This window comes from Pseudomonas indica NBRC 103045 (assembly GCF_002091635.1).
Lineage (GTDB): Bacteria > Pseudomonadota > Gammaproteobacteria > Pseudomonadales > Pseudomonadaceae > Pseudomonas_M > Pseudomonas_M indica.
Map to the genome: position 1 here is coordinate 1 of NZ_BDAC01000006.1, position 114,874 is coordinate 114,874.

Annotated in this window: 96 protein-coding genes and 1 pseudogene (1 of these 97 cut by a window edge); 53 read left to right on the forward strand and 44 right to left on the reverse strand. The window is 64.7% G+C overall.

Features of this window, described 5'->3' with window-relative positions; all coding sequences use genetic code 11:
• The 6 genes and pseudogenes from PIN01S_RS09040 to PIN01S_RS09065 all read left to right on the forward strand — a co-directional run.
• Positions 1 to 630: pesticin C-terminus-like muramidase (locus PIN01S_RS09040; protein WP_244901434.1), on the forward strand; the 630-nt coding region annotated here is incomplete at its 5' end.
• Positions 631 to 640: 10 nt separating this feature from the next.
• Positions 641 to 1,042 (forward strand): lysozyme inhibitor LprI family protein, encoded by a 402-nt coding sequence (locus PIN01S_RS09045; protein ID WP_084335337.1) that lies wholly within the window; start codon positions 641 to 643, stop codon positions 1,040 to 1,042.
• A 134-nt stretch (positions 1,043 to 1,176) separates the two neighbouring features.
• Positions 1,177 to 1,301: pseudogene (locus PIN01S_RS09050) on the forward strand (helix-turn-helix domain-containing protein); the annotation flags it as partial.
• 131 nt (positions 1,302 to 1,432) lie between these two features.
• Positions 1,433 to 2,785: a UDP-N-acetylmuramate:L-alanyl-gamma-D-glutamyl-meso-diaminopimelate ligase gene (gene mpl / locus PIN01S_RS09055; protein ID WP_084335338.1), complete on the forward strand. Its 1,353-nt coding sequence runs from the start codon at positions 1,433 to 1,435 to the stop codon at positions 2,783 to 2,785.
• Positions 2,786 to 2,797: 12 nt separating this feature from the next.
• Positions 2,798 to 3,427 (forward strand): flavin prenyltransferase UbiX, encoded by a 630-nt coding sequence (gene ubiX, locus PIN01S_RS09060; protein WP_084335339.1) that lies wholly within the window; start codon positions 2,798 to 2,800, stop codon positions 3,425 to 3,427.
• 10 nt (positions 3,428 to 3,437) lie between these two features.
• Entirely contained in the window at positions 3,438 to 3,725 is a 288-nt protein-coding gene (locus tag PIN01S_RS09065) for a YceK/YidQ family lipoprotein (protein ID WP_084335340.1), read from the forward strand.
• Positions 3,726 to 3,749: 24 nt separating this feature from the next.
• On the opposite strand, the gene PIN01S_RS09070 is transcribed toward PIN01S_RS09065, so the two are convergent.
• From PIN01S_RS09070 to PIN01S_RS09100, 7 genes are all read right to left on the reverse strand, one after another.
• A complete protein-coding gene (locus tag PIN01S_RS09070) occupies positions 3,750 to 4,148 on the reverse strand; it encodes a VOC family protein (protein WP_084335341.1) in 399 nt (132 codons plus the stop codon).
• A 417-nt stretch (positions 4,149 to 4,565) separates the two neighbouring features.
• Positions 4,566 to 6,311: an NHL repeat-containing protein gene (locus tag PIN01S_RS09075; protein ID WP_084335342.1), complete on the reverse strand. Its 1,746-nt coding sequence runs from the start codon at positions 6,309 to 6,311 to the stop codon at positions 4,566 to 4,568.
• A gap of 178 nt (positions 6,312 to 6,489) precedes the next feature.
• A complete protein-coding gene (locus PIN01S_RS09080; RefSeq protein WP_084335343.1) occupies positions 6,490 to 7,356 on the reverse strand; it encodes an MBL fold metallo-hydrolase in 867 nt (288 codons plus the stop codon).
• A gap of 47 nt (positions 7,357 to 7,403) precedes the next feature.
• Complete coding sequence (locus tag PIN01S_RS09085; protein WP_084335344.1) at positions 7,404 to 8,585, reverse strand: acetyl-CoA C-acetyltransferase; 1,182 nt, start codon at positions 8,583 to 8,585, stop codon at positions 7,404 to 7,406.
• 83 nt (positions 8,586 to 8,668) lie between these two features.
• Positions 8,669 to 10,441: an acyl-CoA dehydrogenase C-terminal domain-containing protein gene (locus tag PIN01S_RS09090; protein WP_084335345.1), complete on the reverse strand. Its 1,773-nt coding sequence runs from the start codon at positions 10,439 to 10,441 to the stop codon at positions 8,669 to 8,671.
• 84 nt (positions 10,442 to 10,525) lie between these two features.
• Positions 10,526 to 11,899 (reverse strand): solute carrier family 23 protein, encoded by a 1,374-nt coding sequence (locus PIN01S_RS09095; protein ID WP_084335346.1) that lies wholly within the window; start codon positions 11,897 to 11,899, stop codon positions 10,526 to 10,528.
• Between the two features lie 111 nt (positions 11,900 to 12,010).
• Positions 12,011 to 13,633, reverse strand: a complete 1,623-nt coding sequence (locus tag PIN01S_RS09100; RefSeq protein ID WP_084335347.1) for an acyl-CoA synthetase — start codon at positions 13,631 to 13,633, stop codon at positions 12,011 to 12,013.
• A gap of 238 nt (positions 13,634 to 13,871) precedes the next feature.
• On the opposite strand from PIN01S_RS09100, the gene PIN01S_RS09105 reads away from it, so the two are divergent.
• The gene (locus PIN01S_RS09105; protein ID WP_084335348.1) at positions 13,872 to 16,160 is read left to right on the forward strand and encodes a PAS domain-containing sensor histidine kinase; all 2,289 of its coding nucleotides are present in this window, start codon (positions 13,872 to 13,874) and stop codon (positions 16,158 to 16,160) included.
• 2 nt (positions 16,161 to 16,162) lie between these two features.
• Entirely contained in the window at positions 16,163 to 16,801 is a 639-nt protein-coding gene (locus PIN01S_RS09110; protein ID WP_084335349.1) for a response regulator transcription factor, read from the forward strand.
• 539 nt (positions 16,802 to 17,340) lie between these two features.
• Here the strand turns inward: PIN01S_RS09110 and PIN01S_RS09115 are convergent.
• Positions 17,341 to 18,267 (reverse strand): LysR family transcriptional regulator, encoded by a 927-nt coding sequence (locus PIN01S_RS09115; RefSeq protein WP_084335350.1) that lies wholly within the window; start codon positions 18,265 to 18,267, stop codon positions 17,341 to 17,343.
• 108 nt (positions 18,268 to 18,375) lie between these two features.
• Between PIN01S_RS09115 and araD1 the strand changes: the two genes are divergently transcribed.
• The 14 genes from araD1 (at position 18,376) to PIN01S_RS09180 (ending at position 32,721) form a co-directional block, all read left to right on the forward strand.
• A complete protein-coding gene (gene araD1, locus PIN01S_RS09120; protein ID WP_084335351.1) occupies positions 18,376 to 19,368 on the forward strand; it encodes an AraD1 family protein in 993 nt (330 codons plus the stop codon).
• A gap of 37 nt (positions 19,369 to 19,405) precedes the next feature.
• A complete protein-coding gene (locus tag PIN01S_RS09125; RefSeq protein ID WP_084335352.1) occupies positions 19,406 to 20,989 on the forward strand; it encodes an aldehyde dehydrogenase (NADP(+)) in 1,584 nt (527 codons plus the stop codon).
• A gap of 100 nt (positions 20,990 to 21,089) precedes the next feature.
• Positions 21,090 to 21,818 (forward strand): FadR/GntR family transcriptional regulator, encoded by a 729-nt coding sequence (locus PIN01S_RS09130; RefSeq protein ID WP_084335547.1) that lies wholly within the window; start codon positions 21,090 to 21,092, stop codon positions 21,816 to 21,818.
• An 11-nt stretch (positions 21,819 to 21,829) separates the two neighbouring features.
• Positions 21,830 to 22,711, forward strand: coding sequence for an SMP-30/gluconolactonase/LRE family protein (locus tag PIN01S_RS09135; protein ID WP_084335353.1), 882 nt, complete (start codon positions 21,830 to 21,832; stop codon positions 22,709 to 22,711).
• 56 nt (positions 22,712 to 22,767) lie between these two features.
• On the forward strand, positions 22,768 to 23,586 hold the full coding sequence (locus PIN01S_RS09140; protein WP_084335354.1) for an SDR family oxidoreductase: 819 nt from the start codon (positions 22,768 to 22,770) through the stop codon (positions 23,584 to 23,586).
• Between the two features lie 141 nt (positions 23,587 to 23,727).
• Complete coding sequence (locus PIN01S_RS09145) at positions 23,728 to 24,729, forward strand: substrate-binding domain-containing protein (RefSeq protein WP_084335355.1); 1,002 nt, start codon at positions 23,728 to 23,730, stop codon at positions 24,727 to 24,729.
• Between the two features lie 89 nt (positions 24,730 to 24,818).
• Positions 24,819 to 26,333: an L-arabinose ABC transporter ATP-binding protein AraG gene (gene araG / locus PIN01S_RS09150; protein WP_090257181.1), complete on the forward strand. Its 1,515-nt coding sequence runs from the start codon at positions 24,819 to 24,821 to the stop codon at positions 26,331 to 26,333.
• 19 nt (positions 26,334 to 26,352) lie between these two features.
• Positions 26,353 to 27,321, forward strand: a complete 969-nt coding sequence (gene araH / locus PIN01S_RS09155) for an L-arabinose ABC transporter permease AraH (RefSeq protein WP_084335356.1) — start codon at positions 26,353 to 26,355, stop codon at positions 27,319 to 27,321.
• Positions 27,322 to 27,350: 29 nt separating this feature from the next.
• Complete coding sequence (locus PIN01S_RS09160) at positions 27,351 to 28,337, forward strand: 2-dehydro-3-deoxygalactonokinase (protein WP_084335357.1); 987 nt, start codon at positions 27,351 to 27,353, stop codon at positions 28,335 to 28,337.
• Positions 28,319 to 28,948 carry a 2-dehydro-3-deoxy-6-phosphogalactonate aldolase gene (locus PIN01S_RS09165; protein ID WP_084335358.1) on the forward strand — a complete coding sequence of 210 codons (630 nt, stop codon included), beginning with the start codon at positions 28,319 to 28,321 and terminating at the stop codon, positions 28,946 to 28,948. Before PIN01S_RS09160 ends, PIN01S_RS09165 begins: the two co-directional genes overlap by 19 nt.
• A 10-nt stretch (positions 28,949 to 28,958) precedes the next feature.
• Entirely contained in the window at positions 28,959 to 30,107 is a 1,149-nt protein-coding gene (dgoD, locus tag PIN01S_RS09170) for a galactonate dehydratase (protein ID WP_084335359.1), read from the forward strand.
• Between the two features lie 543 nt (positions 30,108 to 30,650).
• Entirely contained in the window at positions 30,651 to 30,905 is a 255-nt protein-coding gene (locus PIN01S_RS09175; protein ID WP_084335360.1) for a hypothetical protein, read from the forward strand.
• A 626-nt stretch (positions 30,906 to 31,531) separates the two neighbouring features.
• Positions 31,532 to 32,005: a hypothetical protein gene (locus tag PIN01S_RS27100; protein WP_244505966.1), complete on the forward strand. Its 474-nt coding sequence runs from the start codon at positions 31,532 to 31,534 to the stop codon at positions 32,003 to 32,005.
• Positions 31,900 to 32,721: a Fic family protein gene (locus PIN01S_RS09180; RefSeq protein WP_244505967.1), complete on the forward strand. Its 822-nt coding sequence runs from the start codon at positions 31,900 to 31,902 to the stop codon at positions 32,719 to 32,721. Before PIN01S_RS27100 ends, PIN01S_RS09180 begins: the two co-directional genes overlap by 106 nt.
• Positions 32,722 to 32,732: 11 nt before the next feature.
• Here the strand turns inward: PIN01S_RS09180 and PIN01S_RS09185 are convergent, their stop codons facing one another.
• Positions 32,733 to 33,875 (reverse strand): aldose epimerase family protein, encoded by a 1,143-nt coding sequence (locus tag PIN01S_RS09185; protein ID WP_084335361.1) that lies wholly within the window; start codon positions 33,873 to 33,875, stop codon positions 32,733 to 32,735.
• Between the two features lie 103 nt (positions 33,876 to 33,978).
• Positions 33,979 to 35,715 (reverse strand): IlvD/Edd family dehydratase, encoded by a 1,737-nt coding sequence (locus PIN01S_RS09190; RefSeq protein WP_084335362.1) that lies wholly within the window; start codon positions 35,713 to 35,715, stop codon positions 33,979 to 33,981.
• Between the two features lie 113 nt (positions 35,716 to 35,828).
• On the opposite strand from PIN01S_RS09190, the gene PIN01S_RS09195 reads away from it, so the two are divergent.
• A complete protein-coding gene (locus PIN01S_RS09195; RefSeq protein WP_244505968.1) occupies positions 35,829 to 36,788 on the forward strand; it encodes a LysR substrate-binding domain-containing protein in 960 nt (319 codons plus the stop codon).
• A gap of 12 nt (positions 36,789 to 36,800) precedes the next feature.
• Here the strand turns inward: PIN01S_RS09195 and PIN01S_RS09200 are convergent, their stop codons facing one another.
• From PIN01S_RS09200 to PIN01S_RS09210, 3 genes are all read right to left on the reverse strand, one after another.
• On the reverse strand, positions 36,801 to 37,442 hold the full coding sequence (locus PIN01S_RS09200) for an oxidoreductase (protein ID WP_084335363.1): 642 nt from the start codon (positions 37,440 to 37,442) through the stop codon (positions 36,801 to 36,803).
• Between the two features lie 27 nt (positions 37,443 to 37,469).
• Positions 37,470 to 39,191 carry a C13 family peptidase gene (locus PIN01S_RS09205; protein WP_084335364.1) on the reverse strand — a complete coding sequence of 574 codons (1,722 nt, stop codon included), beginning with the start codon at positions 39,189 to 39,191 and terminating at the stop codon, positions 37,470 to 37,472.
• Between the two features lie 102 nt (positions 39,192 to 39,293).
• Entirely contained in the window at positions 39,294 to 39,749 is a 456-nt protein-coding gene (locus PIN01S_RS09210) for a MaoC family dehydratase (RefSeq protein ID WP_084335365.1), read from the reverse strand.
• Positions 39,750 to 39,915: 166 nt separating this feature from the next.
• Between PIN01S_RS09210 and PIN01S_RS09215 the strand changes: the two genes are divergently transcribed.
• From PIN01S_RS09215 to PIN01S_RS09225, 3 genes are all read left to right on the forward strand, one after another.
• Positions 39,916 to 40,278: a CidA/LrgA family protein gene (locus tag PIN01S_RS09215; protein ID WP_084335366.1), complete on the forward strand. Its 363-nt coding sequence runs from the start codon at positions 39,916 to 39,918 to the stop codon at positions 40,276 to 40,278.
• Positions 40,275 to 40,991 (forward strand): LrgB family protein, encoded by a 717-nt coding sequence (locus PIN01S_RS09220; protein ID WP_084335367.1) that lies wholly within the window; start codon positions 40,275 to 40,277, stop codon positions 40,989 to 40,991. Before PIN01S_RS09215 ends, PIN01S_RS09220 begins: the two co-directional genes overlap by 4 nt.
• A gap of 82 nt (positions 40,992 to 41,073) precedes the next feature.
• The gene (locus PIN01S_RS09225; RefSeq protein ID WP_084335368.1) at positions 41,074 to 41,664 is read left to right on the forward strand and encodes an LON peptidase substrate-binding domain-containing protein; all 591 of its coding nucleotides are present in this window, start codon (positions 41,074 to 41,076) and stop codon (positions 41,662 to 41,664) included.
• Positions 41,665 to 41,766: 102 nt separating this feature from the next.
• Here PIN01S_RS09225 and PIN01S_RS09230 read toward each other — a convergent pair whose 3' ends face one another.
• Together PIN01S_RS09230 and PIN01S_RS09235 are read right to left on the reverse strand one after the other, a co-directional pair.
• The gene (locus tag PIN01S_RS09230) at positions 41,767 to 43,086 is read right to left on the reverse strand and encodes a bifunctional DedA family/phosphatase PAP2 family protein (protein WP_084335369.1); all 1,320 of its coding nucleotides are present in this window, start codon (positions 43,084 to 43,086) and stop codon (positions 41,767 to 41,769) included.
• Entirely contained in the window at positions 43,079 to 43,798 is a 720-nt protein-coding gene (locus PIN01S_RS09235) for a DNA-3-methyladenine glycosylase (RefSeq protein WP_084335550.1), read from the reverse strand. Before PIN01S_RS09235 ends, PIN01S_RS09230 begins: the two co-directional genes overlap by 8 nt.
• A gap of 179 nt (positions 43,799 to 43,977) precedes the next feature.
• Here PIN01S_RS09235 and PIN01S_RS09240 point away from each other — a divergent pair, with 179 nt between their 5' ends.
• The gene (locus PIN01S_RS09240; protein WP_084335370.1) at positions 43,978 to 44,847 is read left to right on the forward strand and encodes a class I SAM-dependent methyltransferase; all 870 of its coding nucleotides are present in this window, start codon (positions 43,978 to 43,980) and stop codon (positions 44,845 to 44,847) included.
• Between the two features lie 10 nt (positions 44,848 to 44,857).
• Here PIN01S_RS09240 and PIN01S_RS09245 read toward each other — a convergent pair whose 3' ends face one another.
• Positions 44,858 to 46,084 (reverse strand): alpha/beta fold hydrolase, encoded by a 1,227-nt coding sequence (locus PIN01S_RS09245; protein ID WP_084335371.1) that lies wholly within the window; start codon positions 46,082 to 46,084, stop codon positions 44,858 to 44,860.
• 259 nt (positions 46,085 to 46,343) lie between these two features.
• Here PIN01S_RS09245 and PIN01S_RS09250 point away from each other — a divergent pair, with 259 nt between their 5' ends.
• The 11 genes from PIN01S_RS09250 to lipB all read left to right on the forward strand — a co-directional run bounded on the left by PIN01S_RS09250 (position 46,344) and on the right by lipB (position 56,410).
• Positions 46,344 to 47,603 carry a glutamate-5-semialdehyde dehydrogenase gene (locus tag PIN01S_RS09250; protein WP_084335372.1) on the forward strand — a complete coding sequence of 420 codons (1,260 nt, stop codon included), beginning with the start codon at positions 46,344 to 46,346 and terminating at the stop codon, positions 47,601 to 47,603.
• A complete protein-coding gene (nadD, locus tag PIN01S_RS09255; protein WP_084335373.1) occupies positions 47,603 to 48,250 on the forward strand; it encodes a nicotinate-nucleotide adenylyltransferase in 648 nt (215 codons plus the stop codon). Before PIN01S_RS09250 ends, nadD begins: the two co-directional genes overlap by 1 nt.
• A 22-nt stretch (positions 48,251 to 48,272) precedes the next feature.
• Positions 48,273 to 48,632, forward strand: a complete 360-nt coding sequence (gene rsfS / locus PIN01S_RS09260) for a ribosome silencing factor (protein ID WP_084335374.1) — start codon at positions 48,273 to 48,275, stop codon at positions 48,630 to 48,632.
• 9 nt (positions 48,633 to 48,641) lie between these two features.
• Entirely contained in the window at positions 48,642 to 49,109 is a 468-nt protein-coding gene (gene rlmH, locus PIN01S_RS09265) for a 23S rRNA (pseudouridine(1915)-N(3))-methyltransferase RlmH (protein WP_084335375.1), read from the forward strand.
• Positions 49,110 to 49,118: 9 nt separating this feature from the next.
• Positions 49,119 to 51,014, forward strand: a complete 1,896-nt coding sequence (gene mrdA / locus PIN01S_RS09270; protein ID WP_084335376.1) for a penicillin-binding protein 2 — start codon at positions 49,119 to 49,121, stop codon at positions 51,012 to 51,014.
• A 31-nt stretch (positions 51,015 to 51,045) separates the two neighbouring features.
• Entirely contained in the window at positions 51,046 to 52,149 is a 1,104-nt protein-coding gene (gene rodA, locus PIN01S_RS09275; protein ID WP_170837197.1) for a rod shape-determining protein RodA, read from the forward strand.
• Positions 52,150 to 52,167: 18 nt separating this feature from the next.
• Positions 52,168 to 53,178, forward strand: a complete 1,011-nt coding sequence (gene mltB, locus PIN01S_RS09280; protein ID WP_084335378.1) for a lytic murein transglycosylase B — start codon at positions 52,168 to 52,170, stop codon at positions 53,176 to 53,178.
• Entirely contained in the window at positions 53,178 to 54,215 is a 1,038-nt protein-coding gene (locus PIN01S_RS09285) for a septal ring lytic transglycosylase RlpA family protein (RefSeq protein WP_084335379.1), read from the forward strand. Before mltB ends, PIN01S_RS09285 begins: the two co-directional genes overlap by 1 nt.
• A 67-nt stretch (positions 54,216 to 54,282) precedes the next feature.
• Positions 54,283 to 55,443, forward strand: coding sequence for a D-alanyl-D-alanine carboxypeptidase family protein (locus tag PIN01S_RS09290; RefSeq protein ID WP_084335380.1), 1,161 nt, complete (start codon positions 54,283 to 54,285; stop codon positions 55,441 to 55,443).
• Between the two features lie 64 nt (positions 55,444 to 55,507).
• Positions 55,508 to 55,786, forward strand: a complete 279-nt coding sequence (locus PIN01S_RS09295) for a DUF493 domain-containing protein (RefSeq protein ID WP_084335381.1) — start codon at positions 55,508 to 55,510, stop codon at positions 55,784 to 55,786.
• Positions 55,787 to 56,410: a lipoyl(octanoyl) transferase LipB gene (gene lipB, locus PIN01S_RS09300; protein WP_084335382.1), complete on the forward strand. Its 624-nt coding sequence runs from the start codon at positions 55,787 to 55,789 to the stop codon at positions 56,408 to 56,410.
• 79 nt (positions 56,411 to 56,489) lie between these two features.
• Here lipB and lipA read toward each other — a convergent pair whose 3' ends face one another.
• The 3 genes from lipA to baeS form a co-directional block, all read right to left on the reverse strand.
• Positions 56,490 to 57,542, reverse strand: coding sequence for a lipoyl synthase (gene lipA / locus PIN01S_RS09305; RefSeq protein ID WP_084335383.1), 1,053 nt, complete (start codon positions 57,540 to 57,542; stop codon positions 56,490 to 56,492).
• A gap of 143 nt (positions 57,543 to 57,685) precedes the next feature.
• Positions 57,686 to 58,369, reverse strand: a complete 684-nt coding sequence (locus PIN01S_RS09310) for a response regulator (protein ID WP_084335384.1) — start codon at positions 58,367 to 58,369, stop codon at positions 57,686 to 57,688.
• A gap of 1 nt (position 58,370) precedes the next feature.
• Entirely contained in the window at positions 58,371 to 59,765 is a 1,395-nt protein-coding gene (gene baeS / locus PIN01S_RS09315; protein WP_090257184.1) for a sensor histidine kinase efflux regulator BaeS, read from the reverse strand.
• A gap of 168 nt (positions 59,766 to 59,933) precedes the next feature.
• Here baeS and PIN01S_RS09320 point away from each other — a divergent pair, with 168 nt between their 5' ends.
• Genes PIN01S_RS09320 through adeC form a run of 3 tightly spaced genes read left to right on the forward strand, consistent with a single transcriptional unit; the run spans position 59,934 to position 65,693 of the window.
• Positions 59,934 to 61,115, forward strand: a complete 1,182-nt coding sequence (locus tag PIN01S_RS09320) for an efflux RND transporter periplasmic adaptor subunit (RefSeq protein ID WP_084335386.1) — start codon at positions 59,934 to 59,936, stop codon at positions 61,113 to 61,115.
• A gap of 10 nt (positions 61,116 to 61,125) precedes the next feature.
• The gene (locus tag PIN01S_RS09325) at positions 61,126 to 64,266 is read left to right on the forward strand and encodes an efflux RND transporter permease subunit (RefSeq protein WP_084335387.1); all 3,141 of its coding nucleotides are present in this window, start codon (positions 61,126 to 61,128) and stop codon (positions 64,264 to 64,266) included.
• Entirely contained in the window at positions 64,266 to 65,693 is a 1,428-nt protein-coding gene (gene adeC / locus PIN01S_RS09330) for an AdeC/AdeK/OprM family multidrug efflux complex outer membrane factor (RefSeq protein ID WP_084335551.1), read from the forward strand. The genes PIN01S_RS09325 and adeC overlap by 1 nt, the downstream gene beginning before the upstream one ends.
• Position 65,694: 1 nt before the next feature.
• Here adeC and PIN01S_RS09335 read toward each other — a convergent pair whose 3' ends face one another.
• From PIN01S_RS09335 to leuS, 5 genes are all read right to left on the reverse strand, one after another.
• Positions 65,695 to 67,023 carry a lytic murein transglycosylase gene (locus tag PIN01S_RS09335; protein ID WP_084335388.1) on the reverse strand — a complete coding sequence of 443 codons (1,329 nt, stop codon included), beginning with the start codon at positions 67,021 to 67,023 and terminating at the stop codon, positions 65,695 to 65,697.
• Positions 67,024 to 67,099: 76 nt separating this feature from the next.
• A complete protein-coding gene (gene arfA, locus PIN01S_RS09340) occupies positions 67,100 to 67,261 on the reverse strand; it encodes an alternative ribosome rescue factor ArfA (protein WP_084335389.1) in 162 nt (53 codons plus the stop codon).
• Positions 67,262 to 67,624: 363 nt separating this feature from the next.
• Positions 67,625 to 68,662, reverse strand: coding sequence for a DNA polymerase III subunit delta (holA, locus tag PIN01S_RS09345; RefSeq protein ID WP_084335390.1), 1,038 nt, complete (start codon positions 68,660 to 68,662; stop codon positions 67,625 to 67,627).
• A gap of 42 nt (positions 68,663 to 68,704) precedes the next feature.
• Entirely contained in the window at positions 68,705 to 69,310 is a 606-nt protein-coding gene (locus PIN01S_RS09350; protein WP_084335391.1) for an LPS-assembly lipoprotein LptE, read from the reverse strand.
• Between the two features lie 61 nt (positions 69,311 to 69,371).
• Positions 69,372 to 71,978 (reverse strand): leucine--tRNA ligase, encoded by a 2,607-nt coding sequence (gene leuS, locus PIN01S_RS09355; RefSeq protein ID WP_084335392.1) that lies wholly within the window; start codon positions 71,976 to 71,978, stop codon positions 69,372 to 69,374.
• Positions 71,979 to 72,208: 230 nt separating this feature from the next.
• Here leuS and PIN01S_RS09360 point away from each other — a divergent pair, with 230 nt between their 5' ends.
• Complete coding sequence (locus PIN01S_RS09360) at positions 72,209 to 72,667, forward strand: hypothetical protein (protein ID WP_084335393.1); 459 nt, start codon at positions 72,209 to 72,211, stop codon at positions 72,665 to 72,667.
• A gap of 86 nt (positions 72,668 to 72,753) precedes the next feature.
• Positions 72,754 to 73,512, forward strand: coding sequence for a YdcF family protein (locus PIN01S_RS09365; RefSeq protein ID WP_084335394.1), 759 nt, complete (start codon positions 72,754 to 72,756; stop codon positions 73,510 to 73,512).
• Positions 73,513 to 73,573: 61 nt separating this feature from the next.
• On the opposite strand, the gene lnt is transcribed toward PIN01S_RS09365, so the two are convergent.
• The 5 genes from lnt to miaB all read right to left on the reverse strand — a co-directional run bounded on the left by lnt (position 73,574) and on the right by miaB (position 78,985).
• Positions 73,574 to 75,094, reverse strand: a complete 1,521-nt coding sequence (gene lnt, locus PIN01S_RS09370) for an apolipoprotein N-acyltransferase (protein WP_084335395.1) — start codon at positions 75,092 to 75,094, stop codon at positions 73,574 to 73,576.
• 96 nt (positions 75,095 to 75,190) lie between these two features.
• A complete protein-coding gene (locus tag PIN01S_RS09375; protein ID WP_084335396.1) occupies positions 75,191 to 76,030 on the reverse strand; it encodes a CorC family transporter in 840 nt (279 codons plus the stop codon).
• A gap of 32 nt (positions 76,031 to 76,062) precedes the next feature.
• Positions 76,063 to 76,518, reverse strand: a complete 456-nt coding sequence (gene ybeY / locus PIN01S_RS09380) for an rRNA maturation RNase YbeY (RefSeq protein WP_084335397.1) — start codon at positions 76,516 to 76,518, stop codon at positions 76,063 to 76,065.
• The gene (locus PIN01S_RS09385) at positions 76,511 to 77,539 is read right to left on the reverse strand and encodes a PhoH family protein (protein WP_084335398.1); all 1,029 of its coding nucleotides are present in this window, start codon (positions 77,537 to 77,539) and stop codon (positions 76,511 to 76,513) included. Before PIN01S_RS09385 ends, ybeY begins: the two co-directional genes overlap by 8 nt.
• Positions 77,540 to 77,656: 117 nt before the next feature.
• A complete protein-coding gene (gene miaB / locus PIN01S_RS09390) occupies positions 77,657 to 78,985 on the reverse strand; it encodes a tRNA (N6-isopentenyl adenosine(37)-C2)-methylthiotransferase MiaB (protein ID WP_084335399.1) in 1,329 nt (442 codons plus the stop codon).
• A 237-nt stretch (positions 78,986 to 79,222) separates the two neighbouring features.
• On the opposite strand from miaB, the gene PIN01S_RS09395 reads away from it, so the two are divergent.
• On the forward strand, positions 79,223 to 79,549 hold the full coding sequence (locus PIN01S_RS09395) for a DUF1820 family protein (RefSeq protein WP_084335400.1): 327 nt from the start codon (positions 79,223 to 79,225) through the stop codon (positions 79,547 to 79,549).
• A 9-nt stretch (positions 79,550 to 79,558) separates the two neighbouring features.
• On the opposite strand, the gene PIN01S_RS09400 is transcribed toward PIN01S_RS09395, so the two are convergent.
• From PIN01S_RS09400 to dksA, 13 genes are all read right to left on the reverse strand, one after another.
• A complete protein-coding gene (locus PIN01S_RS09400) occupies positions 79,559 to 80,437 on the reverse strand; it encodes an oxygenase MpaB family protein (RefSeq protein WP_084335401.1) in 879 nt (292 codons plus the stop codon).
• Between the two features lie 177 nt (positions 80,438 to 80,614).
• Entirely contained in the window at positions 80,615 to 82,552 is a 1,938-nt protein-coding gene (acs, locus tag PIN01S_RS09405; RefSeq protein WP_084335402.1) for an acetate--CoA ligase, read from the reverse strand.
• Between the two features lie 247 nt (positions 82,553 to 82,799).
• A complete protein-coding gene (gene pgi, locus PIN01S_RS09410; RefSeq protein WP_084335403.1) occupies positions 82,800 to 84,464 on the reverse strand; it encodes a glucose-6-phosphate isomerase in 1,665 nt (554 codons plus the stop codon).
• A gap of 89 nt (positions 84,465 to 84,553) precedes the next feature.
• A complete protein-coding gene (gene panD / locus PIN01S_RS09415; protein WP_084335404.1) occupies positions 84,554 to 84,934 on the reverse strand; it encodes an aspartate 1-decarboxylase in 381 nt (126 codons plus the stop codon).
• A gap of 152 nt (positions 84,935 to 85,086) precedes the next feature.
• Entirely contained in the window at positions 85,087 to 85,947 is an 861-nt protein-coding gene (gene panC, locus PIN01S_RS09420; protein WP_084335405.1) for a pantoate--beta-alanine ligase, read from the reverse strand.
• Positions 85,944 to 86,744, reverse strand: coding sequence for a 3-methyl-2-oxobutanoate hydroxymethyltransferase (gene panB, locus PIN01S_RS09425; RefSeq protein ID WP_084335406.1), 801 nt, complete (start codon positions 86,742 to 86,744; stop codon positions 85,944 to 85,946). The genes panC and panB overlap by 4 nt, the downstream gene beginning before the upstream one ends.
• 134 nt (positions 86,745 to 86,878) lie before the next feature.
• Positions 86,879 to 87,361, reverse strand: coding sequence for a 2-amino-4-hydroxy-6-hydroxymethyldihydropteridine diphosphokinase (folK, locus tag PIN01S_RS09430; RefSeq protein ID WP_084335407.1), 483 nt, complete (start codon positions 87,359 to 87,361; stop codon positions 86,879 to 86,881).
• Positions 87,362 to 87,363: 2 nt separating this feature from the next.
• The gene (locus tag PIN01S_RS09435; RefSeq protein ID WP_084335408.1) at positions 87,364 to 88,767 is read right to left on the reverse strand and encodes a polynucleotide adenylyltransferase PcnB; all 1,404 of its coding nucleotides are present in this window, start codon (positions 88,765 to 88,767) and stop codon (positions 87,364 to 87,366) included.
• Between the two features lie 681 nt (positions 88,768 to 89,448).
• Positions 89,449 to 90,867: a sigma-54-dependent transcriptional regulator gene (locus PIN01S_RS09440; RefSeq protein ID WP_084335409.1), complete on the reverse strand. Its 1,419-nt coding sequence runs from the start codon at positions 90,865 to 90,867 to the stop codon at positions 89,449 to 89,451.
• A gap of 23 nt (positions 90,868 to 90,890) precedes the next feature.
• Positions 90,891 to 93,845: a sensor histidine kinase gene (locus tag PIN01S_RS09445; protein WP_084335410.1), complete on the reverse strand. Its 2,955-nt coding sequence runs from the start codon at positions 93,843 to 93,845 to the stop codon at positions 90,891 to 90,893.
• Positions 93,829 to 94,005 carry a hypothetical protein gene (locus PIN01S_RS26275; RefSeq protein WP_003095129.1) on the reverse strand — a complete coding sequence of 59 codons (177 nt, stop codon included), beginning with the start codon at positions 94,003 to 94,005 and terminating at the stop codon, positions 93,829 to 93,831. The genes PIN01S_RS09445 and PIN01S_RS26275 overlap by 17 nt, the downstream gene beginning before the upstream one ends.
• 74 nt (positions 94,006 to 94,079) lie before the next feature.
• The gene (gene gluQRS / locus PIN01S_RS09450; protein ID WP_084335411.1) at positions 94,080 to 94,967 is read right to left on the reverse strand and encodes a tRNA glutamyl-Q(34) synthetase GluQRS; all 888 of its coding nucleotides are present in this window, start codon (positions 94,965 to 94,967) and stop codon (positions 94,080 to 94,082) included.
• A 51-nt stretch (positions 94,968 to 95,018) separates the two neighbouring features.
• Entirely contained in the window at positions 95,019 to 95,465 is a 447-nt protein-coding gene (dksA, locus tag PIN01S_RS09455) for an RNA polymerase-binding protein DksA (protein WP_084335412.1), read from the reverse strand.
• 186 nt (positions 95,466 to 95,651) lie between these two features.
• Here dksA and PIN01S_RS09460 point away from each other — a divergent pair, with 186 nt between their 5' ends.
• The 7 genes from PIN01S_RS09460 to PIN01S_RS27320 all read left to right on the forward strand — a co-directional run bounded on the left by PIN01S_RS09460 (position 95,652) and on the right by PIN01S_RS27320 (position 110,612).
• Positions 95,652 to 96,824, forward strand: coding sequence for a pyridoxal phosphate-dependent aminotransferase (locus PIN01S_RS09460; RefSeq protein ID WP_084335413.1), 1,173 nt, complete (start codon positions 95,652 to 95,654; stop codon positions 96,822 to 96,824).
• Positions 96,824 to 97,531: a DNA/RNA nuclease SfsA gene (gene sfsA, locus PIN01S_RS09465; protein ID WP_084335414.1), complete on the forward strand. Its 708-nt coding sequence runs from the start codon at positions 96,824 to 96,826 to the stop codon at positions 97,529 to 97,531. The genes PIN01S_RS09460 and sfsA overlap by 1 nt, the downstream gene beginning before the upstream one ends.
• Positions 97,532 to 97,744: 213 nt before the next feature.
• Positions 97,745 to 98,959: a glycosyltransferase family 4 protein gene (locus PIN01S_RS09470; RefSeq protein WP_084335415.1), complete on the forward strand. Its 1,215-nt coding sequence runs from the start codon at positions 97,745 to 97,747 to the stop codon at positions 98,957 to 98,959.
• Between the two features lie 360 nt (positions 98,960 to 99,319).
• Positions 99,320 to 99,937 (forward strand): hypothetical protein, encoded by a 618-nt coding sequence (locus tag PIN01S_RS09475; RefSeq protein WP_139198556.1) that lies wholly within the window; start codon positions 99,320 to 99,322, stop codon positions 99,935 to 99,937.
• 181 nt (positions 99,938 to 100,118) lie between these two features.
• The gene (locus tag PIN01S_RS09480; protein ID WP_212633064.1) at positions 100,119 to 100,538 is read left to right on the forward strand and encodes a hypothetical protein; all 420 of its coding nucleotides are present in this window, start codon (positions 100,119 to 100,121) and stop codon (positions 100,536 to 100,538) included.
• Positions 100,539 to 100,661: 123 nt separating this feature from the next.
• Complete coding sequence (locus tag PIN01S_RS09485; RefSeq protein ID WP_084335417.1) at positions 100,662 to 101,072, forward strand: hypothetical protein; 411 nt, start codon at positions 100,662 to 100,664, stop codon at positions 101,070 to 101,072.
• A 210-nt stretch (positions 101,073 to 101,282) separates the two neighbouring features.
• Positions 101,283 to 110,612 carry a calcium-binding protein gene (locus PIN01S_RS27320; protein ID WP_169715811.1) on the forward strand — a complete coding sequence of 3,110 codons (9,330 nt, stop codon included), beginning with the start codon at positions 101,283 to 101,285 and terminating at the stop codon, positions 110,610 to 110,612.
• Between the two features lie 293 nt (positions 110,613 to 110,905).
• Here PIN01S_RS27320 and PIN01S_RS09525 read toward each other — a convergent pair whose 3' ends face one another.
• Positions 110,906 to 111,229 (reverse strand): Rieske (2Fe-2S) protein, encoded by a 324-nt coding sequence (locus tag PIN01S_RS09525; RefSeq protein ID WP_084335418.1) that lies wholly within the window; start codon positions 111,227 to 111,229, stop codon positions 110,906 to 110,908.
• Between the two features lie 78 nt (positions 111,230 to 111,307).
• Complete coding sequence (locus PIN01S_RS09530) at positions 111,308 to 113,524, reverse strand: TonB-dependent hemoglobin/transferrin/lactoferrin family receptor (protein WP_084335419.1); 2,217 nt, start codon at positions 113,522 to 113,524, stop codon at positions 111,308 to 111,310.
• A gap of 126 nt (positions 113,525 to 113,650) precedes the next feature.
• On the opposite strand from PIN01S_RS09530, the gene PIN01S_RS09535 reads away from it, so the two are divergent.
• A complete protein-coding gene (locus PIN01S_RS09535) occupies positions 113,651 to 114,337 on the forward strand; it encodes an energy transducer TonB (protein WP_084335420.1) in 687 nt (228 codons plus the stop codon).
• A gap of 36 nt (positions 114,338 to 114,373) precedes the next feature.
• Positions 114,374 to 114,874: the beginning of a hemin-degrading factor gene (locus PIN01S_RS09540; RefSeq protein WP_090257202.1), read on the forward strand. The gene runs 567 nt beyond the window's last position; the window shows 501 of its 1,068 coding nt (coding positions 1–501); it begins with the start codon at positions 114,374 to 114,376; the stop codon falls past the right edge of the window.

Genomic DNA, 114,874 nt, shown 5'->3' on the forward strand with positions numbered 1-114,874 from the left:
CCGGTAGGCCTTATAGCTACTCTCAAAATCAATAGGGTCAATCAGTCAATTAGAAAAGGCAAAATCACTTTCGATGCTGAAGGAAACAACATTCCAGGATCACCTTTTTTCAGCCGCGTAATTCATTGGCCAGGAAACGAGCTTTCTGGAGTAACTCTAGGACGCGGCTATGACATGGGGTCAAGAAGCGAGTCAGAGATATATGGGCACATGATTGAGGCCGGAATCGGCCAAGAGCAAGCAACCAAAATTGCTCAAGCACATGGATTGAATGGAAGCTCAGCGCAACAATTCGTGGCGAATAACAAGCTAGAAATAGGTGAAATATCTTCAGAGCAGGAAATCGCTCTATTCAATTTGATATATCCAGACTATGTCGATAGAGCCATACAAAACTACAACCACTGGACCATCGGCGAAGCCGGACGGTTTGAGTGGAGCAACTTGGATCAAGTTATTCAGGATATTCTAGTGGATTTCGTATACCAAGGCTTTACAAAAGGACCAAACCCTATGAAGGCCGGCATGAAAAACGACAAAAACGAATTGATAAATTATATAGAAAATACGCCTGCAATAAGCCAGTATGAGCCCGGAAGACGCAGAGCAAACTATCTTGGAAACAATTAGGATTTCAAAGATGAGAAAAAAAACAGTGTTTATACTGCTAACCACTTTGTCCTTCTGCGCAAATGCTGAAGTCAGCTCCCCGTGCGATAGTATTGAGAGTTCTCAGCAGATTTTCCTCTGCTCAGAGCACGTCAAGAAAATAGCTGATAATCGGCTTAACACTTCATATCAAGAGGCCCTGAGGCGAATTAAAAATCAATATAAGAACTCCGCAGATCTTGCAAGCGAATATCTATCACTATTAAAAGAATCCCAGCGCGCATGGTTGAAAGTTAGAGATAAAAACTGTGAACTAGAGGCATTTGAAATGGAAAGGGGGACCGAGGCACATATAACCACTACTAATAATTGCATTGCAAGAATGAGCAAAAGCAGGGCTAATTATCTAGACAAGATTTCACCCGACATATAGGGGGAATCATGATGCACTTGGCAAAAGCGATTAGTTTCATATGTTTTGGTGTCATTCCCCTGACTGATGCTGTAGTCATGACGGCAACAAAAAACTAAGTGCAACACCTGACCTTTCCGGTACGGTGTTGCTCTATGTCTTATTCCGCACTCAGCGTTGAAGAGCGCGTCACCATTCAATCGGTCATGCCCAAGGCTTCAGCCAGCGCAAGATTGCCTGCTTGATCAAACGATCTCCTTCGACCATCAGCCGGGAGTTGTGCGTAATCGAGATAAGTCCCCTTCGTTTCGAGTCGCCTTCTATCCTACCTCTGACTCAACCGCCGGGCCGCCTGTGCTAACCTGCGGCCCATGTTCGTCGGGCCGTTCCGGCCCGTTTCAGAGGTCATTCATGCATATCCACATCCTCGGCATCTGCGGCACCTTCATGGGCTCGCTGGCCGTTCTGGCGAAGGAGCTGGGACATCGCGTCACTGGCTCCGATGCCAATGTCTATCCCCCCATGAGCACCCAGCTGGAAGCCCAGGGCATCGAGTTGATGCAGGGCTACGAGCCGGCTCACCTGCAACCGGAGCCGGATCTTGTTGTGATCGGCAATGCGCTGTCGCGCGGCAACCCGGCGGTGGAGTACGTGCTGAACAAGGGCCTGCCCTATGTCTCCGGCCCGCAATGGCTGGCCGACCACGTGCTGCAGGGGCGCTGGGTGCTGGGTGTGGCCGGGACCCACGGCAAGACCACCACCACCAGCATGCTGGCCTGGGTGCTGGAGCATGCCGGCATGAGCCCGGGCTTTCTCATCGGTGGCGTGCCGCAGAACTTCGGCGTGTCCGCCCGGCTGGGCGGTACGCCGTTCTTCGTGGTGGAGGCCGACGAATACGACAGCGCCTTCTTCGACAAGCGCTCCAAGTTCGTCCACTACCACCCGCGCACGGCGATCCTGAACAACCTGGAGTTCGACCACGCGGACATCTTCCCCGACCTCGCCTCCATCGAGCGGCAGTTCCACCACCTCGTACGGACCATTCCCGGCGAGGGCCTGATCATCCACCCGACCTCCGAAGAGGCCATCCGCCGCGTGCTCGACATGGGTTGCTGGACGCCGGTGCAGACCACCGGCGACGGCGGCCAATGGCAGGCCAACCTGCTGGCCGAGGACGGCTCGCGCTTCGAAGTGGTCTTCGATGGCGAGGTGCAGGGCGTGGTGGATTGGGAGCTGAGCGGCCGGCACAACGTTGCCAACGCCCTGGCCACCCTGGCGGCGGCGCGGCACGTGGGTGTGCTGCCGAAGCAGGGCGCCGAGGCGCTGAGCCTGTTCAAGAGCGTCAAGCGGCGCATGGAGAAGGTTGCCGAGGTGAATGGCGTGACGGTCTACGACGACTTCGCCCACCACCCCACGGCCATCGCCACCACGCTCGACGGCCTGCGCAAGAAGGTCGGCGACGCGCCGGTGATCGCCATCATCGAGCCGCGCTCCAACTCCATGAAACTGGGCGCCCACCGCGACGGCCTGCCGGAGTCGGTGCAGCAGGCCGACCAGGTGATCTGGTACGCGCCGCCGAACCTCGGCTGGGACCTCGGCGCCACCGCGGCGGCCTGTCCAGTGCCGGCGGTGGTCTGCGACACGCTGGAGGCGATCATCGCGCGGGTGAAGGGCCAAGTCGCGCCGGGCACCCAGGTGGTGATCATGAGCAATGGCGGCTTTGGCGGCCTGCATGGCAAGCTGGCCAAGGCACTGGCAATCTAAGGAGAGCCTTTTATGAGCGGACCGGAGCGCGTAACCCTCGCTATGACCGGTGCCTCTGGCGCCCAGTACGGCCTGCGCCTGCTGGATTGCCTGATCCAGGAAGAACGCGAAGTGCACTTCCTGATTTCCAAGGCGGCGCAACTGGTGATCGCCACCGAGACCGACGTCACCCTGCCGGGCAAGCCGCAGGCGATGCAGGCGTTCCTCAGCGAATACACCGGCGCCGCGCCAGGGCAGATTCGCGTCTACGGCAAGGAAGACTGGATGGCGCCGCCGGCCTCGGGCTCCGGCGCGCCGAGCGCCATGGTGGTGGTGCCCTGTTCCACCGGCACCCTGTCAGCCATCGCCACCGGCGCCTGCAACAACCTGATCGAGCGGGCCGCCGACGTGGTGCTCAAGGAGCGCCGCCAACTGGTGCTGGTGCCGCGCGAGGCGCCGTATTCCAGCATCCATCTGGAGAACATGCTCAAGCTCTCCAACCTCGGCGCGGTGATCCTGCCGGCCTCGCCGGGCTTCTATCACCAGCCGCAGACGGTGGACGACCTCGTCGATTTCGTGGTGGCGCGCATCCTCAACGTGCTGAACATCCCCCAGGACATGCTGCCGCGCTGGGGCGAGCACCATGTGGTGAGTGAGGAGTAGCGGCGTGAGGATGGTGCGTGCGGCGAGTGCCCTGGTGTTGGTCCTGATGCTGGGCGGGTGCGCCACGGTGCGGACGCTGGACGCGGCCAAACCGGGGGCGCCGATCGTCTATTCCGGTACGCGGCTGGACTGGTACAGCCTCAACGGCGGCTGTTGCCCGCGCGACCGCTTCGGCGCCGAACCGCCGAAATATGCCGCCATCGACCTGCCCGCCAGCGCCTTGTTGGATACCTTGCTGCTGCCGTTCTCCCTGGCCGCGGTGCTCGGCCTGAGCCTGGGTGTCAGCGGCGGGATGTGACGCGCAGCAAATCGCGAACCGGCTCTAAACCACGTCGGGATACTGATGCACCAACTCCCACAGATGCCCGTCCGGGTCGCGGAAGGTGCGGGCGTGGAGGAAGTCGTGATCCTGCGGCTCCCCATGGACGCGCGCACCGGCCGCCACCGCCTTGTTCAGCAGATCGTCCACCTCCTGATGGCTGTCCAGGACCAGGCTGACCAGCACCTCGCTGCTGCGCTGGGCGTCACAGGACGGCCCGCCGATGCGCTCGCGGAAACGGGCTTCGGTGAGCAGCATGAGGTAGAGGCCGTCGGCGATTTCCAGGCAGGCGCTGCTGTCGTTGGTGAAGCGGAGGTCCGGCTCGAAATCCAGGCGCTCGTAGAAGGCCATCGAGCGGTCCAGGTCTTTCACGGGCAGGTTGACGAAGATCCGAGTGCTCATGCGTCCTCCGGGTCTTGTGGTACCTGAGGGTGTCTTTGAGTGAAGTACAGGATGGGGATGTTTGCTTGGGGAAGGTGTTTGTTCTGGGTGATTTGGGGGAGGTTTTATTCTTTCGGCCGATAGGTGCGGTGTAGCCCGGACCTCCGCCCCCTCACCCTAGCCCTCTCCCCAGGGGGGAGAGGGGACTGAAGAGCGATTCCCGAACCTTCGGAGTTCACCCAGACTACCTCTTCACCCTGACCCTCCCAAGGGATTGAAGAACGACCTCCGAACCTTCGGAACCCGCACAGACTGCCCCCTCGCCCCTTTGGGGAGAGGGCTGGGGTGAGGGGGCGGAGGTGGAGACTTCACAACTCGCAAAGTCGACCCATCGCCCCAACAAACTCCCCCTCGGCAGCCCCAGGGGCGTCACGAGCGTCAGCGCTGACCGCCCCCCAACTCACAACGCACTGCCTGCAGATCGGCGATGCGACGAACACTGCGGTCGCCGTCGACGGTCACGTAGGCCACGCCGCAGTCATCCACCGCTACGCCGTTGAAGATCCACGACGGCGGATAGCCCGGCGTGCCGCTGTTGCCGACCGGCAGGTCCTTCGCCAGCACTGTGCGCTTGCCCGTCGCGAGGTCGAGCTTCACCAGACGGTCGGCGCCGGTTTCCACCACCAGCAGGGCGCCGGACGGCGTGGCGGCGAGGCCTTCCGGTTGGGCGAATCCATCGGCGACCCGCTTGGGTGAGGCCAGGGCCTTGTAGCCTTCGGCCACTTGCCAGACCGAGCCGGTGGCCCAGTCCGATACCCAGAGCTTGCCGTCGCGCTGCGCCAGGCCCACCGGCACGCTGAAGCCGCAGCCCAGTGGGTTGCGCTCGGTGGTGTTGGCCGGGCGCTGCATGACGCAGCGGCTGCCCAGTTCCGCCACCGCCAGGTCGTTGCCGAAGCCGATGGCGTTGAGCGGTACGGAGAAGTCGCGGTGGTCGGCCACCACGGTTTCCAGGGCCGGGTCCCAGACCTGCACGGCGTTGGAGAACCAGGAGGTGGTGACCAGGTAATCGCCATGGGAGCCCACGCTGAAGGGCGTGTTCAGCGGGGTGACGCCGCCCACGATGCTGTGGGCGATGCTGCGCAGGCGGCCGGTGCGCGGGGCGTACTCGCGCAGCGAGTAGATATCCGCGACGAACACGGACTCGCGTCCGCCCGCCTTGTGCACCGCGATGCCGGCGCCGGTGGTCATGCCACCGCGGGTGAGCCGGCGGACTTCGCCCTCGTCGCCGTTCAGCGTCACGCGACGGATCGCCGCGTCGTGGGCGTTGGAGACGTACAGCGTGCCTTTCGAGTCGAAGGCCAGGTTATCGGCGCCTTCGCCCACCTCGGCGACCGTTTGCAGCGTGCCGCTCTCAACGTCCACTCGCAGCACCTGGCCGCGCGCCTGGTCGATGACGAACAGCTCGCCGGCGGCGTTGAACTTGACCGCCGCCGGGGTGCCCAGGCCATTGGCGACGATCTTCACGCTGCCGGTGGCCGGGTCGATGCGCGCCACCTGGCCGTGGTACCACAGCGGGCCATAGAGCTTGCCGTCGGGGCCGAGGTCCATGCCATTGAAGCCGCCGAGGTTGTTGGCGAGCAGGCGCGGCGGGTTGGCGCCGGTCAGGTCGATTTGCCACACCTCGTCGGCGAGGAACACGCGGCTGACGTAGAGGGTGTTGCCGTCATCGGAAATCGTGATGGCGTTGACCCCGCGCCCGAGATTGGCCACGGTGGTTTTTTCGCCGTCCGGGGTCAGGCGGCCGATCTCTCCGGTGAGGAAGGCGGTCCAGTAGAGGTTGCCGGCATGGTCGAAGACCAGGTCGTCCGGCGCCTCGACGCCCTGTGCCGGGCCCAGGGTGCGGATCACCCGGCCGCTACGGGGATTCAACTGGGTGATGCTGCGGCCGACGACGCTGGTGACGAACAGTTCGTCCCGGTCGTTGACGTAGACGCCGTTGGTGCTGGACAGCGTGGCGCCCTTGACCAGCGGGTAGGCGAAGACGGGCTCGCGCTGGCTGCCGCCTGCGGCCGGGCTGGCAAGGGCGAACGGTGAGGCCATGACCGATAGCGCCAGCAGCGCTGCGGAAATGCGCCAGGGGGTTGTCGGGGTGGTGTGCGAACGGGGGAAGGCGGGTGTTGGCATCCTTGTCTCCCAAGGTGTGGAGTGAGCGAGGTCGGATTCCGACTGGCGGGTCCGACACGCTGATTGCCACACCGGGAGGGCACCCGCAAGCGCTGGGTGGCTGGCCGGTTCCGTCGTGTTCCGGATTCCGGTAGCCCTTGGCAGACGATTTGTGAGATATGTCCTGTTTGACGGCGCCTCAGGCAGCCAGGCCGTGCACCTCGGCACACGCTTCGACCAGGGTGTAGCGACCCTTGTCGTCGCGGCTCACCCGGCCCAGGGCGGTCGCCGGGTCGTGGGTGAACACCAGCCGGCCGTTGCGTGCCAGCAGGCTGTCGAGCAGGCGTTCCTTCTCTTCGATCAGGCCCTCGGGGAAGCGGTCGTAGCCCATGGTGATGGGCAGGTGGACCCAGGGCGCGCCGGGGATCAGGTCGCCGGCGAACACCACCGGGCCGTCGGGCATGGCGATCTCCGGCAGGAGCTGGCCCGGCGTGTGGCCGTCGCTCCAGTGGAAGCGCCAATCCGGGCCGAGCAGGGCGGAGCCGCCTTCGCCGTCCACGAGTTCCAGGCGACCGCTGGCTTCCAGCAACTCGAGCAGTTCCGGGATGTAGGAGGCCCGGTCGCGCGGGTGCGGGTTGCAGGCGCGCTGCCACTGGCGGCGGCCGGTGACGAAGCGCGCATTGGGGAACAGCAGGCGCGGCGCCAGTCCCTCTTCCCAGGCGGCGAGCAGGCCGCCGGCGTGGTCGAAATGCAGGTGGGTGAGCACCACCACATCGATGTCGGCATCGCACAGGCCGACCGCCGCCAGGCTGTCGAGCAGCACGTGGCGGTCTTCCTGCACGCCGAAGCGGCGCTTCATTTCCGGGGAGAAGAAGGCGCCGATGCCCGTCTCCACCAGGACGTTGCGATCGTCTTCGCGGACCAGCAGGGCGCGGCAGCCGAGGTCGATGCGATGGTGTTCGTCCGCTGGCATCCAGCGCTCCCAGAGTGCGCGCGGGGCGTTGCCGAACATGGCGCCGCCATCGAGTTTCTGGCTGTTGCCAACAAGGGTGGTGAGGGTGCGCATAGCCGATCCTGCGGGGCGCGTCGGGCGCCCTCGTCGTTGTTGTGGTTTCAGTCGCGTGCGACCGCCAGGGCCACGCCCTGGCCGCCGCCGATGCACAGGGTCGCCAGCCCCTTGCGGGCTTCGCGGCGGCGCATCTCGTGCAGAAGGCTGACGAGGATACGACAACCCGAGGCGCCGATGGGATGGCCGAGGGCGATGGCGCCGCCGTTGACGTTGACCTTGGCGCTGTCCCAGCCGAGTTCGCGGCCGACGGCGAGAGCCTGGGCGGCGAAGGCTTCGTTGGCCTCCACCAGGTCGAGTTGCTCCAGCGACCAGCCGGCCTTTTCCAGGGCGCGGCAGGTGGCGAACACCGGGCCGATGCCCATGATCGCCGGATCGACCCCGGCGCTGGCGTGGGCGGCGATCCGCGCCAACACCGGCAGGCCGAGGGCGTCGGCCTTGGCGGCGCTCATCAGCAGCACCGCGGCGGCGCCGTCGTTGAGGGTGGAGGCGTTGCCGGCGGTGACACTGCCATCGCCCTTGAACGCCGGGCGCAACGTGGCGAGGCCATCGGCGGTGGTGCCGGCCCGCGGCTGTTCGTCCTGCTGGAAGATCACGGTGTCGCCATAGCGCTGGGGAATCTCGACCGGGACGATCTCCCCGGCGAAGCGACCGGCCTCGATGGCGGCGCAGGCGCGCTGTTGCGAACGGGCGGCAAAGGCATCCTGCTCGCAGCGGGTGATGCCGTACTGCTCGGCCAGGTTCTCCGCGGTGATGCCCATGTGGTACTGGTTGAAGGCGTCCCAGAGGCCATCCTCGATCATGCTGTCGACCAGCTTGCCGTGGCCCATACGCAGGCCGCTGCGGGCGCCGGGCAGGACGAAGGGCGACAGGCTCATGTTCTCCTGGCCGCCGGCGATCACCACCTCGGCATCGCCGCAGCGGATAGCCTGGGCGCCGAGGATCACCGCCTTGAGCCCCGAGCCGCAGACCTTGTTCAGGGTCATGGCCGGTACCGTGTGCGGCAGGCCGGCCTTCAGCGCGGCCTGGCGCGCGGGGTTCTGCCCGGCGCCGGCGGTGAGCACCTGGCCGAGGATCACTTCGTCCACCTGTTCGCCGGCCAGGCCGCTGTCGGCGAGCAGGCTATGGATCACCGTCGCGCCCAGCTCGGCGGCCGGAATGCGGCTCAGGGAACCTTGGAAGGCACCGATGGCGGTGCGGCGGGCAGCGACGATCACGACTTCACGCATGGGTCTCTCCGGTGCACCCCGCACGGGGGGCGCGCAATGAAAAAGAACGCGGACGCCAAGGGCGGCGCCCGCGCTCACGCAACTCAGAACTGCTCCGCAGCCAATCCGTACAACGAGGCGCTGCCGGCGCGGATGCCTGCCTCCAGGGCGAGGGTGCGCGGCAGCAGACGCTGGAAGAAGAACGCGGCGGTGGCCCGCTTGGCGCCATAGAAGGCTTCGTCCTCGGCCTGCCGGCGCTCGGCCACTTCGGCCATCCGCGACCACAGCCAGGCGTAGGCGACGTAGCCGAACAGGTGCAGGTACTCCACCGAGGCGGCGCCGATTTCCGCGGGGTTCTGCGCGGCGCGGTCGAGCAGCCAGGCGCTGACGTCTTCCAGGCGGCGAACCGCGTCCAGCAGCGCCTCGCGATAGGGCGCGGCGGGGGACTCGGCATAGGCGCGGATGAGCCCGGTGAAGCGCCGCAGCGTGGCGCCGCCGTTGCCCACCACCTTGCGGCCGAGCAGGTCGAGGGCCTGGATGCCGTTGGTGCCTTCGTAGATCTGGGCGATGCGCACGTCGCGCACCCGCTGTTCCTGGCCCCATTCGCGGATGTAGCCGTGGCCGCCGAACACCTGCTGGCCGTGCACGCAGCTGTCCAGACCGGTGTCGGTGAAGAAGGCCTTGGCCACCGGTGTGAGGAGCGCCACCAGCGCTTCGGCTTCGCGCTGTTCGTCGGTGTCGTCGGCGAACTTGGCCAGGTCGAGCTGCTGGCCGACGAAGCAGGCGAAGGCGCGGCCGCCCTCGGTCATGGCCCTCATGGTCAGCAGCATGCGGCGTACGTCGGGGTGGACGATGATCGGGTCGGCCGCCTTGTCCTTGGCTACAGGGCCGGTCGGCGCGCGGCTCTGGATACGCTCGCGGGCATAGGCCACGGCGGCCTGGTACGACGCCTCGGCGCAGCCGATGCCCTGGATGCCGATGGACAGGCGCTCGTAGTTCATCATGGTGAACATCGCGGCGAGCCCCTTGTTGGCCTCACCCACCCGCCAGCCGATGGCGCCGTCGAAGTTCATCACGCAGGTGGCCGAGGCCTTGATGCCCATCTTGTGTTCGATGGAGCCGCAGGACACGGCGTTGGCTTCGCCCAGGCTGCCGTCATCGCCGACCAGTACCTTGGGCACCAGGAACAGCGAGATACCCTTGGGCCCGGCCGGCGCGTCCGGCAGGCGGGCCAGCACCAGGTGCACGATGTTCTCGGTGAGGTCCTGTTCGCCGCCGGTGATGAAGATCTTGGTGCCAGTGATGGCGTAGCTGCCGTCCGCCCGCGGTTCGGCGCGGGTGCGGATGAGGCCGAGATCGGTGCCGGCGTGGGGTTCGGTCAGGCACATGGAGCCGGCCCAGCGGCCCTCGTACATCGGCGGCAGGTAGCGGCTTTTCAGCGCCTCGTCGGCGTGGGCGTCGATGGCCAGGCAGGCGCCCGCGCTCAACGCCGAATAGAGGGCGAAGCTGGAATCGGCCGCGTAGAGCATTTCCTCGAACTGCACGGCGAGCATCTTCGGCATGCCCATGCCGCCGTAGGCCGGGTTGCCGGAGAGGCCGACCCAGCCGCCTTCGGTGTAGGTGGTATAGGCTTCCTTGAAGCCGGCCGGGGTGGTGACCGCGCCGTCCTTCCACTGCGCACCTTCCTCGTCGCCGCCACGGCTCAGCGGGGCAATGAGCTGGCCGGTGACCTTGGCCGCTTCTTCGAGGATGGCGTCGGCGGTATCGCCATCCACCGTGCCGGCCAGGGCCGGCAGGCGGGCCCAGAGCGCCGGGGCATCGAAAACCTCGTGCAGGACGAAACGCATGTCGCGCAGGGGGGCGTTGAACTCGGGCATCGGTCACCTCATGCAGGACGCCGGGGGAAGCCCCCGGCCGGTAGGGAATAAAAAGGGGCCGGCATGTGCCGCCGGCCCGTAGGGTCAGTCGGCATCGGGTGAGCCGCTGACGGAGGTTTTCGGGCTGGCGAAGCGCAGCAGGTGGGTGCGTTCGACCAGGATGTACAGCGCCGCGCCGGCAGCGAGGCCCCAGCCTGCGCCGTACACCGCGAGGACTACGCCCATGGTGCCGGCGATGCCGCGCTCGGTGTTGTTGTCGAGCTGCTCGAAGCCGACCATCAGGCAGATGTAGCCGGTGAGGATCAGCGTCAGCGACAGGGCGATCGGCAGCACCGGCTGGAAGAAGCTCACCAGCGGCAGGATGAACAGGGCGATGAAGCCGGTGATCCAGAAGGTGCCGGCGCCGCTGAAGATCGAGTCCATCGCCTTGCGGCCGTACTTGTAGCGCTCGGCCATGGTCGCCGCGGCGGCGGTCCACAGCGGGCCGGCGAGGCCGGGGTAGGGCGCGAAGAAGGCATGCAGGGCGTTGCGCAGCGCGGTGACCAGATGGATGCGGTCGACGTTGTTGTCGATCTTCTCGTCGGTGCGCAGCTCATCGGCGCGCTGCATCAGCGACTGGCCGACGATGATGTCGCCGAAGGCGATGATGTAGGCGATCAGCGCAGTGGGCACGGCATAGAGGAAAATCTTCGCGTCGGGGAAGCCCAGGCTGAACGGCAGGTACTGCCAGAGCTGGTCGAAGGCCGGCCGGGTGATGCCCCAGCGGATGTCCGGGACCTTGTACTCGCCCACCGCGATGCCGATGAAGATCGCCACCAGCATGCCCGGCACCATGCCGTAGTTGACGATCCTGCGCGCCATCGGCACGCGCTCGGTGAGGCCCTTGAACGACACCGAAAACATCAGGTACAGGCAGATCAGGCTGCCCAGTACCAGGGACACCGGGGTGTTGGCCAGGCGCCCGCCGGTCTGGATCTCGCCCATCAGCGCGGCCATGCCGGCGCCGATGATGATGCCGCCCTTCATCGAGTTGGGCACCAGGCGCACCATCACGCTGCCCAGGCGCGTCACCCCGAGCAGGAGGAAGATCAGAAACACCAGGAACTGCAGGGCGAACAGTGCCTGGATCGCCTGCGGGCCGGGCTGGTAGTCGCTGAGGAACAGCAGCACCACGGGGATGCCGGGGGTGATCCAGCCGGGCACCAGCGGGACGCCGAGCAGGGCCGGGAGCATGAAGCCGATGCCGCAGATCACCACGTAGGCGAGGGCGACGTCGTAGGGCAGGCCGAGGTACTTCTCCAGCAGCGGGATCATGCCCAGGCTGACCACGAACATGATCAGCGCCTGGAGCATCTCGGCGGTTTCCCAGCGGTAGTGGACGAACGGCAGGCGGACCTTGAACGGGCCGAGGGGCCAGTGGGGCTGCTCGTCCCCGTCACGACGCTTGAATACTTGCATTGCGGTTCTCCGTTGGCCCCTGGGGCCGGTTCTTGTTGTTGTGCAAACGGCTTTTCGCGGACATGGCGAGGCCCTGGAGCGGCACGCGCCGCTCCGGTGTTTCAAGCGGGGTCAGAGCGCCCTGGCCATGTCGCGCAGGACGAATTTCTGGATCTTGCCGGTGGAGGTCTTCGGCAAGGTGGTGAAGACCACCGTCTTCGGCACCTTGAACCCGGCCAGGTGGTCGCGGCAGAAGCCGATGATGTCGGCCTCGCTGACCTGCTGGTGGTCGGCCTTGAGGGTGACGAAGGCGCAGGGTGTCTCGCCCCATTTCTCGTCCGGGCGGGCGACCACGGCGGCTTCCAGCACGGCTGGGTGGCGGTAGAGCACACCTTCGACCTCAATGGTGGAGATGTTCTCGCCGCCGGAGATGATGATGTCCTTCAGCCGGTCGCGGATTTCCACGTAGCCGTCGGCGTGGCACACGCCCAGGTCGCCGGTGTGGAACCAGCCGCCTTCGAAGGCTTCGGCGGTGGCGCTGGGGTTCTTCAGGTAGCCCTTCATCACGGTGTTGCCGCGCATGAATATCTCGCCGATGGTCTGGCCATCACGCGGCACCGGCTCCAGGGTTTTCGGGTCGGCGACCATCAGCCCTTCCAGGGTCGGGTAGCGCACGCCCTGGCGCGCCTTGATGGTGGCGCGCTCCTCCAGCGGCAGCGCGTCCCATTCGGCGTGCCAGGCGCACAGGGTCACCGGACCGTAGACCTCGGTAAGGCCATAGGTGTGGGTCACGGCGATGCCCATTTCCTCCACTGCGCCGATTACCTTGGCCGGCGGCGCGGCGCCGGCGATCATGGCTTTCACCGGGTGATCGATGGCGGCCTTGGCCGATTCCGGCATGTTCACCAGGGCGTTGAGCACGATGGGCGCGCCGCACAGGTGAGTGACCTGGTGTTCGCGGATCAGGGTGAGGATCTTCTGCGGATCGACCCGGCGCAGGCACACGTGAACGCCGGCCAGCGCGGTGACGGTCCAGGGGTAGCACCAGCCGTTGCAGTGGAACATCGGCAGGGTCCAGAGGTAGACCGGGTGGTTGCCCATGGCCCAGGTCATCTGGTTGCCCAGGGCGTTCAGGTAGGCGCCACGGTGGTGGTAGACCACGCCCTTCGGGTTGCCGGTGGTGCCGGAGGTGTAGTTGAGGCTGATGGCCTGCCACTCGTCGGCCGGCCACTGCCAGTCGAATTCCGGGTCGCCCTCGGCGAGCAGGGCCTCGTAGTCCAGATCGCTGACCGGGCGGCCTTCGCCGTACTCCGGGTCGTCCACGTCGATCACCAGCGGCGGGTGATCGAGCATGCCCACCGCCGCATGGATGACTTCCTCGAACTCGCGGTCGGCGATCAGCACCTTGGCTTCGCCGTGCTGCAGCATGAAGGCGATGGCCTCGGCGTCCAGGCGCACGTTCAGGGTGTTGAGCACCGCGCCGATCATCGGAACGCCGAAGTGCGCTTCCAGCATCGCCGGGATGTTCGGCAGCATCACCGCCACCGTGTCGCCCTTGCCGATGCCGCGGCCGGCCAGGGCCGAGGCGAGACGGCGGCAGCGTGCGTAGGTTTCCGCCCAGGTACGGCGGATCGAGCCATGGATCACGGCGGGGTAGTGCGGGTAAACGGCGGCGGTGCGCTCGATGAAACTGAGCGGGGAGAGGGCGATGTGGTTGACGGCGGCAGGCGAAAGGCCTTGTTCGTAAATCGACATGTGGGCACCCAGTGGCTGTTTGTTAGCTCTGTCCTCCCGGGCATGGCGATCTGGGAGGATGGTTTCTTTGTCTGGGTGATTTATATATCTGTTCTGATTTTTATGGAAGTAATACCAGTGTAGTATAGTAAAAATACTATATTTAATTCGGAGCCGCTTTACGCTGCGGTGTACAACGGCGATGCTCGCGCTCCGGTGCGCTCGGAACCGGATCAAGGCGACGAATGGGAGGGTGGCGATGTACGACATGCGGGTGCAGTTGCAGAGCTGGTTGCGTCTGCAGCAGGAAGCGCTGCCGCTGGCGGAGCGTGCCGATGTCCTGCGCCATGCGTTGCAGGCCTGCCCTGAGGTGCGCCAGGCGTTCTACCTGCGCTGGCAGCCTGACAGCGGTATCTACAGCCACGTGGGTCGGGCCCAGCAACTGCCGCCCGGTTTCGGCGATCCGCTGCAGGCCAGCGACCAGGCATTGTTCGATGCCCTGCTGGAGCGACGTCGGCTGACCTTCGCCGAGCTGCGCCAGTTGCCTTGCTGGCTGGCCGGACGGTTGCGCCGCGCGGCGATCAGCCATGGCCAGGCGTTGTCGCTGGCGTTGGATGAAGGCCAGCCGGGGCTGCTGTTGATCGAGGTGGCGGAGGGCGTCGACCTGCACTGGCTGGGGTTGGTCCACGAGCTGCTGGACACCCTGCTCGCCGTCGCGGGGCCGGTGCGCGGCGCGCTGCTACCGGGGGCCGACCCGCAACCCAGCCTGCTGCTGGATGCCGAGGCGCGACCGCTGGAACTGAACGCCGTGCTCCAGGCGCTTCTCGGCGATCGTCCGGTGAGCGAGGTGGACGCCTACCTGCCGGTGAACCACGTGCGACTCGTGCGAGCCTGTCTGGAGCAGGCGCGTCCCATCGAGGGCGTCGAGGCGGAGCTGGGCGACGACATTTTCATCTGGACATTCATTCCCGACCGGGTGGCCGGGCGTGTCCTGGCGCGGGCCCGCCAGGCGACCGAGGCGATCCGTGCCGAACGCGAGGCGGCGCGGGCCCGGCGGCTGTACCGGCTGATCACCGAGAACACCACCGACCTGATTTCCCGCCACACCCCCGACGGCTGCTTCCTCGATGCGTCGCCAGCCTCCTGGACCCTGCTCGGCTACTGGCCGGAAGAACTGCGCGGGCGCTTCGTCCAGACACTGTTCCACCCCCAGGACCAGGCACAACTGGAGCAAAGCACCCGCGAGGCGCTGGAGCAGGACGGCTACCACACCATGACCTACCGTATCCGCCACCGCGACGGTCATTACCTGTGGTTCGAGACGGCCAGCCGGGCGATTCGCGAGACCTACACCGGCGCGGTGGTGGAAATCGTCAGCGTCTCGCGGGACATCACCGCCCGCGTCCAGGCCGAGGAGAACCGCCGGCGCCTGGCCGAGGTGGTGGAGGCCAACACCGACCTGGTGCTGTTCCTCGATCCCGAGGGGCACCTGACCCACCTCAATCCTTCCGCCCGCCGCGCCCTGCGGATCGCCGACGATGCACCGCTGCCGGCACTGGATGCCCTGCTGGCGGCCCAGGACATGGCCGCCTTGCGCCGCGACGGTTGGCGCACCGCCGATGCTTCGGGCGTATGGAGCGCCGAGGCGCGCTTGCAGCCGCTGGGCGATGCGGCCTCCCTGCCGGTCTCCCTGGTGCTGCTGGCGCACCGCGCCGCCAGCGGCGAACGCTACTACTCGCTGGTGGCCCGCGACATGACCGAACGCGAGCTGCGCGAGGCCCAGCAACGCCGTCACCAGGACGAGCTGGCGCACACCGCGCGGTTGGTCACGCTGGGCGAACTGGCGTCCGGCATCGCCCACGAGATCAACCAGCCCCTGGCGGCGGTGGTCAACTACGCCAACGCCAGCCAGCGCTACCTGCAATCCCTCGGCAGCAACCCGCAGGCGGCCGAGCGCGTCGCCCAGGGGCTGGAGCGCATCACCGAGCACGCCAACCACGCCTCGGAGGTCATCAAGCGGCTGCGGGCCTTCCTGCGCAAGGGCCAGCGGCGCACCCAGGCGCTCGACGTGGCGCAGGTGGCGCGCGAAGCGGTGCGCCTCTGCCAGTGGGAGGCGACCAATTGCCAAGTGACGATCGAGGAACATCTGGCGGACAATCTGCCGCCGGTCTATGCCGACCCGGTGTTGATCGAGCAGGTGCTGCTCAATCTGCTGCGCAACGCCATCGACGCCAACCGCGAGGCCCATCCCGGCGCACCGTCGCGCATCCGTCTCGACGCACGGCGCGACGGCATCCAGTTGTGCATTGGCGTGAGCGACGAAGGGCCCGGAGCCAGCGAACAGGCCCTGGCGCAGATGTTCACGCCGTTCTACACCAGCAAGCCGGATGGCCTGGGGCTCGGCCTGTCCATGAGCCGCAGCATCGTCGAAGGCTTCGGCGGTGCCCTCGAGGCGCATCCCGGCGAGATTTCCGGCTTGCGCCTGGAATGCCGGCTGCCGCTGGGCCGCGCGGAAGAGCCCAGGGCACGAGAAGAACAACAGGAGTGACGATGTCGCAACAACCCGAACAGCTCGTCTACGTGGTGGATGATGACCAGGGCATGCTCGATTCGACGGTCTGGCTGCTCGAATCGGTCGGCCTCAAGGCCCTGCCGTTCACCAACGGACGGGATTTCCTCGCCGCCTGCGATCCGCGCCTGAACGCCTGCGTTCTGCTGGACGTGCGCATGCCCGGCATGGGCGGGCTGAACGTGCAGGAAGAAATGCGCGCCCGTGGCCTGGACCTGCCGGTGATCTTCGTCAGCGGCCATGCCGACGTGCCCATCGTGGTCCGCGCCTTCCGTGCCGGCGCGGTGGACTTCATCGAAAAGCCCTACAACGAGCAGTTGCTGCTGGACAGCGTGCAGCAGGCGCTGAGCCGCTTCGCCGTACAACCCATGGCCGGCGCCGGCCTGGCCGAAGTCCAGGCGCGCCTGGACAGCCTCACCCCACGCGAACGCGACGTGTTGTTGCCGCTGGTGCGCGGCTACACCAACCGGGAGATCGCCGAGCAGCTCGACGTCAGCGTGAAGACCGTCGACCTCTACCGCTCGCGGGTGATGAAACGCATGCAGGCCGAGACCCTGCCGGATCTGGTGGGCATGGCCGTGGCGGCGGGGCTGGTCGACCCGCTACGTCTGCGGGGCTAGGGGTTGCCCTGCGCTGTACGGGCGTAGGGGCGAATGGAATTCCTCTAGCGCGACCTTTCTTCTGTTGCGGGCCACCCTCTCCCGTAAATGAGAGAGGAAAGATTCGTACCGCTCGGCGTAATGACGTGAGCCGACGCTTTGTCATTGCCAGAAAGTTTGCAAAAGAGGTGGGGCCAACGCGGACGCCCCGTCAGGAGGCCGAGCGGAATCGTCGTGTAGGGGGTTGAGCGGCATGGATGCCGCGAGAGCTGCGATTGGCCAGGGATGGCCCTTCGCAGCGGGCCCCCGGAACGGCGATGGAGGGAGGGAAGTCTCGCGAAGCGAGACCCGTATGCCGGGGCAAGCCCTCTTGGTTACCTTCTGGGGCGATTGCCAGAAGTAACTCGCCGGGAGGCGAAACAAGAACTTTCTACTGAACTCAGTAATCGGATTGACTCAGGACTTCCAGCAGCACTTAACGTAGATAGGGCGAATGAATTCGCCCCTACGGTCCCTTCGCCAGCAGAGCGGGCTCCTACACAGCGCAGGAAGGCGTCAGCCTAATCCGCCTCCAGCCTCAACTCATCCAGCAACAGCAGCGCCGGTGGCGGCAGGCTGGCGCCGTGGCGGCTGATGACGCCGTAGGGCTCGCTGACCGAGCGCAGGTGCAGCGGCAGCCGGGCGAGCATGCCGAAGCGCGCGGCGGAGGCGGCCACCTCTTCGGGCAGCAGGGCGATCAGCGCCGGGTCCTGCTGCAGCAGCGTCAGGGTGGTGAAGGTGGAGGAGGTTTCCAATGGATAGCGCGGGAATTCCAGGCCCGCCTCGCGGAATTCCCGCTCCAGCAGCAGGCGCATGGGCATGTTGGTCGGGTAGACCACCCAGCGGCAGTCGCCGAGGTCCTGCAGTTCCAGGCGTTCCGCCCACAGCAGCGGGTTGCCGGGGTTGCACACCACCCACAGCGGTTCACCGTACAGGCACAAACAGTCGTAGGCGTCCGGCCGGCGGCTGACGCTGGTGCGGCAGATGGCGAGATCGAGGCGGCCCTGGTCGATCAGGTCGAGCAGGCGCGCGCTGGTGTCCTCGACGATCTCCACCGACAGCTCCGGCTGCTTCTCCCGCAGACGCCCGAGGGCGCGCAGCAGCAGCGGCACCGCGCCCATGATGGCGCCCACCGCCAGACGTCCGCCGTGACCCTGGAGAATCCCCATCATCTCTTCGCGCAGGTGCGCCAGGTCGCTGTGGATCAGTCGCGCGTAGCGGATCACGCAGCGGCCCAGATCGTTCGGCTCCAGGCCCTGGCTGGTGCGGGTGAACAGGCTGGTGCCGAAGGTGCTTTCGATTTCGTGCAGGGCCTTGGTCGCGCCCGGCTGGGTGATGGCGATACGTTCGGCGGCGCGGTGCAGAGAGCCGTGCTCGTCGAGGGCGATGAGCAGGCGGAGCTGCTTCAGGCGCAGGCGGGAGACGATGGCGGGCAGGGAAGCGATCATGGGGATGAGGAAAAGTTATCGCTCGATCAGAAGCCGTCATTAGGCAGCAGCCTTCGGGATTTTTAAAGTGCTGGCATCGCAACGGAAAACAGACCCAAGGAGCCCGGCATGCGCCTGATCCAGTTCGAGAACCCCAATGGCGAGCGCCGGGTCGGTGTGGTGGCCGGCGAGCGCATCGAGGTCGTCGCGCAGGCGCGCAGCACCCGCGAACTGGCCCTGGCGGCGATCCGCAACGGGCACGGCCTGGCCGAGGAAGTGCAGGCACGCGGCTGTGAGCCCGGCCCGCTGTATCGCGAGCTGCTGGCCGAACGACGCGTGCTGCCGCCGCTGGATCATGACGATCCAGCCCACTGCCTGGTCAGCGGCACCGGCCTGACCCACCTCGGCAGCGCCGCGACCCGCGACAGGATGCATCAGACCGCGCTGCAGGAAGACAAGCTGACCGACAGCATGCGCATGTTCCGCTGGGGCCTGGATGGGGGGCGCCCGCTGCCTGGCAACATCGGCACCCAGCCGGAATGGTTCTACAAGGGCGACGGCAGCATCGTGGTGCGGCCGGGGGCGGATTTCCCAGCGCCGGACTTCGCCGAGGATTTCGGCGAAGAACCGGAGCTGACCGGGTTGTACGTGATCGGCGACGACGGCAAGCCCTATCGCCTGGGCTTCGCCCTTGGCAACGAATTCTCCGACCACGTCGTCGAGCGCAAGAACTACCTCTACCTGGCCCATTCCAAGCTGCGCTACTGCGCCTTCGGCCCGGAGCTGCGCCTGGGCGAGTTGCCTCGTCATCTGGCCGGCACCAGCCGCATCCGGCGGAACGGCGAGGTGCTCTGGGAGCGGGAATTCCTCTCCGGCGAGGACAACATGTGCCACAGCCTGGAGAACCTCGAATACCACCATTTCAAGTACGCACAGTTCCTCCGGCCCGGCGATGTGCACGTGCATTTCTTCGGCACCGCGACCCTGTCGTTCGCCGATGGCATCAAGACCCAGCCGGGCGATCGCTTCGAGATTGCCCTGGACGCCTTCGGTGAACCGCTGTGCAACGGCATCGAAGTGCGTGCCCCGGTCATCGCGGCGGGCGGAGTCTGCGCGCTGTAGCGCGGCGCCTGTCCGGAACCCTCTTCAAGGAGCCTCCATGTCGGTCATTCTCGGTCACAACTACATCGGCGGCGGACGCAGCGCGGCCGGCGATGTCATCCTCTACAGCGTCGATGCCGCCAACGGCGAGGTCCTGCCCCATCGCTTCCACCAGGCGACCTCCGACGAAGTGGACGCCGCCGCGCGGGCCGCCGCCGAGGCCTACCCGGCGTACCGCAGCCTGTCGCCCGAGCGGCGCGCCGAATTCCTCGATGCCATCGCCGCCGAGATCGATGCCCTGGGCGATGAGTTCATCGCCACGGTGTGCCGGGAAACCGCGCTGCCGACGGCGCGTATCCAGGGCGAGCGCGCCCGCACCAGCAACCAGTTGCGGCTGTTCGCCCGGGTGTTGCGGCGCGGCGATTTCCATGGCGCGCGCATCGACCGCGCGTTGCCCGACCGGCAACCGCTACCGCGTCCCGACCTACGCCAGTGCCGCATCGGCCTCGGCCCGGTAGCGGTATTCGGCGCCAGCAACTTCCCCTTGGCCTTTTCCACCGCCGGCGGCGATACGGCCGCCGCCCTGGCCGCCGGTTGTCCGGTGGTGTTCAAGGCGCACAGCGGCCACCTGGCCACGTCGGAGTGGGTGGCGGATGCACTGGTCCGCGCCGCCGAGCGCACCGGCATGCCGGCCGGGGTGTTCAACATGGTCTACGGCGGCGGGGTCGGCGAGTGGCTGGTCAAGCACCCGGCGATCCAGGCGGTGGGTTTCACCGGCTCGCTGAGAGGCGGCCGTGCCCTCTGCGACATGGCCGCGGCACGGCCGCAACCGATTCCGGTGTTCGCCGAGATGTCCAGCATCAACCCGGTGATCGTCCTGCCAGAGGCGTTGAAGGTGCGCGGCGAGACGATCGCCGCCGAACTGAGCGCGTCGGTGGTGCTCGGTTGCGGACAGTTCTGCACCAATCCCGGCCTGGTCATCGGCATCCGTTCGCCGGAATTTTCCGCTTTTGTCGAGCGCCTCGCCGGGCACATGGCCGAGCAGCCGCCGCAGGCGATGCTCAATGCCGGCACCCTGGCGAGCTACGCGCAAGGGCTGGCGCGCTTGCAAGCACACCCGAGCGTGACACGCCTGGCCGGCCAAGCGCAGCAGGGCAACCGGGCCTGGCCGCAGGTGTTCAAGGCCGACGTCCGCCTGCTGCTGGAGGGCGATGCGTTGTTGCAGGAAGAGGTCTTCGGGCCGACCACGGTGGTGGTGGAGGTCGACAGCGCCGATCAGTTGCGCCAGGCCCTGCTCGGGCTGCATGGCCAGCTCACTGCCACCCTGATCGCCGAACCGGCTGACCTGGAGGCGTTCGCCACGCTGGTCCCGCTGCTGGAGCAGAAGGCCGGGCGGCTGCTGCTCAACGGCTACCCGACCGGCGTGGAGGTCTGCGATGCGATGGTCCACGGCGGGCCCTATCCCGCCACCTCGGATGCGCGCGGCACCTCGGTGGGCAGCCTGGCCATCGAGCGCTTCCTGCGTCCGGTGTGCTACCAGAACTACCCGGATGCGCTCCTGCCGGACGCGCTGAAGAACGCCAATCCGCTCGGTATTTCGCGCCTCGTGGATGGCGAAAACACCCGTGATCCGCTGCTTTGAGACATGGTCAACCATGCGTCGCCTCGGTCGTTGACATCCAATCATATGATGATTAGCCTGCAGGACACTCTAAAAATGAACGCGCATGGCAGAGGTGACGATGTCCAGCCGTTTTCACGCATCGACCGTCGACCGGCTGGGCTCCTGGATCGCCTCGGGCAACGTCCTACCGGGCCAGTCGCTGAAGGTCGAGGCGGACCTCTGCGAAGAGCTGGGCATCAGCCGGACGGTGCTGCGCGAAGCGATCAAGACGCTGGTGGCCAAGGGCATGCTCCAGGTCGGGCCGAAGGTCGGCACGCGGGTCATGCCGGTGCGCAGCTGGAACCTGTTCGATCCGCAGGTGGTGGGCTGGCTCGCGCAACACGGCCTGCCGGAAAATTTCGTCATGGACCTGCTCGACCTACGTCGTACCATCGAGCCGGTGGCGGTGCGCTGGGCCTGCCAGCGGGCGACGCCGGAGCAGATCGCCGAGATCCAGGCGGCCTACCGCATGCTGGAGGCCTCGATGGGCGACAAGGACGCCTACAACGATGCCGACCGGCGCTTCCACGAAGCCATTCTGGCGGCCAGCCACAATCAATTCATCGAGCAGATGCTGCCCGCCCTGGGCGCACAACTGGCGGTGTCGTTCGAAGTGTCTTCGGCGGTGCCGGACGAACTGGGGCAGACCCTCTCGCTGCACAAGGACCTGGCCGATGCCATCTCCGCGCGCGATGTGGCGCGCGGCGTGTGGGTCTGCATGACCCTGATCGAGCGGGCCGCCGTGACCATCTCTCAGCACTATCCGGAACTGTTCGCGCCTCGCGAGCAGCGGATGAGCACGCCCTGACGGGAGGTTGTATGGAGTGGCTGCCGCTGTCGCATCACCGCTTCAAGCTGGCCGAGGGGCCGTTCTGGGATCGCCGCGACCAGGCCCTGTACTGGGTGGATATCGCCGGTTTCCTGGCCTGCCGGTTGTGTGACGGCCGCTTCGAGCAGTGGCGCTTCAACGAACCGGTTTCCGCCTTCATTCCCTGCGAGAGCGGCGATGCCCTGGTGACCCTGGCCAGCGGCGTGTATCGCCTGGACCTCTCGTCGCACGCCGAGGACCCGCGCCTGACGCTGCTCTGCATCGCCGACAGCGTCACCGGCAACCGTGCCAACGAGGCCCGCTGCGATTCGGCGGGCAGGCTCTGGCTCGGCACCATGCAGAACAACCTCGATGCCAAGGGCGGCGACCTGCCGGTCACCCGACGTTCCGGCAGCTTGTTCCGGGTCGACGAATATGGTGTGGTCAACCGCCTGCTCGGCTGCATGGGCATCGTCAACACGCTGCTCTGGAATCGCAAGGCGGACACCCTCTACTGCGCCGACAGCCTGGACGGCGTCATCTACCGCTACAACATCCTCGGCGACGGCGAACTGCTGGATGGCCGCAGCGTCTGGGCCGGCCCGCATCCGCGCGGGGTGCCCGACGGCTCGGCGATGGACGCCGAAGGCTACGTCTGGAACGCCCGCTGGGGCGGCCATTGCCTGTTGCGCTTCGCCCCCGACGGTAGCCTCGACCGGGTGGTGGAGCTACCGGTCAGCCACCCCACCAGCTGCGTCTTCGGTGGCCCTGACCTGAGCACCTTGTACGTCACCAGCGCGGCTCCGGCCGGCGCCGGTGGCGGGTTGAACGGCGCCGTGCTGATGGCCGATGTCGGCGTCACCGGCCTGGCCTGCCAGCGCTTCGCCGGCTGAGCCCGCATGCATCGGCTCTGGCCGGTGTCCATCCATTCATACAGGAGTGTATCGACATGGCGTTACCCCTCTCTCTCCCGCCGGTTCCCGAGCCGGTGCGCGGCGAGCGTCTGAAGGACAAGGTGGTGATCGTCACCGGCGGCGCCCAGGGCATCGGCGAGGCCATCGTGGCCTGCTTCCAGGCCCAGCAGGCCAAGGTGGTGACCGGCGACATCCAGGGCGAGAAGGCCGAACGGGTGGCCGCCGCCTGGCGCGAACGAGGCGGCGAAGTCCTGGCGATGCAGGTGGATGTCACCCAGCCGGCGCAGTTGCAGGCGCTGGTCGACCTGGCCATCGAGCGCTACGGCAAGGTCGATGTGCTGGTCAATTGTGCCGGAGTCAACGTATTCCGCGATCCGCTGGAAATGACCGACGAAGATTGGCGGCGCTGCTTCGCCATCGACCTGGACGGCGTCTGGCATGGTTGCAAGGCCGTACTGCCGCACATGTTGTCGCGCGGCGTGGGCAACATCATCAACATCGCCTCGGTGCACTCTACCAACATCATCCCCGGCTGCTTCCCCTACCCGGTGGCCAAGCACGGCCTGCTCGGGCTGACCCGCGCACTGGGCATCGAGTACGCGCCCAAGGGCATCCGCGTCAACGCCATCGCCCCCGGCTACATCGAGACGCAGCTCAATATCGACTACTGGAACGGGTTTCCCGATCCCCATGCCGAGCGCCAGCGGGCGTTCGACATGCACCCGACACGGCGCATCGGCCAGCCGGTGGAAGTGGCCATGACTGCATTATTCCTCGCCACCGACGAGGCGCCGTTCATCAATGCCGCGTGCATCACCATCGATGGTGGGCGCTCGGTCCTTTATCACGAATGAAAAGTAGGTCACGTTCGGTTATTGATCACATGATAAGACTGTAGGGCCTGTCGTCCGATACGCTCCCCGTTGTTCCGGGGCACGGTGGCCGTGAAAGATCGCTGGACGCTGTAGCTATTCAATAAAAATAAGGAGGTAGCTATGTTTCGTCGTCGCGGGATTCGTTCCCTGTGCTTTGCCGCTCTCACCGCCGGCGCGCTCGGTTTCGCCGGCGCCTCGTTCGCCGAGGAGGTGAAGATCGGCTTCCTGGTCAAGCAGCCCGAGGAACCCTGGTTCCAGACCGAATGGGCATTCGCCGAGAAGGCGGGCAAGGAGCTGGGCTTCACCGTGCTCAAGATCGCCGTGCCCGACGGCGAGAAAACCCTCTCCGCCATCGACAGCCTGGCCGCCAACGGCGCCAAGGGCTTCGTCATCTGTCCGCCGGACGTGTCCCTCGGCCCGGCCATCGTCGCCAAGGCCAAGCTCAACGACCTCAAGGTGATGGCGGTGGACGACCGCTTCATCGACGCCAAGGGCGCCTTCATGGAGGACGTGCCCTACCTGGGCATGGCGGCCTTCGAAGTAGGCCAGAAGCAGGGCACCGCCATGGCCGAAGAGGCGAAGAAGCGCGGCTGGGACTGGAGTGAAACCTACGCGGTGATCAACACCTACAATGAGCTGGACACCGGCAAGAAGCGCACCGACGGTTCGGTGGATGCGCTGAAGAAGGCCGGCCTGCCGGAGGACCACATCCTCTTCACGCCGCAGAAGACCCTCGACGTGCCCGGCAGCATGGACGCTACCACCTCGGCGCTGGTCAAGCTGCCGGCCGGGGCGAAGAACCTGATCATCGGCGGGATGAACGACAACACCGTACTCGGCGGCGTGCGTGCCACCGAGAGCGCCGGCTTCAGCGCCGACAACGTGATCGGCATCGGCATCAACGGCACCGACGCCATCGGCGAGCTGAAGAAGCCGAAGAGCGGATTCTTCGGTTCGATGCTGCCGAGCCCGCACGTGGAAGGCTACGAGACCGCGCGGATGATGTTCGAGTGGGTCACCGCCGGCAAGGAACCGCCCAAGTACACCGCCATGGACGAAGTCACCCTGATCACCCGGGAAAACTTCCAGGCGGAACTGGAAAAGATCGGCCTCTGGAAATGAACCGGGCGATCCACTGGCAGGCCCGTCGCGACGGGCCGAGCCCCGCAGTCCCGCGCCCCGTGACCGAGGCGGGGGACCTGGAGACGGCCATGTTCGAACAGGCCAGGGTGGGCGAGAGCCTGCGCTTCCACGGCATCGGCAAGACGTTCCCCGGCGTCTGCGCGTTGTCGGAGATCAGCTTCGTCGCCCGGCCGGGTACGGTGCATGCGCTGATGGGTGAGAACGGCGCGGGCAAGTCGACCCTGCTGAAAATCCTCGGCGGCGCCTACGCGCCGAGCAGCGGCCACTTGCAGATCGGCGAGCGCCAGATGACCTTCCGCTCGGCGGCCGAGAGCATCGCCAACGGCGTCGCGGTGATCCACCAGGAGCTGCATCTGGTGCCGGAAATGAGCGTGGCGGAGAACCTGTTGCTCGGCCACCTGCCGGCCCGCTTCGGCCTGGTCAACCGGCGTGCCATGCTGCGTCAGGCCCGTGAGGTGCTCAAGGGTCTGGCCGACGAGATCGACCCGGCGGCGCGCCTCGGCAGCCTGTCCCTGGGCCAGCGGCAACTGGTGGAAATCGCCAAGGCGATGTCGCGCAACGCCCATGTGATCGCCTTCGACGAGCCCACCAGCAGCCTGTCCGCCCGCGAGATCGACCGCCTGATGACGATCATCGCTCGCCTGCGCGACGAGGGCAGGGTGGTGCTCTACGTTTCGCACCGCATGGAAGAAATCTTCCGCATCTGCGATGCCGTCACGGTATTCAAGGACGGCCGTTTCGTGCGCACCTTCGAGGACATGCAGGCGCTGACCCATGACCAGCTGGTGACCTGCATGGTCGGTCGCGACATCGAGGACATCTACAACTACCGCCCCCGCGAGCAGCACGGCGAGGCCCTGCGGGTCGACGGGCTGCTGGGGCCTGGCCTGCAGGAGCCGGTCAGCTTCGCGGTGAACAAGGGCGAGGTGCTGGGTTTCTTCGGCCTGGTTGGCGCCGGGCGTACCGAGCTGCTGCGACTGCTCGCCGGCCTGACGCGCAGCAGCGCCGGCAGCCTGGCTCTCGACGGCCAGCCGCTGACACTGGCATCGCCGCGCGATGCCATCGCCGCCGGCATCCTGCTCTGTCCCGAGGACCGCAAGAAAGAAGGCATCGTGCCGCTGGCCAGCGTGGCGGAGAACATCAACATCGGCGCGCGCAGCCGGCACACGCGGCTGGGGTGCCTGCTCCAGGGGCGCTGGGAGCGCGACAACGCCGTCCGGCAGATTCGCGCCCTGAGCATCAAGACCCCATCACCGGCCCAGCAGATTCTTTACCTTTCCGGCGGCAACCAGCAGAAGGCGATCCTCGGCCGCTGGCTGTCGATGCCGATGAAGGTCCTGCTGCTCGACGAGCCCACCCGCGGCATCGACATCGGCGCCAAGGCCGAGATCTACCAGATCATCCACGACCTCGCCGCCGAGGGCATCGCGGTGATCGTGGTGTCCAGCGACCTGATGGAAGTCATCGGCATATCCGACCGCATCCTGGTCATGAGCGAAGGCGCGATCACCGGCGAGGTGCCGCGCGAGCAGGCGGAGGAGTCGCGCCTGTTGCAATTGGCCCTGCCGCGTTCGCGTGGCTGAACGAACCACGAGGTGATCCATGGCGATTCAAGAAACGACCCTGGCGGCTCCCCGGCAAGGTCTCAATATGCGGCGCTTCCTCGACGACTGGGCGATGCTGCTGGCGGCGCTGGGCATCTTCCTGCTCTCGGCGCTGTTCATCGACAACTTCCTCTCGCCGCTGAACATGCGCGGCCTGGGCCTGGCAATCTCCACGGTGGGCATCGCCGCCTGCACCATGCTGTTCTGTCTCGCCTCGGGGCACTTCGACCTGTCGGTGGGCTCGGTGATCGCCTGCTCCGGGGTGGTCGCTGCGGTGGTCATGCGCGACACCGAGAGCGTCTTTCTCGGCGTGTCCGCCGCCCTGGCGCTGGGCCTGGCGGTGGGCATGGTCAACGGCATCGTCATCGCCAAGCTGCGCATCAACGCGTTGATCACCACCCTGGCGACCATGCAGATCGTCCGCGGCCTGGCCTACATCTTCTCCAACGGCAAGGCGGTAGGGGTGATGCAGGAAGACTTCTTCGTCTTCGGTAACGGCCAACTGCTCGGCGTGCCGGTGCCGATCCTGATCACCATTCTCTGCTTCATCTTCTTCGGCTGGCTGCTCAACTACACCACCTACGGGCGCAACACCATGGCCATCGGCGGCAACCAGGAAGCGGCGTTGCTGGCCGGGGTGCGGGTCGACCGCACCAAGATCGTCATCTTCGCCGTGCACGGCCTGATCGGCGCGTTGGCCGGCGTGGTGCTGGCGTCGCGGATGACCTCCGGGCAGCCGATGATCGGGCAGGGCTTCGAACTCACCGTGATCTCCGCCTGTGTGCTCGGCGGCGTCTCCCTCAGCGGCGGCATCGGCATGATGCGCCACGTGATCGCCGGGGTGCTGATCCTGGCGATCATCGAAAACGCCATGAACCTGAAGAACATCGACACCTTCTACCAGTACGTCATCCGCGGCACGATCCTGCTGCTGGCGGTGATCATCGATCGCTTGAAGCAACGCTGAGACACGGCCATGTGGCTGGGAGGATCGCGGTGGAGACGCATCTGATCGCCCTGGACTGGGGCACCACGTCGCTGCGCGCCTATCGGCTCGGCCCGGGCGGCGAAACGCTGGAAGAGCGCAGCCTGGCGCGTGGCATCCTGCAACTCGATGGCAGCGGCGATGCGGCCTTCGAAGGTGCCTTGGACGAAGCCTGCGGCGACTGGCTGGATGCCGAGCCCGGCGTGCCGCTGATCGCCTGCGGCATGGTCGGCAGCGCTCAGGGCTGGCGCGAAGCCGCCTACGTGGAAGTGCCGCTGGACGCCGGCCGGCTGGCCGCGGCGCTGACCCCCATCGAAACCCGGCGCGGCAGCATGTTTTGGGTGATCCCCGGGGCGATCCAGAACGGGCCGCTGCCAAACGTCATGCGCGGCGAGGAAACCCAGGTGTTCGGCCTGCTCGCCGGGCTGGACGAAGACGAGCGGGACGAGCCCCTGCTGATCGGTCTGCCGGGCAGCCACAGTAAATGGGTGACGGTGGAGAACGGCCGCCTGGGCCGCTTCCAGACCTTCATGACTGGCGAGGTCTACGCCGCGCTGTTGGGCCATACCCTGCTCGGACGGACTGTTGTCCCTTGCGAGGCCTTCGATGCTGCGGCCTTCGAAGAGGGCGTGCGCGTTGCCCGCTCCGACGACGGACGCGGCGGCCCGCTGTCCACTATTTTCAGCAGTCGCACGCGGGTGCTGACCGGCGGCCTGCGTGGCGAGTCCCAGGCCGATTACCTGTCCGGCCTGCTGATCGGCCACGAGTTGATGGCTATGGCCGAGGTCTGCCAGGCCGACTCGCACCAGCGCATTGTGCTGGTCGGCAACTCGGCGCTGTGCGCGCGCTACCTATGGGCCCTGGAACACAGCGGATTCAGCACCCTCAGCTTCGCCCCGCAGGCCACTGTCGCCGGGCTCTGGCGCATCGCGGAGCGGGCCGGGCTGCTCGCGAATCAACCCGCAGACGAGGTATTCGCATGTTCCGCCAAGCGTTAGCGGCCAATGGCCTGATCGCCATCCTGCGTGGTGTGCGACCCGATGAGGTGGAAGCCATCGGCCATGCCCTCTACGACGCCGGTTTCCGAATCATCGAAGTACCGCTCAACTCGCCGCAGCCGCTGGAGAGTATCGCCCGGCTGCGGAAGGTCCTGCCGCGCGACTGCCTGATCGGCGCCGGCACGGTGCTGGATGCCACCCAGGTGGCCGAGGTCTGGTCGGCTGGCGGTGAACTGATCGTCATGCCGCATGGCGACCCGCAGGTGATTCGCGCGGCCAAGGCTGCCGGGCTATCCGTCGCGCCCGGCGTGGCGACGCCCACCGAAGCCTTCGCCGCCCTGGCCGAGGGAGCCGATGTGCTCAAGTTGTTCCCGGCCGAACAGCTCGGCCCCGGCGTACTCAAGGCCTGGCGCGCGGTGCTGCCTGCCGCGACCGCTTTGCTGCCGGTGGGTGGCATCACACCGGAGAGCCTGGCGGCCTACCGCCGGGCCGGCGCCGCCGGCTTCGGCCTCGGCTCGGCGCTCTATGCACCCGGTATGGATGCCGACGAAGTGGCCCGACGCGCGCAGGCCTTCGTCCAGGCCGCCACCGCCCCCATTCCGCTTCCCTGAGAGGTCGACGATGAAGATCACCGGGCTCACCACCTATCTCGTTCCGCCGCGCTGGCTGTTCCTCCGCATCGACACCGACGAGGGCCTCAGCGGCTGGGGCGAGCCGGTGGTGGAGGGGCGGGCGCACACGGTCGCGGCGGCGGTGGAGGAACTGGCCGACTACCTGATCGGCAAGGACCCACGGCACATCGAGGACCACTGGACGGTGCTCTATCGCGGCGGCTTCTACCGGGGCGGCGCGATCCACATGAGCGCCCTGGCCGGCATCGACCAGGCGCTCTGGGACATCAAGGGCAAGGCCCTCGGCGTGTCGGTGGCCGACCTGCTCGGCGGCCGTGTGCGCGAGCGCATCCGCGTGTACTCCTGGATCGGCGGCGACCGCCCGGCCGATACCGCCAACGCCGCGCGACAGGCAGTGGCGCGTGGCTTCAGCGCGGTGAAAATGAACGCCTGCGAAGAAATGCAGTTCGTCGACAGCCACGCCAAGGTCGACGCGGTGCTGGCCAACATGGCGGCCATCCGCGAGGCGGTGGGTGGCGAGATCGGCATCGGCGTGGACTTCCATGGCCGGGTGCACAAGCCCATGGCGAAAATCCTCATGAAGGAACTCGAACCCTACCGGCCGATGTTCATCGAAGAGCCGGTGCTCAGCGAAAACCACGAGGCATTGAAGGAGCTGGCACCGCTCTCCTGCGCCCCCATCGCCCTGGGCGAACGGCTGTATTCGCGCTGGGATTTCAAACGCATACTCGCCGAAGGCTACGTCGACATCATCCAGCCGGACGCCTCCCACGCCGGCGGCATCACCGAAACCCGCAAGATCGCCAGCATGGCCGAAGCCTACGACGTCGCCCTGGCACTCCACTGTCCACTGGGCCCCATCGCCCTGGCCACCTGCCTGCAACTGGACGGCGTCTGCTACAACGCCTTCATCCAGGAACAGAGCCTGGGTATCCACTACAACGAAGGCAACGACCTGCTCGACTACCTGCACAACCCCGAGGTCTTCCACTACCAGGACGGCTTCGTCACCCTCCCCAACGGCCCCGGCCTGGGCATCGACGTCAACGAAGACTACGTGATCGAACGCGCCCGCACCGGCCACCGCTGGCGCAACCCGGTGTGGCGGCATGCGGATGGGAGTGTGGCGGAGTGGTGAGGGGGCGTCTCTGTTGGGGACTGCTCTTATCCTGAAAAAAACGCTCAACGCTGACAAACAACCGAGAAATTAAATGTGTCCCCTTCGGCACTGACAATGCCGAACGTGCTTTAGCACCAAATAACCTGAACATAGGTGGATGGCCATAGCCATCCACCCCTTTTCCCCACATCCTTCACACTCTCCCGTCTTGGCTCCCCAACCGACTTGCCTCCCTCCCCCTGAGCCGCTAGAGTCCGCCCCGTCACGGTCAATCCCGTGGCCGGGTGTAGCAACCTGACTGTCTGAGGCGCGGTAGCGCCGTAGCTGTGTAGCCGGCGCTTTTTTGTGCCCGGCTGCCGCATTTCTATGGTGGGCCGTGCGGGGCAGGCTTCGGCCTGGCCGGTTCCCTCGGACGCCGGTTTGCTACCCCCGTGCGGTCCACCTCCATCCGTGTAGCAACGGTGGATGTGGTTCCTTAACCGTTCGAGGAACTTTCCATGCGCTTACCGAGCTTTTCAGAAATCCGTTCAGTGTGTCGCTTCGCCATGGCGGAGGTGCGGCATGTCTGACTTCCGTCCGCTTCCTTCCCTGAGCACCACTTCCCGTCCTGTGCTCTACACCAATACCCGCCTCAGCTCGGACGAGTTGTTCGAAGCCGGGCAGGAGCGTTTGAACGCGGCGCAGCAGTTGGCGTTGGTGCTGTATTGCAACGAACCGCAATTGGATAACGGTGAAGTATTCGCGGCGTTTCGTCTGCTGCTGGGCGATGCGGCGGGGTTGTATGACGCGGCGTTCAAGCGTCTGCCGGGCGATTGAAGCCGCGTGTCGGCAGCGAGGAGTAAAGCCTGTCCGAGGCAAGCCCTCTCCCGCTCCGGGAGAGGGCGCGGGGATCAGCGGCTGGCTTCCACGAAGGTGTCGTTGATCGCTCCCACGCTCCAGCGTGGGAGCGCAGTGTAAAGACGCTCCGCGTCTGCTCTGTCTACGAGACGCGGAGCGTCTCGGGCTGCGTTCCCACGCGGAGCGTGGGAACGTCCGAAAAACCATCCACCCTTAAGAAGAGCCTGCGCATGTTGGCACCTGTTGTTGTTATGGCGGTGGTGCCGGCAGATTCATGGAGCATCCGGCAATCAGCTATCACCCGATCGGGTGGGCTTGGATGCCGTGTGGCCTATGTCACGTCGAGTTCACTTTGGGTGTCACGGAACTGGGGCGGTTGGGGCTGGCGCGTGGTGGTCTAGTGGTTGCTGCCCTTCCTGCTGGGCTCCATTGCTTTAGCCATCCACGAAAAAAAGAAATGTGCAGAAAAATGTGAAGGCGGTTTTGCTGGATTTTTCAGAAGGTCCTGTATTTTCGTGCCTTGCAGGCGGTTAGGATGTGTCTTGAAATGTGCATTCCTATTTCAGGATTTCGCACTGTCCCGTCTATCCGACGCAGGAAGCACAATGGCCCCCGCGCTTATCAAGAATATCCATTATGTCGATCCGGTTCTCCCGGAGCAGCTCCCCGACTCGATCATCGAGAAGGCCGATGCACTGCCGGCAAAGGTGGCGTTTCTGGACGGAATCCTCGCACCCGAAACCGGGGCCAGGCTTGCCAGGTTGCTGCAGATAACCAATACGTACTACTCGAACATGATCGAAGGGCAGTACACCGAGCTGGTGGATATGCAGCGAGCACAGAATGCCCCCCGTCGTGAGCGCCGGTTGTTGCAGGACCTTGCCGTCAAACACATGCAGGTGCAGCTGATCTTCGAACGGGCAATCCGCATGACTCCCCGCGCGTTCACGGAAATGTACAGCTCTTATGTGCGGTGCACAATCGATTGTTTGCCGGAGCCCAGGAGAATGCTCTTCGCCTCAGCGACGGGAGGCTCATGGTGCCCGGTCAGCTTCGAGCCCAGCCGAACGAGGAGGTGACGGTAGGCAACCATTCGGCCCCGGCGGCTTCCGCTGTGCACGCGATTCTTGCTCATCTGCAGACTTCATTCGGTCGGAACCGTGATGCAAGGCGTCAGCTCATCTCGATCCTGGCCTATCACCATCGCTTGGCCTGGACACACCCGTTCCTGGACGGAAATGGACGTGTTGCCCGAATGATGACCCATCTTCAGTTATTCCAGCTTGGTTTACGTCCGCACCTCTGGTCATTGTCCCGAGGTCTGGCTCGGCGGCATGAGGATTACTACCGAGTGCTTGCGATGGCGGACCGCCCCCGGGAGGGCGACTTGGATGGACGGGGTCAGATGTCCCAGCGGCATTACTTCGCTTTCATCGAGTTCATGCTCGATGTTTGTCATGACCAAGTGGACTATATGACTGCAGCGCTGAACCGCAGGCGTATGCATGAGCGCCTGATTCGGGCCTTCAAGAACAACGAGCGGATACTGGAACTGGGTATCCGCCCGGAGAGTGGGCCGGCCGTAGCGGCGCTGCTGCTGCAAGGTTCCATGCCGCGGAGCGACTTCAAGGTCTTCACAGGCCTTTCCGCCCGACCGGCGATCGATGAATTATCCCGGTTGATCAGGGCGGGAATCGTCGTAAGCCCCACCCCTAAATCGAGGACTATCGAGCCGGGCCTGCCTGCCTGGTTCGCCGCCGAGATTTTTCCCGATTTGCATCGACGCTTTCAGTGATCGGCCAAGTCTCATGGCTTGGGAAACTTATAGATCGTCGTCTGCGTGTAGACCTGCCCCGGGTCGAGCCGGGTGCTGGGGAAGTCCGGTTGGTTCGGTGAGTCCGGGTAGTGCTGGGTTTCCAGGGTGAAGGCGCTCCAGTGCGGGTAGGCTTTGCCGCCCTTGCCGTGGATGCTGCCGTCGAGGAAGTTGCTGGTGTAGAGCTGCACGCCGGGTTCGGTGGTGTACATCTGCAGTATGCGGCCGGAGGCCGGGTCGGTGACTTCGGCGGCCAGCTTGGACAGGTCGCCGCCGGTGTCGAGGACCCAGTTGAAGTCGAACCCGCCTTGCTTGGGTTCGGCGAATTTCAGTTGCGGGTGGTCGTCCTTGATGTGCTTGCCGAAGGCGGTGGGGGTGAGGAAGTCCATGGGCGTGCCGGCGACTTCCGGGAGTTCGCCGGTGGGGATCAGCTTGTCGTTGACTGGCGTGTAGCGTGAGGCGTGCAGCGTGGCGACCTGCTCGAGGATGCTCGGGTTGCCGGCGCCGGCCAGGTTGAAGTAGCTGTGGTTGGTCAGGTTGAGTACCGTGGGTTTGTCGGTGGTGGCGTGGTACTGGATGCGCAGCTCGTTGGCGTCGTTGAGGCTGTAGGTGACGCGGGTGGTGAGGGTGCCGGGGAAGCCCATTTCGCCGTCGGGCGAGACGTAGCTGAGCTGCACGCCGACCCAGCCATCCTCGTCGTGCGGGGTGGCTTGCCAGAGCTTGCGGTCGAAGCCTTCCGGCCCGCCGTGCAGGGCGTTGCTGCCGTTGTTCTGCGGGATTTGGTAGGTCTTGCCGTCCAGCGCGAAGCGACCCTCGGCGATGCGGTTGCCGAAGCGGCCGATGGTGGCGCCGAAATAGACGTTGCCGTTCTTGAGGTAACCGTCGACGTCGTCGAAGCCGAGCACGATGTCATCGACCTTGCCCTGTTTGTCCGGCACCCGTAGCGCCTGGAGGATGCCGCCGTAGGCGATGACCACCGCCTCCATGCCCTGGCTGTTGCGCAAGGTGAATTTCTCCACCGCCCTGCCGTCGGGCAATGTGCCGAAGCTGCCGCGCTCGCTGGAGAGGCCCTGGGCCTGGGCGATGCCGATCATCATTGATAAACCGAGTCCGCTGAGAATCCGAGCATGTTTCATCGTGGCCACCTTTTTTGTTGTGGATCAGCGGCACGCTTCCGTGCCGGTTTACAGGCGGAGGCCCGGGACGGCCTGGCAGGGGCATCCGCTTGAAGCGATTCGCTCAGTGCGAGTGGCGCGGCACCTCCGCGCCCCGGCAGCCGACCAGGAAATCGAAATCGCAGCCCTGGTCGGCCTGCATCACGTGATCGACGTAGAGCCGGCGATAGCCGCCGTCCCAGGTCCGCTCGGGCAGGCGCAGGTCCGCCAGGCGTGCCTGCAGTTCGGCGTCGGGGATGTCCAGGTGCAGGCGGCCGTTGGCGCAGTCCAGTTCGATGAAATCGCCGTTGCGCACCACCGCCAACGGGCCGCCGGCCGCCGCCTCCGGCGCTACGTGGAGCACCACGGTGCCGTAGGCGGTGCCGCTCATGCGGGCGTCGGAGATACGCACCATGTCGGTGATGCCCTTGGCCAGCAGCTTGGGCGGCAGGCCCATGTTGCCGACCTCGGCCATCCCCGGATAACCCTTGGGCCCGCAGTGCTTCATGACCAGCACGCAGGTCTCGTCGACGTCCAGGTCGGGATCGTTGATGCGCGCCTTGTAGTCCTCGAAATTCTCGAAAACCACGGCGCGACCGCGGTGCTGCATCAGTTCGGCGCTGGCCGCCGAGGGCTTGAGCACTGCGCCCTGCGGCGCCAGGTTGCCGCGTAGCACGCAGATGCCGCCGTCGGCGCGGATCGGGTTGTCCAGGCTGCGGATCACTTCGTCCTTGCCGTAGATCGGCGCATCGGCGCAGTTCTCCCAGAGGCTCTTGCCGTTCACCGTCAGCGCCTCGGGATTGGGCAGCAGACCGTTCTCGCCGAGGCGGCGGATCACCGCGGGCAGGCCGCCGGCATAGTAGAACTCCTCCATCAGGAAGCGCCCGGACGGTTGCAGGTCGACGATGGTTGGCGTGCCACGGCCGACACGGGTCCAGTCGTCCAGTTCGAGGTCGACGCCGATGCGCCCGGCGATGGCCTTGAGGTGGATCACCGCGTTGGTCGAGCCGCCGATCGCCGCGTTGACCCGGATGGCGTTTTCGAACGCGGCCTTGGTCAGCACCTTGGACAGGCGTAGGTCTTCCCAGACCATGTCGACGATGCGCATGCCGGAGAGGTGGGCGAGCACGTAGCGGCGCGCGTCCACCGCCGGGATCGCCGCGTTGTGCGGCAGCGAGGTGCCCAGGGCTTCGGCCATGCAGGCCATGGTCGAGGCGGTGCCCATGGTGTTGCAGGTGCCGGCCGAGCGCGACATGCCGGCCTCGGCGGAAAGGAATTCATTGAGATCGATCAGGCCGCCCTTCAGCGCTTCGTGCATCTGCCAGACGATGGTGCCGGCACCGATGTCGCGGCCGTGGTGCTTGCCGTTGAGCATCGGCCCTCCGGTGACGACGATGGCCGGCACGTCGCAACTGGCGGCGCCCATCAGCAGCGCCGGGGTGGTCTTGTCGCAGCCGACGAGCAGCACCACGGCATCCACCGGGTTGCCGCGGATGGCTTCCTCCACGTCCATGCTCGCCAGGTTGCGAGTGAGCATGGCGGTGGGGCGCAGGTTGGATTCGCCGTTGGAGAACACCGGGAATTCCACTGGGAAGCCGCCGGCCTCGTACACGCCGCGCTTGACGTGCTCGGCGATCTTGCGGAAATGCGCATTGCACGGCGTCAGCTCGGACCAGGTATTGCAGATGCCGATGATCGGCTTGCCCTGGAATTCGTGATCGGGGATGCCCTGGTTCTTCATCCAGCTGCGGTACATGAAGCCGTTCTTGTCGGCGGTGCCGAACCACTGGGCGGAGCGGAGTTTGACGTTCTTATCGGTCATAGCGGTCTTTCCTGTCGGACTGCGCGGCATATAGCCGGAACTGAGCGTAGACAGGGCAAGGCATCATCAACAAATATGTAATTCCTCTTAAGCGATACATGGATGGATATAGCTTGAAGCCTCTCAATGCCACCTGGTTCGTCCGTGCCCGCCTGAAAAGTCGGCACATTCCCTTGCTGGTTGCCCTGGGCGAGACCGGCAACCTCAACCGCGCCGCCGAAGGGCTGGGGATTTCCCAGCCGGCGATCTCCAAGCTGCTCAAGGAACTCGAGGAGGGGCTCGGCGTGGAGCTGTTCGAGCGACAGGCCCGGGGCGTGGTACCGACCCTCTATGGCGAGTCGATGATCCGCCACGCCCGCCGCCTGCTCACCGACCTGGACAGCGCCTTCGATGAAGTCAATGCCCTGCGTGCCGGGCAGAGTGGCCACGTGCGCATCGGCACCATCCTGACGCCCTGCGCGGAGTTGCTGCCGGAGGTGATCCGCCGCGTGAAGCAGCGCCATCCGCACCTGGAGCTGAGTATCCGTACCGGCGCGAGCCGCGACTTGATGGCGCTGCTGGAGGATGGCGAGCTGGATTTCCTGGTGGCGCGATTCTTCGCCGAGGGTGGGCAGGTCGGGATGCGCTTCGAGCCCTTGTTCCAGGAGCCGCTATGCGTATGCGCGCGGGCCGGGCTGGTCGACGGGGCGTTGTCCTTCGCCGAGTTGCATGACGCGGATTGGGTGTTGCCGCCGTCGGGCAGCGTGCTGCGCTATGAGTTCGATGCCCTGTTCCAGCAGGTCGGCATGCTGCCGCCGACCCGGGTGGTGAATGCGGAGAACCTGCTGATGGTGACCACCCTGCTGGAGCGGAACGACATGCTCACCGTTTTGCCGCGTGACGTGGTGGCGCATTACGCGCGCTACGGCATGCTGGCCGTGGTGCCGGTGACGGCGGGTATCGAGGAGGACCTCAATCGCAACCTGATGGCCTACGGCATCATCACCCGCAACGAGGAACTGCTGGCGCCGGCGGCCCGCAACGTGCTGGCGCTGTTGCGAGAATGTGCGGCGGAGGCCGGGCGGCGCGCCTAGCGGGCCGCCTGCTCAGCGGCCCAGGCGGCGCAGTTCGTCCGACTCGACTATGCGCACGCCTCGGCCTTCTTCCAGGGCCAGGCGCCACATCGCGCGGGCCAGGGTGCAGGCGCCGATGCCGCGCCATTTGCCTGGCAACCAGCGCAGCACGGGCGCGGCCAGGCGTTCGCCGAGGCGGAACTCGCTGCGCGGGCCGAGCAGCAGGGATGGCCGGACGATGGTCAGTTGCGGCCAACCCTGGGCCTTGAGCGCTTCTTCCATCTCGCCCTTGACCCGGTTGTAGAACACCGAGGACGCCGGGTTGGCGCCGATGGCGCTGATCACCAGGAAATGCCGCGCCCCCAGTTCCAGGGCGCGAGCGCCGACCGCCAGCACCAGGTCGTGGTCGACCGCGCGGAAGGCTTCCTGGGAGCCGGCCTGTTTGATGGTGGTGCCGAGGCAACAGAAGGCGGTGTCCAGCGGGCCCTCCAGTTGCGGCAGCAGGCCGGTCAGCTCGCCCACCGGGTTGTCCAGGTGCGGGTGCTCGGCCAGCGGGCGGCGGGTGGGGGCCAGCACGCGTGCGATGGTGGGTTCGTTGAGCAGCCGGTCGAGCAGGTGTTCGCCGGTGAGGCCGGTGGCGCCGGCAAGCAGAATGCGCTGGGGCGTCAGGTACATGGTTGGTCTCCGCTGATACCCATCAGCTTAGTCGGATGTTTGGCCGGCGTTGGCCGTGAGGGTTTTCGCGGCTTGTTGTTCGCGCAGCGTGCGCCAGTGGGTGATGACAGCCTTGGGCGCCCAGATTTGTGGCTCCGACGGTTCGAAGCCGTCGGCCTTCTCGCGCTCGGCAACCGTCTCCTTCGCCAGGGCGAAAGCCTTCTCCAGGTCGTCGGTCTCCTGCAGGGCCTCGGCGAACAAAGCCCGACCGAAGTAGGTGAAGTCGGCTTCTTCCGAACAGCCGAAGGACACCCGGTCGGCGCGTGCGGCGGTCATCACCAGGGTCTTGTCGTCTTTCAGCGGCGGGATGAAGCCGCCGGAGTAGCAGGCGGAAATCACCAGGACCTTGTGCCGATCCTTGAGTGGCTGGAGCAGGTTGGCCAGTTCCCTGGCAGGCAGGTCGGCGAGTTGCAGGCGCGGCTGGTCGAGCGCCAGTTCGTGGGTGTGCGAGCCGTGGCTGGTCAGGTAGATGAACACCAGGTCTTCCGGGCCGCTGCGCTCGGCGATGGCCTGCACCGCGCGGGACAGGCTCTCGCGGGTGGCCAGCGGACGGTCGGCCAGGTGGTCGCGGTGGTTGACCAGGGTGACCTGGCCATAGGCGCCGAAGCGCTTGCCGAGCAGTTGGCTGACGTAGTCGGCCTCGCGCAGGAACACGCTCTGCTTGCCGTCGCCGGCCAGGGCCAGGCTGTACAGCTCCATCGCCGGGGTGGAGGCGGGCAGGGCGGCGAGGGCCTGGTCGAGTAGACGGCCCTGTTCCAGCAGGCCGAGTTCGAGCGGGTCGGCCTGGGTGCGGCCCTGGGCATCGAGGGCCAGCCGGCCGTTCCGCCAGGTGCCGCTCTGCTGGCTGCCGTCGGCCAGGGTCAGGGTGCCCTTGCCTTGGTAGTCGCCGTTGGCGAAACGGCCCTGGTAATGACTGCCGTCGGGCAGGTCCAGGCGGCCTTCGCCGTGGTAGCGCCAGTCGCGGAACTCACCCAGGTAGCGGCTGCCGTCGGCGCCGTGGAACTCGCCGGGACCGTTCAGCGCGCCGTCCTTGAACGCGCCGAGCCAGACGTCGCCGTTGGCGCTTTCGTAGCGGCCCCGGCCATGGAACAGGTCGTTCTTGAACAGCCCGCTGTAGCGCCCGCCGTCGCTGCCCTGGTAACTGCCTTCGCCATCCAGCTGCCCTTTGCGGAAGCGTCCGCTCAACTGGCCGCCGTCGGTATCGTGGCGCACCCCTTCGCCATTCGGTTCGCCACGCACGAACTGGCCCAGGAAGCGGCTGCCATCCGGCCGCTCCAGGCTGCCGAGGCCGTGGAAGCGGTCGTCGCGGAATTCGCCGCGATAGACCAGGCCGTTCTGCTCGAAGGTGCCTTCGCCGTGCATGCGACCGGCCTTGAAGCCGCCCCGGTAGCGGGTTCCGTCGCGGTAGACCAGGGTGCCCTGGCCATCGAACTGGCCTTGGTGGAAACCGCCCGTATAGGTATCCCCGGACGGGCCGTGCCAAGTGCCCGGCCCTTCCTGCAGGCCATTGCGGAATTCGCCTTCGGACCAACTGCCGTTGGGGTAGTCGATCCGGCCGTGGCCATGCAGCCGGCCGTCGACCAGTTCGCCCCGGTAGCGTCCGCCGTCCGGCAGCACGCCATCCGGCGGCAGCAGCGGTTCGCCGTCACCGCAGGCGGCGAGCAGCAGGGCGAGACTGAGGGGAGCCAGGGAGGCGAATCGGCGACGCATGGGGAATTCCAGGGAGACGGGCGTTTCGCCGCAGTATGCCGCAACTGGACGCCGGAAACGAAAACGGGGCGTCGCCGCGCCCCGGTTCCGTCGAGCCGTGGATCAGACGAAGCAGAGCGTCAGCGGCTCGGCGATGTAGGCGGGCTTCTCCTGGCCTTCGATTTCCAGCACGGCTCGGGCCTTGAGCAGCCACTGGCCGGGGTTCTTCTCGTTGGCGTCGGTGAGGGTCACCACCAGGCGCACCCGGGAGTCCACTTTCACCGGCTGGATGAAGCGCACGCTGTCCAGGCCGTAGTTGACCGCCATTTTCAGGCCCTGGGGCATGATCATGATCTTTTCCATCAGCATGGGGATCAGCGACAGCGACAGGAAGCCGTGGGCGATGGTGGAGCCGAAGGGGGTCTGCCTGGCCTTTTCCGGGTCCACATGGATGAACTGGTGGTCGCCGGTGCACTCGGCGAACTGGTTGATACGTTGCTGGTCGATCGTCAGCCACTCGGAGCGACCCAGCTCCTTGCCTACATGGTCCTTCAGTTCTGCAACGGGTACGAACGGCATAGATCCTCCTTGAGGACGCGGGGGTGTTGTTGTTATTGGATGCGAACGTGCCGCTAAGATCAGCATGGCGGGGGCGCAGGGTCAAGCCTGCATCGCCCTGGCGAATGGCGGGTTATAGCGCGCCGCCGGCATGCCTATAATGCCCAGCTCGATTGTGGAGACCCCCATGCTGTTACGCGGCCTGACCTGGCTGGTGCTGTTCCAACTGATCGGCACCGTTCTTTCGGTACTCATCCTGCCCATGCTGCCGGGCCCGATCATCGGGCTGGTGCTGCTGTTCGTCTTCCTGCTGGTGCGTGGCGAAGTGGGCGAACCGCTCAACGTCGCGGCTTCCAGCCTGCTGCGCTACCTGCCGTTGCTGCTGGTGCCGCCGGCGGTGGGGGTGATGGTCTATGCGGCGGCGATCGCCGCTGACTTCTGGGCCATCGTCGGCGCGCTGGCGCTGTCCCTGGTGCTGTCGCTGGCCTTCGCCGGCTGGTTGATGCAGAAGCTGATCGAGCGCCAGGTGCGCCGCCGGGAGCCGACATGAGCCTCGACTGGCAGGGCGCCTGGCAGGCGCTGATCCACCATCCGCTGTTCGGCGTCGGTATTACCCTGGCCGCCTACCAGTTGGCGCTGGCGGCCTACGAGAAGACCCGCTGGGTATTCCTCCAGCCGGTGCTGGTGTCCATGCTGGTGCTGATCGGCGTGCTGCTGCTCTGCGGCCTGACCTACGCCGAGTACCGCAAGAGCGTGGAGGTGCTGAGCGTGCTGCTCGGACCGGCCACGGTGGCGCTGGCGGTGCCGCTGTTTCTCAACCTGCGGCGGATTCGCCAGTTGTTCTGGCCGACCCTGCTGACCCTGCTGATCGCCGGTGTCGTGGCGACCGTTTCGGGCGTGGCGCTGGCCTGGGCCTTCGGCGCCGAGCGCATGGTGCTGATGACCATGGCGCCGAAGTCGGTGACCTCGCCCATCGCCATGCTGGTGGCCGATCAGATCGGCGGCGTGGCGGCGCTGGCGGCGGTGTTCGTGCTGATCACCGGGGTGCTTGGCGCGATCCTCGGCCCGGAGCTGCTGCGCCTTATCGGCGTGCGTCATCCGGCGGCTCAGGGCATGGCCCTCGGCCTCACCGCCCACGCCGTCGGCACCTCGCGAGCGTTGCAGGAAGGCGAGGAGTGCGGTGCTTTCGCCGCCCTGGCTATGAGCCTGATGGGCATGACCACCGCCGTGGTTCTGCCGCTGGTGGTGGCACTGCTAGTCTGATCCACGCCCGTCGCCTTGAACCATCGCCGCCCGATCCGCTCTCTGGAAAGAAGGGGGCGCGATTTATCGATGAGGGTTGTGCATGAATTTTCCGTTGTTCCCGCTCAACACCGTGCTGTTCCCCGGCTGCATGCTCGACCTGCAACTGTTCGAGGCGCGTTACCTGGACATGCTCGGGCGCTGCCTGAAGCAGGGCGAAGGCTTCGGCGTGGTGTGCATCATCGAGGGCGAGGAAACCGGCGAGGCCGCCAGCCGCTTCGCCGCCATCGGCTGCGAGGCGCTGATCCGCGACTGGCAACAGCGTCCCAATGGCCTGCTGGGAATTCGCGTGGAGGGTGGCCGGCGTTTCCGCGTCAACCGTGCCACGGTGCAGCCGGACCAGCTCACCCTGGCCGAGGTGGACTGGCTGAACGAGACGCCGGACCGCCCGCTGCTGGGCGAACATGCCGACCTGGCGGCGCTGCTCACGGTGCTGGTGGAACACCCGATGGTCGAGGCGCTGGGCATGAGCGGAACGGTGACCGGCCAGCAAGCGCTGGCCAACCAACTCGCCTACCTGCTGCCGTTCACCCCGGCGCAGAAGCTGCAACTCCTGCTGCTCAACGACCCGGCGCAACGCCTGGATTACATCCAGGAGCTGCTCGACGACTTCCAGAGCGAGATGACGGCGTAGGGCACGGCCATTTGGGCGAATGAGTTCGCCCCTGCACTTGTGCGTCGTTCGTACCTCGGCCGAACCGGCTCTTCTGTAGGGGCGAATTCATTCGCCTGCACTTCACTGATACCGATACATCTCCATTGCTTCGGGTAGAGCCCAAGTGGCGATGCCGCCGAGCAACGCGAGGGTGGCCGGTAGTACCAGCCACCAGACCCGTGGCGCCAGCGCCGGCAACGCGGCGTGGCGCTGCAGCAGGCTCAGGCTGGCGGCGCAGACGGTGGCGGCGAGCAGGGCACCGGCGAGAATGTCGGTCGGCCAGTGCACGCCCAGGTAGACCCGCGACAGGGCGATCACCAGTGCCGGCAGGCAGGCCAGCAGCAGCCAGGTCAGGCGTAGGCGCGGCGGTTGGCCGCGGCCGGCCAGTACGCCGAGGGTCAGGAAGAAGGCGAAGGCCGCCGAGCTGTGTCCGCTGGGGAAGCTGTAGCTCTCCAGGGGATGCACCAACACGTCTGGGCGGACCCGGGCGAACAGCCATTTCAGGCTGCCATTGGCCAGCGCCGTGCCGAGCAGGCTGCCGATGGCGAAGAGCGCCGGCCGCCATTGGCGGGCGAACAGCAGCAGCGCGCAGAGCAGGGTGCCGGCGGCCACCTGGGTCTTGAAGTCGCCGAGGCGAGTGGCGACCACCATCAGCCGGTCGACCCAGGCATGGCGGTGCTCCTGCAGCAATGCCAGCAAGCCCTGGTCGAGGCGGTCGAGCTGCGGCCAGCCGACGAACAGCGCGGCCAGGGCGGCCATGCACAGCCCGGCGGCCAGCAGCGGGACCCGCGGATGCCGTTGCAGGCTGAAGTGGATGCACAGCCCGAGCAGCAGGCCCAGGGGCGCCGCGACCAGCGCCGCCTCGCTCCAGAAACCCTCCGGCAGCGGCAGGCGCAGGGCCGCGCCGGTGGCCCAGCCGGGCAGCAGGTAGGCTAGTGCCCAGCCGACCGACGCCAGCAGGCTGACCAGCAGGAAACGGCCGAACGGCATATCGAGCATGCCGGCGACCATCGGCAACATGGGCCGCAGCGGACCGATGAAGCGCCCCACCAGCAGGCTGGCGAAACCGTATTTGTGAAAATGGATCTCCGCGCTGGCCATCCATTCCGGATGGTGACGCAGCCCCGGCAGGCGCCGGATGTTCTGGTGAAAGCGCCGGCCCAGCGCATAGGACAGCAAATCTCCCAGCAGCCCGCCGCAGTAGGCCAGCAGCAGCGTCTCGCCGAGCCCCAGGGCGCCGCTGCCGGCCAGCACCGCAAGGGTGAACAGCAGCACGGCACCGGGCATCAGCAGGCCGATGATGGCCAGGCACTCGGTGCAGGCCACCACGAACAAGGCCAGCCCTAGCCACTGCGGGTGGGCGGAAAGCCAGGCGGTGAGGCCGTCGAGCCATTCAGTCATGGATGGGGTTCCCGTGGACGAGACGATGGAAGTCGCGACCTTCGACCTGTCCGCGCCGCAGCGGGTTTCGTGTGCAGTGACGCGCGAAGCCGGCATCGACGAAGCGATAGGCCAGGTGCTCGTCGCGCCCCAGCGGAATGCCGAGGCGGGTGGTCTGGATGATACCGATGGGGTGTTCGCCGACATCCTCGACGAAGAACCGTTGCCAGTCGAAGCGCCGGGCGTTCCATTCGGGCACCTTGAGACCGAGTGCCTTGCACAGCAGCGTCTGGCCGGCGCAGAGGCGTTCGACCGGGCGCGGCCGGCCGTTGGCGCCTGTATTGTTGCGTTGCATCAGGGCCAGGCTCTCCGGCCCGGAGACGGCATCCAGCCAGGGATGCCCGGATTTCACCAGCACGGCGTTGCCCAGGCCGTGGACGCTGATGTTTAGGGTGTCGCCGCCACGCGCGTAATACATGTAAATGTGCCCGCCATCCATGAACATGGCCCGCCGCGAGTGGGTATGGCCGAGGGACGAGTGGCTGCCTTTGTCGTCGCGATAGTAGGCCTCGGTCTCGATGATCCGCGCCGCGAGCCAGAGGCCGCCGACCTTGTGCCGCAGCACTTTGCCGAGCAGTTCGCGGGCGACGAGTTGGGCGTCACGGTCGAAGAACGAGTCCGGAAGCGGACGGGCAGCGGGCCAGGGCAGGTCGGCAGGGGTCGAATCGAACATGCGGGCAGCGGTCCAGGCTGGGATGCCGGACATGATAACCAAGCCTGCCGCGCGCCCGTCGGTGAGTTGTAACAAGGCATGGGGCGCTTGCGACCAACTTAGGTTGGGCGTGGGCTTCGCTGGATTGCCCGCTTCGCTTGGAGGGCTTAGGGTCGGGGCATAACGACAAGAGTGCCAGCATGAACCGCTCCGCCCGCGCCGACAGTGTCTACATCACACCCAGTGCCCACTACACGGGTTACGTCTGGTATCGCCATCGGCTGGCCGAGCCGGCCTTCGCCACCGGCTTCGGCCGCTTCGCTCACGGCGTGCTGGCGCCGGTAGCCTGGGTGGCGCGCGTGGGGTTCGGTCTGGATGTCGAGCATTTCCTGCTCCAGCGCCACCTGTTGATCGACGCGCGCCTGACCGAAGCCGTCGAACAGGGCGGCGTGCGCCAGGTGGTGGAGATCGCCTGCGGCCTCTCCCCGCGCGGGCGGCGCTTCCGGGTGCGCTACCCGGACCTGCATTACGTGGAGGCCGACCTGCCGCCGATGGCGGCGCGCAAACGCCTGTTGCTGCATGGCGAGGGCTGGCTGGACAGCCGTCACCAGGTGCGCTCGGTGGACATTCTCGCCGAGCGCGGCCCGCACAGCCTGGAGGCACTGTTCGCCGGGCTCGATCCGCAGTATCCGGTGGTGGTGATCACCGAAGGGCTGGTGAACTACTTCGAGCGTCCCCTGATCGAGGACTTCTGGACCAGGCTCGCCACGCAACTCGCCGAATTCCCCCGGGCCACCTACCTCACCGAACTTTATCCGGACCTGCGTGAGCACCCGCATTACCGCCAGTTGCGCTGGGCGGTGGAGTTCATCGGCCGTCTGACCCGCGGCAGCTACCCGCTGCACTATCGCAGCCATGAGGAAATCCGCGAGGCGTTCGGGCGTTGTGGTTTTCACCGTACCCGCGTGCTCGACCCGAGCCGGGAAAGCCCCGGCCTCGGCCTGCGTCCGTCGAAGGTGCCGACGCTGGTGCGGGTGATCGAGGCGAGTGTCGGCGCTGGCCTGCGCTGATCGCGAAGACTCAGGCGCAGGCCGCCCGCGGTGCCGGCGGAGCGATGTGTGCCGTCAGCGCCGCGCTGGCCTGGGGCTCGATGTGGGAGAAGATGAACGCCAGTCCGCCCGCCGTGCGCCGCAGGGGCAGCAGGTCGAGGGCGGGGAGGTCGGCTGTCAGCAACTGCCAGCCGCGCCACGGCAGCTCGTCCGGCAGGTCGGCGAGCAGGTGGCCGCCGAAGAAGCCCAGCTCATTCAGCTCCACCGGCCAGTCGCCGCCCTGGTCGTGATGCAGCAACGCCTTGCGCTGGCGGGGCGGCAGGCGCGGTTCGTGGCGGCGGTCGAGCAGCTGCAGGCCGTCGCGGGCCAGGCGGGTGCTCCCGGGGCTGGCCAGCGGCAGCGCCTCGCCCCGCAGGAACGGGTCGTACAGGCCGGCACAGGCTTCGCGGCGTTCGAACTGGGCCAGATGGTCGGCACCGTGGATCAGCGCACAATCGGCATTGGTGCAGGCGGCGGCGAACAGGGCATGTTCCCAGGGCTGGGTGAAGTGGTCGTGTTCGCCGGCGAGCACCAGCGTCGGGCATTGCGGATGACGGTCGAAGCCAGGGAACGCCAGCAGGCGCCGGCTGTTCTGCCGATAGCGCTCGACCTCCTCGGGCGTCAGGCGCTGCAACTGCCGCAGCAGAGCCTTGCGGAAGGTCGGCGAGACCTCGGTTTCCTGTACGCGCAACGGATTGATCAGGCCGTTCAGGGCGCCCTGGGCAAACGCCGCATGCCGGCCTTCGGCGAGCAATGCCAGGCTTTCTTCCAGCAACAGCCGGGCGCCGGGGCGGCCGAAGGCGGTGATGCCGGCCAGCAGCAGGCGCGCGCAATGACGCGGGTGGCGGGCGGCGAACAGGGCGGCGATGGCCGAGCCATAGGACAGGCCGATGGGCATCAGCGGCGGGATGTGCAGGGCCTCGGCGAAGGCGGCGATCAGGTCGGCGAGGTCGGCCAGCGTCAGTTCCGGGGCGAGCTGCGGGTTGCCGCCCTGGCTGGGCAGGTCGAGCAGGATCACCGGGTGTTCGGCGAGCAGCTCGGCGACTTCGCCGGTGAAAGAGCGAAAGCTCTGGAAGGCCCCGCCGAGCAGCAGCACCGGGGCTCGATCGTCCCCGGCACGCGCGGCGAACGCCTGGTAATGCAGGCGCCACGGGCCCAGTTCGAGCACGTCCGGGGCGGCGCCGAGCTGGCCGGCACTGAAATCGGTTCGGTATCGCATGCAGGCATCTCCCTGGCGGCCGCTTCTTCTTGTTCTGGCGGCACCCTCCAGGGGAAGGTAATCACCGGTAGCACTTTTGTTCACCCAACCTTCGGGCGGGCGGACGTCACCGTTCATCCCAGCGGTCAGGAACGGCGCGCCACGGCGTTACCTCCGGTGTGGCGTAACGCCTCGCTGCCGTCCGCCCGACGCCGCTGGGCGTGGGCTCCCGGCCCCGCTATAATCAGCCGCTTTCCTCGACTGCCAGACCTCCGAGACCATGACCGAGTCCGTGCTCGACTACATGACCCGCCTGGGCCGCGCCGCGCGCGATGCCTCGCGGGTGATCGCCCAGGCCAGTACCGCGCAGAAGAACCGCGCCCTGCTGGCCGCCGCCGCTGCCCTCGACGCCGCCCGCGACGAGTTGGCCGCCGCCAACCAGAAGGATCTTGACCAGGGCAAGGCGAACGCTCTCGAGCCAGCGCTGCTGGATCGCCTGGCCCTGACCCCGGCGCGCATCGATTCCATGATCGAAGGCCTGCGCCAGGTCGCCGCCCTGCCGGACCCGGTGGGCGCGATCCGCGACATGAGCTACCGCCCCTCGGGCATCCAGATCGGCAAGATGCGCGTGCCGCTGGGCGTGATCGGCATCATCTACGAGTCGCGGCCGAACGTGACCATCGATGCCGCCAGCCTGTGTCTGAAGTCCGGCAACGCCACCATCCTGCGCGGCGGTTCCGAAGCGATCCATTCCAACCGCGCCATTGCCGCCTGCATCCGCCAGGGGCTGGCCGAGGCCGGGCTGCCGGACACGGCGGTGCAAGTGGTGGATACCACCGACCGCGCGGCAGTAGGCGCGTTGATCGCCATGCCGGAGTTCGTCGACGTGATCGTCCCGCGCGGCGGCAAGGGCCTGATCGAACGCATCAGCCGCGATGCCCGCGTGCCGGTGATCAAGCACCTGGACGGCATTTGCCACGTCTACGTCGATGCGCTGGCCGACCTGGAAAAGGCCCGGAGCATCGCCTTCAACGCCAAGTGCTACCGCTATGGCATCTGCGGCGCGATGGAAACCCTGCTGGTCGACCAGGCGGTGGCCGCGGCCTTCCTGCCGGCCATGGCGCAGATGTTCGTGGAAAAGGGCGTCGAGCTGCGCGGTTGCGAGCGTACCCGTGCACTGATCCAGGCCGAGCCGGCGACGGAAGAGGACTGGAGCACCGAGTACCTGGCGGCGATCCTGTCGATCCGCGTGGTCGACGGGCTCGACGAGGCCATCGCGCACATCAACCGTTACGGTTCGCACCACACCGACTCCATCGTCACCGAGCACCAGGGCCATGCCCGGCGCTTCCTCGCCGAGGTGGACTCCAGTTCGGTGATGCTCAATACCCCGACCTGCTTCGCCGACGGCTTCGAGTACGGCCTGGGCGCGGAGATCGGCATTTCCACCGATAAGCTGCATGCGCGCGGTCCGGTCGGCCTGGAAGGCCTGACCTGCGAGAAGTACGTGGTGATCGGCGACGGTCAGCTGCGCGGCTGATGGCGAAACGGATCGGCATTCTCGGCGGCACCTTCGACCCGGTGCACATCGGCCATCTGCGCGGCGCGCTGGAGGTGGCCGAACAGTTCGGTCTCGACGAACTGCGCCTGATTCCCAGCGCGCGCCCGCCGCACCGCAACACGCCGCAGGTATCGGCGGCCGACCGGCTGGCGATGGTCGAGCAGGCCGTGGCGGGCCTGCCGCCGCTCACGGTGGACGACCGCGAGCTGAGGCGCGACAAGCCGTCCTACAGCATCGACACCCTGGAATCCCTGCGCGCCGAACTGGCGCCGGAAGACCAGTTGTTCCTGCTGCTGGGGTGGGATGCCTTCTGCGGCTTGCCGACTTGGCACCGCTGGGAGGAGCTGCTCGATCACTGCCACATCCTGGTGCTGCAACGGCCGGATGCCGACAGTGAGCCCCCAGAAAGCCTGCGCGACTTGGTCGCCGCGCGCAGCATCAACGATCCACAGGCCCTCACCGGGCCGAGCGGCCACATCGCTTTCGTCTGGCAGACGCCATTGGAAGTGTCGGCCACCCAGATCCGCCAACGGCTGGCCAGCGGCAGATCGGTGCGTTTCCTGGTACCCGATGCGGTGCTGGCATACATCAACGCGCACGGGCTGTACCGTGCGCCGACGAATTGAACACGAGGCAACAGAACCACTCATGCAAAACGATCAACTGGTCCAGCTGGCGATCGACGCCCTGGAAGACATGAAGGCTCAGGACATCACCACCATCGATGTCCGCGGTAAGACCAGCGTTACCGATTACATGGTGATCGCCAGCGGTACCTCCAGCCGTCACGTGAAGTCGATTGCCGACAACGTGCTGGAGAAGGTCAAGGAAAACGGCGTGCGCCCGCTGGGCAGCGAAGGCCTGGATGGGGGCGAATGGGCCCTGCTCGATCTTGGCGACGTGGTGGTCCACGTGATGCAGGTCGCCACCCGCCAGTTCTATGACCTCGAACGTCTCTGGCAGGGTGCCGAGCAGAGCCGCGCGCAGCACGGTTCCGATCACGAGTAAGCGACCGCCGTGCGTATCAAGCTGATCGCCGTCGGTTCGCGCATGCCGCGTTGGGTGGAGGAAGGCTGGCAGGAATATGCCAAGCGCCTGCCGCCCGAGCTGGCGCTCGATCTGGTGGAAATCCCGCTGAACACCCGTGGCAAGAATGCCGACGTGGCGCGCCTGATCCGTCAGGAGGGCGAGGCCATGCTGGCGAAGGTGCAGCCGGGCGAGCGCATTGTCACCCTGGAGGTGCACGGCAAGCCCTGGAGCACCGAGCAACTGGCGGCGGAGCTGGATCGCTGGCGGCTGGACGCGCGCACCGTCAACCTGATGGTGGGCGGGCCCGAAGGGCTGGCACCGGAGGTCTGCGCCCGCAGCGAGCAGCGCTGGTCGCTGTCGCCGCTGACCTTGCCGCACCCGCTGGTTCGCATCCTGATCGGCGAACAGATCTACCGGGCCTGGACGGTGTTGTCCGGCCATCCCTATCACAAGTAACCGTCACCGATGCCGCAGCCGATCCGCCTGAAAGACCACGAAAAGGATGCACGCCTGGTGCGCAGCCGCGTCATCGCGGGTGCCGTGGTGGTGGTGGCGCTGATCCTGGCGCTGGTGGCGCGGCTGTATTATCTGCAGGTGATCCAGTACGAGTACCACTCGACCCTGTCGGAAAACAACCGGGTCCACGTCCAGCCGATCCCGCCGACCCGTGGGCTGATCTTCGATCGCAACGGCGTGATCATCGCCGACAACCGGCCGAGCTTCAGCCTCACGGTAACCCGTGAGCGGGCCGGCGACTGGGAACAGGTGCTGGACATCATCGTCGAGGTGCTGGAGCTGACCCCGGACGACCGTGCGCTGTTCGAGAAGCGCATGAAGCAGGGACGGCGGCCGTTCGAGCCGGTGCCGGTGCTGTTCGAGCTGAGCGAGGACCAGATCGCCCGTATCGCGGTCAACCAGTTCCGCCTGCCCGGCGTGGAGGTGGCTGCCCAATTGGTCCGTCACTACCCGCAGAAGGAGCATTTCGCCCATTCGGTCGGCTATGTCGGACGGATCAACGAACAGGAGCTGAAGAAGCTCGACCCGGTGGATTACAGCGGCACCCACCATATCGGCAAGACCGGCATCGAGCGCTTCTATGAAGATCAGTTGCACGGCCAGGTGGGGTACGAGGAAGTCGAGACCAATGCCCGTGGACGGGTATTGCGGGTGCTCAAGCGCACCGACCCGACCCCCGGCAAGGACCTGACCCTGACCCTCGACCTGAAGCTGCAGGAAGCCGCCGAAGCCGCCCTGGGCGGGCGCCGTGGCGCGGTGGTGGCGATCGAACCGGCCACCGGCGACGTGCTGGCGATGGTCAGCCAGCCGAGCTTCAACCCCAACCTGTTCGTCACCGGCATCAGCTTCAAGGACTACGCCGAGCTGCGCGACTCCATCGACCGGCCGCTCTACAACCGCGTATTGCGGGGACTCTACCCGCCGGGTTCGACGATCAAGCCGATGGTGGCGGTGGCCGGGCTGGATGCCGGGGTGGTGACGCCGGCGACGCGGGTGTTCGATCCGGGCTTCTATCAACTGCCCAATTACGATCACAAGTACCGCAACTGGAACCGCAGCGGCGACGGCTGGGTGAACCTGGAGATGGCGATCATGCGCTCCAACGACACCTACTTTTACGACCTCGCCCACAAGATGGGTATCGATCGCCTGCACGACTACCTGTCGCGTTTCGGTATCGGCCAGCGCGTGTCCCTGGACATGTTCGAGGAAGCCGAGGGCCTGATGCCCTCGCGCGACTGGAAGCGCGCCCGCTACCGCCAGGCCTGGTACCCCGGCGAGACGCTGATCCTCGGTATCGGTCAGGGCTACATGCAGGCGACGCCGCTGCAACTGGCCCAGGCCACGGCGCTGATGGCCAACCGCGGCAAGTGGATTCGCCCGCACTTGGCCAAGAGCATCGAGGGCAAGCCGCCGGTGGACGAGAATCCGATGCCCGATATCGTGCTGCGCGACCCGAAGTTCTGGGACTATGCGCGCAACGGCATGGAAATGGTGCTCCACGGGCCGCGCGGCACCGCGCGCAAGGTGGGCGACAGCGCGGTCTACCGCATCGCCGGCAAGAGCGGTACCGCCCAGGTGGTGGCGATCAAGCAGGGCGAAAAATACGACCGTTCCAAGGTGCAGGAGCGTCACCGCGACCACGCGCTGTTCATCGGCTTCGCTCCGGCGGAGAACCCGGAGATCGCCGTGGCGGTGATGGTGGAGAACGGCGAGTCCGGCTCCGGTGTCGCCGCACCGGTGGTCAAGCAGGTGATGGACGCCTGGCTGTTGGACGAGAACGGCCAACTGAAACCCGAATTCGCCGAGCCCCGGCCTGCGGAGGTGCTCGCCCATGAACGGTAACTTCGACCGTACCCTGTCCAGCGAAGACGTGATGCGCCGCCGCGCCAGCCTGCTGCAGCGCATGCACATCGACGGGCAGTTGCTGCTGCTGTTGCTGCTCCTGGCCGCCGGCGGCCTGTTCGTCCTGTATTCGGCCAGCGGCAAGAGCTGGGACATGCTGATCAAGCAGGCAGTCTCCTTCGGCGTGGGACTGACCGCCATGATCGTCATCGCCCAGCTCGAGCCGCGCTTCATGGCGCGCTGGGTGCCGCTGGCCTACCTGGTCGGCGTCGGCCTGCTGGTGGTGGTGGACGTAATGGGGCACGACGCCAAGGGGGCGACGCGCTGGATCAACATCCCCGGGGTGATCCGCTTCCAGCCCTCGGAGTTCATGAAGATCATCATGCCGGCGACCATCGCCTGGTACCTGGCCAAGCGCAACCTGCCGCCCCGGCTCAAACACATTGCCATCAGCCTGGCGCTGATCGGCGTGCCGTTCGTGCTGATCCTCAAGCAGCCGGACCTGGGAACCTCGTTGCTGATCCTGGCTTCCGGTGCCTTCGTGCTGTTCATCGCCGGTCTGCGCTGGCGCTGGATTCTCGGAGCGGCGGCGGCGGTGGTACCGATCGCCGTCGGCATGTGGTTCTTCGTCCTCAAGCAGTATCAGAAGCAGCGGGTGCTGACCTTCCTCGACCCGGAGAGCGATCCCCTGGGTACCGGCTGGAACATCATTCAGTCGAAGGCTGCCATCGGTTCCGGCGGGGTGTTCGGCAAGGGCTGGCTGCTCGGCACCCAGTCGCACCTGGATTTTTTGCCCGAAAGCCATACGGACTTTATCATTGCGGTCCTTGGCGAAGAGTTCGGCCTGGTCGGCGTCTGCCTGCTGCTGTTGATCTACCTGCTGCTGATCGGTCGCGGCCTGGTGGTCACGGTCCAGGCGCAGACATTGTTCGGCAAGCTACTGGCCGGCAGCCTGACCATGACCTTTTTCGTTTATGTCTTCGTGAATATCGGTATGGTCAGCGGCTTGCTGCCCGTGGTGGGGGTGCCGTTGCCCTTCATCAGTTACGGTGGAACTTCGCTGGTGACACTACTGTCAGGGTTCGGGGTTTTGATGTCGATCCACACCCATCGCAAGTGGATCGCACAGGTATAACGAGAAGTGAAGGAATCCATGCAAGAGCTGCGTAGCTGGGCTGCGGGCAAGGCGATTCGAATCGGTCTGGCTGGCGTTCTGGGGTTTTCCGCTTTCGCGCAGGCGGGGGATTACGAAGGTTCGCCCCAGGTGGCCGAGTTCGTCGCCGAGATGACGCGCGACTACGGTTTCGCCGGTGAGCAACTGGTCAGCCTGTTCCACGACGTGGAGCGCAAGCAGACGATTCTCGACGCGATTTCCCGGCCGGCGGAGAAGGTGAAGCCGTGGAAGGAATACCGGCCGATCTTCATCACCGAATCGCGCATCGCCCGCGGGGTGGATTTCTGGCGCGAGCATGAGGCTGCGCTGGCCCGCGCCGAGCAGGAATACGGGGTGCCGGCCCAGGTGATCGTTGCGATCATCGGCGTGGAAACCTTCTACGGACGCAACACCGGCAGCTATCGGGTGATCGACGCGCTGTCCACTCTTGGCTTCGATTATCCGCCGCGGGCGCCGTTCTTCCGCCAGCAGCTCAAGGAATTCCTCCTGCTGGCTCGCGAGGAGCAGGTCGATCCGCTGACCTTGAAAGGTTCCTACGCCGGTGCCATGGGCCTGCCGCAATTCATGCCGAGCAGCTTCCGCGCTTACGCGGTGGACTTCGACAACGACGGGCACATCGATATCTGGAGCAATCCGGTGGATGCCATCGGCAGCGTCGCCAGCTACTTCCAGCGTCACGGCTGGGTGGCCGGCGAACCGGTGGTCAGCGCGGCCCAGGTGCGCGGCGACCAAGTCGAGCAGGGCTTGACCGAAGGTCTGGAACCGGTGAAAAACGTCGGTGAATTGCGTAGCCTGGGCTGGGCGAGCCGGGACGCCCTGCGCGACGACCTGGCCGTCACCGCCTTCCGCCTGGACGGCGAAGCCGGCCCGGAGTACTGGATGGGGTTGCCGAATTTCTACGTGATCACACGCTATAACCGCAGCGTGATGTACGCCATGGCCGTGCATCAGCTGTCCGATCTGCTGGTTCAGGCACGAGGCCGGAAGTGATGGTACAGATGCCGATCAAATGGGTCGCCCTGGGTACACTGGGTTTGATGTTGGCGAGCTGTTCCAGCAGCCGCGCGCCGCAACCCGTGCAACCGGGCGTGACGCCGATTTCCGGTCCCGGAAGCTTCAGCCGCCCGCATCGGGACGGCGCGCCCTGGTGGGACGTGGATGTCTCGCGCATTCCCGATGCGGTGCCCATGCCGCATTACGGCAGCTACAAGGCCAACCCCTACACGGTGCTCGGCCAGACCTACTACCCGATGAGCGATGCGCGGCGCTACCAGGCCGTTGGCACCGCCTCCTGGTACGGCACCAAGTTCCACGGCCAGGCCACCGCCAACGGTGAAACCTACGATCTCTACGGCATGACCGCCGCGCACAAGACGCTGCCGCTGCCGAGCTACGTGCGGGTGACCAACCTGGAGAACGGCCGCAGCGTGATCCTGCGGGTCAACGACCGTGGCCCGTTCTATTCCGACCGCATCATCGACCTGTCCTTCGCCGCGGCGAAGAAGCTCGGTTACGCCGAAGTCGGCACCGCGCGGGTCAAGGTGGAAGGCATCGATCCCAACGAGTGGTGGGCCAAGCAGGGCCGTCCGGTGCCGATGGTCCTGGCGCAGCCGGGGACCAAGGTTCAGTCGGTCAGCCAGAACGCGCCGATCACCGTGGCCAGCGTCGCCCAGCCGAGCCCGGCACCGATGGCCCAGCCGATCGAGCAATACACGCCTCCGCCGCAGCAGCACGCCGCGGCGGTACTGCCGGTGCAGGTCGACGCAAAAAAAAAAGGTTCGCCCGGAGCCTCTGGCCTGTATCTCCAGGTTGGGGCCTTCGCCAATCCCGACGCTGCGGAGCTTCTCAAGGACAAGCTGAGCCAGGCGGTCAATGCGCCGGTGTTCATCAGCTCAGTCGTGCGCAACCAGCAGATCCTGCACCGGGTGCGCCTGGGGCCGATCGAGACGCAGGGTGAGGCTCAGCAAGTACAGGACAGCGTGAGGCTGGCCAACCTCGGCCAGCCGACCTTCGTGAAGCCGGAGTGAGAACCCGGCCCGCCGAATTGCCCCGCGGGGCATGTTTGACCATCAGCCTAAAACCTCAGAGAGACGGATGAACATCACCAGCTTTGCCCAACGCATCACCTTGTCGCTTCTGCTGCTCACCGGCGCCTCCGCCTGGGCCGCCGAACCGGTGATCCCGGCACCGCCGCAACTGGCCGCCAAGTCGTATGTGTTGATGGATGCCGCCAGCGGTAACGTGCTGATCGAGAACAACGCCGACGAGCGCTTGCCGCCGGCCAGCCTGACCAAGCTGATGACCGCCTACCTGGCGACCCTGGACATCAACCGGGGCCAGATCAAGGAAACCGACATGGTCCGCGTCAGCGAGAAGGCCTGGCGGATGGGCGGCTCGAAGATGTTCATCGAAGTGGGCAAGGAAGTGTCGGTCAACGACCTGCTGCACGGCATCATCATCCAGTCCGGCAACGACGCCAGCGTCGCCCTGGCCGAGCACATCGCCGGCAGCGAAGACGCCTTCGCCGACATGATGAACGCCACCGCCGAGCGCCTCGGCATGCGCAACAGCCACTTCATGAATGCCACCGGCTGGCCGGACCCGGATCACTATTCCTCGGCCCACGACATGGCGCTGCTGGCCCGCGCGATCGTTTACGAAGATCCGCAGCACTACGCCATCTACGCACAGAAAGAATTCTTCTGGAACGGCATCAAGCAGCCCAACCGCAACCTGCTGCTGTGGCGCGACAAGACCGTGGACGGCCTGAAGACCGGCCACACCGAGGAAGCCGGCTACTGCCTGGTATCCTCCGCCGTGCGCGACGGCATGCGCCTGATCGCCGTGGTCTTCGGCACTGCCAGCGAGCAGGCCCGTGCCGCCGAGACCCAGAAGCTGCTGACCTACGGTTTCCGTTTCTTCGAAACCCAGACCTTCTACCAGAAGGGTGCCGAACTGGCCCAGGCCCAGGTCTGGAAGGGCAGCGCGCGCCAGGTCAAGGCGGGCCTGAACCAGGACCTGACCCTGACCCTGCCGAAGGGACAACTGAAGAAGCTGGCCGCCAGCATGACCCTCGAACCGCAACTGGTCGCGCCGATCCAGAAGGGCGACGTGATCGGCAAGGTGGAGGTCAAGCTGGGCGACGAGGTGGTGCACAGCGCGGATCTGGTTGCGCTGGAAGGCGTGGAGGAAGGTGGTTTCTTCCGTCGTCTGTGGGATAGCATCCGCCTGTTCTTCTACGGATTGTTCAATTGATTTGCCCTGGGGTGCTCCCTGCCCGGGCGCACCCCTTTGGACGGGCCAGAGGCCCGCTGACGCCATGACCGATACCGATGTACAAGCCCCGAAAATCGACTTCCCCTGCGAGCGCTATCCGATCAAGGTGATCGGCGACGCCGGCGAAGGCTTCGCCGACCTGGTGATCGAAGTCATCCAGCGCCACGCTCCCGATCTCGACGCATCGAGCCTGGTGGTGCGCGACAGCCGCAACGGGCGTTTCCTCTCCGTGCAGGTGCTGATCACCGCCACCGGCCTGGAGCAGTTGCAGGCGATCCATATCGACCTCCGCGCCACTGGCCGCGTGCACATGGTGTTGTAAGTGGCGGCAGCTGAACTCGTCGTACGCCATCTTGGGGTGGTGGACTATCTGCCGACCCTGGAATCGATGCGTCGGCTGACTGCCGAGCGCAACGAACTGACGCCCGACGAAATCTGGCTGCTGCAGCATCCCCGGGTGTTTACCCAGGGGCAGGCCGGCAAGTCCGAGCATCTGTTGGCGCCGGGCGACATTCCAGTGATCCAGGTCGATCGCGGCGGGCAGGTTACCTACCACGGCCCGGGCCAGCTGGTGGCCTATCTGATGCTGGATCTGCGCCGTCTGAATCTGGGCGTGCGCGAGTTGGTGACGGCGATGGAAGAGAGCTTGGTGGATGTGCTGGCCAGCTATTCCGTGGAGGCGGCGCCAAAGGCCGATGCGCCTGGCGTGTATGTCAACGGCGACAAGATCGCTTCGCTGGGGCTACGGGTCAGCCGGGGCTGCTCGTTCCACGGGCTGGCGCTCAATGTGGATATGGACATGACGCCCTTCCTGCGCATCAACCCCTGCGGCTATGCCGGGCTGAAAATGGTGCAACTGAGGGACCTGCTCGATACGCCGCCAGCGATCGAGGAGGTGGCGCAGCGTCTCGAGCAGGTGCTGCGCCAGCGGCTGGGGTACGTCTGAGGCGTTCGCTTCGTTAATCCAGGCTAGGTCACCGGGGTGGCCATAGCCTGGATTAGCCAACGGCGTGATTCGGAGAGCGTCAGTTCAGGTTCAGCGTCGGGATGAGGCTGGTATCGACTTCCTGACCGGGCACCGGAGCCGGTGCCGCCAGGCCCAGGTTGTTCTTCTCGAATACTCGGTCGGCGCGGTAGCTGGAACGCACCAGCGGGCCGGCGGCGACTTCCATGAAGCCCTTCTGCAGGCCGATGTCGCGGAAACGGTTGAACTCCTCGGGGCTGACCCAGCGCTTGACCGGCAGGTGGTTGCGCGTCGGCTGCAGGTACTGGCCGAGGGTGAGGATGTCCACGCCGATGGCGCGCAGGTCATCCATGGTCGCGATGACTTCCTCGTCGGTTTCGCCCAGGCCCAGCATCAGGCTGGTCTTGGTCAGCACGTCCGGGCGGTGACGCTTGGCATGCGCCAACACGTTCAGAGTCTTCTCGTAGCCGGCGCGCGGATCGCGCACCTCATGGGTCAGGCGTTCGACCGTCTCGACGTTCTGTGCGAACACTTCCAGGCCGGAATCCACTACCCGTTCGATGGCCGACAGGTTGCCGTTGAAATCCGGGGTCAGGGCCTCCACCACCACTTGCGGGGTGCGCTCCTTGATGGCGCGCACGCAGGCGGCGTAATGGCTGGCGCCACCATCTTCCAGATCGTCTCGATCCACCGAGGTCAGCACGATGTAGCGCAGCGCCATCAGCTCGACCGACTCGGCGGTGTTCTGCGGTTCTTCCTTGTCCAGCCAGCCGTTCGGGTTGCCGGTATCCACCGCGCAGAAGCGACAGGCGCGTGTGCACACCGAGCCCATCAGCATGATCGTGGCGGTACCGTTGGACCAGCACTCGCCCATGTTCGGGCAATGCGACTCCTGGCACACCGTGCTCAGGCGGTGCTCGCCGACGTTGCGCTTGACCGCTTCGAAGCGGCTGCCACCAGGCGCCTTGACCCGCAGCCACTTGGGCTTGGGCTCGAAGACCTGGGGTTCGGCAGAGGAGCGGCGCTTCTGGCCGTCCTTGATCGCGACGATGCCCTGAGCGGTGCGGAACTTGTCGCCGCTGGCAACGGGTTTGGACGGGGTTGTATCGGACATCGGGAATCTGGACTCCGTGTAGAGGCTCCATAGGCTGGTGGCTTGTGGCCGCCGCGCAGTCTATCACAGAAGGTATTCGCACAAGCTGGCAGCCGCCCGCTGGCCGGTGTGCAGTGGTGCGCCTGGCTTCGATCTTCCCCGCCTCAGAATTCCAACTTGTACCCCACCCCATAGATCGAATGGATCAGGCTCTGCTCCGGGTCGATCTGCTCCAGCTTGCGCCGCAGGTTCTTGACGTGACTGTCCACCGTGCGGTCGGTGACCACCCGGTGGTCGTCGTAGAGGCGATCCAGCAGCTGGTCGCGGGAAAACACCCGCCCAGGGGAAGCTGCCAGGCAACTCAGCAGGCGGAACTCCACGGGCGTCAGGTCCAGCTCGATGCCCTTGAAGCTCGCCTTGTAGGTGCTTTCGTCCAGGCTCAGCCCTTGTTCCGTCCGGACGGTCAGTGGGCGCCGGCGCAGGATCGCACGGGCGCGGGCCACCACTTCGCGGGGGCTGAACGGCTTGCAGATGTAGTCGTCGGCGCCGAGGTCGAGGCCGAGCAGGCGGTCGATCTCCTCGACCCGGGCGGTGACCATGATGATCGGCACGTCGCTGAACGTGCGCAGTTCCCGGCACACCTCCAGGCCATCGCGGCCCGGCAGCATCAGGTCGAGGAGAATCAGGTCCGGCTCCTGTGCGCGGACCGCGGGCACGACCTTCAAGCCATTGTCCAGGCAGGCGACGTCATGACCCGCCGCCTGCAGGTAGTCGCGCAGCAGGGCGGCCAGCTTGGGTTCGTCCTCCACCACCAGGATGCGGGCGGACGCCGGGGCATCGTTGAGCATGTCACTGTCCTCCCTTCGGCAGACGGATGTTCAGCCAAAGCCCGCCGAGGGGAGAGGGGCGCGCTTCGATGGTGCCGCCATGGGCCTCGACGATGCTGTGACAGATCGCCAGGCCGAGCCCCGACCCGCCACTGGCACGGCTGCGCGATCCCTCGCCGCGGTAGAAGCGTTCGAACAGCCGCGGCAGGTGTCGTTCGTCCACGCCGGGCGCCGAATCGAGGAAATCGATGCTCACCGCATCGTCCTCGACCTGGACGGCGACTCGCAGGCAGCCGCCGGCATGGGTGTAGCGCATGGTGTTCTCCAGCAGGTTGCTGAACAACTGCTGCAAGCGCCCGGCATCGGCGAGCACCGGCACGGGCTGCGCGGGGAGTTGCAGCTCCAGGGCCAGGCCGTGTTCGGCGCAACGATCGCGGTAGATGCCGAGGACGATGCGCAGTTGCTCGACGATGTCCAGCTCGCTCTTGCGATAGGTCAGCGCGCCGACGTCCGCCAGCGACAGTTCGTAGAGATCGTCCACCAGCTTGCTCAACATGCCGACCTCCGCCTGTAGCGAGCGAAGCGATTCGCCGTCGAGCTTGCGCACGCCATCCTCGATGGCCTCGAGTTCGCCGCGCAGGATCGCCAGCGGTGTGCGCAGCTCATGGGAGACATCGGCCATGAAGGCCCGGCGCATTTGCTCGTTGCGCTCCAGGGTGTGGGCGAGCTGGTTGAAGTCGCGGGCCAGTTGGCCGACTTCATCCTGGGAGTCGACACTCACCCGCTCGGTGTATTCGCCCGCGGCCAGACGATGGGTGGCGGCAGCCACCTGCTTGACCGGCGCCAGCAGTCGTCGCGCCACCCACCAGGCGATCAGCGCCGCCAGCAGCAGGGCGATCAGCCCGACGACCAGGCTGGCCCGCAACTGGTTGTGCAAGAAGCGTTGGCCGCCGACCTCGATGACGCTTTGGAAGGGCGTCATGGCCAGCCAGCCGACGGTCCGCCCGTCGACCACGATCGGCCGGCGCACCGCGTCCCGCCCCACTTCGATGAAGCTCATCACCGGTTCGCCGCGCTCGTCCAGCAGGGAGATGCGCAGCATGGCCCCGGTCAGGTCGGAAACCGGCGCGAGCCGGGGCGTGGACATGTCGCCGGGGCGGAACGGGTCGTTTTCCGGCCGGGTCATTTCGAACCAGACGCGGGGCTGGTTGCGAACGAATTCCCAGTTGCCGTGCTGCCGGTAGCCTTCGCTGACCTGTGTCTGCATGGCGTCCATACGCTGCACGGCCAGTTCGTTGACATAGCCGAGGAAGCCGCGGACGAAGCTCCAGCCGTCGGCCGCACCCATGGCCAGGGTGACACACAGGGCGGTGGAGAGCACGGCGAGGAATAGTTTGGTGGAAATGCTGATTTTCATGGATTCAGGCGTGCGTCGAGGAGCCGTCATTAAGGCCGTCCTCGGTGCCGGTTTCAAGGCGGGACGGGGCCCGGCGGGGCAATCTCCAATTTTTCTCCACATTTGCCGCTCAGCATCGCTGGCCATCAGAGACGAGAACGCACCGGCGCCTGCCGGTTGGAGAAACCGATGCCCACAATACTCAACAGATTCCTGGTCAACCTGGCCCCGCTCATTGCCCTCTCGGCGGTGCTGGCCGGTTGCTCGCCGGCAGGTGAGATGCCGGCGCCCCCGCCGCCCGAAGTGGGTGTGATCACCCTGACCCCGCAATCGCAGACGCTTACCAGCGAGCTGCCGGGGCGTACACGGGCCTGGATGGTGGCGGAGATTCGTCCGCAGGTCGGCGGTATCGTGAAGCAGCGGCTGTTCACCGAGGGCGCCGAGGTCAAGGCGGGGGATGCGCTGTACCAGCTCGACCCGGCGACCTACCAGGCGGCTTATGCCGAGGCCAGGGCCAATGCCGCCAAGGCCGAAGCGACCCTGGTGTCGGCGCGGCTGAAGGCGAAGCGTTACGCCGAGCTGGCAAAGATCGATGCGGTCAGCCAGCAGGACAACGAAGATGCCCAGGCCAGTCTGAAGACCGCCGAGGCCGACGTGAAATCGGCCCAGGCCAGCGTGGACAGCGCCCGCATCAACCTCGCCTACACCCGCATCGACGCGCCGATCTCCGGCCGCATCGAGACCTCCACGGTAACCCCCGGCGCGTTGGTGACCGCCAGCCAGGAAACCGCCTTGACTACCGTGCAGCAGATCGATCCGCTGTATGTCGACGTCACCCAGTCCAGCGCCGAAGTACTGCGCCTCAAGCGCGAACTGGCCGAGGGCAAGCTGAAGAGCGCCGGCAAGGACGAAGCGCGCATCACCCTGCTGCTGGAGGACGGCAGCCCGTACGCACATGAAGGCCGCTTGCAGTTCGCCGGTGCCACGGTGTCGGAAAGCACCGGCAGTGTCACGCTGCGCGCCGTGGTACCGAACCCCGATGGCCTGTTGCTGCCGGGCATGTACGTTCGCGCGGTGCTGGAAGAAGCGGTGGACGATCAGGCCCTGCTGGTGCCGCAACGGGCGGTGACGCGCAGTGCCAGCGGTGCGGCCAGTGTCCTGCTGGTGGTCGACGGCAAGGTCGAGCAGCGCCTGGTAACGCTCGGTCGTAGCGTCGGCAACGACTGGTGGGTGACCGGCGGCTTGGCCGCCGGCGACCAGGTGATCGTCGAGGGCGGGCAGAAGGCCAGGGTCGGTACTTCGGTCCGCAGCGTCGCCCTCGAACAACCGGCCGGCGCCAGCGACAGCCTGGCCACCCGCAGCGCGAACTGAGGATCGGACGATGCCACGTTTTTTCATCGATCGGCCGATCTTCGCCTGGGTCATTTCCATCGTCATCATGCTCGCCGGCACGCTGTCCATCAGCCAGTTGCCGCTGGAGCAGTACCCGGACATCGCCCCGCCCGAAGTACGCATTTCCGCCACCTATACCGGTGCCTCGGCCAAGACCATCGAGGACTCGGTCACCCAGGTGATCGAGCAGCAGATGAAAGGGCTCGACGGCCTCACCTACATGTCCGCCTCCAGCAGTTCGGCGGGCACCGCCAGCATCAACCTGACCTTCAGCGCCGGCACCGACCCGGACGTGGCGCAGATGCAGGTGCAGAACAAACTGCAACAGGCCGAGTCGCGCCTGCCCCAGGCGGTGCAGAACCAGGGCATCACGGTGACCAAGGGCGGCTCCGACTTCCTGATGATCGTCGCCCTGCAGTCGGCCAACCCGTCGGTCACCAGCACCGATATCGGCGATTACATTTCCAGCAGCCTGCTCGATCAGGTCAGCCGCGTGGATGGCGTCGGCGAGGTACGGACCCTGGGCTCCGGCTACGCCATGCGCATCTGGCTCGACCCGGCCAGGCTGGAGCAGTACGCGCTGATGCCGTCGGACGTCAGCGCCGCCATCGAGGCACAGAACACCGAGGTCTCGGCCGGCCAGCTCGGCGCATTGCCGGCCAGGACCGGACAGCAGTTGAACGCCACCATCAGTGCGCGCAGCAAGTTACAGAGCGAGGCGGACTTCCGCGAGATCGTGCTCAAGGCTGGCAGCGACGGCTCGCTGGTGCGGCTGGCGGACGTCGCCCGCGTCGAACTGGGCAGCGAAAGCTACGACGTGGTGACCTCGCTCAACGGCAAGCCCTCGGCGGCCATGGGTATCACCCTGGCCACCGGCGCCAACGCGCTGGATACCGCCGAGGCGGTGAAAGCGAAGCTGGCCGAGCTGTCGGCCAACTTCCCGGCGGAAATGCAGTTGGAAACGGCGATCCCCTACGACACCACGCCGTTCGTCAGCCTGTCCATCGAGGAGGTGGTCAAGTCGCTGTTCGAGGCCATCGTCCTGGTGGTGGCGATCATGTACCTGTTCCTGCAGAACTGGCGCGCCACCCTGGTCCCGGCGATCACCGTGCCGGTGGTGCTGCTCGGCACCTTCGGCGTGCTGGCGGCGTTCGGTTACTCGATCAACACCCTGACCATGTTCGGCATGGTCCTGGCCATCGGCCTGCTGGTGGACGACGCCATCGTGGTGGTGGAGAACGTCGAGCGGGTCATGAGCGAGGAGGGCCTGTCGCCCCGCGAGGCGACGCGCAAGTCCATGGGCGAGATCAGCGGCGCGCTGGTCGGCATCGCCCTGGTGCTCTCGGCGGTGTTCATTCCCATGGCTTTCTTCGGCGGCTCCACCGGGGTGATCTATCGGCAGTTCTCCATCACCGTCGTCAGCGCCATGCTGCTTTCGGTGCTGGTGGCCATGAGTCTCAGCCCGGCGCTCTGTGCCACCCTGCTCAAGCCCTCGGCCGAAGGCGGGCATGCGCCGAATCGGGGCTTCTTTGCCTGGTTCAACCGCACCTTCGAGCGTAATGCGGGGCTATACCAGGGCGGCGTCGGCAGCGTGCTGCGCCGTGGACCACGATTCCTGGCGCTGTACGCGATCATCCTGGTGGTAATGGCGGTGGGATACCTGCGCCTGCCCGGTTCCTTCCTCCCCGACGAGGACCAGGGGATGCTGATGGCGATGATCCAGTTGCCGGTGGGCGCCACCGATGCGCGCACCCAGGCGGCGATGACGGAGTTCATCGACTACATCCGCGCACAGCCGGAGGTCGACTCCCTGGTCAGCATCACGGGCATGGGCATGGGCGGCAATGCACAGAATGCCGGCCGCGCCTTCATCAAGCTGAAGGACTGGAGTATGCGCGACGGCACCGAACATGCCGCGGCGGCCATCGCCCGGCGCGCCACCCTGGAACTTTCCAACCTGCGCGATGCGAGCATCTTCGTCATGCAGCCGCCGGCGATCCGCGGCCTCGGCGACAGCTCCGGCTTCAACCTGCAACTCAAGGATGTCGGCGGCGTCGGGCATGATGCCCTGGTCGCCGCCCGCGACCAATTCCTCGCCCTGGCGGCCAAGAGCGACAAGCTGGTGGGCGTGCGCAGCACCGGCCTGGACGACACCGCCGAATTCCGCGTGGCCATCGACGACCGCAAGACCGGTGCCTACAGCCTGGCCACCAGCGACATCAACACCACCCTCGGCACGGCCATGGGCGGCAGCTACGTCAACGATTTCATCCACAACGGACGGGTGAAGAAGGTCTACGTGCAGGGCGATGCCGACGCGCGCATGCAGCCCGAGGACATTGGCCGCTGGTACGTGCGCAACAGCCTCGGCGAGATGGTGCCGTTCTCCGCCTTCGCCAGCACCGGCTGGACCTTCGGCTCGCCGCTGCTGGAACGCTACAACGGCAACGCCTCGCTGGAACTGGTCGGCGATCCGGCGGCCGGGGTCAGTTCGGGCGAAGCCATGGCCGAGGTCGAATCGCTGATCGCCCAGTTGCCGGCCGGTATCGGCTACGAATGGTCCGGGCAGTCCTATCAGGAGCGCCTGTCCGGCTCCCAGGCGCCGCTGCTCTATGGGGTGTCGATCCTGTTCGTCTTCCTTTGCCTGGCGGCGCTCTACGAGAGCTGGTCGATTCCCTTCGCGGTAATGCTGGTGGTGCCGCTCGGGGTCATCGGCGCGGTGCTGGCCACCCGTCTCGGCGGGTTGAGCAACGACGTCTATTTCCAAGTCGGGCTGCTCACCACGGTCGGCCTGGCGGCGAAGAACGCGATCCTCATCGTCGAGTTCGCCAAGCAGTTGCAGGAGCAGGGCCGCGACCTGATCGAGGCCACCCTCGAGGCTTGCCGCCAGCGCCTGCGGCCGATTCTGATGACCTCCCTGGCCTTCATGTTCGGCGTGTTGCCGCTGGCCTTGAGCAACGGCGCCGGTTCCGGCGGCCGCCGGGCCATCGGCACCGGCGTGCTGGGCGGCATGTTCTCGGCCACGGTGCTGGGAATTTTCTTCGTGCCGCTGTTCTTCGTCCTGGTCCGTCGTCTGTTCAGCAAGAAGACGCCGACCGAATCCAACCTTGTCGCAGGAGTCCAGCCATGATGCACCGGCCCGTTTTCGTTCCGCTGCTGCTGGCGCTCGCGCTGGGCGGTTGCGCCAACCTCGCCCCGGATTATCAACGACCGCAGGCGCCTGTGGCCGATCAATGGCCGGCGCAGGCGGAGAGCACCTCGGGCAACGCCAGCGCCGAGATCGATTGGCGCAGCTTCTTCATCGACGCGCGTCTCGAGCAGGTAGTCGAACGCGCCCTGGCGAACAACCGCGACCTGCGCGTCGCCGCCCTGAACATCGAGAAGGCCCGCGCCCAGTACCGCATCCAGCGCGCCGAGCAATTTCCCTCGGTGGCGGCCAGCGTCAGTGGGACCCGCTCGCGCACACCGGCTTCGTTGAATGGGGGAGAGGCGGCCAGCATCGGTTCGCAATACAGCGCCGAGCTGGGGTTCAGCAGCTACGAGCTGGATTTCTTCGGCCGGCTGAAGAACCTCAGCGAGTCGGCCCTGGAAGATTATCTGGCCCTGGAGGAGACCCATCGCAGCACGCAGATCAGCCTGGTCGCCGAAGTCGCCAACGCCTGGCTCACCCTGGCCGCCGACAAGGCCCTGCTGCAACTCGCCGAAGACACCCTGAAAAGCCAGCAGGCGTCCTACGAACTGACCCGGCGTAGCCATGACCTCGGCAACAGCTCCGGTGTGGCATTGGCCCAGGCGCAGAGCACCGTGGAGTCGGCGCGCGAGGACGTGGCGGAATACACCAGCCAGGTCCGCCAGGACATCAACGCACTGACATTGCTGGTGGGTGACAGCGTGCCCGACACGCTGCTGCCGGCCACCCTGGATGCGGAAGCCGCGCAACTGGTGGAGATTCCGGCCGGCCTGCCGTCCAGCCTGCTGCAACGCCGGCCCGATGTGCTCGCCGCCGAGCATGACCTGAAAGCAGCCAATGCCGATATCGGCGCTGCCCGCGCCGCGCTGTTTCCCAGCATCACCCTGACCGGTGCGGCGGGTACCAGCAGTGCCGACCTGAGCGGGTTGTTCAAGGGTGGCAGCGGCGCCTGGAGTTTCGGGCCGAGCATCAGCGTACCGATCTTCAACGCCGGCAGCCTGCGTGCCAGCCTCGAGTCGGCGAAGACCGAGAAGGCCATCCAATTGGCCACTTACGAAAAGACCGTGCAGAGCGCGTTCCGGGAGGTTGCCGATGCGCTGGCGGTGCGCAGCACCTTGCAGGACCGGTTGAATGCACAGCGCGCGCTGGTCGAGGCTACCGAGCGCAGCTATCGGCTATCCGATGCGCTCTATCGCAACGGCGCCAACAGCTACCTGGAAGTGCTGGATGCCCAGCGCTCGCTCTATTCGGCGCGCCAGGGGCTGATCAGCCTGGAATTGTCGGAGCAGGCCAACCGCTTGACGCTGTACAAGGTGCTCGGTGGCGGCGCCTCCACCGAGCGGCAGGCCGGCAACGTGGCGTCGTGAGTCAGCGGCTGGTCGTGGCCGGCAGTGCGGCGCCGCGCAACTGGCGGAGCAGCGACTGGGTCGGGTAACCGTCCGCTGGCCAGCCGAGGGACTGCTGGAAGCCACGGATCGCCCGGCGGGTATTGGCGCCGATGATGCCGTCGGCAGCGCCGGGGTCGTAACCGCTATTGGCCAAGCGTTCCTGCAATTCGATGCGCTCGCTGCGCGACAGTGGCAGCTCGTCCTTCGGCCATTGGCCGGCGATCGATCCACCGCCTTGCAGGCGCTCGCCGAGCAGGCCGATGGCCAGGGCATAGGACGACGAGTTGTTGTATTTGAGGATGCTGCGGAAGTTGTTCAGTACCAGGAAGGCCGGGCCACGGTAGCCGGCCGGGAGCAGCAGGTAGGCGCTGTCCGTTTCGTTGCCGGCGGGAATCCCGGCGATGCCCATCTGCCGCCACTCGGCCAGGGACTTGCGGATATCGGCATCGGCCTGGGCGTAGTCGAATCCCTGCGGCAGTTTCACTTCGAAGCCCCAGCGCTGCCCCTTGCGCCAACCGGAGGCTTGCAGGTAGTGCGCGGCCGAGGCCAGGGCGTCGGCGGACGAACCCCAGATGTCGCGGCGGCCGTCGCCGTCGAAATCCACTGCATGGGTGTTATAGGTGGTCGGGATGAACTGGGTCTGGCCCATGGCACCGGCCCAGGAGCCGAGCATCCGTGCGGGCTGGACGTCGCCGTGCTGGAGGATGTCCAGGGCGGCCAGCAGTTGTTCCTGGGCGAACTGCGGACGGCGGCCTTCGTAGGCCAGGGTGGCGAGCGAGCGGATCACCGGCTTGTCGCCCATGATCTGGCCGAAGTTGCTTTCCATGCCCCAGATGGCGACCAGCGCCTGGCGGTCGACGCCGTAGATGTCTTCGATCCTCTGCAGCGTCGCGGCGTGCTGGCGCAGCAGTTGCTGGCCCTTGCCGACGCGCTGAGGAGAGAGGGCGCCGTCCAGGTATTCCCAGACCGGGCGGGTGAATTCGGGTTGGCTGCGGTCGGCGGCGATCACCGCGGGATCGGGCGTGACGCCGGCGAAAGCGTTATCGAAGACCCTGGCGTCGATGCCCTTGCCGAGTGCCTGCTCGCGGAAGCTGGTACGCCAATCATCGAAGCTGATGGCGGGTTGCTCGAACGGTACGTCGGTCGGGATTGGCGCGGCCTGGGGGGCGGCTTGCACCTGAGGGGATTGGGGAGGCTGGATCGGGGTCTGGTCTGCGGCGACAGGCGGTTCGGTGCAGGCGGTCAGCAGCAGCGCGGAGCCGGCGATCAGATGGCGGAACGGTCGGCCGGCGGCGGAACGGTAAAACATGGAACGCTCTCGGGACGTCGAATCAGACCGAGACCATAACACGACATCCGGCATCGTGCCGGAGTCCCGACGATTTTCACGCCGCCAGAAAGACCGAAGCCTCCCAGTTGGTGGACTGGGAGGCTTCGCGGCGGTAGCTGCCTTTGCCTTTTTTCGGCTTTTCCTGGCGACAGCGGAAGAGGGGCTGGGCAACCAGGGATTTGGCCTTGTTCGGGCCGGGTCGGGATTTCTTGGCCATGGGCTTTCTCCAGTGAATGACCTGCCGGCCGGCAGGCGCGCGCATAATCGGGCTTTGTTCAAAAAATGTCCAGAGTTGGGGCTGACGAGTTGGGCGAATGAATTCGCTCCTGCGGGCAGGGCTTTTATTCAGTGCAAGGCAGGCAAACCCTCTCCCCCGGCCCCTCTCCCGTAAACGGGAGAGGGGAGACTCGTCTGCTCGGTGTAACGAAGTGATCCTGACGCTTTGTCGTTGCCGGAGGCCCCACCGGAGAGAGGTTCGGCTAACTCGGACGTCCCGTCAGGAGGCCGAGTCCAATAAGTTCGCCCACTGGTAAGGGTGCCTTTGTAGGGGCGAATTCATTCGCCCGGCGGGACCTTGATATTACTCGGATGGCAACGGCAGGCGCTGGCCGGCGACCAGCAAGGCCAGGCGGCCGAGGGCGTTCCACGGATCGCCGGCCGCCTGGCCCTTGATCTGGGCATCGATGCGTTGGGCATCCATCAGCAACTGGTTCCAGCGGGCGCTGGAGTGGCGTTGCAGTGCCTTGGAGAGCAGCGGCCGGCGTTTGTCCCATACCGGCGGGCGGGCCTGGCTGAAGGCCTTCTCCAGCGGCACCCCCAGGGCATATTGCTGGGCGAGTCCGGCCAGCAGGCGCAGCTCGCGGGCCAGGGCCCAGAGGATCACCGGGGTTTCCACGCCTTCGCCGCGCAGGCCATCGAGCATGCGCAGGGCGTGGGCGGCTTCGCCGTTGAGGGCGGCATCGATCAGGCCGAAGACGTCGAAACGGGCACTGTCGGCCACTGCGGCCTGCACCACGGCGGCGTCGATCTGGTTGCCTTCGGCGAGCAGCTTGAGCTTTTCGATTTCCTGCGCGGCGGCGAGGAGGTTGCCCTCCACCCGCGCGGCGATCAGGTCCACCGCTTCCTGGTTGGCGGCGAGGCCGGCCTGGGACAGGCGTTGGCGAATCCACTGCGGTAACTGGTGGGCGTCGATCGGCCAGATCTGGATGAACTGCGCGTGCGGTCCGTCGATCAGGGCCTTGGCCCACTTGGTTTTCTGCGTGCTGCCATCCAGCTTCGGCAGGCTGATCAGCAGCAAGGTGTCTTCCGCCGGACGGGCGAGGTATTCGAGCAAGGCAGCGGCACCCTTGTCACCCGGCTTGCCGTTGGGGATACGCAGCTCGATCAGGCGCTTCTCGGCGAACAGCGAGAGGCTGGCACCGGCCTCGATCAACTGGCCCCAGTCGAAGTTGTTCTCGACGTTGAACACCTGGCGCTCGCTGAAACCCTGGGCGCGGGTAGCGGCACGGATCGCGTCGCAGGCTTCCTGGCAGAGCAGCGGCTCGTCACCGCTGACCACGTAGACGGGCGCCAGGGAGCCCTGGAGGTGCTTGGCGAGCTGGGCGGGATTGAGCTTCATCGTGGCGGGAGCCGGTCGGGCCGCCGAAGCGGCCCGGGCCGGTCACTGGACCGGCAGTTGGATCGGCGACTGCTGGGGTTCGACCTGCCGCGCACGGCGTGCGGCTTCCAGCGCTTCGGCTTCGGCGCGGGCCCTGGCTTCGGCCGACTGCTGCAACTGGTCGAGCTGGTCCGGGGTGATCCGTTGCAGTTTCATCACCAATTGCTGCACCAGATCGCGGCGCATCTCGTTGCGCAACTGGGCTTCTTCCTGGTCGGAGCCGATCAGGTTGTTCTCGTCGTGCACGTAGATGCTCTGTACTTCGGCATTATCGGCGAGCAGCAGCATGTTCTTCGCGCCACGGATTTCGAAGTCCAGCTTGTCGGTCAGCTCGTACTCGGCCGTACGTGCGCTGCCGGTATAGCTGGCAGTGCGCTTGCCTTCGGTTTCGCGGATCAGTACCAGCTTGTAGGCGGCACCCGAGTAGACTTTGACGTCGTTGCTTTCCAGTTGCTGGCGCAGTTGCTTGACGGTTTCGCCGTAGGCGTTGCGCGCCGAAACGTCCAGTTCGCGCAGGGCGAACTGGATATCGCCGGTACCGCGCAACTGGAAGCCGCAGGCGCTCAGCAGGGCGGCGAGGCCGATCAGGATCAGATTCCGTTTCATCATCTTTGTATTTCCCCTTGGCGAGCGTCCCGCCGCACCACCCGTCGGCGTGCGGCGGACTGCATCAGTTCGCGACGATATTGACCAGCTTGCCCGGCACCACGATGACCTTGCGGATGGTCAGGCCTTCGGTGAAGCGCAGGACATTCTCGTTCTGCCGCGCGGCGCTTTCGATCTCTTCGCGGCTGGCGCTGGCCGGTACTTCGATGTGGCCGCGCAGTTTGCCGTTGACCTGCACCACCAGTTCCAGGCTGTCCTGCACCAGGGCGCTTTCGTCCACCTGCGGCCAGCCGGCGTCGATGATCGCGCCGCTCTTGCCCAGTTGCTCCCAGAGCGCGTGGCAGATGTGCGGTGTGATCGGCGCCAGCAACAGGGCCACGGTTTCCAGGCCCTCCTGGAGCAGGGCACGGTCCTGGGTGGTGGCGGTCGGTGCCTTCTCCAGCACGTTCATCAGAGTCATCACCTGGGCGATGGCGGTGTTGAACTTGTGATGCTGGCCGACATCCTGGCTGGCCTGCTTGATGGCCAGGTGGATGGCGCGGCGGATGCCTTTCTGCTCGTCGTTCAGCGGGTTCTTGTCCAGCGTGCCCGGCAGGCCCTGGCTGACGTGGGCATGGGCCAGGCGCCAGACGCGGCGGAGGAAGCGGCTGGCGCCCTCGACGCCGGAGTCGGACCACTCCAGGCTCATGTCCGGCGGCGAGGCGAACATCATGAACAGGCGGCAGGTATCGGCGCCGTACTGGTCGATCATCGCCTGCGGGTCGACGCCGTTGTTCTTCGACTTGGACATCTTTTCGGTGCCGCCGATTTCCACCGGCAGGCCATCCGTCTTGAGCTTGGCGCCGATGACCTTGGCCTTGGCGTCGCGCTCGACTTCTACGTCGGCCGGGTTGAACCAGTCCTTGCCGCCGTTTTCGGCGGTGCGGTAGTAGGTCTCGGCGACCACCATGCCCTGGGTCAGCAGGTTCTTGAACGGCTCGTTGGAGCTGACCAGCCCTTCGTCGCGCATCAGCTTGTGGAAGAAGCGCGCGTAGAGCAGGTGCAGGATGGCGTGCTCGATGCCGCCGATGTACTGGTCGACCGGCAGCCAATGGTTGGCCGCGGCCGGGTCGACCATACCCTTGTCGTAGGTCGGCGAGGCGTAGCGGGCGAAGTACCAGGACGACTCGACGAAGGTGTCCATGGTGTCGGTTTCGCGCTTGGCCGGCTGGCCGCATTTCGGACAGCTGCACTCGTAGAATTCGGGCATCTTCGCCAGCGGGCTGCCGCTGCCGTCCGGCACCACGTCTTCCGGCAGCACCACGGGGAGCTGGTCTTCCGGCACCGGTACGTCGCCGCAGGCGTCGCAATGGATGATCGGGATCGGACAGCCCCAGTAGCGCTGGCGGCTGATGCCCCAGTCGCGCAGGCGGAACTGGGTGCGCGCCTGGCCGAGGCCTTTCTTCTGCAGGGCCACTTCGATGGCATCGAAGGCACCTTCGAAGTCCAGGCCGTCGAACTCGCCCGAGTTGATCAGTTGGCCGTGTTCGCCGTAGGCGTCCTGCCAGGGGGCCGGAGTGGTGTCGCCGGCACTGGTGCGGACCACCGGCTTGATCGGCAGGCCATATTTGCTGGCGAATTCGAAATCGCGCTCGTCGTGGGCGGGCACGGCCATGACCGCACCTTCGCCGTAATTCATCAGCACATAGTTGGCGACCCATACCGGCAACAGCTCGCCGGTGAGCGGGTGCTGCACGCGCAGGGCGGTGGCCAGGCCCTTCTTCTCCTGGGTGGCGATGTCGGCTTCGGCGACACCGCCGCGCTTGCATTCCTCGATGAAGGCTTGCAGCTCGGGGTTGTCCTTCGCGGCCAGGGTGGCCAGCGGGTGCTCGGCGGCCACTGCCACGTAGGTGGCGCCCATCAGGGTGTCGGGGCGGGTGGTGAAGACCTTCATCACGCCTTCGCTGCCGATGCTGGCGACGTCGTAGGGGAAGCTGATTTCCATGCCGCGCGACTTGCCGATCCAGTTGCGCTGCATGGTCTTGACCTGTTCCGGCCAGCCGTCCAGTTCGTCCAGGCTTTCCAGCAGCTCATCCGCGTAGGCGGTGATCTTGAAGTAGTACATCGGGATTTCGCGCTTCTCGATCAGCGCGCCCGAGCGCCAGCCGCGGCCGTCGATGACCTGCTCGTTGGCCAGCACGGTCTGGTCGACCGGGTCCCAGTTCACGGTACCGTTCTTGCGGTAGATCACGCCTTTCTCGAACAGGCGGGTGAACAGCCACTGCTCCCAGCGGTAGTAGTCCGGCTTGCAGGTGGTGACTTCACGCGACCAGTCGATGGCCAGGCCCAGGCTCTTGAGCTGGGACTTCATGTAGTCGATGTTCTCGTAGGTCCACTTGGCCGGCGCCACCTTGTTCTTCATCGCGGCGTTTTCCGCCGGCATGCCGAACGCGTCCCAGCCCATCGGCTGCAGGACGTTCTTGCCCTGCATGCGCTGGTAGCGGGCGATCACGTCGCCGATGGTGTAGTTGCGCACGTGGCCCATGTGCAGCTTGCCGCTGGGGTAGGGGAACATCGACAGGCAATAGAAGGTGTCCTTGCCCGGTTGTTCGCTCACTACAAAGGATTTCTGCTGGTCCCAGTGGGATTGCGCGGCGGCTTCGATTTCGCGGGGCTGATACTGTTCGTGCATGGCTACTGGCGCTGGAAAAAGGGGCTTACAGGAAACGCCGTAGCATACATGAGCGCGCGCCTCTGTTGATGGATTTTTGCCGCGCCGGGTCAGTCGGGCGGATCGTTCCGCCGCTTCGCCTGATTCGCCCGAGGCCACGCGGGCCGCCGTTTGTCGCGACACGCGGCTGCCCGAGGGGACGGCGCTAAGCTTTCCCTATGGGCAGGCGATCTGCCCGACACGAGGTGATGATGGGCGAGACGCGGCGGTTAGAGACAAGTGGGGGGCTGTACGAGCGTCTATTGCAACGTCTTGCCCTGGCGCTCGACGAAGCCGATACCGCCACTCGCCTGCACGAGCGGCCTCCCCAGGAACTGGAATTGCGCGGGCTGACTCCGGCGGAGTTGCAGTTGATCCGAGCCTATCTGGATCGGGACCTGAACTGGCTGCGCGGCTGGCACGCCGCCGCCGAGGAGTTGGCCCTGATCGAGCAGACCCCGGCGCGCCATGGCAAGCCCGCTCGCAGTAACGGCAAGGCATCGGCAACCAAGTCCCAGACGAAACTCAAACCCCTCCTCAAGCGCCGCCAGCAGTTGTTCTGCGCCCTGTGCGGCACGGCTGCCCACGTGCAGCGAGGCCAATGCGTGCGCGCCTGCCTGACTTGCGGTTCGCAACTGTTCCGGGCCGGCCAGCCGAAGCGCATCGGTTAGTTTCCCGGCGGGATAGCCCTGCCCTGGCACGCTCCCATGACGTCGGCCCGGCTTCGGGTTAGGCTTCGCGCACCCAGGAGGTGCCGATGCCGATCCGCTACATCATCAAACAGATCATCCTGCCGCCGGGCATTCTGCTGCTGTTATTGCTGCTCGCCTGGTGGCTGCACCGGCGTGCGCCGCGGCTGGCCGTGCTGTGTTTCGTGGCAGGGTTTGGCGGATTGTGGCTGATGAGCCTGCCGGTGGTGGTCGAATGGGCTGCGCGCGGTCTCGAACGTGAGTCGCCGCTGGCGGAAAGCGACTGGGCGGGGCTGGCGCAGCGCGCCGACGCCATCGTCATTCTCGGTGCCGGGCGCGAGCGAGGTGATCCGGCCTGGGGCGAGGATCAACCGGGAATCATGGCGATGGAGCGCCTGCGTTATGCGGCGCGCCTGGCCAAGGCCAGCGGGTTGCCGATCCTGGTGACCGGCGGCCTGCATTACGGCACGCCACCCAGCGAGGCGGCGATCATGGCCGATAGCTTGTCGCACGACTACGGGATCGAGGTGCGCTGGCGCGAAGAGCGAAGCCGCACGACTTGGGAGAACGCCACGGAATCGGCGCCCATCCTGAAGGCGGACGGCGTCACCCGTGTCGTCCTGGTGACCCAGGCCGCACACATGCCTCGCTCACGCTGGAGTTTCGAACGACAGGGTTTCGAGGTGATCACCGCGCCCATCGGTTTTCTCGGCGTGCCCAACGGCCGCCCGCTGGGCGGCTGGTTGCCGGAGAGCAAGGCCGTCTGGCAGAACGGCATGCTGCTCAACGAAGCTGTCGGGCAACTGGCCTATCCGCTGTTCTACTAGCGAGGAAACCGCCCAACACTCGCCTTGCTTGCCGCTTGCCGCTTGCCGCTTGCCGCTGCCGTTAAACCATCTTGGCCATGCGGTTGGCCAGCAGGGACCAGCCGAACAGCAGGCCGCAGAGGATGATCAGTGGCCAGGCACGCCAGCGCAGGTACGGGGTCAGTCCTTCGCGTGGCTCCACCTCGCCGTAGAGGGTGGCACGCTTGAACTGCGGCAGCTCCTCGCGGATCTGGCCGAACGGGTCGATCAGCACGGTGACGCCGTTGTTAGTTGCGCGGATCATCCAGCGCCCGGCTTCGAGGGCGCGCATCTGGGCCATCTGCAAATGCTGTAGCGGACCGATGGAGGTGCCGAACCAGGCGTCGTTGCTGATGGTCAGCAGCAGTTGGCTCTGCGCCGCCAGGCCCGCGGCGAATTCCGGGTAGACCACTTCGTAGCAGATGTAGGGTGCGATCTTGTAACCCTTGGCCTCCAGCAGCGGCTGCTCGGACGAGCCGCGGGCGAAGTCGGACATGGGCAGGTCGAAGAAGGCGATCAGCCCGCGCAGCACTTCCTGCAGCGGTACGTACTCACCGAAGGGCACCAGCTTCTGCTTGAGGTAGGTGCCTTCGCCTTCGCCGACCACGACGATGCCGTTGTAGTAGCGCTTCTGGCCACGCTCGTTGTCCTGGCGGATCGGCACGCCGGTGATCAGCGCCGATTTGCGGTCCTCGGCGAAGCGGCCCATCACGGTCAGGTAGCCTTCGGCGAATTCCTTGAGGATGGGCACGGCGGTTTCCGGCCAGACGATCAGGTCGGCCGGCTGCGAGGTGAAGCTCATGTCGCGATACAGGTTGAGCTGGGCGTGCAATTGCTCCGGGTCCCACTTCATGTCCTGGGCGATATTGCCCTGCATGGCCGCCACTTTCAGTGGCGCACCGGCTGCGGTGGTCCAGTCATGGCCCTTGAGGGCCTGGCCGGCGACCCAGGGTGTGGCCAGCAGTACGAGGCCCATGGCGAAGAACAGCGGGCGTACCCGCATCCGTCGCAGGTTGGCCAGCAGGACGGCGCTCAGCGCCAGGCAGAAGGACAGCAGCCAGACCCCGCCGACCGGCGCCAACCCGGCCAGCGGGCCTTCGAGTTGGCTGTAGCCGGCGTAGAGCCAGGGAAAGCCGGTGAGGAACCAGCCGCGGAACGCTTCCTGGGCCACCCAGAGCGCGGCGAAGGCCAGGGCATCGGCCAGGGGCGCTTCATCGCGGCGCAGCCAGCGCGCCCAGAGCCAGGCGGGCAGGGCGAAGAACAGGCCGAGGCCGGCGACGAAGCCGAAGGTGAGGAAGGCCGCCAGCGGGGCCGAGGCCGAACCGTAGTCGTGAATGCTGACGTAGACCCAACTGGTGCCGGCGACGAACAGGCCGAAGCCGTAGCACCAGCCGCGCAACAAGGCCGCCTTGGGCGAGAGGGCGCGCAGCCCCAGGTAGAACAAGGCGATGGACAGCAGCTCCACCGGCCACAGGTTGAAAGGAGAGAGCGCCAGCGGCGTCAGCGCCCCGGCAGCGAGCGCCAGCAGATGGCCCGGCCAACCCGGGCGCTTGATCCAGTTCATGCACATTCCTTGCGTAAAAGGGTCGTCGTGCCCGCGTACTGCACCGTGAGTCCGGTGTCTTGCTTTGGTCCGGCCGCCGCACTCGACGGCCGTGGCTCACTGGGCCAGGGGTGACAGGCGCAGCAGGTGAATGCGGCGGCTGTCGGCGTTCAGCACCCGGAAGCGGAATTCGCCGATCTCGGTCACTTCGTTGCGCTTCGGCAGATGGCCGAATGCGCTCATCACCAGCCCGCCGACGGTATCGTACTCCTCGTCGGAAAACTCGCTGTCGAAGAACTCGTTGAAGCTGTCGATCGGCGTCAGCGCCTTGATCAGGAAGTCGCCGCTGGGCAGCGGCTTGATGTAGCTGTCCTCCTCGACATCGTGTTCGTCCTCGATGTCGCCGACGATCTGTTCCAGCACGTCCTCGATGGTCACCAGGCCGGCCACGCCGCCGTATTCGTCGATGACGATGGCCATGTGGTTACGGTTGGCGCGGAATTCCTTGAGCAGGACGTTGAGCCGCTTGGACTCCGGCACGAAGGTGGCCGGGCGCAGCAGGTCGCGGATGTTGAAAGTCTGCGCGTCGCCCTGGAGGATCAGCGGCAGCAGGTCCTTGGCCAGCAGCACGCCCATCACGTCGTCGAGGCTTTCGCCGACGACCGGGTAGCGCGAATGCGCGGCCTCGATGACGGCGGGAAGGAATTCCTTGGGTGTCTGCGTCGATTTGATGCTGATCATCTGCGAGCGCGGGACCATGATGTCGCGTACTTGCAGGTCGGCCACCTGAATGGCGCCTTCGACGATGGACAGTGCTTCGCTGTCGAGGAGTTTGTTCTGGTGGGCTTCGCGCAGCAGCTCGAGGAGCTCCTGGCGGTTTCTCGGCTCATGGGTAAAAGCCTGGGTGAGTTTGTCCAACCAGGACTTTTGCCCGTTGCTCGATCGATCTTCGCTCATGGTTTCCTGCTCATGGTTCCGGGGAGCACCGGTTATTCGTCATCTGCATAGGGATCGGGATGGCCCAGTTCAGCGAGCAATTCCCGTTCCAGCGCTTCCATCTCCTCGGCTTCCTCATCCTCGATGTGGTCGTAGCCGAGCAGATGCAGGCAGCCGTGGATAACCAGGTGGGCCCAGTGGGCCTCCACCGTCTTGCCCTGTTCCGCTGCCTCTCGCTCCACCACCGGCACGCAGATCACCAGATCGCCGAGCAGGGGGATGTCCAGCATTTCGTCGGGCACGTCGGCCGGGAACGACAGGACGTTGGTGGCGTAGTCCTTGTGCCGCCAGGTGCGGTTCAGTTCGCGGCCTTCGGTTTCGTCGACCAGGCGGATGGTCAGTTCGGACGGCGCCGAACGCTGGCGCAGGGCCAGTTCGCACCACTGGCGGAAGCGGGCTTCGTCGGGAATGGGAGCTTCGGTAGCGACCTGCAGGTCGAGTTCAAGCATCGCTGTCGTCGTCCTTGGCCTGCCGGCGCGCGGCGGCTCGTGCCTCGGCGGCCTTGCCCTGGGCGTCGTCGAAGCGCTCGTAGGCCTCGACGATGCGCTGCACCAAGGGGTGGCGCACCACATCCTTGGGCTTGAAGTGGGTGAAGCTGATGCCCGGCACGTCGCGCAGCACGTCGATCACATGCAGCAGGCCCGAGCGGGTGCCGCGCGGCAGGTCGACCTGGGTGGTGTCGCCGGTGATCACCGCAGTGGAGCCGAAGCCGATGCGGGTGAGGAACATCTTCATCTGTTCGAGCGTGGTGTTCTGGCTTTCGTCGAGGATGATGAAGCTGTTGTTCAGGGTACGGCCGCGCATGTAGGCCAGCGGCGCGACCTCGATCACTTGTTTCTCGATCAGTTTGGCAACGGTCTCGAAGCCGAGCATTTCGTAGAGCGCGTCGTACAGCGGGCGCAGGTAGGGGTCGATCTTCTGCGCCAGGTCGCCGGGCAGGAAGCCGAGTTTCTCGCCGGCCTCGACCGCCGGACGCACCAGCAGGATGCGGCGTACCTGTTCGCGCTCCAGCGCGTCCACCGCGCAGGCCACGGCCAGGTAGGTCTTGCCGGTGCCGGCCGGGCCGATGCCGAAGTTGATGTCGTGGTCGAGGATCGCCTTGACGTAGCGCTGCTGGTTGGCGCCGCGCGGACGGATCATGCCCTTGCGCGTGCGCAGCGTGACGCCGGCTTCGCCTTTCTCGCCGCCGAGTTCTTCCATGGCGGACTCCTGGAGGAACAGGTGAACCATGTCCGGCGACAGCTCGGTACCGTTGGTTTCACGGTAGAGCCGGCGCAGGAGGTGCTCGGCGGATTGGGTGTGCTTGGGGTCGCCGACCAGTTCGAACTGGTTGCCGCGGTTGCGGATTTCGATGTCCAGGCGTTGTTCGATCAGGCGCAGGTGCTCGTCGAATTGCCCGCAGAGGTTGGCGAAGCGGCGAGCCTCGAAGGGTTCGAGGACGAAACGATGCGGTTCTATGGGTGCGTTCAATGTCGTGTGTCAGCCGCCGTACGGCAGGGGAAGATAGGGCAAGGATAACGCTCGGATGGGCAGGCGTGAAGTAAGCCCTTGGCCGCAGGCCCGGCGGGGCCTGCGGTCGAGGTACCGTCAACCCGGCAGGCTGCCGCGCAGCGAGTGGGGCAGGGCGTCATCGATGTGCACGTCCACGAACTGGCCGATCAGACGCGGATTATCGCTGCGGAAGTTGACGATACGGTTGTTCTCGGTACGCCCTTGGAGCATGCCGGGGTCTTTTTTCGAGTAATCGCTGACCAGGATGCGCTGGGTGGTGCCGACCATTCGTCGGCTGATCTCGAAACCCTGCTGGTTGATGCGGTTCTGCAGGATCGCCAGGCGCTGCTTCTTCACCTCTTCCGGGGTGTCGTCGACCAGATCGGCCGCCGGCGTACCGGGGCGCGCGCTGTAGACGAAGGAATAGGAGAAGTCGAAGCCGACGTCCTCGATCAGTTTCATGGTCTGCTCGAAGTCCTTATCCGTCTCGCCGGGGAAGCCGACGATGAAGTCCGAGCTGATGCTGATGTCCGGCACTGCGGCCTTCAGCTTGCGGATGCGCGATTTGTATTCCAGCGCCGTGTGGTTGCGCTTCATCGCCGCCAGCACTCGGTCGGAGCCCGACTGCACCGGCAGGTGGAGGAATTTGACCAGCTCCGGAATGTCCGCATGGGCCTGGATCAGCGCGTCGGAGAATTCCAGTGGATGCGAGGTGGTGTAGCGGATGCGGTCGATGCCGTCGATCGCGGCCACCAGGTAGAGCAGTTCGGCGAAGTCGGCGACACGCCCGTCGCGGGTCTCGCCGCGGTAGCCGTTGACGTTCTGGCCGAGCAGGGTCACTTCACGCACGCCGTTCTCGGCCAGGTGGATGATTTCGCTCAGTACGTCGTCCAGCGGACGGCTGACTTCCTCGCCGCGGGTATAGGGCACTACGCAGAAGGTGCAGTACTTGCTGCAACCTTCCATCACCGAGACGAAGGCGCTGGGCCCATCTACCCGGGGTTCGGGCAGACGGTCGAACTTTTCTATCTCGGGGAAGGAGATATCCACCTGCGGCTTGCGGGTGGTGCGGGCGGCATCGATCATTTCCGGCAGACGGTGCAGGGTCTGCGGGCCGAACACCACGTCGACGTAGGGCGCGCGGTCGCGGATGGCGGCGCCTTCCTGGCTGGCCACGCAGCCGCCGACACCGATCACCAGTTGCGGATTCTGCTGCTTCAGCTCGCGCCAGCGGCCGAGCTGCGAAAAGACCTTTTCCTGGGCTTTTTCGCGGATCGAGCAGGTATTGAGCAGGATGACGTCGGCTTCTTCCGGTCGCTCGGTCAGCTCCAGGGCTTGGTGTTCACCCAGCAGGTCGGCCATGCGCGAGCTGTCGTACTCGTTCATCTGGCAGCCGTGGGTTTCGATGAAAAGCTTCTTGGCCATGCGCATTCGTCAGGGGGAAATCGAAGAACCGCGCATTATAGAAGGCAACCAAGCTACAAGCTACAAGCTACAAGCTACAAGCTACAAGCTACAAGCGAGCAGCGGTGCGGGTGGTTGCTTCCGGGTGAGGGGATGTCATGCTGTGCCGCTTGCCGCTTGCCGCTTGCCGCTTGCCGCTTGCCCCGTGTGCTATGCTTCGCGCCCTTTCCATTCCCATCCGTTGTCTATCCTTCGCCCATGAGCAAGCGTGAAACCCCGATCTACAAGGTGATCTTTCTCAACCAAGGCCAGGTGTACGAGATGTACGCCAAGCAGATCTATCAGAGCGATCTGTGGGGCTTTCTGGAAGTGGAGGAGTTCGTCTTCGGCGAGCGGACCCAGGTCGTGGTCGATCCCAGCGAAGAGAAGCTCAAGGCCCAGTTCGAGGGCGTGGTGCGCAGTTTCGTGCCGATGCACGCGATCATCCGCATCGACGAAGTGGAGCGTCTGGGCACGCCGAAGATCAGCGAGGCCAAGGGCGGCGGCAATGTGATGCCGTTCCCCATGCCGATGCCGGAAAAGTAACGGCCGGGCTCAACCCTTCGAGGGCAACCCCATGCGCCGTCGGGCGCGATGCACCGAACCATTGCAGACCGCCCAACGCAACAAGGGGGCGCTGTGCTGCACGCCGGCGCGAATCCAGCGTCGGCGATTCTCACCGAGCGGCAGTTCCAGCATTTCCGCGGCCCATTCGGGCAACAGGTCGATCCCGGCCTGCATCATCAGGGCGCCGAATGGTTTGGCCAGCAGGCTGGGTGCCGGCGCCTCCAGCAGAATCCTCACGATTTCCCGGGTCCGTTCGTCGCAGAGCAACTGTGGGCGCATGGCTTCCAGGTAATCGGCGACTGCCTGCCGGGAACGTGGCACGTCGCGAGCGCCGAGTCGCTCCGCAATCAGGGCCGTTTCGGCGAAATAGCGGTCCTGCTCCTCGCCGGAGAGATTCGGGTTGAGGTAGCGCAGGTGCGATTTCAGGAAGCTGCTGACTTCGGCGACATGCACCCAGGTCAGTAGATCGGGGTCGCTGGCGGCATAGGGGCGGCCGTCCGGGGCGGTGCCGGTGATGCTTTCATGGATACACCGGACCCGCGCGATCAGGCGTTCGGCATCGGCGCGACAGCCGTAGGTGGTGCCGGATATGAACTGGCCGGTGCGGCGCAGGCGGCCAAGCATGTCCTCGCGAAAGTCGGAGTGATCCCAGACGCCGGCCAGTGCCAGCGGGTGCAAGGCTTGCAGAAGCAGGGCGGAGATTCCGCCGACCAGCATCGAGGTGAAATCGCCGTGGATTCGCCAGCACACCGCGTCCGGGCCGAACAGGCCGGGATCGCCAGGCGGGGCTTCGAAGTCGATGCCGCCAAGGGCAAGGCCGGTGAGGCTGAGGACCTGGGTTTCGATACGGCGACGGAGCAGTTCCATGGGCGTCGGGTGCTGATGATGACGCGACCAGCCTACCGCGTCCGTATCCAGGCGGGCGAGCCATCTATGTGATGGGGGCGAGGGCCGTTGGGCGAATGAATGCGAGATCGGCCTCGTAGCCCGAATAAGCCTCCGGCGCAATCCGGGGTGCGATGTCCCGGATTGCGCCGGCGCCGGTCAGCGGTTGAAGCGGTTGGCGATCAGGTCGTCGACTACCGAGGGATCGGCCAGGGTCGAGGTGTCGCCCAGGGTGTCCAGCTCGTTGCAGGCGATCTTGCGCAGGATTCGGCGCATGATCTTGCCGGAGCGGGTCTTCGGCAGACCGGGTGCCCACTGTAGGAAGTCCGGCTTGGCGAAGCTGCCGATTTCCTTGCCGACCAGGGCCAGCAGCTCTTTCTTCAGCTCCTCACTGACTTCGCAACCGCTCATGAGGGTGACGAAGGCGTAGATGCACTGCCCCTTCACGTCATGCGGGCAGCCCACCACCGCGGCCTCGGCGACGGCATCGTGGAGCACCAGCGCGCTTTCCACCTCGGCGGTGCCGATTCGGTGGCCGGAGACGTTGATCACATCATCCACGCGGCCGGTGATCCAGTAGTAGCCATCCTCGTCGCGACGGGCGCCGTCGCCGGTGAAGTAGTAGCCGGGGTAGGGCTTGAAGTAGGTGTCCACCATGCGCTGGTGGTCGCCGTAGACGCTACGGATCTGGCTCGGCCAACTGGCCTTGATCGCCAGCACGCCGGAACCAGGGCCTTCGATCTCCTGGCCCTTCTCATCGAGAAGCACTGGCTGCACGCCGAAGAACGGACGGGTCGCCGAGCCCGGCTTGAGGTCGGTGGCTCCCGGCAGCGGGGTGATCATGATCGCGCCGGTTTCGGTCTGCCACCAAGTGTCCACGATCGGGCAGCGGCTCTCGCCAACCACGTGGTAGTACCACTCCCAGGCTTCCGGGTTGATCGGCTCACCGACCGAGCCGAGCAGGCGCAGGCTGGCGCGCGAGGTCTTTTCCACCGGGCCGGCGCCTTCGCGCATCAGGGCGCGCAGGGCGGTGGGGGCGGTGTAGAAGATGTTGACCTGATGCTTGTCGATCACCTGCCAGAAGCGCGAGGTGTCCGGGTAGTTCGGCACGCCCTCGAAGATCAGTGTGGTCGCGCCGTTGGCCAGCGGGCCGTAGACGATATAGCTGTGCCCGGTAACCCAGCCGACGTCGGCGGTGCACCAGTAGACGTCCCCGTCGTGGTAGTCGAAGACGTACTTGTGGGTCATGGCGGCGCTGAGCAGGTAGCCGCCGGTGGTGTGCAGCACGCCCTTGGGCTTCCCGGTACTGCCCGAGGTGTAAAGGATGAACAGCGGGTCTTCCGCATCCATCGGCTCCGGCGGGCACTCGGTGCTCGCACCGTGCAGGGCTTCGTGATACCAGAGATCGCGGCCTTCGACCCAGTCGATCTTGCCCTGGGTGCGCTCGACCACCACCACGGTGGAGACGTCCGGGCAGCTCTGCAGGGCCTTGTCGACGTTCTGTTTGAGCGGGATGTACTTGCCGCCGCGCACGCCTTCGTCGGCGGTGATCACGGTGCGGCAATCGGCATCGAGAATGCGGTCGCGCAGCGCATCCGGCGAGAAGCCGCCGAACACCACCGAGTGAATGGCGCCGATGCGGGTGCAGGCGAGCATGGCGTAGGCGGCTTCTGGAATCATCGGCATGTAGATGCACACGCGGTCGCCTTTCTTCACCCCACGGCTCTTCAGCACGTTGGCCAGGCGGCAGACGTGGCTGTGCAGCTTGCGGTAGGTGATCTGCGCGGATTCGGCGGGATTGTCGCCTTCCCAGATAATGGCGATCTGTTCGCCGCGCTTTTCCAAGTGGCGGTCGATGCAGTTGTAACTGACGTTGAGCTGGCCGCCCTTGAACCAACTGGCCTGGCCTTGCTCCAGGTTGCTTTCGTGCACGCTGTCCCAGGGCTTGAACCAGTCGAGGAAGGCCTTGGCCTGCTCGCCCCAGAAGGCGTCGGGTCGTTCGACGGATTGCCGGTACAGACGCTGGTAGGCGTCGTTGTCCAGGTGGGCACGCTTGCGCACTGCATCGGCGACCGGGTGGGTGCTGATCTCGAACATGGCGGTTCCTTGTTTTTGTCCGTCCGCGGTGAGCCTAAGGGTGCACCCAGGCAGCCGCCGGGTTCAACCCCTGGCGAATGGCCCGGAGCCCGAAAGAAGGTGGATGTCACACAGGCTTTGACAACTGCCGTGGCCATTGTTCGGAAGGAGGGAAGCCGCATTCCAGAGCGGCTGAAGAGGGGAACCCAGAAGTGTCGCCGGGCTGTTCCCGGCGCAGCGGGGCGCCGGGAAAGTCTGCCTGCCGGGTTCAGCCGCGATGGCGACCGCGGAAGTAGTCGATCAGGCCTTGGGTCGAGGCATCTTCGGCGGCGGGCTGGTCGAAGCCGGTGAGGCGCTGGTAGACGCCCTTGCCCAGTTCCTTACCCAGCTCCACACCCCATTGGTCGAAGGCATTGATCCCCCAGATCACGCTCTGCACGAAGACCTTGTGTTCGTACAGCGCCACCAGTGCGCCCAGGCGGCGTGGGTCGATGCGCTCCAGGACCAGCGTGTTGCTCGGCCGGTTGCCGGGAATGACCTTGTGCGGTGCGAGGGCCTGCACCTTGTCCTCGCTCAGGCCCTTGGCACGCAGCTCGGCCTCGGCTTCTTCGCGGGTCTTGCCGAGCATCAGCGCCTGGCTCTGCGACAGGCAGTTGGCGTACAGCCAGTGGTGGTGGTCGACCACCGGGTTGTAGCTGACCACCGGCACGATGAAGTCCGCCGGGATCAGCGGGGTGCCCTGGTGCAGGAGCTGGTGGTAGGCGTGCTGGCCGTTGCAACCGACGCCGCCCCAGATTACCGGGCCGGTACTGGTGGTCACCGGGCTGCCGTCCTGGCGCACGCTCTTGCCGTTGGACTCCATGTCCAACTGCTGCAAGTGCTTGGTGATGTTCCGCAGGTAATGGTCGTAGGGCAGGATGGCATGGCTCTGGGCACCCCAGAAGTTGCCGTACCAGACGCCGAGCAGGGCCAGCAGCACCGGCATGTTGCTCTCGAACGGGGCCTGCAGGAAATGCTGGTCCATGGTGTAGGCGCCGGACAGCAGTTCCTTGAAGTTGGACATGCCGATGGTCAGGGCGATCGGCAGGCCGATGGCCGACCACAGCGAGTAGCGCCCGCCGACCCAATCCCACATCGGGAAGATGTTTTCTTCGCGGATACCGAACTCCACGGCCGCCTTGGTGTTGCTGGAAACGGCGATGAAGTGGCGGTGCAGTTCGCTTTCCGAGCCGCCCTGGGCCAGGTACCAGTTGCGCGCGGCCTGGGCGTTCTTCAGGGTCTCCAGGGTCGAGAAGGATTTCGACGAGACGATGAACAGCGTGGTTTCCGCGCGCAGCTTGGCGGACAGCTCATGGAATTCGCTGCCGTCGATGTTCGCCAGGTAGTAGCAGCGCACGCCGCGCTGGGCGAAGGGCAGCAGGGCTTCGGACACCAGTTGCGGGCCGAGGAAGGAGCCGCCGATGCCGATGTTCACCACATCGGTGATGGGCTTTTCGGTGTAGCCGCGCCAGAGCCCGTCGTGGATGCGCCCGACCAGTTCGGTCATCTGGTGCAGCACGCGGTGGACTTCCGGGATCAGGTTGACGCCGTTGACTTCCAGGCGGTCGCCGAATGGCTGGCGCAGCGCCGTGTGCAGGGCTGGGCGGCCTTCGGAGGCATTCACGCATTCGCCCTTGAAGAGCGCACGGATCGCCTGTTCCAGACCGGCTTCGCGGGCCAGGCTGACCAGCAGGTCGCGGGTTTCGCGGCTGATGAGGTTTTTCGAGTAGTCGAGGAACAGGCCGCAGGCGCTGAGGGAAAAGTCTTCGAAGCGCCGGGAATCGGACTGGAACGCCTCGCGCATGCTGAAGCTGCGCATGGCCTCGCGGTGTTGGTCGAGGTGCTGCCAGGAGGAAAGGGTGGTGACATCGAGCGGGTGCTGATAATACGCCATGGGCTTGCGGCTTCCTTATTCAGAGCAACCTTTTGAACAGCAAAAAGCCCGGTACGTTCCGGGCTTTTCAGTCTAGCGCGGCAGGGGGCTCAGGCCACCTGTACCGGGATGGCATTGCTGGTGTGGCTCAGCTCGTTCCCCGGCGACATGTACAGCATGCGGGGTTTGAAGTTGGCGAGTTCCGCCTCGCTGTAATGGGCGTAGGCGCAGATGATCACCCGGTCGCCGACTTTCGCCTTGTGCGCGGCGGCGCCGTTCACCGAGATCATCTTCGAGCCGGCTTCGCCGCGGATGGCGTAGGTGGTGAAGCGTTCGCCATTGTCGACGTTGTAGATCTGAATCTGTTCGTACTCATGGATGCCGGCGAGGTCCAGCCATTCACCGTCGATGGCACAGGAGCCTTCGTAATCGAGCACAGCGTGGGTGACTTCGGCGCGGTGCAGTTTGGCCTTGAGCATGATGGCGTGCATGGCGTTTTCCTCAGTGTCCTGGCGTGGAGCCTACAGCGGCGGGTGAGTGTGCCCGAAGCCTGGAGGGTGATCAAGGTCACGGATCGGGGCTCGAACCGTTGGCGAAGTCATCGCAGACGGTCAGGCCGTCTGCGGCGCTTCTCATGGAGTTCTCAGGCCGGATGGTCGAGGTCTACCGCCAAGTTGTCGATCAGTCGGGTGGCGCCCAGGTAGGCGGCGGTGAGGATGACCAGTTGGCGGTCTTCCGCAGCGGCGGGGCGCAGGCTGTTGGCCTCGCGGATTTCCAGGTAATCCGGGCGGAAGCCGGCCTGTTCCTGTTCGAGCCGGCCGGCGGCGACCAAGGCGGCATGGTTGCACTCGCCGGCGCGCAAGGCTTCGGCGATACGGCTGAGGCTGCGATACAGGGCAGGGGCGGCGGCGCGTTGCTCGGCGCTCAGGTAGCCATTGCGCGACGACAGGGCCAGGCCGTCTTCGGCACGGACCGTCGGCTCGCCGATGATCTGGATCGGCATGTTGAGGTCGCGCACCAGGGTGCGGATGACCGCCAGTTGCTGGTAGTCCTTCTGGCCGAACACGGCGAGGTCGGGTTGGACCATGTTGAACAGCTTGGTCACCACCGTAGCGACGCCCTCGAAGTGACCCGGACGGCTGGCGCCGCACAGCCCTTCGGAGACGCCGGGCACGCTGACGCGGGTCTGGCCTTCCATGCCGTGGGGATACATTTCTTCCACGGTGGGGGCGAACAGCAGATGGCAGCCGGCATCGAAGAGTTTTTCCTGGTCGGCGGTGAGAGTGCGCGGGTATTTCGCCAGGTCCTCGGTCGGGCCGAACTGCAACGGATTGACGAAGATGCTGGCGACCACGAAGTCGGCGCGCTGGCCGGCCTTCTCCACCAGGGCGACATGGCCGGCGTGCAGGTTGCCCATGGTCGGCACGAAGCCGATGCGCTTGCCTTCGCTACGGGCGCGGGCGACTGCGGCGCGCAGTTCGCGGACGGTCTTGACGGTGTTCATGCGGAGAATCCGTGTTCGGCGGCGGGGAAACTGGTGTCCTTGACGGCCTTGACGTAGGCGCCGATCGCAGCCTGGATGCTGCTGCGACCCTCCATGAAGTTCTTGACGAATTTCGGTGTGCGACCGCTGAGCGACAGCCCAAGCATGTCGTGCAGCACCAGCACCTGGCCGTCGGTGGCGTTGCCGGCACCGATGCCGATCACCGGAATCTTCACCGACTGGGCGATTTCCGCCGCCAGCTCGCTGGGTACGCACTCCAGCAGCAGCATGGCGGCGCCGGCCTGCTCCAGGGCCATGGCGTCGGCGCGCATCTGCCGTGCCTGGGCCTCCTGGCGACCTTGTACCTTATAGCCACCGAGGATGTTCACCGCCTGGGGAGTCAGGCCGAGGTGCGCGCAGACCGGTACGCCGCGCTCGGCCAGCAGGCGGATCGGCTCGGCCAGCCAGGCGGCGCCTTCCAGCTTGACCATGTGGGCGCCGGCCTGCATCAGGCGGGCGGAGTTGTTCAGGGCTTGTTCGGTGGTGGCGTAGGCCATGAACGGCAGGTCGACCAGAATCAGCGCCCCCTGGTTGCCGCGCTTGACGCTGGCGACGTGATAGGCCATCTCGTCGACGCTGACCGGCAGGGTGCTGTCGTGCCCCTGCAGGACCATGCCGAGGGAATCGCCCACCAACAGGACTTCGACGCCGGCCTGGCAGGCGGCCTGGGCGAAGGTGGCGTCGTAGCAGGTCAGCATGGCGATTTTCTCGCCGCTCTGCTTGAGACTTTGCAGGGTGGTCAGGGTGATATCTGGCATCGAAATCGTCCTCATCGGCACCGGTTTGCACCGGCACGGGGCAACGGGACGCCTATAGTCCCGATGGGGGGGCATGAAGTCAATCGCAGGTGTTACCGGCGTGTTACTGGCGTTACCGCCAATGTTCGACAGCGTTAGAGCCGTTCCAGGCCCTCGAACGGGCAGGCCGCCAGAAGCTCGGACAGGCGTCGTCCGTCCGGCAGCGCCAGTTCCTCGCCGGCGATTTCCGCCAGGGGATAGAGCACGAAGGCACGGGCATGCATGTGGTAGTGCGGCACCTGCAGGCGCGGCTCGTCGATCTGCCGTGAGCCGAACAGCAGGATATCCAAGTCCAGCGTGCGCGGCCCCCAGCGCTCTTCTTTCCGTACCCGGCCCTGGTTCAGTTCGATGGTTTGCAGTGCGTCGAGCAGAGCCTGCGGAGGGAGATCGGTATCCAGCGCGGCCACGGCATTCACGTAGCGCGGCTGGTCGGCAGGGCCCAACGGATCGCTGCTATAGAAGGAAGAGGTCGCGGCCAGCCGGCTTTGCGGCAGTTCGCCCAGCGCGGCCAGGGCGCCGCGCAATTGCTCGAGGGGTTCGGACAGGTTGCTGCCGAGGCCGATGTAGACCCGTTCCATTGTTACTCCGCCGCGCTCGGGGCGCCTTCGCCGCGCGGACCGCCACGCCGCCGGCGGGTGCCGCCACGGCGGCGCTTGCGCGGTGCGGCGCCATCGTCCTTGCTGTTGAGGGCGCGGATCATGTTACGGCGTTCGCTGTCGCTGGCGTCCTGGTAGTCGGTCCACCAGTCGCCGAGGCCATCGGTCTCTTCGCCGGCTTCTTCGCGCAGCAGCAGGAAGTCGTAGCCAGCGCGGAAACGCGGGTTCTCCAGAAGCAGGTCGGCGCGTTTGCCGCTACGGCGGGGCAGGCGCTCCTGCATGTCCCAGATTTCGCGGATCGGGATGGTGAAGCGCTTCGGTACGGCGGTGCGCTGGCACTGTTCGCTGATGACGTCGTGGGCGGCCTCCTGCATCGCCGGGATCGGCGGCATGCCACGCCCTTGCAGGTAGGCGACGCGAGCCGGCAAGGCAGGCCAAAGCAGGGCGGCGAAGAGGAACGCGGGCGTTACCGGCTTGCCGCGGTAGATGCGCTCGTCGGTGTTGGCCAGGGCCTGGCGGATCAGTCGGCCGGCGTATTCGGGGTTCTGTTCGAGCGCCTTGGCGCTGGCCGGGAACAGCGGGGCGAAGAGGTCGTATTCCAGCAGCAGTTCGAAGGTGCGTTCGGCCTGACCGGAGAGGAACAGCTTGAGCACTTCATCGAATAGCCGGGCCGATGGAATCTCGCGAAGCATCGGTGCCAGGCGGCGAATCGGCGCGGCGCTGTGCTTTTCGATGTCGAAGCCCAACTTGGCGGCGAAGCGCACCGCGCGCAGCATGCGCACCGGATCTTCCTGGTAACGCTGCTCGGGATCGCCGATCAGGCGGATCAGGCGGTTGCGAATGTCATGGACGCCGTGGGCGTAGTCGAGGATGCGCTCGTTGCTGACGTCGAAGTACAGGGCATTGATCGTGAAGTCGCGGCGCTGGGCGTCGTCTTCCAGAGTGCCGTAGACGTTGTCGCGCAGGATCCGGCCGCTTTCGTTACGCGCGGCCTGGGTGCTGTCTTCCTCTTCATCGCCCTGGGGATGGTGGGAGCGGAAGGTAGCGACTTCGATGATCTCGCGGCCGAAGTGTACGTGCACCAGCTTGAAGCGACGGCCAATGACCCGGGCGTTGCGGAACTCGGCGCGAACCTGTTCGGGCGTGGCGCTGGTGGCGACGTCGAAGTCCTTGGGTTCGAAGTTCAGCAAGAGGTCGCGGACGCAGCCGCCGACCACGTAGGCCTGGTATCCGGCATTCTGCAGTCGTTCGACCACGCTGACGGCGTACCGGCTGATCTGTCCGCGGCGCAGGCTGTGCTGGTTGTTTCCCAATACTTCGGGCGTGCTGCGGGGATGCGGGGCGCGGCGCAGGGGAGAACGGAAAGACTGGAACAGCTTTTTCAGCATGGGATGCACTGTTTGAGGGATTGGCCGGCCAGAAATGCAAATGGCCGCAGAATGGCCGCGAATTCTAGCATTGACTGGGGAGATGGTGTAGGAAGCGGGGGCGGGGTGTCAAAGCTACTGGGGGAGCCGAAGCTCCCCCCCAAGTAGGTGCGTGCTTTGTTTTTGTTATGGTATCGGGCCTGTTGTTTTTGTTGTCCGGCCCGTCCCTCGAAGCCTTGGCCTGTTGGGAAGGTTCCCAGAGGGGGAACCAATAGCAAACGGATTGCTTTGGACGCTGACGATGCCATGATCATTCCGTGACCCAACCAGTTCAGGCGCTGCCTTGGGGCAGTTTTATTGTTCTCAGCCTGGTTGCGGGGCAAGCCCGAAGGCAACTCCTCTCCAAAAGAATCAGTTAGCTGCGCCTCCGCCTTGTTGTTTTTGTTGTGCTGGAGTCGATACGTCTTGTTTTTATTGTGGGTTTTCAGCGTTGTTATTGTTGTTGTGCCATAGATAAAGCAGATGCCGTGCCAGTTTTTATGATTCCTTTAAAATCAAAGCCTTAGGTAATTCAGGGTGTGCCGGGAGGGCACAAAAAAGCCGGGTTTCCGTTACCGTAAGACCCGGCTTTTGTTACGAGATGTTGAGGCGGTAACAAGTTGTTGAGCCTGTCACGGGCCGCCCTATCTCATGGACTTCTTGTCAAGAGCCGGTCGCCGCTCCCGACTTGCGGCGCGGAATGCCCAGGCGCTGACGGCGCTCCCACAGGCACTTGCGGCTGATGCCCAGTTTGCGGGCCAGCTCGGTTTCGGTCATGTGGTCCTGGTGCTCGAGCACGAAGTGCTGGAAGTAGTCTTCCAGGGACAGGTCCTCGGTCGGCTCGGAGCTGGCGTTGGTGCCCTGCTGCATCGGGTTGTCGCTGAAGTCCTCATCGTCCAGGTCGTCCAGTTCGATATCGATACCCAGGAGGTCGGCGGAAATCTCCGAGCCTTCGCAGAGGATCACCGCCCGTTCGATGGCATTCTCCAGTTCGCGCACGTTACCCGGCCATGGGTAATGGCGGATGGCCTGCTCCGCGTCGTGGGCGAAGCGCAGTTCGCCGCGCCCCATGCGCGCGCACTGGCGGACGAGGAAGGCCTGGGCGATCTCGCTGACGTCGGCGCCGCGCTCGCGCAGGGCCGGGAGCTTGAGGGCGATCACGTGCAGGCGGTAATAGAGGTCTTCGCGGAATTGGCCGGTCTTGGCCAGGGTCTTGAGGTCGCGGTGGGTGGCGGCGATCAGGCGCACATCCACCTTTTGCGACTGCACCGAACCGACCCGGCGGATCTCGCCTTCCTGCAACACGCGCAGCAGGCGGGCCTGGGCTTCCAGCGGCAATTCGCCGATTTCGTCGAGGAACAGGGTGCCGCCGTCGGCCGCTTCGACCAGACCGGCACGGCCGGCGCTGGCACCGGTGAAGGCGCCTTTCTCATGGCCGAAGAGTTCGGACTCGATCAGGGTTTCCGGGATCGCCGCGCAGTTCACCGAGATCAGCGGGGCCTTGGCCCGGCGCGAGAGGTTGTGCAGGGCACGGGCCACCAGCTCCTTGCCGGTACCCGACTCGCCCTGGATCAGCACAGTCGAATCGGTTGGCGCCACCTTGCGGATCTTGCCGTACAGCTCCTGCATGGCCGAGCAGGAACCGATGATACCGATCTCGCCGTTGGCCGCCTCCACGGGCTTCTCGGCGCCGCGTGCGGCCGGTCGTTCCGCCGAGGCCTGGCGGGCTTCCTGGCGGTCGCGCAGGATGCGCGCCACGGCCTGGAGCATTTCGTCGTGGTCGAACGGCTTGGCGATGTAATCGACCGCGCCCATTTTCATCGAATCGACGGCGGAGCGCAGGCTGGCGTAGCTGGTCATGATCAGCACGGGAGTGCCCTGGGCCAGCTTGATGAGTTCGGTTCCGGGGGCGCCAGGCAGGCGCAGGTCACTGACGATCAGATCGAAGCCGGGAATGTTGAAACGTTCCTGTGCTTCCTGCACGGAGCCGGCTTCGCTGACTTCGTACTGGTTGCGCTCCAGGAGGCGGCGCAAGGCAGAGCGGATAATGGTTTCGTCTTCGACGATCAGGATATGTGGCATCTAATTCGGCTCTCTCGACGGTCTCAAATCACAGCGGACGTCGCTTCGACATGCCGTGGCAGAGTCACCCGGATTCGGGTGCCGCGCTGGTGCTCGGGATCGGCCGGGCTGTCGATGGTGATTTGCCCATAATGCTCTTCCACGATGGAATAGACCAGCGCGAGACCCAGGCCGGTCCCTTTGCCCGGGTCCTTCGTGGTGAAAAATGGCTCGAACAGGCGATCCATGATGCCCTTCGGAATGCCGCTGCCTTCGTCCTCGACGATCAGGTCGACGGTGTGCTCGGACGCTTCGCTGCGAACCCGGATGGCGCCGCCGGGCGGTGACGCATCGCGGGCATTGGACAGCAGGTTGATCAGCACCTGGGCGAGGCGCTGCGGGTCGCCCTCGGCCCAATGGTCGGGGTCGCAGAGGTTGTAGAACTGCACCTCGACGCTGCGCCTGTTCAGCGACAGCAGGCCGATGGCGTCCTGCGCCACGGCGGCCAGGCTCACCGGCTCCTGCGCCTGCTGGCGGCCGCCGGCGTGGGCGAAGCTCATCAACGACTGGACGATGCGCGAGACGCGCTTGGTCTGCTCGATGATCTGGCTGCTGATCTCACTCAGTTCCGCATCGTCTTCGCGCTCTTCGCGCAGGTTCTGCGCCAGGCAGGCGATGCCGGTGATCGGATTGCCGATCTCGTGGGCCACCCCGGCGGCGAGGCGGCCGATACTGGCGAGGCGCTCGGAGTGGATCAGCTTGTCCTCCAGGGACTGGGTTTCCGTGAGGTCCTCGACCAGCACCACCAGGCCGCTGTTGCCCGGCGCCAGCGGCTCGTCGATCGCCGCCTTGTGCAGGTTGAGCCAGCGGGTCTGGCCGTCCAGCGGCAGGCGGTGCTTATGCAGGTGTTCGTCGGGCAGGTTGATGAAGTCTTCCAGCAGTCCTTTCCAGGGCTCGGCGATGGCCGACAGCCGCGAACCCACTACGCGCAGCGCGGGGATGCCGGTCAGTTCTTCCATGGCCTTGTTCCACATCAGGATTTCCTGGTCCTTGGCCAGCGAGCAAACGCCCATCGGCAATTCCTGCAACGTCTGCCGGTGGTAACGGCGCAGGGCATCCAGCTCGGCGGCCAGGCCGGTGAGGCGCGAGTGGTAGTCCTCCAGGCGGCTTTCGATGAAGTGGATGTCTTCGGTGACATAGCCTTCGCTGCCGGATTTATAGGGCAGGAAGGTTTCCACGATGTCCTGGGCCACGCTTGGGCCCATCAGGCCGGAGAGGTTGGCTTCGATGCGGTCGCGCAGACGGCGCAGGGCATAGGGGCGACGTTCATCGAACGGCAGGTGGAGATCGCGCATGGCCTGCTCGACCTCGCGCTGGGCGGTCTTGGCACCCAGCGGCTTGGCCAGTTGGGCGGCGAATTCCTGCGGCGAGGCGGCGATCAGTTCGCGGCGTTGCGGGCGGCGCACGTTGTCCACGGCGCAGGCTTCGGCGGCGCTCTTTTCCTCCGGGCTGGCCTCGGTGAACAGCGAGACCAGGGTGAATACCAGGACGTTGGCCGCCAGCGAGGCGATGGCCGCCAGGTGCCAACTGGTGTCGTCGAGCACATAGATGAGGTCGAAGAACGGCAGGTAGAAACCCTGGATGTTACCGATCAGCGGTAACAGCATGGTCACCAGCCACACGCTGACACCGCACAGCAGGCCGGCGACGAAGCCGCGCCGGTTCGCCGTGGGCCAGTACAGCACCGACAGCACGCCGGGGAGGAACTGCAGGGTGGCGACGAAGGCGACGATGCCCAGGTTGGCCAGGTCCTGCTCGGCGCCGAGCATCAGGTAGAAGGCATAGCCGGCCATGATCACGGTGACGATCAGCGCACGGCGGGTCCATTTCAGCCAGCGGTAGATGTTGCCTTCGGCCGGTGGCTGGTAGAGCGGCAGTACCAGATGATTGAGCGCCATCCCGGACAACGCCAGGGTGGTGACAATGATCACCCCGCTGGACGCCGAAAGCCCGCCGACGTAGGCGAGCAGCGCCAGCGGTTCGCTGTGTACGGTGATGCCCAGGCCGAGGGTGAAGTATTCGGGATTGGTGGCGGTACCGAGTTTCAGGCCGGCCCAGAGAATCACCGGCACAGCCAGGCTCATCAGCAGCAGGAACAGCGGCAGGCCCCAACTGGCGCTGACCATGGCGCGCGGGTTGAGGTTCTCGGTGAAGGTCATGTGGTACATGTGCGGCATCACCAAGGCCGAGGCGAAGAACACCAGCAGCAGGGTGCGCCAGGGACCTTCCTGCAACGGGGTGTGCAGCGCCGAGAGCACCGTCTGGTTCTGCAGCAGCCAGATTTCCAGTTCCTTCGGCCCGCCGAACACGTGGTACAGGGCGTAGAGGCCGATCCCGCCGATGGCGACCAGCTTGACCACCGATTCGAAGGCGATGGCGAACACCAGTCCCTCATGCTTCTCCCGGGTGGCGATGTGGCGCGCACCGAAGAGAATGGTGAACAAGGTGATCAGGCCGCAGAAGGCCAGGGCGACGCGCTCCTGTACCGGCTCCCGGGTGAGGATGCCGATGGCGTCGGCCACCGCCTGGATCTGCAGCGCCAGCAACGGCAGCACGCCGATCAGCATGAACAGCGTGGTCAGCGCGCCGGCCCAGGTGCTGCGGAAGCGGAAGGCGAATAGGTCCGCCAGGGACGACAACTGGTAGGTGCGGGTGATGCGCAGGATCGGGTAGAGCAGCACCGGGGCCAGCAGGAAGGCGCCGGATACGCCGAGGTAACTGGCGAGGAAGCCGTAGCCGTACTGGTAGGCCAGGCCGACGGTGCCGTAGAACGCCCAGGCACTGGCGTAGACCCCGAGCGACAGGGTGTAGGTCAGCGGATGGCGGATGATCCAGCGAGGGATCAACCCACGCTCGCTGACCCAGGCGACGCCGAACAGGGCGAGCAGATAGGCGGCGCTGATCAGGATCAGCTGGCTAAGGCTAAAGCTCGTCTGCATCGCGTTGACTCTGGAGAATGAAGGTCACCACGATCAGGATCAGCCACAGCAGATAGGGCCGATACCAGGCGCCATTGGGGTCGATCCACCAATCCATGATGGCGGGGGAAAACAGATAGATCCCCACTACCAGGAGCAGGACCAGTCGGTAGATGTACATATTGAGCGGCAAGCCTCGAACAGCAGGCTGTCAGTTATAAGCGCTGCGCCGCGGCTTGGCGAGTCTTGACGGCATCAACGCAACTGCGCTTCGGCCAGGGTGCGGCTGCGCGGAATCCGCGTGGCGTCCCAGTGGGCGATGCCCCAGGCGAGCACCGCTCCGGGCAGGCTGCCCTCCAGATCCGCCGGCGGCTGCTGCCCGAGGGCACGCAGTGCGCGGAGCAGCAGCGGGCTGGCCTGGTCCGCGGCGAGCGGTGGAGAGCGGTAGGACTTGCCCAGCTTGTGGCCGTCCGGCTGGATGATCAGCGGCACGTGCAGGTAGCGTGGATGGGGCAGGCCGAGCACTTCCTGCAGGTAGAGCTGGCGCGGGGTGGAGTCGAGCAGATCGGCGCCGCGTACCACGTCGGTGACGCCTTGCCAGCCATCGTCCAGTACCACTGCGAGCTGGTAGGCATAGAGGCCGTCGCGGCGGCGGATCACGAAGTCGCCGACGTCTCGTCCGAGGTGCTGGTGGAATTCGCCCTGCACACGATCGACGAAGGCGTATTCGCGGTCGGGCACGCGCAGGCGGATGGCCGCGTCGTGCCGGTCATGCCCGGCGTCGCGGCAGGTTCCCGGATAGACGCCGCCATGGCCCTCCAGTTGTTTGCGCGAACAGGTACAGGCATAGGCCAGGCCGCGTTCGATGAGTCGGTCGATGACCTCGGCATAACGATCATGCCGTTCGCTCTGTCGGACCAGCTCGCCGTCCCATTCGAAACCGTAGCTTTCCAGTGCATGCAGGATGGCGTCCTGGGCACCGGGCATTTCGCGGGGCGGATCGAGGTCTTCCATGCGCAGCAGCCAGCGTCCGCCAACGGCGCGCGCATCCAGGTAGGAGGCGAGTGCCGCGACCAGCGAGCCGAAATGCAGGTAGCCGCTCGGCGTGGGCGCGAAACGGCCGACATAGGCGGGAGCATTCATGGGGATGAAGCGCGCAAATGAAACGGGGCGCCGAAGCGCCCCGTGTCGGGATCAGGAACCGAGCTGCTTTTCCTTGATTTCCGCGAGCGTCTTGCAGTCGATGCAGAGCGTCGCGGTGGGACGGGCTTCCAGCCGGCGGATGCCGATCTCGACCCCGCAGGAATCGCACCAGCCGTACTCGTTGTCTTCGATCAGCTGCAGCGTCTCGTCGATCTTCTTGATCAGCTTGCGCTCGCGATCGCGGGCCCGCAGCTCCAGGCTGAATTCTTCTTCCTGGCTGGCGCGGTCGGCCGGATCGGGGAAGTTGGCCGCTTCGTCCTGCATGTGGTGCACGGTGCGGTCGACTTCCTCCATCAACTCCTGTTTCCACTTGTTCAGGATGTTGGTGAAGTGAGCGCGCATGCGGTCGCTCATGTACTCCTCGCCCTTGGTCTCCTGATACGGCTCGAAGCCACGGACGAGCTGGTTGTTGGTGGGTGTCGTTTTAGTAATGGGCATGGATGACCGCCTCTCGCTATATCCATTGCGCAGGTAGTTGTCCCTCGCCGGACGACCGGCCCTGCGGCTGCAAGCGGGCGAACTTACCAGATCAAGTCGGGGTGCGCTACTCCCGGTTGTCATGGTGGCTGCAGCGGCTCGGGGACGTTGGGTAGAATTCGTGTTTCGCCTCAACAAGAGATCATCATGGCCTCGTATTACAGTGCGCGTAGCCGCGCCATCGAACCTTTCCACGTCATGGCCTTGCTGGCACGAGCCAATGAACTGCAAGCAATGGGCCATGATGTCATTCATCTCGAAATCGGGGAACCGGATTTCACCACCGCCGCGCCAATCGTCGCGGCGGGGCAGGCGGCGCTGGCCGACGGGCACACGCGTTACACCGCTGCCCGGGGATTGCCCCGGCTCCGTGAAGCCATTGCGCATTTCTACACGCAGCGTTACCGATTATCCATTGACCCCGAACGCATCCTGATTACTCCCGGCGGGTCCGGCGCCCTGTTGCTGGCCAGCAGCCTGCTGGTCGATCCGGGCAAGCACTGGCTGCTCGCCGACCCCGGCTACCCGTGCAACCGCCACTTCCTGCGTCTGGTGGAAGGCGCGGCGCAACTGGTGCCGGTGGGCCCCGAGGTGCGCTATCAACTGACCCCCGAGCTGGTCGCCCGGCATTGGGACAAGGATAGCGTCGGTGCGCTGGTTGCGTCGCCCGCCAACCCGACCGGCACGCTGTTGCACCGCGACGAGCTGGCCGCCCTGTCCACTGCCTTGAAGGAGCGTGGCGGCCACCTGGTGGTGGACGAGATCTACCACGGCCTGACCTACGGGACGGACGCCGCCAGCGTGCTGGAGGTGGATGACGACGCCTTCGTGCTCAACAGCTTCTCCAAGTACTTCGGCATGACCGGCTGGCGCCTGGGCTGGCTGGTGGCGCCGCCGTCGGCGGTGCCGGAGCTGGAGAAACTGGCGCAGAACCTCTACATCAGCGCGCCGAGCATGGCCCAGCATGCCGCGTTGGCGTGCTTCGAACCGCAGACCCTGGCGATCCTCGAGGAGCGCCGCGCCGAGTTCCGCCGACGCCGCGACTTTCTCCTGCCGGCCCTGCGCGAGCTGGGCTTCAGGATCGCGGTGGAGCCGGAGGGCGCCTTCTATCTATATGCCGACATCGGCGCTTTTGGCGGCGACGCCTTCGCCTTCTGTCGGCACTTCATCGAGACCGAGCATGTGGCCTTCACCCCGGGCCTGGATTTCGGCCGGCATCTGGCGGGCCAGCATGTGCGCTTCGCCTACACCCAGAGCCTGGAGCGCCTGGAACAGGCGGTGGAGCGCATTGCCCGCGGCCTGCGGACCTGGCAGCCCTGATGCGCTTCGTCACCCCGTTGGAAGAAGCGCGGCTGGTGCGCCGCTACAAACGCTTCCTCGCCGACGTCGTCACTGCGGACGGCGAAGAGCTTTGCATCCACTGCCCGAACACCGGCTCCATGCTCAACTGCATGGCCGAAGGCGGGCGGGTCTGGTTCCACCGCAGCCAGGACCCGAAGCGCAAGCTGCCGGGCACCTGGGAACTGAGCGAAACACCCCAGGGGCGGCTGGCCTGCGTGAATACCGCACGAGCCAATCCGCTGGTGGAAGAGGCACTGCTGCACGGGACGATCCCGGAGCTGGCCGGTTTCACCGCGCTCAAGCGCGAAGTGCCCTACGGTGTGGAAAACAGCCGGGTGGATTTTCGCCTGGACTATTCGACCGGCCCGGCGTTCGTCGAAGTGAAAAGCGTGACCCTCGGCTTCGACGACAGTGCCATCGCCGCCTTCCCGGATGCCCGGACCCAGCGCGGCGCCCGCCATCTGCGCGAACTGGCGGCCCTGGCGCGGCAAGGCGTGCGGGCGGTGCAGTTGTACTGCGTGAACATTTCCGGCATCGAGGCGGTACGGCCTGCAGCGGAGGTCGATCCGCTCTACGCGGCGGCGTTGCGCGAGGCAGTGGAAGCCGGTGTCGAGGTGTTGGCCTACGGGGCCGAGTTGAGCCCGGAGGAAATCAGCCTGGTGCGCCGACTGGAGGTGGTCCTGTAGAGGCGAATCAGCAGGCCTGTTCGCGCAGGAATCCCGAGTCTGGCGACGAGCACCCTTCGAGGCCGCTCGGAACGTGGCTGATCGTTGCACAATATCGGTAGATTCTTTGTAAGCGTTTTGCCGCTTCATCTTCAAATGTGACCGGCTCACTGTCTTTCTGAGTGAGTGGCCGGAAACAATGCAGCCCATCCATGGACGAAGAAAGGGCTGCACATGAAGGTGCTATTCATTCACCAGAATTTCCCTGGCCAGTTTCGCCACATCGCTGCTGACTTAGCGGGACGCCCAGGCAGCGAACTGCTGGCCATCGGTCGCGAACAGGCACCGGGACTGCCGGGCGTTCGCCTTCTGCGCTACCGGCCACACCGCTCGCCGAACAGCGGCACCCACCCATACGCCCGTACCTTTGAAGACGGAATACTGCACGGCCAGCAGGTACTGCGCCTGCTATTGGATCTCAAGCGCCAAGGCTATCGCCCCGATGTGGTAATGGCCCATCCGGGCTGGGGCGAAAGTCTCTACGTCAAGGAGGCTTTTCCCAAGGCCCGGTTGATTCACTTCTGCGAGTACTACTACCAGACCCAGGGAGCCGATGCCGGCTTCGACCCCGAGTTCCCCATGGATATCAACGGTGCGGCCAGAATCCGCAGCCGTAACGCCATGCACCTGCTGAGCCTGGAAAATTGCGACATCGGTATTGCTCCGACGCGCTGGCAGCACAGCCTTCATCCCCCCGCCTACCAAGACAAGATTCGGATCATTCACGAGGGGATCGACACCGCCAACCTGGGGCCTGATCCCGAGGCCGGGCTGAAACTCCCTGACGGTCGGATACTCAAGGCGGGAGACCCCGTCGTCACCTACGTGGCGCGCAATCTGGAGCCCTACCGGGGCTTTCATACCTTCATGCGCGCACTGCCGCGAATACTGCGCGAACACCCCACATGCCAGGTGGTAATCGTGGGGGGCGATGACGTCAGCTATGGCAGCCGGCCAACGGATGCCCCCAACTGGCGTACGAAACTCCTGGCGGAAAACCCCATCGTTCAGGAGCGGGTGCATTTTCTCGGCAAAGTCCCTTACGCCACCTATAAGCGGGTCCTGCAGATATCCGCCGTCCATGTGTACCTGACCTATCCCTTCGTCTTGTCCTGGTCTCTATTGGAAGCCATGGCCAGCGGCTGCCTGATCGTCGGCTCGAACACCGCGCCCGTGCGCGAAGTGATACGCCATGGGGAAAACGGCTTATGGGTGGACTTCTTCGATAGGGAAGAAATCGCCAGGCACGTAGTGAACGCGCTGAACAAGCCAGGCGACTTCCAAGCATTGAGACGTGCCGCTTGGCTAAGTGCGCAAGATTATTCGTTGAGCCGAGGGGTAGAGGCTTATAGGCGTTTGATTCATGGCTATGACTTGGCGAGCGTGTGAAGGGTGACTCTTTGTCGGTGCGTATTGGGCACCTCTAAAAACGTAGGCGAGGCAGTCAGCACAAGGCAAAAACAAGCGAAAAAGCGCAGTTTACGAGCTGTAAATGAGCATTTTGAGCTTGTTTTTAATGCAGTGATGACAACGCAGGTAGTTTTTAGAGGTGCCCTATTGGGAGTGTTTGATTGGAGTTGTTAATGAATGGGGTTTGTTGTTGGTGGAACTCGTTCTAGGGGCTGGATGATAGACCGCGGGTGAAATATCTATCTTCTCTCTTTGGCTAGAGGGTAGAGGGCGGGAAGAGGTTGATTTGCTGCGTGATTGGCTTTGCAGAATAAGAGGTAGGAGCCTGCGGAGATTATCTTGAATAAGAAATTTTATGCCTTGATTGCGGGGGTTATTATTTTAGTTGTTGTGGCTATATGGGGGTATTGGAGAGTTAAGGGTTTTGATGGTGAGGATAAGCCATCTGTAGTGGAAAATATGATGGGGAACTACAAGTTCATTATCTCTAATAAGGTCTTTTTGGTTCCTGGTAGATATGTTCAGGGGTATGGGATTGCATCTGATGGAGCTCTAAATAACTTTACTGTTCGTTTGCGTGGGTTGAGGAGCGGGGGCGAGGCAGAGATTATTGTTAGTTTCGATCTAAGGTCGAAGAGGGTAATTGAGAAATATTGGTATGACAATATGTATCAATATTATCGGAGGCGGCTGACGGGCTGGAAGGAAAGTGCTAGGCAGGGAGGTGAAAGGTTGGAAGCGACAGATGAGAGCGCCTTCCTGATGAAAGGTAATCGGGTTTTACGCATGCTGAGTTGTGGTAAGCGCATATGTAGGGTGTTTATTGCGTATGCAGATAATTTAACACTATACATTGTCTTAGACAAAAAGCTGCAGCGTGATTGGCTTGGGCTAACGGAAAAATTGATAATGGACTTGTTGTCCTTTGAGCAATCCGGCAGGGCTGTAGGGAGATAATAGAAACTATGATCGAGAATAGCGGAGTTGCACATGGTCAGGTCGCTATAGATAGAGGTGCCGTGGCCCTTGTCGATATAGACGAGACTAAGGCTGCCGCGCTGTGGTTTGATGGCGCTGTGAAAGTGAACAGCTGGGTTTCAATTCCCGAAGCTTGAGCTGGGATGGCCCTGGAGGTGTGATGATGGTTTTTTTGAATGAGCGGATAAGTTCTGAAGATGCTGATAAATACAATCTGTCAGAGATTGATAAAAAATTTGTAGTGGGCGGAACGAGGTCTAGAAGTTGGACTATAGACCGAGAAAGAAATATGTATCTTCGAATTGTTTCTCAAGGGAGGGAAGACATTAGTCATCAGACTACTTGGACATTCTTCTGGGGTGGTGAATTGCTCGTGGTCGAGTTGGATAATATAAGTACTGATGGAGAGCCGGGGGGACGTCGCCAGGGACACAAAAAACTGAGGAGATTAGTAATCCCTAAACATCTTGAAGCGCGGCGTCAAGATGTTTTGAATGGCTTAAAAGAGGCGCTAACGGCATACAAAGATGGGGGAGTCCACGCAACTGCTTCTGAATACTCTCTTGTGTTAGACATCTGAGGCTAAGAAGGTTATGGCTCTCTCATCTGAGTTGTTGGCGGCGTAATTGTGCAGTATGAGAGCTTTGTCGTGGTTTAATTTATTGTCGGGTTGATATAAATAAATCTTTTGGAGGGAAGTGTTATGGCGTTTGTAAATGAATATATTCCTGCTGATGATGTTAAAAAGTACGGTATTGAAGAGATTGATCGGAGATTTTTAAGAACTACCTATCAGCCTGATTGGACCATTGATCGTGAGCGTAATATTTATCTTCGTCAAGTTGCATCAGGGCGAGAAGAGTTTGCTAGCCAGAAAGATTATACATTTTATTGGGGGGGGGAGATAATTGTTGTCCGTTTAGATGAGTCTGGTGGTGGGGTGCGGGGTGGGGAAGGGTGGTGTCATTATAAATTAATTAGGCTGGATTTGCCTGGGAACTTACAGGGGCGTCGGAAGGAGGTTCTTAGCGACTTGAAAGAGGCACTTGCTGCTTATAAGGATGCAGGTGTTTATTCGGCTACTTCCAAACACACTGCTACCTTTGAGTTTTGATAGGGATATCTAGTTATGGCACTAACATCTGCCCAAGCTATAGAACTTCTTATAAGTAATTCCTCTGCTTATTCTACACCTCAAGCCTTATTGGATTTAGTTGATCAAGTCTCGCTAGATGCAATCGCTGGCCAGTCACATGGTAGCGTGACAGTGCTCTATAGCGGCCCAATTGGGAGTGGTGCCAGTTCTAATGATGCTATCAAAAGTATGATCGCCAATGGCGAGAACGTTCGGGTTATTAACACGACTGAGGCTGCAGCATTTTTGGAGTCCCAGCAGTTTAAAAATGCTGTTGCCAATGCTTTTGGTGTCCTTGTTCGTGATTTGGATGAGCGCGGAACGCCCGCAAATGATTTTCTTTTTGCTAGTAAAAATGGTGCTTGGTCAAACACTTCTGAGCGTTTTGTAAAAGCTGCTGTAGGGGCGGTTCGTGTTTTAGCTCCGTTTGCCCCAGAAAATAGAGTATTTGCTCAAGCCGAACTCCCGACGCTATTGGATAACCCCAATGTTACAAATGTTGATGGTTTCCCAAGAGCTGAGTTGGTCGAAATGCGCGACAAGCTCGGATTGGCTCAGGTCAAAAATTTCATTTCTGCCAATTCATTACAACAGGTCTTTTTCAGCGGATTAAGCAGCGGCAACGTAGCCGGCTATCTGGAGCTCACTCCTGAGTCGGTAGCGAAACAACTCGAAGACCCGGCAAAATTCGGCGCTTGGATAGAGCACCTACAAAGCCTTAGCCCTGAGCAGCGTGCTTCTTTCGAGTTGGGAGCGGGTGTATGGCGTGAACCTAAGCTCAATATCGGCTCGCGTATTCTCAATAAGCTTCCTTTGTTCGGTGCTCTATTGGGGTTCACCTTGGCTGCTTTACAAGCCTCCGAGGCGGAGGCAGCGGGGAATTCCGAGAGAGCCAGGGAAATCATGGAGCTTTGGGCATTCGATGCCGCCGGCTCGGAGGTGGGCGCGGCTATCGGAACGCTCGTCGGAGGAATCGTCGTTGGTGTTCTGGGGGCCGCAGGGGCGGCACTGTCCGCACCTGTTATGGGTGCCATCGTGCTGGGCAGCACGTTGATCGGTGCGATATTCGGAGGTGCGGGGGGAACCGAGCTTTACGAGCTGTTGCATGACCGGGATGCGAACGAGCGGATGGATGTCATCGATAAGCTCAGCAATCTGATTTTCGGCGCCACCTATACCATCAGTTCGCCTCTGCCACCCGATTTGCTTGCGGGTAATCGTCTTTCGCTGGATGCCACGCTGGGCCGCGACGAAATAGTGGCAAATGCGAAAAACGATATCGCATGGCGTTATGCACTGAGAGAGTTGAACCCCTTCGTCGTTACCGGCATCGACTACAGCCGCCACAATACCGATGGAACTTTGGATCTCTATGACCCTGCGGCTGGCGAAGGAGGTATGACCGAACAGTATCTCCAGGACAGAGCCGCCATGCTTACCTGGAAGATTGCCTATGACAATGGCTACCTCGATGAGGACGATGCTCCCCATGAAGGTCCGAAGCCTTATACCGATTCGTGGGATTCGAGCGAATGGGAAGGCAACTGGGACTTCGTCGACTACTCCCACAGGCTCCCCGGTGGTTCTCCTCTGACGCTGACCATCGACGGCAGCGGGCTCAGTCTTTCAGATCATCAGGTTGTTTTCGGTGGAAAGGAGGCGGATGTCGTGGAGGGGGGCGATCTCAGCGACCATCTTTACGGCATGGCAGGTAATGACGTGATAACTGCCGAGGGCGGTGAAGATTACCTGGAGGGTGGGCTTGGCGATGACCAGCTCGACGGCGGCGAAGATAACGATACGCTGTTGGGTGGTTCCGGCGATGACCTTTTGATTGGTGGGAGCGGCAACGACTCTCTTGAGGGCGGCGTTGGAAACGATCTCTACAAGTTCGCGGCCGGTTCCGGTTATGACATCGTTCAGGATGCCGACGGCCAGGGCCGGATAGAAGTTGATGGCGTCACCCTCGGCGGAGGTGAAAAGATCGCCGAAGGCGTTTATCGCGAAGCAGCCACGGGATGGACGTTTACGCGGGTCGATAACGATTTGCTGATTACCAACGCGAATAGAACCGATGCCATCCGCGTCGCCAACTGGAGTTCGGCACGTAATCTCGGTATCACCTTGGCTGGCGAAGCCTCCGAGCCGGTTATCGAGACCCCCATCACCGGCGACTTCATCAAACAACGGGACGGCTCCCAGTACGTCACCAGTGCCACCGGCTACGCCAGCGCCGGTCCGCAGGCCGATACCGCCGATGTGCTGTTGGGGGCGAGCGGTGCGGACAGCATCGTGGCCGGTGGCGGGAACGATGCCTTGTCGGGTGAGGGCGGCGACGACTGGCTCGACGGCGGAGCCGGGAACGATCTCATCCTCGGGGGGCTGGGGGCTGATCGCATCAAGGGCGGGGACGGTGACGACTTCATTTTCGCCGGTGCGACCGGCAGCATCAGCCGGCCTTCCTCCCCGGACGATCCCCTGCCTTCTTTCCAGGGAACCGAGTACAGCCGTGGCTTCAGTTGGGTCGCTTACCTGAGCGCAGCCGAGAACGCGTTGCGGTTCGCGGGTGTGAATAACCTCCGGGCACTCGCCGGGGACGACGGAAATGTCGTCGAGGGGGGATTGGGTAACGATCGCATCCATGCAGGCTCCGCTTCCGATGTGGTGCATGGTGGTGGTGATGACGATGTGATCTATGGGTTGGGAGGCAGCGATACGCTGTTGGGCGACGCGGGGAACGACTTCATCCGAGGGGATGGCAATACCCGGTCTGCGCTGTACCTGGAGCACACCGCCATCGAGCAGCACGGCAATGACCTGATCCACGGTGGCCAGGGTGAGGACAGCCTGGTTGGCGATGGTGGCAGCGACCTGCTGTACGGTGGCGACGACAACGACATGCTGTACGGCGACCGGATGAGCGATGGCACGCCGGATGAAACGCCGTTTGCCTATATGGGCAATGACACGCTGGATGGCGGCGAGGGAGACGATTACCTCGAAGGCGGAGGACGGGCCGACAACCTGCTGGGCGGTGGCGGTAACGATACGCTGTGGGGGGATGCGGATGCCGAGCTGCTGGATGCATCCGTGCATGGCGATGACACCTTGGATGGAGGCCAGGGCGACGACGTTCTGGGCGGCGGTGGTGGCAGCGACTTGCTGTACGGGGGCGATGGGGCCGATGAACTGATCGGCGATGAGCGCGGCGGATCGCTGGACGCTTCTGCCCACGGCGACGATACGCTCGAAGGTGGGGCCGGCACCGATACCCTGTGGGGCGGCGGCGGCCATGATGTGCTGCGGGGTGGCGACGGCAACGATTGGCTGGCCGGAGAGCACGAAACCGGCCCGGACGCGGTGTCGACCTTGACCGGTGACGACCTGCTGGAAGGTGGGGCTGGCAACGATACCTTGCTGGGGGGCAACGGCAACGACACGCTGCTTGGCGGTGGCGATGACGATCTGCTGTACGGCGGAGCCGGCGACGATGTGCTGGAAGGCGGGATGGGCGTAGACCATTTCGAAGGCGGATTGGGTGACGACCGCTATCGCCTGAGCGCTTCGGATGTAGAGGCGAACTCCCTCGAAACCATCGAAGACAGCGGTGGCTTCAATACCCTGGCCATCTCGGGTGCGGTGAGTGCCGGGGCCCAGGGGACGAATGGCGACTTGCGGCTGTCGCTGGGCCGTCCGGATGAGCGGCGTGAAGTGCTGATCCGTAATGGTTTCCGCGGGAGCATTCAGCAGCTCGACCTGGGAGGCGGGCAAACCGTTTCCTTGCAGGAGTGGCTGCAGACGAACCTCACCCAGTCATTGAACCTGACGGCCCAGGCGGGCGAAACGGTGTTGGGCGGCGGCGGTGCCGATACGCTCACGGCGGCCAAGTCTGGCGCGACGCTCGTCGCCGGGCGGGGTAACGATACCCTGAACATGGCGGGTAGCGGCGTCAGCGGTGTGGTGGCTGAGTTCAGTCTGGGCGATGGCATGGACAATGTTGTCGGCGGCGTCCGCCTCGATACCTTGAGCACGCGGCAGGCGAATGTCGCTCGCTTCGGTGAGGGTGTGGATAAATCCAGCGTTCGTCTGGTGGCCACCCGAGGAACCGATAGCGCCGCCAATCTCTACGTTGCCTACGGCTCGCAGGGCGATCGTATCCAGGTGACATTCTCGGGCAGCGGGACGGCGCTCTTAAGGCCTTTTGACCGATTCGAGTTTTCCGATGGCTCGGCTCTGACCTGGGAGCAGTTGGTGGCAGGCGGCGTTCAATATGACGCGACTACGCCGAGCGGGGTCGAGGCAATCGGTACGCTGGCCAACGACCACGTCCAGGGAGGCGAAGGTTCGGATACCGTGCGCGCCGGAGCGGGAGACGATCTCCTCGAGGGAGGTGCCGGTGATGATGTGCTATGGGGGGACGCTGGCGCAGACACCCTGGTCGGTGGCGCGGGTGACGATTACTTGAGAGGGGGTGACGGTAACGACCTGTACCGCTTTGGGCGCGGTTTTGGCCAGGACACTCTCGATAACTACGACCCGTCTGCGGGCAGGCGCGACATGATCGAGTTCACGGATGGCCTGCTGCCGGAGGACTTGCAGGTTTCCCGGAGCGGAAACGACTTGTGGCTGACATTGAAGGAAACGGGCGACCGGCTGACCGTACTCGGCTACTTCGCCAATGATGGAAGCGGCATGAGCGCCGTGGGTGCCATCCGCTTTGCCAACGGTACCGAGTGGGACATCCAGCAGGTCAAGGCAATGGTTTTGGCCGGTACCTCGGGGGCGGACAGCCTTGTCGGTTACGCGACTGGCGATGTGCTCAGTGGAGGAGAGGGAAGCGACCGGATATGGGGCAAGGCGGGAGCCGACACGCTGGATGGCGGTTCGGGTGACGATTACCTGAGCGGTGGGACTGGAAACGATGTCTATCGGTTCGGCCGTGGCTACGGCCAGGACACGATCGAGTCTGAAGACGATACGACCGACAAAACGGATGTGCTGGTCTTCGCGGATGGGATTTCTCCAGACGATGTGATCGTGTCCCGCTCCTCCGATCATGTGGTGTTGTCGATTTCAGGAACGCAGGATGCCATGACGGTGCTGGATTACTTCCGGGAGGATGGCCAGAGCAGTGCGCGGATCGAGCTCATTCGATTCGCCGATGGAACGGAGTGGTCGGTTGATCAGGTCAAGGCCAAGGCGATTCAGGGCACGGCGGGGGATGATCGTCTCTACGGCTATGCCTCGTCCGACTGGTTGAAGGCCGGCGAGGGTAACGACTCGCTTTATGGCAATGATGGCAACGACACGCTGGAGGGAGGCAAGGGCAACGATTACCTGGAGGGTGGTTACGGAAACGATACGTATCGTTTCGATCCGGGCTTCGGCGAGGACACGATCAATAACCGCGACGATGCTTCGGAGAGAACGGACAGTATCGAGCTCAACGGCGTGTCCGCGCGAGATATCAAGGTATCCCGTTCTGGGAGTGACCTTTATTTGCGAGCTGCGGGCGATACCGATTCCATCAAGGTTATGAATTATTTTGCGAATAATGGAGCGGGCCCCTCTCATATCGATTCCATTCGTTTCGAGGATGGAACGATCTGGACGGTGGAGCATGTAAAGGCGCTGGCGCTGCAAGGCTCCGATGCAGGGGATACTTTGTACGGCTACGACTCGAATGATCTTATCGAGGGGGCGGCCGGATACGACTATCTCTATGGCGGTGATGGTAACGATACCCTGCTGGGGGGAGAACATGACGATTACCTGCTCGGCGAAGCGGGGGATGACGTTTTGCGTGGCGGGGTGGGGGATGACGTTCTCTTTGGCGGAGATGGTAACGATACGTATGTTTACGCGGCCGGCGATGGCCAGGACGTTATAAACGGCAGCCAGAACCCGGATAGTCAGTCTTCGCTTCACTTCGAAGGTGATATCCAACCCGAGAACATTCGAGTCGCGCGTTCAGGAAACTCTCTTTACGTCTCCTTGATATCGGATACGGGATGGGTGAAGGGACAGGTCGAAATAAAAAATTACTTCACGGCCTCCGAGCAGGCGCTGCCGGTAGACAAGATTACGTTCGAGAATGATGTCGAGTGGGACCATGCGGCGATACGTGACTGGGCATTCCGTACGAGTCCCGGCAATGATTATGTCGTTGGCTTCGAGTCCGCGGATTATCTAAGCGGAATGGCGGGGAACGATACGCTCAACGGAATGGGCGGTGATGATGATATTCACGGCGGAGAGGGTAACGACGCACTTAGTGGCGACAAGGGAAACGATTCGCTCTACGGTGATGCCGGAAATGATTGGTTGAGTGGCAATGAAGGTAATGACCTTCTGCAAGGCGGCAGAGGCAACGATACGCTTTATGGCGGAAGCGGGTCCGATGTCTATGTGCATGAACTCGGGGATGGTGACGACACCATTTCAGAATCCCCGCGGAGCGGGGATGTGAATATTCTCCGCTATGGTGAAGGCACTGCTGTGAGCGATTTGAGTTTTTATCGTGTGGGACCTAGTCTGGTTATCTATAACGGTAAAGACTCCAGTCAGTTGACGGTGGAATTCTTCTTTTCAGAAAATGCGATCGGCTTCCTGGAGTTTGCAGGAGACCCGGAAAGTAGAGTATCCGCAGACTACATTCGAGAGAACGCCGACTATGGCGTGGCCAATACCATGACCGGAACATCGGCTGACGATGTTTTCAATGTCGATAACAGTCAGGATCAAGTGATAGAGCAGGCTGGTGGAGGCATCGATACGGTTATTGCCTCGCGCAACTATACACTTCCCAGTAATGTCGAAAATCTCACTCTCACAGGTGTTCTTGATCTTCGTGCTACAGGTAACGAGCTCGATAACATCTTGGTTGGTAATGATGGGGATAATGTCATTATCGGTGGAAAAGGGAACGATACGGCAAGCGGGGGTAAAGGGGACGATAAGTATTATGGGGTTGAGAAGGTCATTGAGTTGGAGAGAGAGGGTGTAGATACAATTTACGATATTTATGGCGGAACGCTGCCTGATAATGTCGAGAATTTTTCCCTCAATGACGGTACGGGAACTTACAGTTGGGATACCGTTGCCGTTATCGGGAACGATCTGGATAACACGTTGTACAGCAATAAAAAGCGCGGCAATCATCTCATCGGTGGCCGTGGTGCCGACACGATGATCGCAGCAGGCTCATCCGCAGTATTCTATGTGGATAATCCTGGGGATGTGGTGATTGCTGCAAAGGACGATATCTATGATCAGGTAGTCAGCGATATAGATTATACCCTTGGTGATTATGCCGAAAATCTGAAACTGCGTGGTGCCGCAGTCTTTGGAGGCGGCAATGAATTGAATAACGAGTTGGATGGTACCGAAAGCCAAGTGGCTAATGTCTTTCGTGGTGGTGCTGGTAATGATCTTTACAAATTGGGGGCTGGTGATGTAGCGATCGAGAACGTGGATGAAGGTTTTGATACCATTGTCATAATGCCGGTTGAGGGTGCCACGTATTCATTGTTGGATTATCCCAATATCGAGGGGTTGCGGTTGGATGGTTATTATGTCGGTGGGGCAACCGTGTTGGGTAACGAGCTGGATAATCAGTTATTTTCCAATACGCTTGGAAACCGGCTTGAAGGTGGCGCTGGAAATGACACCCTTGTTGGTGGTAACGGCGACGATACGCTGGCCGGTGACTCAGGAAATGACAGTCTCTCGGGTGGGGCAGGTTCCGATACGTACTTGTTCGGAATAGGCTCGGGGGAAGATGTAATTGCCGATGGAGCGGTTGGCGGAATAGATACTTTGCTTTTTGCCGATGGTGTAGATGCTGACCAACTCTGGTTTGCCAGGAATGGCGATAATCTGGAGGTCAGCATTATTGGCTCGAATGATAAGGTCACGATCCACTCCTGGTTTTGGGGACGCGATTATCACGTAGAGCAGTTCAAGACATCGGATGGAAAGACCTTACAGCATAGCCAAGTACAAACCTTGGTCGACGCCATGGCCGCGTTCGATGTACCCAGCGGTGAAGGCAAGGTGGTTCCTCAGGATGTGAAAGACACCTTGAAGCCGATACTGACCGAAGCCTGGGAACTCCCTATCGACACTACCAACAGCCAAACGGGAAGCACTAATACCGGTACTCAGCCAGAAAGCAACGGCAACACCCCGATGCCGCCCAGCACCAACACCCTGACCGGCAGTGACAATGCAGAAGAACTGCGTGGCACCGCGGCCGATGATCGGATCGACGGCCTGGCCGGCAACGACATCCTGCGCGGCGAAGACGGCAATGACCTGCTCAATGGCGGTGCCGGCGCCGATACCCTGCACGGCGGTAACGGCAACGACCTGCTGAACGGCGGCGATGCCCGTGACGTGCTGTACGGTGGCGCCGGAAACGACACCCTGCGTGGCGGCGCCGATATCGACTACCTGAAAGGCGATGCTGGCAGCGATACCTACCTGTTCGCCGCGGGCGACGGCTCGGACCTGATCAACAATGCCGACACCGATCCCAACAGCATCGACACCGCCCGCTTCGAAGACGCCAGGTTCGACGACCTCTGGTTCAGCCGCAGCGGCGACGACCTGTATATCACCGTTGCCGGCACCAGTGACCGGGCGATCGTCAGCAAGTGGTACGCCGACGCCAATAACCAACTGGATCGCATCGAAGCCGGCTCAGCGGTATTGCTGAACGAGCAAGTGGAAGCACTGGTCTCCGCCATGTCCGCGTTTGGCGTCCCCAGCGGTGCGGGCAAGGTGATTCCCCAGGACGTGAAGGACACCTTGAAACCGATACTGACCGAAGCCTGGAATGTCCAGGCCGATGACACCAGCAGCCAAACGGAAAACGGCGACACCGATACTCAGACCGAAAACAACAACGGCACCCCGGCGGCAACACCCACCCTCAATACCCTGACAGGCAGCGACAATGCCGAAGAGCTGCGCGGCTCCGCGGACGATGATCGGATCGACGGTTTGGGTGGCGCCGACACCCTGCACGGCGGTAACGGCAACGACCTGCTGAACGGCGGCGATGCCCGTGACGTGCTGTACGGTGGCACCGGCAACGACACCCTGCGTGGCGGCGCCGATATCGATTACCTGAAAGGCGATGCTGGCAGCGACACCTACCTGTTCGCCGCAGGCGACGGGTCGGATCTGATCAACAACTACGACACCGATCCCAACAGCATCGATACCGCCCGCTTCGAAGACGCCGCGTACGACCAACTCTGGTTCAGCCGCAGCGGCGACGACCTGTACATCAGTGTTACGGGCAGTCGCGATCGGGTGATCGTCAGCAAGTGGTACACCGATGCCAATAACCAACTGGACCGCATCGAAGCCGGCTCATCGGCACTGCTGAACAACCAGGTAGACAGCCTGGTCTCGGCGATGGCGGCATTCGCTGTGCCCGCAGCCGGCGCGATCATTCCTCAGGAGGTGAGGGAGCAAATGGCGCCGGTGCTGGCGGCGAGCTGGCAATAAGCGCTGCGGTAGAGCAACCCCGCGCCTGTGCATGAGTGCGTAGGCGCGGGGTAGCTATAGACGTTAGGAGTCTGTTGAAAAACTACCTGCGCTGCTGATACCGCGTAAGGCTCATTTACGTCTCATGTGCCTTCAACGTTTCGACAGCCTGCTAATCCAGGTTGCTGGAGGGAGACCGGCTCACGGCTGCCATGACGGGACTCGGCCGGCGATAGAGCAGGAGAACGAAGCAGCTCCGGTCGAGGGAAAACAGCCCGCTCGGCGAATTTATTCGCCAGGGCGCTGAGGCGCTATCACTCGCCGACATCAACCCAAATCCCCTGCGCATCTTCACGGCACACCAACGCCTGCAACGACTGCCCTGCACAGGGCCCGGCCACGCATTCGCCGGATTCGATGAGGAACAGCGCGCCATGGGTGGCGCATTGGATCAGGCTGCCGCTGGCATCGAGAAACTGATCGGGTAGCCATTCCAGGGGAATACCCCGGTGCGGGCAACGGTTGGCGTAGACGAACACCCGGCCGCCCTTACGCACCGCCAGCAGTTTCCGTCCGTTCCGTTCGAAGCCCCGGCTCCGGCCTTCCGCCAGGTCGTCCGGGGCGCAGAGCAACATCATCTTCACCTCCACGCGAGCCGGGGATTATCCCGGGCTCGCGTGTCGGGCGGAAGCGCTTTCGGCGCGTGTGAGAAACGCTCAGATCTCCCAGACCACATTCACCGCCGCATAACGGCCTGGCTGCGAGTAACGGGTCAGGCCCGGGTTGCTCTCGCTCAGCCCGCGTACGTCGCCCCACTGCCAGTACTCCTTGTCGGTGAGGTTGAACAGCCCGGCGTTGAGCGAGACCTGCTCGGTCATCTGCCACCAGCCGGTCAGGTCGAGGGTGCCGTAGCCTGCCGGTTCGAACTGATTGGCGGTCTGGGTCTCGTCGACGTGCTCCTTCGCCGCCGCCAGGGTCCAGGCCAGTTCGCCGCCGAAGCGCCCGCTCGGAGCGTCGTAGCCGAGGCCGAACACCGCCTTGAGCGGATCGACGCTGTTGATCGGCTGGCCGGTTTCCTCGTTCTTGCCCCGTGCGTAGGCGATGGCGCCGCGCAGCGAGGTGCCTTCCGGCAGGCCCAGGGTGCGGTCGAGACGCAGCTCGCCACGGGCTTCGGCGCCGCGGATGGTGACCCGGTCGAGGTTCTGGTACTGGAAGGTGAGGCGGCCGTTGCCGGTGGGGTCTTCGGCCAGGGTGACCTGCTCGATGAAGTCCTCGTAGCGGTTGTAGAACAGGGCCAGGCCGAAGCTGCCGACGGCGTATTCGCCGCGCAGGCCGACCTCGACGCTGTCGCTGGTTTCCGGCTTGAGGTCGGTGTTGGCGATGGTCTGGTAGTTGCCGGCCACGTTGACGAACTCGCCGAAGATGTCCACCGCATTCGGCGCGCGGAAGCCGGCGGCGTACTGGCCGTAGACGCTGTGGGCATCGTCCAGGCGGTAGGTCACGCCGAATTTCGGCGACAGGGCGCTGTCGCTGAAGCTGGACGGGCTGCTGTCCACCGGGTTGCCGTTGAGGTACTCGTCGGTAACGTCCGGCTTCAACCGGTAGTAGTCGTAGCGCAGGCCCGGCAGCAGGGTCCAGCGGCCGATCTCGATGCTGTCCTGGACGAACAGGGCGTATTCCTCGGTGACCGGATCGGGGAAGTCGCTGATCGGGAAGGTTTCGCTGAACGGCGAGGTCGGCACGGACGCGCCGGTATCGGCGAAGATTTCGCCGCCGGTGCGCAGGTCGCTGCTGTCGAGGCGCTTGAGGTCGATGCCGTAGATCAGCGCATGCTGGGTTTCACCCAGGCTGAAGGCCTTGTCGAACTGGGTGTTGAACGCCCAGAGCTGCTCCTCGTAGCGGGAGTCGCGATCGCGCAGGCGCGGACGGCCGGCGCTGAAGCGCTCCTGGTGAGTGCGCTGGCGGATCTGGCTGTCCTGGTGGCTGAGCTGCCACTGCACCTGGTCGGCGAGGACGCTGTCGAGCAGGAAGCGATGGCTGAGGGTCACGCGCTCGCGGTCGGTGCTGTCCTCGGCATCGTAGGTGCGCACCGTGGCGGTGGTGCTGTATTCGCTGAGCACGCGGGTGTCGGCGTCGTCCTGGTAGCGCTCGTAGGCGAGTTGCAGGCGGCTGCCGTCGGCGTAGTCCCAGCCCAGCTTGGCCAGCAGGTTGTCGATGCGGTAGTCCGATGGGTTGCTGTCTTCCCGGCTCGTGCCGATGCCGCCTTCGCCGCCATGACTGTCGAGCGCCTGGCCGTCGCGGCGGCCGATGTGCAGCAGACCGTCCACGCTGCCCTGGCGGGCGGCGAAGGTGGCGCTGCGTTGCCAACTGTCGTCGCTGCCGTCGTAGCCGGTCTTGAAGCGGGCGAAGGTGTCGTCACCCTCGTCGAGGTAATCCGCCGCATCCTTGGTCAGGAAGCTGACCGCGCCACCGAGGGCGTCGCTGCCGTACAGCGAAGAGGCCGGTCCGCGGATGATTTCGACGCGCTTCACGGTGTCCGGGTCGATGTAGTTGCGCCGTGCATCGAGGAAGGGGCCGAAGGTGAAGGCATCCGGCACGCCGACGCCGTCCACCTGGGTCAGCACGCGGTTGCCGCCAATACCGCGGATGGTGAAGCCGGACAGGCCGAAGCGGCTGCCGCTGCCGCTCACCGAGACGCCCGGTTCGTAGCGCACCAGGTCCTTGATGTTCTTCACGTTGCGCTGGTCGATCTCCCGCTCGTCGTGCACGGAGACGGTGCTGGGCACTTCGTCCAGCTTCTGCTCGCTGCGGGTCGCGGTGACCGTGATCACATCGAATTGGGTGGCGGCCTCCTCGGCGGCGAGCGCCAGGGAAGGAGAGAGCAACAGCAGCGCCAGCCAGGGGCGGCGGGCGAAAGGCGGTCGTTTCGACATGGGTAACTCCCTGAATGAGGCGGCTTCTATGTCCACCGGTTGGCATCGGCGGGAGAAATTATCGAGGTTGACTTCCAAATGCAAATAATTATCAAATAGATTCATCCAAAGTCGAACGGATTATTGATGCAGCGCGCCGTGCTCTTTCTGCTGCTCTCTGTTGCACTGCACTTGGCGGTGGGGATGAGTCTGCGCAAGCCTTCCGCGCCGCCTGCCGGGGAACCGGTGGTGGCGATGCCGGGGGCCTTGCGCCTGGCGACGGTGCAGTTGCAACCGAGCCCGCCGGCACCCATGGCTGCGCCGGAGCCGGTCATGGTGGCCAAGGCCGAACTCACGAAGCCGAAAGTGCAGGCGCAACCGAAGATGCAGTCGGAAAAACCGCCGGTGGCGCAAAAGCCGGAACGTCCGGTCGAGTCTGCTCGTCCGGTGCCGGAGCGGACGGGCCTGACCAATGTCCGTTCCACTGAGGCCATTCCGAAACCTGCTGCACCGGCAGCGCCGGTCAGAGCGGCAGCCCCGGTCGAAGTGGTGAGCCGCGAGCCGGCTTTCCTCGACCCGCCGCGCCAGCCGAGCTACCCGGCCCAGGCCCGGCGGCGCAACCAGCAGGGGACGGTATTGGTGGAGGTGCGCCTGGACGAACGGGGCGCTCAGCGTGAGCTGAAGGTGGCGCGTTCGTCGGGCGTCGAGAGCCTGGACCGCGCCGCGCTGGAAGCGGTGGCACGCTGGCGCTTCCGTCCGGAAACGCTGGACGGGCAAGCGGTGCCGAGCCGCGTGCAGATACCCATCCGGTTCGCCCTTACGGCGAGCCGCTGACAACAGAACGAGAAACAGCACAGGAGTAGACGGATGATGTCCCAGAGCCCAGCCGCCGCGCCGGCAAACGACCTCTACCAGGCCTGGCAGTCGCTGCGCGCCGAACAGCCGCGCCTGCGTGCCCGCGATGCCGCCGAGCGCCTGGCGGTGAGCGAAGCCGAGCTGGTGGCCAGCCGGCTTGGCATCGATACGGTGCGTTTGCGGCCCGAGTGGTCGGTGCTGCTCCCGGCGCTGGGCGAGCTGGGCTACGTGATGGTGCTGACCCGCAACGAACAGTGCGTGCACGAGCGGAAGGGCTTCTATCGGGAGGTGTCGGTGTCGGCGAACGGCCAGATGGGGCTGGTGGTTTCCCCCGACATCGACCTGCGCCTGTTCCTCGGCGGATGGGCCAGCGTGTTCGCCGTCGAAGAAGACAGCGGCCGCGGCACGTTGCGCAGCATCCAGGTGTTCGACCGCCAGGGCGTGGCGGTGCACAAGGTCTATCTCACCGAGCGCAGCGAAGTCGCCGCTTGGGCGCCTTTGCTGGAGCGCTTTCGC

Bases quoted from the DNA above. Each gene is read 5' to 3' on its own strand.
- PIN01S_RS09045 (WP_084335337.1), top strand. From the start codon at position 641: ATGAGAAAAAAAACAGTGTTTATACTGCTAACCACTTTGTCCTTCTGC.
- mpl (WP_084335338.1), top strand. From the start codon at position 1,433: ATGCATATCCACATCCTCGGCATCTGCGGCACCTTCATGGGCTCGCTG.
- ubiX (WP_084335339.1), top strand. From the start codon at position 2,798: ATGAGCGGACCGGAGCGCGTAACCCTCGCTATGACCGGTGCCTCTGGC.
- PIN01S_RS09065 (WP_084335340.1), top strand. From the start codon at position 3,438: ATGGTGCGTGCGGCGAGTGCCCTGGTGTTGGTCCTGATGCTGGGCGGG.
- PIN01S_RS09070 (WP_084335341.1), bottom strand. From the start codon at position 4,148: ATGAGCACTCGGATCTTCGTCAACCTGCCCGTGAAAGACCTGGACCGC.
- PIN01S_RS09075 (WP_084335342.1), bottom strand. From the start codon at position 6,311: ATGCCAACACCCGCCTTCCCCCGTTCGCACACCACCCCGACAACCCCC.
- PIN01S_RS09080 (WP_084335343.1), bottom strand. From the start codon at position 7,356: ATGCGCACCCTCACCACCCTTGTTGGCAACAGCCAGAAACTCGATGGC.
- PIN01S_RS09085 (WP_084335344.1), bottom strand. From the start codon at position 8,585: ATGCGTGAAGTCGTGATCGTCGCTGCCCGCCGCACCGCCATCGGTGCC.
- PIN01S_RS09090 (WP_084335345.1), bottom strand. From the start codon at position 10,441: ATGCCCGAGTTCAACGCCCCCCTGCGCGACATGCGTTTCGTCCTGCAC.
- PIN01S_RS09095 (WP_084335346.1), bottom strand. From the start codon at position 11,899: ATGCAAGTATTCAAGCGTCGTGACGGGGACGAGCAGCCCCACTGGCCC.
- PIN01S_RS09100 (WP_084335347.1), bottom strand. From the start codon at position 13,633: ATGTCGATTTACGAACAAGGCCTTTCGCCTGCCGCCGTCAACCACATC.
- PIN01S_RS09105 (WP_084335348.1), top strand. From the start codon at position 13,872: ATGTACGACATGCGGGTGCAGTTGCAGAGCTGGTTGCGTCTGCAGCAG.
- PIN01S_RS09110 (WP_084335349.1), top strand. From the start codon at position 16,163: ATGTCGCAACAACCCGAACAGCTCGTCTACGTGGTGGATGATGACCAG.
- PIN01S_RS09115 (WP_084335350.1), bottom strand. From the start codon at position 18,267: ATGATCGCTTCCCTGCCCGCCATCGTCTCCCGCCTGCGCCTGAAGCAG.
- araD1 (WP_084335351.1), top strand. From the start codon at position 18,376: ATGCGCCTGATCCAGTTCGAGAACCCCAATGGCGAGCGCCGGGTCGGT.
- PIN01S_RS09125 (WP_084335352.1), top strand. From the start codon at position 19,406: ATGTCGGTCATTCTCGGTCACAACTACATCGGCGGCGGACGCAGCGCG.
- PIN01S_RS09130 (WP_084335547.1), top strand. From the start codon at position 21,090: ATGTCCAGCCGTTTTCACGCATCGACCGTCGACCGGCTGGGCTCCTGG.
- PIN01S_RS09135 (WP_084335353.1), top strand. From the start codon at position 21,830: ATGGAGTGGCTGCCGCTGTCGCATCACCGCTTCAAGCTGGCCGAGGGG.
- PIN01S_RS09140 (WP_084335354.1), top strand. From the start codon at position 22,768: ATGGCGTTACCCCTCTCTCTCCCGCCGGTTCCCGAGCCGGTGCGCGGC.
- PIN01S_RS09145 (WP_084335355.1), top strand. From the start codon at position 23,728: ATGTTTCGTCGTCGCGGGATTCGTTCCCTGTGCTTTGCCGCTCTCACC.
- araG (WP_090257181.1), top strand. From the start codon at position 24,819: ATGTTCGAACAGGCCAGGGTGGGCGAGAGCCTGCGCTTCCACGGCATC.
- araH (WP_084335356.1), top strand. From the start codon at position 26,353: ATGGCGATTCAAGAAACGACCCTGGCGGCTCCCCGGCAAGGTCTCAAT.
- PIN01S_RS09165 (WP_084335358.1), top strand. From the start codon at position 28,319: ATGTTCCGCCAAGCGTTAGCGGCCAATGGCCTGATCGCCATCCTGCGT.
- dgoD (WP_084335359.1), top strand. From the start codon at position 28,959: ATGAAGATCACCGGGCTCACCACCTATCTCGTTCCGCCGCGCTGGCTG.
- PIN01S_RS09175 (WP_084335360.1), top strand. From the start codon at position 30,651: ATGTCTGACTTCCGTCCGCTTCCTTCCCTGAGCACCACTTCCCGTCCT.
- PIN01S_RS27100 (WP_244505966.1), top strand. From the start codon at position 31,532: ATGGCCCCCGCGCTTATCAAGAATATCCATTATGTCGATCCGGTTCTC.
- PIN01S_RS09185 (WP_084335361.1), bottom strand. From the start codon at position 33,875: ATGAAACATGCTCGGATTCTCAGCGGACTCGGTTTATCAATGATGATC.
- PIN01S_RS09190 (WP_084335362.1), bottom strand. From the start codon at position 35,715: ATGACCGATAAGAACGTCAAACTCCGCTCCGCCCAGTGGTTCGGCACC.
- PIN01S_RS09200 (WP_084335363.1), bottom strand. From the start codon at position 37,442: ATGTACCTGACGCCCCAGCGCATTCTGCTTGCCGGCGCCACCGGCCTC.
- PIN01S_RS09205 (WP_084335364.1), bottom strand. From the start codon at position 39,191: ATGCGTCGCCGATTCGCCTCCCTGGCTCCCCTCAGTCTCGCCCTGCTG.
- PIN01S_RS09210 (WP_084335365.1), bottom strand. From the start codon at position 39,749: ATGCCGTTCGTACCCGTTGCAGAACTGAAGGACCATGTAGGCAAGGAG.
- PIN01S_RS09215 (WP_084335366.1), top strand. From the start codon at position 39,916: ATGCTGTTACGCGGCCTGACCTGGCTGGTGCTGTTCCAACTGATCGGC.
- PIN01S_RS09220 (WP_084335367.1), top strand. From the start codon at position 40,275: ATGAGCCTCGACTGGCAGGGCGCCTGGCAGGCGCTGATCCACCATCCG.
- PIN01S_RS09225 (WP_084335368.1), top strand. From the start codon at position 41,074: ATGAATTTTCCGTTGTTCCCGCTCAACACCGTGCTGTTCCCCGGCTGC.
- PIN01S_RS09230 (WP_084335369.1), bottom strand. From the start codon at position 43,086: ATGACTGAATGGCTCGACGGCCTCACCGCCTGGCTTTCCGCCCACCCG.
- PIN01S_RS09235 (WP_084335550.1), bottom strand. From the start codon at position 43,798: ATGTTCGATTCGACCCCTGCCGACCTGCCCTGGCCCGCTGCCCGTCCG.
- PIN01S_RS09240 (WP_084335370.1), top strand. From the start codon at position 43,978: ATGAACCGCTCCGCCCGCGCCGACAGTGTCTACATCACACCCAGTGCC.
- PIN01S_RS09245 (WP_084335371.1), bottom strand. From the start codon at position 46,084: ATGCGATACCGAACCGATTTCAGTGCCGGCCAGCTCGGCGCCGCCCCG.
- PIN01S_RS09250 (WP_084335372.1), top strand. From the start codon at position 46,344: ATGACCGAGTCCGTGCTCGACTACATGACCCGCCTGGGCCGCGCCGCG.
- nadD (WP_084335373.1), top strand. From the start codon at position 47,603: ATGGCGAAACGGATCGGCATTCTCGGCGGCACCTTCGACCCGGTGCAC.
- rsfS (WP_084335374.1), top strand. From the start codon at position 48,273: ATGCAAAACGATCAACTGGTCCAGCTGGCGATCGACGCCCTGGAAGAC.
- mrdA (WP_084335376.1), top strand. From the start codon at position 49,119: ATGCCGCAGCCGATCCGCCTGAAAGACCACGAAAAGGATGCACGCCTG.
- rodA (WP_170837197.1), top strand. From the start codon at position 51,046: ATGCGCCGCCGCGCCAGCCTGCTGCAGCGCATGCACATCGACGGGCAG.
- mltB (WP_084335378.1), top strand. From the start codon at position 52,168: ATGCAAGAGCTGCGTAGCTGGGCTGCGGGCAAGGCGATTCGAATCGGT.
- PIN01S_RS09285 (WP_084335379.1), top strand. From the start codon at position 53,178: ATGGTACAGATGCCGATCAAATGGGTCGCCCTGGGTACACTGGGTTTG.
- PIN01S_RS09290 (WP_084335380.1), top strand. From the start codon at position 54,283: ATGAACATCACCAGCTTTGCCCAACGCATCACCTTGTCGCTTCTGCTG.
- PIN01S_RS09295 (WP_084335381.1), top strand. From the start codon at position 55,508: ATGACCGATACCGATGTACAAGCCCCGAAAATCGACTTCCCCTGCGAG.
- lipA (WP_084335383.1), bottom strand. From the start codon at position 57,542: ATGTCCGATACAACCCCGTCCAAACCCGTTGCCAGCGGCGACAAGTTC.
- PIN01S_RS09310 (WP_084335384.1), bottom strand. From the start codon at position 58,369: ATGCTCAACGATGCCCCGGCGTCCGCCCGCATCCTGGTGGTGGAGGAC.
- baeS (WP_090257184.1), bottom strand. From the start codon at position 59,765: ATGAAAATCAGCATTTCCACCAAACTATTCCTCGCCGTGCTCTCCACC.
- PIN01S_RS09320 (WP_084335386.1), top strand. From the start codon at position 59,934: ATGCCCACAATACTCAACAGATTCCTGGTCAACCTGGCCCCGCTCATT.
- PIN01S_RS09325 (WP_084335387.1), top strand. From the start codon at position 61,126: ATGCCACGTTTTTTCATCGATCGGCCGATCTTCGCCTGGGTCATTTCC.
- adeC (WP_084335551.1), top strand. From the start codon at position 64,266: ATGCACCGGCCCGTTTTCGTTCCGCTGCTGCTGGCGCTCGCGCTGGGC.
- PIN01S_RS09335 (WP_084335388.1), bottom strand. From the start codon at position 67,023: ATGTTTTACCGTTCCGCCGCCGGCCGACCGTTCCGCCATCTGATCGCC.
- arfA (WP_084335389.1), bottom strand. From the start codon at position 67,261: ATGGCCAAGAAATCCCGACCCGGCCCGAACAAGGCCAAATCCCTGGTT.
- holA (WP_084335390.1), bottom strand. From the start codon at position 68,662: ATGAAGCTCAATCCCGCCCAGCTCGCCAAGCACCTCCAGGGCTCCCTG.
- PIN01S_RS09350 (WP_084335391.1), bottom strand. From the start codon at position 69,310: ATGATGAAACGGAATCTGATCCTGATCGGCCTCGCCGCCCTGCTGAGC.
- leuS (WP_084335392.1), bottom strand. From the start codon at position 71,978: ATGCACGAACAGTATCAGCCCCGCGAAATCGAAGCCGCCGCGCAATCC.
- PIN01S_RS09360 (WP_084335393.1), top strand. From the start codon at position 72,209: ATGGGCGAGACGCGGCGGTTAGAGACAAGTGGGGGGCTGTACGAGCGT.
- PIN01S_RS09365 (WP_084335394.1), top strand. From the start codon at position 72,754: ATGCCGATCCGCTACATCATCAAACAGATCATCCTGCCGCCGGGCATT.
- lnt (WP_084335395.1), bottom strand. From the start codon at position 75,094: ATGAACTGGATCAAGCGCCCGGGTTGGCCGGGCCATCTGCTGGCGCTC.
- PIN01S_RS09375 (WP_084335396.1), bottom strand. From the start codon at position 76,030: ATGAGCGAAGATCGATCGAGCAACGGGCAAAAGTCCTGGTTGGACAAA.
- ybeY (WP_084335397.1), bottom strand. From the start codon at position 76,518: ATGCTTGAACTCGACCTGCAGGTCGCTACCGAAGCTCCCATTCCCGAC.
- miaB (WP_084335399.1), bottom strand. From the start codon at position 78,985: ATGGCCAAGAAGCTTTTCATCGAAACCCACGGCTGCCAGATGAACGAG.
- PIN01S_RS09395 (WP_084335400.1), top strand. From the start codon at position 79,223: ATGAGCAAGCGTGAAACCCCGATCTACAAGGTGATCTTTCTCAACCAA.
- PIN01S_RS09400 (WP_084335401.1), bottom strand. From the start codon at position 80,437: ATGGAACTGCTCCGTCGCCGTATCGAAACCCAGGTCCTCAGCCTCACC.
- acs (WP_084335402.1), bottom strand. From the start codon at position 82,552: ATGTTCGAGATCAGCACCCACCCGGTCGCCGATGCAGTGCGCAAGCGT.
- pgi (WP_084335403.1), bottom strand. From the start codon at position 84,464: ATGGCGTATTATCAGCACCCGCTCGATGTCACCACCCTTTCCTCCTGG.
- panD (WP_084335404.1), bottom strand. From the start codon at position 84,934: ATGCACGCCATCATGCTCAAGGCCAAACTGCACCGCGCCGAAGTCACC.
- panC (WP_084335405.1), bottom strand. From the start codon at position 85,947: ATGAACACCGTCAAGACCGTCCGCGAACTGCGCGCCGCAGTCGCCCGC.
- panB (WP_084335406.1), bottom strand. From the start codon at position 86,744: ATGCCAGATATCACCCTGACCACCCTGCAAAGTCTCAAGCAGAGCGGC.
- folK (WP_084335407.1), bottom strand. From the start codon at position 87,361: ATGGAACGGGTCTACATCGGCCTCGGCAGCAACCTGTCCGAACCCCTC.
- PIN01S_RS09435 (WP_084335408.1), bottom strand. From the start codon at position 88,767: ATGCTGAAAAAGCTGTTCCAGTCTTTCCGTTCTCCCCTGCGCCGCGCC.
- PIN01S_RS09440 (WP_084335409.1), bottom strand. From the start codon at position 90,867: ATGCCACATATCCTGATCGTCGAAGACGAAACCATTATCCGCTCTGCC.
- PIN01S_RS09445 (WP_084335410.1), bottom strand. From the start codon at position 93,845: ATGCAGACGAGCTTTAGCCTTAGCCAGCTGATCCTGATCAGCGCCGCC.
- PIN01S_RS26275 (WP_003095129.1), bottom strand. From the start codon at position 94,005: ATGTACATCTACCGACTGGTCCTGCTCCTGGTAGTGGGGATCTATCTG.
- gluQRS (WP_084335411.1), bottom strand. From the start codon at position 94,967: ATGAATGCTCCCGCCTATGTCGGCCGTTTCGCGCCCACGCCGAGCGGC.
- dksA (WP_084335412.1), bottom strand. From the start codon at position 95,465: ATGCCCATTACTAAAACGACACCCACCAACAACCAGCTCGTCCGTGGC.
- PIN01S_RS09460 (WP_084335413.1), top strand. From the start codon at position 95,652: ATGGCCTCGTATTACAGTGCGCGTAGCCGCGCCATCGAACCTTTCCAC.
- sfsA (WP_084335414.1), top strand. From the start codon at position 96,824: ATGCGCTTCGTCACCCCGTTGGAAGAAGCGCGGCTGGTGCGCCGCTAC.
- PIN01S_RS09470 (WP_084335415.1), top strand. From the start codon at position 97,745: ATGAAGGTGCTATTCATTCACCAGAATTTCCCTGGCCAGTTTCGCCAC.
- PIN01S_RS09480 (WP_212633064.1), top strand. From the start codon at position 100,119: ATGATGGTTTTTTTGAATGAGCGGATAAGTTCTGAAGATGCTGATAAA.
- PIN01S_RS09485 (WP_084335417.1), top strand. From the start codon at position 100,662: ATGGCGTTTGTAAATGAATATATTCCTGCTGATGATGTTAAAAAGTAC.
- PIN01S_RS27320 (WP_169715811.1), top strand. From the start codon at position 101,283: ATGATCGCCAATGGCGAGAACGTTCGGGTTATTAACACGACTGAGGCT.
- PIN01S_RS09525 (WP_084335418.1), bottom strand. From the start codon at position 111,229: ATGATGTTGCTCTGCGCCCCGGACGACCTGGCGGAAGGCCGGAGCCGG.
- PIN01S_RS09530 (WP_084335419.1), bottom strand. From the start codon at position 113,524: ATGTCGAAACGACCGCCTTTCGCCCGCCGCCCCTGGCTGGCGCTGCTG.
- PIN01S_RS09535 (WP_084335420.1), top strand. From the start codon at position 113,651: ATGCAGCGCGCCGTGCTCTTTCTGCTGCTCTCTGTTGCACTGCACTTG.